The sequence below is a fragment of the Haemophilus sp. HMSC071C11 genome (assembly GCF_001837655.1).
GTDB classification, from domain to species: Bacteria; Pseudomonadota; Gammaproteobacteria; order Enterobacterales; family Pasteurellaceae; genus Haemophilus; species Haemophilus influenzae.
In genome coordinates, this window is the sequence record NZ_KV833418.1 from 1 (window position 1) to 91,611 (window position 91,611).

The following is a 91,611-nucleotide window of genomic DNA, read 5'->3' on the forward strand; positions in this document are numbered from 1 at the left end:
ACTGCAAAAAAGGTGTTGTAATTGTTGTTTGTCATATTTTATTGTGGGTTTGTACTAGTATTAAGAGAACGCTGTAGCGCGGATTTTAGTCCACAGCAAAAATCAGTATTATTGAATAGGACTAAAGTTCACTTTACTAGTGGTTGAATAATTTCGGCGTTGAGACCAAATTACTGTATTTATAGAAGATAGAGATGAGTTGTTAATGGGGCAATAAGTGGGCGATAAATAGGCAATGTTTGTGGTTACTTCGTTTTTACTAAGCAATAACACTGACGAATTAGTTATCATTGCCCCATATTTTTCACTGATTTTAGGAAACCTTGGGCGGTATCAAATACAGAGGATTTTCCCTGAGCTTGTAAAATCATATCGGACATTTCTCGGAAGGCACCTTTTCCGCCATGGGTGGAAAGTACATGATCAACAGCATTCTTCACATAAATAGGAGCATCAGCCACTGCAAAAGAAGTTCCACAAACAGCAAAGGCGGGGAGATCTACGCTATCATCGCCAATATAAGCGGTCTGCTCGGCAGTGACGCCAGCTTGTTTCATCAGATCAAAACAAGCGGTTTCTTTTTCAAGTTTGCCAAGAAAGAATAATTTAATACCAAGATCGGCAATGCGACGACGTAAAATAGGGGAGTCGCGACCAGAAAGCACTGCCACTTGAATACCCGCGTCCATCAGCATTTTTATGCCTAAACCATCGCGAACGTGAAAACTTTTGATGGCTTCGCCATTGGCATCATAATGGAGTTGCCCATCAGTGAGTACACCATCTACATCAGTAATAACAAATTTAATATTTTCTAGTTTTTGTTGCATTGGGATTCCTTAGCTTGAAAATTCCACTAAACCCACCACGTGATTTTCATCATTAACAACCACTAGCGAGTGAATTTTTTTCGCTTTCATAAAGTCTTCTGCTTTGGATAAAAATTCGTCTTGATGAATGGTTTTTGGTGAACTTGTCATAAAGTCTTTGGCTGTTTTATTCAACGTTTCTGCACCATTGGCGGTAAGCGCGCGGCGAATATCGCCATCCGTGATAATGCCTTTAAGTTGCTCATTTTCCATCACCAAGGCAACGCCCATTCGCCCTTCATTCATGACTGTGAGGCAGTCAGTAAAATTGGTGGTCGGTAAAATTGTTGGTAGGCGAGTTTGCATTTGATCTTTCACTTTACATAATAAACGACGACCAAGACTGCCACCTGGATGGAATTTGGCAAAATCCGCAGGTTGGAAATTGCGTGCCGTAATAAGCGATACGGCGAGTGCATCGCCAAGCGCAAGTGTAACAAGTGCGGAGGTTGTTGGCGCGAGATTATTTGGACAGACTTCACGCTCAACAGTAATATCTAAAACATAATCTGCGTGACGTGCGAGTGTGGAATTTTTGTTACTGGTTACGGCAATAATTTTATTACCGAAATTTTTTAAACTTGGAATCAGTTTATTGACATCATCAGTTTCTCCGCTATAGGAAATTAACATCACAATATCAATTGGTTTTAACATACCTAAATCGCCGTGAAAGGCTTCTGTTGGATGTAAAAAGAAACTTGGTGTGCCAGTAGAGGCAAAGGTAGCCACCATTTTTTTCCCAATTAAACCGGATTTCCCTATTCCGCCGATGACTAATCGACCTTTGCAAGCAAGGATTAAATCCACGACTTGATTAAAATCCTCGCCTAAACGTTGGCTGAGTTGCAAAAGCGCGTTGCTTTCCACAGAAAGGGAATTCTGTGCAATTTTTAGATAGTTCATTTTTCTTCCTAAAAGTGCGGTTGAAATTGGCGTTATTTTAGCGAAATCATAAAAAAATACGAATGAAAAATTAGGCATTATTGTTTATAAGATTGATGAGCAATATCTAAAAATTGGGGATTTTATTGACCGCACTAATGATTGCCCCTATACTACGCGCCGAGTTGGTTAGACAATCGCTGGTTTATTGAAGCCCTTAACCGTATTTATACGACCTAGTGGGACAAGTAAACGAGAGGAAAGTCCGAGCTACACAGGGCAGAGTGCCGGATAACGTCCGGGCGGCGTGAGCCGACGACCAGTGCAACAGAGAGCAGACCGCCGTGTAAACGGTAAGGGTGAAAGGGTGCGGTAAGAGCGCACCGTGCCTCCGGTAACGGTTGGCAGCAGGGTAAACTCCACTCGTAGCAAGACCAAATAGGAACTCAATGGGTGGCCCGTCCAGAGTTCGGGTAGGTTGCTTGAGCGGCAGAGTAATTTGTCGCCTAGAGGAATGATTGTCCACGACAGAACTCGGCTTATCGACCAACTCAAATTTTTATAGAAATGACCGCACTTTAGTTTGTTTTTCGGAATAGATTAAAGTGCGGTTATTTTTTGATGAATATTGAATTATTTTTCGTTTAATACACGTGGAAATAAAATATTATTTTCCAAATGAATATGGTGCATTAAATCATCAATAAATTCATTAATACCGCTATATAAGGCTTTCCAACTGAAACAAGCATCAGCTGGTGGCGTGCAGTTATTAGTAAGCGATTTGATCGCTTCTACATCTTGTCCCGCTTCATCGTGTTCCATTTCCATTACACGAATTGGCATTGAGGCCATAGCATAATTCCCCATTTTGATCATTGGGAACAAAATTTGTTCTTCTTTCATTAAATGCTGGCTAAGTTCAGCATATATTTTTTCTAATTGTGCGGCTACGCCGACAGGGCAATCATCACGATCACCATGTACATTTTCTACTTTCTCCGCCAATGTAATTAATTCAGGGAGTTGTTCACGGTGGCGATTATGAAAACGAGTAATAATGTGATCGATCATTTCTGCATAAGATGCCGAAGTCCAATCTTTATCATTATTTTCTGCTTTACTTTGTTGTAAATCAGTTAAACGTTTTTCAATTTCAGCAAGGTTAAGATTCTTTTGTTGTGCCGCGACTTCTAATAATACAGAACCTCCGCAGCAAAAATCTAAATCATATTCACGAAAAATTTTAGTTGCACCTGGAATTGAAACAGCGAGTTCGCTAAGTTTTTGTTGGGCAAAAGACATAAATCACTCCTATATTGATTAAGTAAAAATAAATCCGATTAAAATAGTAGGGTATTTTTCTGATTATGAAAAGTAGAGAGATTTATTTATTGATTAAATTATGATTTAAATCAATAAAAATACCTCATAATAATCAGCTAAAAATTTATGGTTATTTACATAAATAGGATTAATTATCACTAATGAGCCCGCTTTAAATTCATTGTGTATTTTTTTATATAATTGATTTTTATGAATTTGGGAAAATACTGATTTTCATCAATATTATTGATTGTGTTTATGAAGTGAAATCTTTTAGAATGGCGTTAAGTTAAATTTAACGCATAACTCCGAGCTTGTTTGGCCTAAGTTTCATCGAAATACGGCGACAAGCCAATAACGCAGTTCGTTATTCAGGGATACGCTGGAAACGGTTTATCCTCTCCGTATTTAGAAAGGTGTAAAATGCAATCCATTCCTATTAAAAACGTAGGAGAGTCTCGCTTAGTCGATCCTTTCCAACGTCAATATTACTATCTACGACTGTCGATTACTGATCAGTGTAATTTTCGTTGTACCTATTGTTTACCTGATGGTTATCAACCCGAAGCTAACAAACCAAGTTTCTTAACCTTAAAAGAAATTATCCATCTTGCTCAAGCGTTTGCTGAAATGGGCACAGAGAAAATCCGTTTAACGGGTGGCGAACCGACTTTACGCAAAGATTTTATTTCTATTGCCGAAAGCATTGCTAACATTGATGGCATTCGTCAATTAGCCGTCACGACAAACGGCTATCGCATGGCAAAAGATGTGGCTGATTGGAAGCAAGCAGGGATTACGTCTATTAACGTTAGTGTTGATAGCCTTGATCCGAAAATGTTCCATCAAATTACAGGTATCAATAAATTTGATGACGTGATGCGTGGTATCGATCGTGCATTTGAAGTGGGTTACAACAAAGTCAAAGTTAATTCAGTTTTGATGAAAAATCTGAATGATAAAGAATTTGAACAATTTCTCGCTTGGGTGAAAGATCGCCCAATTCAAATGCGCTTTATTGAGTTGATGCAAACGGGCGAAATGGATAGTTTCTTTGATAAATTCCATCTTTCAGGACAAGTCTTAGCGGATAAATTGCTGAAAAATGGTTGGACATTACAGCATAAATCTCACACTGATGGTCCTGCTAAAGTATTCACGCATCCTGATTATGCAGGCGAAATTGGCTTAATTATGCCTTATGAGAAGAATTTCTGTGCAAGTTGCAATCGTTTAAGAGTGTCAGCAAAAGGTAAACTTCATCTTTGTTTATTTGGCGAAGAAGGCATTGAATTACGTGATTTATTGCAGTCGCACGAACAGCAAGGTATTTTACAGGCTCGTATTTTTGCCGCACTTCAAGGCAAACGTGAACATCATTATTTGCATATCGGCGATACTGGTGTAAGAAATCATTTAGCTTCTATTGGTGGCTAAAAAGCAAAGTGAGATGAATGGTAATATTCATCTGCGTTCTTTTGTCGCTTATTTAAAACATTTAATATTTTAACCGCACTTTTATCATATTATGACTACATTTACACATATCAATTCTCAAGGCGAAGCCAATATGGTGGATGTTTCTGCAAAGGCAGAGACAGTTCGTGAAGCCCATGCTGAAGCCATCGTTACCATGTCTAAAGAAACCCTTGCTATGATCGTGGAAGGTAAACATCACAAAGGCGATGTTTTTGCTACGGCTCGTATTGCGGGTATTCAAGCTGCAAAACGTACTTGGGAGCTTATCCCGCTTTGCCATCCGTTGTTACTTTCCAAAGTGGAAGTAAATTTAGAACCGTTACTTGAAACCAATCAAGTTCGTATTCAATCTCTTTGCAAATTAACTGGAAAAACTGGCGTAGAAATGGAAGCACTAACTGCCGCAAGCGTAGCAGCCTTAACCATTTACGATATGTGTAAAGCTGTGCAGAAAGACATTGTGATTGAGAAAGTTCGCCTGTTAGAAAAGTGCGGTGGAAAATCAGGCCATTTTATTGCGGAGGAAAAATAAGATGTTAAATATTTTATTTTTTGCTCAAACTCGTGAATTAATTGGCATTGATGCCATTCAATTAGAAGATGATTTTGCCACTGCGGAAGCGGTGCGTGAACACCTTGCTCAAAAGAGCGATAAATGGGCATTGGCACTGGAAAAAGGTAAACTTTTAGTGGCAATTAATCAAACCTTAATGCCTTTAGAAAGTGCGGTAAAAAATGGCGATGAAATTGCCTTTTTCCCACCAGTAACAGGGGGCTAAATGACGGATATTCAAATTGCGGTACAAGAACAACCTTTTGATCAAAATGCCGTTTACCAATGGCTTTCTGAGCAACATTCAATTGGTGCAACGGTTATATTTGTTGGCAAAGTACGCGATCTTAATTTAGGCGATGCAGTATCTAGTTTGTATTTAGAACATTATCCCGCAATGACTGAAAAAGCGTTGAATGAAATTGTTGCACAAGCGAAAGCGCGTTGGGATATTCAACGTGTATCGGTAATTCATCGTGTTGGGCTTTTACAAACTGGCGATGAAATTGTTTTAGTGGGGGTAAGTTCCGCACATCGTGGAGATGCTTATCACGCCAATGAATTCATTATGGATTTTTTAAAATCTAAAGCACCATTTTGGAAAAAAGAACAAACCAATCAAGGCGAGCGTTGGATTGAAGCAAGAGAGAGTGATAAAGAAGCATTAGAAAAATGGTAATAGCTTATCTGCACCCTAATTCATTAAGGTGCAGATTAAATATTTTCATTTATATTATTTTGATAACGCGCCACTTCCCCAAGTTTGCACTTTTTCAGGGCGGTTTATTTGAAGCAAGAAACGTTTGTTGGGCTGCGCTTGCGGTTGAATTTCTTTTTCTGCTGGTGTGGAGAAAGAAATCCCACCTTTTAGCAACTGCTGAACGCTACCCGTATTAAATACCGCACCTTTCCAGCCTAAGCTAAAGTCGTAGCCTGATGCGATCCAAAATTCTGTGTTTTGTCGAACAAGATGGCTATATTTCGGCATAATTGTAATATGCACTAATACACGATCACCAAGACTATTAAGTTCAAATTTTTTCACTGTGCCAACTTCTACACCTCGATAAAGAATTGGCGAACCTTCACTTAAATTCATCGCATCACGCGTTTCTAAAATAAACGGTGTGCCATTGCTAAATTTATTACGCTGTGGTGCCGTTTGCGCTAAATTAAATTGTGTTTTTGTGTTGCCATTACCAATTTCAATATCAATATAAGATTGTAATAAACTATCAAGGTTATCTATTCCACCTGCTGAAATTTGTGGCGAGATTATCGTAAAGTGAGAACCTTCTTTTGCAATTATATTCATATAATTTGGATTTATTAGGGCTTTTGCAGTGATGCGTTTCGCTTTTGCATCAAGCTGAATGCTGTCAATTTGCCCCACATCTAAGCCTAAATAACGCAGATTCATTCCTTTGCTAAGATTAGTTGCATCATCTGTGATTAACGTGATGACAAACCCGATAGATTTTGCATAGCTTTCATTTGCATAAAGTGTTCGATTATTGCCTGAACCACCATTATCAAAGCTAATCGCCCCTTTTAAGGAACGTGCAAGTGGTGTTGCTTGAATACTAATGCCTTTCGGTGTGACATCAATCTTCGCCGCACTTTCTACCCAAAAACGGCTTTTATTTGTCAATAAATGTTGATAGGCAGGATAAATATAAATTTCTACATCAAAGCTATTCGTTTTAGGTTTAATACTTAAAATTTTTCCTACTTCAAATTGACGATATAGGACGAGAGAGCCTTTATCAATACTTGGTAATGTTTGGGTATGTAAGGTTATTGTTGGCGTAAGAATATCGCCTGTGATACCGTGTTCTGCATTGCTAATATTTTGATAAAGTGGATAACTGGTTTTAGCTTTTCCCTGAGCTTGTTTTGTTAGTACTCGAACACCACCTTGTAACCATTTTTCTGGTGTCGCGGATTCAAAACGCAATCCATCTAATCCAATGCTTATATCGAAATTGGTTGCAGCCACAAATTGAGTATCTTCGTGAATTAAATTACGGTATTCAGAGGCAATTGCTGCTTTAAATTGCACGCCATTTACATCAATTGTTTGTGAAACAATTTGCCCAATTATCATATTGTTATAAAACACATTTTGCCCTTCGCTGACGCCGTAATTCTCTGGCGCAGTGAGGGTTAAAACTAACGTGTTAGGTGCATTGAGTAATAATTCATTTTCTTTAATCACGTTAAATTGATGTTTAGTTTCGCCGTCTCCCGCAATCACATCAAAATATTCGTCACGAAAGAATTTTTTTGGTTCTGCTAAATTGCCTAGATCCATTTTTTTATTGCGTAGGACAATTTTACTATTTGCTTTAAACAAAGAGGCTTGGTTTGGATCGATCAATAAACTGCCTTCTAAAATTTCATCGTTATTTTCCACCGCACTTAGCTTGGCGAGAATCCCTATAGCATTATCTTGAGAATAAACTTCCGTTTGCCCTGCAATAAGAGCGGTAGAGGCAGGAATAGTTATCTTAATTTCAATCCCACGTTTAGCCGCTTTTAAATTGGTATAGAGCGTGAAATGACTATTTTCATCTGCTTTTGGGCTGTCAGCTGGAGAGTCAAAAGAAACCGCCCCCTGTACAACGGCATTTAAACTTTCTACATTTAGATTTAAGCCTGACGGGCTAATATTAGCGTTAATGCCACTAATATTCCAAAAGCGTGAATCTTTTTTCACAAACTTGGCATAGGCTTTATCAATGACCACATCTATTTCTACTTTATTGTTTTTATTAATACGGTAATCATAGATTTTTCCTACAGGTAATTTTTTAAAATACACGGACGCACCAATAGAAATCGAACCTAAATCATCAGAAATTAAGTGGATCAACAAGTCTCCTGCTGAAACTTGCGCAATAGGCCCTTGTTCTTCTGCTATAAATTCATCTTCACGATCGCCATCACCCGGTTGAAGAGTGATGTAATTACCTGACACGAGAGAATCTAATCCTGAAATGCCTGCAAGGGAAACATTTGGTTGTACAAGCCAAAATTTTGTGTCTTCACGTAAAATATTTGAAGCCTCAGGATTGATATTTGCAATAACTTCTACTTTTTGTAGGTTATCAGTGAAATGAACTTCTTTTACTATGCCAATTTGTAATCCTTGATAACGAATTTGAGTTTTATCTGCCACAATGCCAGAACCATTAGCAAAAGTAATTGTAATGCTAGTACCGCGTTCTTTCACAATTTGGAAGAATAAAATTGCCCCGATACATAATGCGATAAAAGGCAATAGCCAAAAAGGCGAAATGCGTTTTGTTTTACGTAAGTTGGCTGTTATTTCTTGATATTTTTCTTCTATTGAGGAGGAATTATTTTTCTCTGTCATAAATTTTCCAAATTAATTTGCTATCAAATTGTGAGGTGGAAAGCATAGTGCAAAATACGGCTGCGCCAAAATAAAATGCGCCTGGCCCTACGGTAAAATTAATGATTTCTCCGCGTGTGACAAGCGACATCATTAAGGCTAATACAAATAAATCGAGCATAGACCAGCGTCCAACAAAATGTACTAGATGTAATAAACGCATTTGCCATTTAATAGAATGTTGCCATTTAAAATGCACGCAAGCAAGTAAATAAAGCATAATAAAAATTTTGCTGATAGGCACGAAAATACTGGCAAAAAACACAACAAAAGCAACAAAATAACTACCTGATTTAACAAATGAAATAACCCCAGAAATTAACGTATCTTCAGATAATGCACCTGTTAAATAAATGCCAGATATAGGTAATAAATTTGCAGGAAAAAGCATAATAATCCCTGCAATTAAGGTTGCCCAAGTCGCTTGTAATTTTAGCTTATCCGATGTATTAAGAGGCGATTGGCAGCGGGGACAACAAATTTTTTGTTGATGATCGTAATAGATAGATTTTTGCGTAAATGTGTAATGGCAAGCAGGACATAATTCAACAGCTTGTTTTGTATAAACTGGAGTACATTCAGGATAAAATTCCTGCCATAAGGCGGAAAGATTAAGTTTGATAAAAAGCAGTGTGGTTAAAAGTGCGGTAAAAATAAAAGGAATTAAATAAATATTAATTTCTAATGTTGCATATTCGCGTACTTTAAATATGGTTACCCCAAGTGCCACTAAATAAACATCAAACATTACCCAAGCTTTAATGTAACCAAGAAATAGTAAAACACTACGTGGTTTTATCTGAAAAATCTTAGCCAGCCAAAGCATAATAACTAAAAGTGCAAAAGTAATCGGCATTACTACTGCACAAATAAAGATCATAAACGCGGTGTATTCATAACCACCCACTGCCATTTTCCAAATGCCATCCCAAATAGAGGCGTCAATTTTAATGCCTAATAAATGTAAACTTAATAAGGGGTAGTTCAAGGAAAAGGGCATTAATATCAAAATAGATAATGCAATCATTGCACAACGATGTAATGACCACCTCGTACCACTTTCTAATAGATGATGACAACGTGGGCATTCGGCTTGTTCATTTGATTGAAGAATAGAAGGCACGTTAATGCAAGCATCACATTCTGTGCATTTTAAAATTTTAAATGGAGGCGAAGTTAGCTTTGTTTTAGGCACGCTTGTGGTCTTTCTTTATAAATCAAAAACGTGCCATTCTATCGTTGTTTTAACGTATTTGTGAAGTCTTGGCGTTATTTTTGTGTGAAATTTATTCAGCATAACGGGATCCGTTGTTAATTTTGTAAAAAGTGCGATAAACTAGGCAAATCTTTATTTTATTAATAGCCTCAAGGATATAACTATGACTGACACACAATTATCATCTCAAGTTACAGATGTGCAAACGGAAGTGCAAAAATTAACCAACGCAAAAGCTATCATTACTTATTTAGCAGAAAAATTTCCTCTTTGCTTTGTTTTAGAGGGCGAAGCAAAACCATTAAAAATAGGTTTATTTCAAGATTTAGCTGAAGCATTACAAGATGATGAACGCGTAAGTAAAACCCAATTGCGTCAGGCTCTTCGCCAATACACATCAAATTGGCGTTATTTATATGGCTGTCGTGAAGGTGCAGTGCGTGTTGATTTACAGGGTAATCCTGCGGGTGTATTAGATGCAGAACACGTTGCTCACGCTGCACAGCAACTTGCTGAAGCGAAAGCGCGTTTTGCGGAAAAACGTAAAGCAGAAGCTGCAGCTAAAAAAGCACAACAAAAAAAGCATCCGCGTAAACCTGCGAATAAAAACCTTAAAAAAGAGAGTAAATTATCACTAAGTGCGGTTGATTTTTCACAAATTTCTGTTGGTTCTGTTGTGAAAGTTAAAGCTGGAGATAATGCTAAAAAAGCAACAGTGGTAGAAGTATTAAAAGATTCAGCACGTGTTGAACTTGAAAATGGTTTGATTATGAACGTTGCTGCAGATCGTTTATTTGCTTAATAAATAAAAATTGACTCGGAAATGGTTATGAAATTTAAAATGTCAAAAAATGTGATTTGTTATGCGTGGTTATCGGTGTGTTTGAGCAGTGCAATTCCTGCATTTGCTGTACAACCTACATTAAAACCAAGTGACATTAGTATTCCAGCGATAAGTGAAGAAAGCCAGTTGGCAACTAAGCGTGCAACGACAAGATTAACTCAATCCCATTATCGTAAGATTAAATTAGATGATGATTTTTCCGAGAAAATTTTTGATCGTTATATTAAAAATTTAGATTTTAGCCACAATACTTTTTTGCAGTCTGATATAGACGAACTTCGTCAAAAATATGGTACTAAGTTAGATGAACAGTTGAGTCAAGGCGATCTTTCTGCGGCGTTTGACATTTATGATGTAATGATGAAACGTCGCTATGAACGTTATACTTATGCGTTATCTTTATTAGATAAAGAGCCTGATTTAAATGGTCAAGATCAAATTGAAATTGATCGTGAAAAAGCGGCTGCGCCACAAACTGAAGCTGATGCGAATAAACTTTGGGATGCTCGTGTAAAAAATGACATTATTAATCTTAAATTAAAAGATAAAAAATGGTCAGAAATCAAAGCAAAGCTTACAAAACGCTATAATTTAGCCATTCGTCGTTTAACGCAAACAAAAGCAGACGATATTGTTCAAATTTATTTGAATGCTTTTGCGCGTGAAATTGATCCTCACACCAGTTATCTTTCCCCAAGAACAGCGAAAAGTTTTAATGAAAGTGTGAATCTTTCCTTGGAAGGCATTGGGGCTACTTTACAATCAGAAGATGATGAAACTAGCATAAAATCTCTTGTACCTGGTGCGCCAGCGGAACGTAGTAAAAAGCTGCATCCTGGGGATAAAATCATTGGCGTTGGGCAAGCAACAGGCGATATTGAAGATGTTGTTGGTTGGCGTTTAGAAGATTTGGTAGAAAAAATTAAAGGGAAAAAAGGCACTAAAGTTCGCTTGGAAATTGAGCCTGCTAAAGGGGGAAAATCACGTATTATTACTTTGGTGCGTGATAAAGTCCGTATTGAAGATCAAGCGGCTAAACTAACTTTTGAAAAAGTGTCAGGAAAAAACATTGCGGTAATAAAAATTCCAAGTTTTTATATTGGATTAACCGAAGATGTCAAAAAACTACTGGTTAAATTAGAAAATCAAAAAGCTGAGGCTCTAATTGTTGATTTACGTGAAAATGGCGGTGGTGCATTAACGGAAGCCGTGGCGTTAAGTGGTTTATTTATTGCTGATGGCCCTGTTGTGCAGGTTCGCGATGCTTATCAGCGTATTCGTGTTCACGAAGATGATGACGCTACGCAACAATATAAGGGGTTATTATTTGTGATGATTAATCGTTACAGTGCTTCTGCATCGGAAATTTTTGCTGCAGCAATGCAAGATTATCGTCGAGGTATTATCATCGGGCAAAATACTTTTGGTAAAGGTACGGTACAACAGAGTCGCTCGTTAAATTTTATCTATGATTTAGATCAGAGTCCGTTGGGTGTTTTACAATATACCATTCAAAAATTTTATCGCGTTAATGGTGGTTCAACCCAATTAAAAGGTGTTGCAGCCGATATTAATTTCCCCGAAATTATAGATGCGAAAGAATATGGGGAAGATAAAGAAGATAATGCGCTTGCTTGGGATAAAATCCCATCAGCGAGTTATATGGAAGTAGGAAATATCGATGATATTAATAATGCAGTAAATATTCTAAATGAAAAACATCTTGCTCGTATTGCTAAAGATCCTGAATTTGTTGCATTGAATGAAGAATTGAAAGTGAGAAATGAACGCCGAGAACGAAAATTTCTATCATTGAATTATAAAATGCGTAAAGCAGAGAATGATAAAGATGATGCAAGACGTTTAAAAGATTTGAACGAACGTTTTAAACGTGAGGGTAAGAAAGCGTTGAAAGATATTGATGATTTGCCGAAAGATTACGAAGCACCAGATTTCTTCTTAAAAGAAGCTGAAAAAATGGCAGCTGATTTCGTTATCTTTAATTCAGATCAGAAAATTAATCAAGCAAACAGCCTATCCGAAGAAAAAACGGAAAGTAAAAAATAAATACTAAATGGTTTTGACCGCACTTTGTTTGAGAAAAGCAACAAGTGCGGTTATTTTAATAAAGGTTTAGGAAATGGTAGTGTTTAAAAGCACCTTAAAGTTATCATTATTCGCCTTATCATTATCTATGATGATGTCGGGTTGTATTTTAGCCGATTTGAGCAAAAATGAACAATCTAAATCATTGTACGGCATTAATCTTTCCCATTTGTCACTAGCGGAAAGAAAAGAGCTTGAAGAAGCCATTTATGCGGATCAGCAACGTTTAACGGAAGAAAAACAAACATTGCTTAATATGACGCTAACACACGAAATAGGCGATCATAAGTTACAATTTAAGCCTTTACTCGCGCGTTTATATGCTTCTCGTAAATATGCCCCGTTATGGACTGACAATGCGGCAGCTCGTCAATTGTTACGTGATTATGCAGCAATGGTGGCAAGCGGTATTTCAAAATCGTCGGCAACTTCACTAGAAACATTGACATTGGTAGAACAACAAGGTGGATTGGCTTATGATGTGTTATTAAGTGATATTTTGTTAGATTATTTATATTACACAAAAAATGTTCGTTCTCAAGCATCGAATTGGTTGTATTCATCTGATCAATATCAAGCAAAACAGCCTGAAAATGATCATATTCAACGCTGGTTAAGTGCGGTGGAAAATAATCAACTTCTTGATTTCATACAAAGTTTAGCGGGAGAAAATCATTTATATCGCCAAACAGTTCAATCATTGCCGATGTTTATTCCGACTTCTAAAGAATCAAATATTGCTCAAAAACTGGCAATGAATGCACAGCGTTTACGCGTAATTCCTGATTTTCATAATGGGATTTTTGTGAATATTCCAAGCTATAAATTACAGTATTATCGTGATGGCGATTTAATTTTAGAATCTCGGGTAATTGTTGGCACAGATTCGCGCAGGACACCTGTAATGTATAGCAAATTAAGTAATGTGGTTGTAAATCCACCTTGGAATGCGCCAATTCGCTTAATTAATGAAGATTTATTGCCAAAAATGAAAGCCGATCCAAATTATATTACGGAGCATAATTATTCAATTTTAGATAATCAAGGCAATGTTGTTGATCCTGCTTCTATTGATTGGGAATCTATTGGTAATAAATTTCCTTATCGAGTTCGACAAGCGGCTGGCGATAGTGCGTTAGGTAATTATAAATTTAATATGCCAAGTTCTGATGCAATTTATTTACACGATACGCCAAATCGCGGATTGTTTAATCGTAAAAATCGAGCGTTAAGTTCTGGTTGTGTGCGTGTTGAAAAATCTGATCAATTGGCAAGTATTTTATTAAAAGAAGCAGGTTGGACAGAAACTCGAAAAAATACAGTATTAGCAAGTAAAAAAACCACTTCTGCGCCGATACGCTCGGATAATCCTGTTTTTTTATATTATGTTACAGCGTGGATTGAAAACGGAAATATTGTAAATTTACCTGATATTTATGGTTATGATCGTCAGATTAATCTTGCTGAGATTAATTGGGATCTCGTAAAAAAATATCTTCAATAAAATAAGGGAGCTATAATGAATTATGTGGATCAGAATAAACGAAAATGGTTATCGCTGGGCGGTATTGCGTTAGGAATATCTATTTTACCAAATTCTGTATTAGCAATGGTTTCAACACCTAAACCTCGTATTTTAACTTTCCGCAACATTAATACGGGCGAAAGATTAAGTGGCGAGTTTTCTTTAGCAAAAGGTTTTTCGCCTGCGATGTTAAAAAAATTGGATTATTTAATGCGTGATAAAAGGACAAATCAAGTGCATAAAATGGATCCAAATTTATTCCAGAAATTTTATAATATCCAAACTAATTTAGGCTTACGCAATGCTGAAATTGAAGTAATTTGTGGTTATCGTTCAGCCTCTACTAATGCAATGCGTCGTCGCCAAAGTCGTGGCGTAGCGAAAAATAGTTATCACATTAAAGGAAAAGCCATTGATTTTCGTATTGCAGGTGTGCCTTTGATTAAAGTGAAATCTTCTGCGGAAAGTCTGCGAAATGGTGGCGTGGGTTATTATCCAACCAGTAATTTCATTCACGTAGATACAGGCCCTGTGAGAACTTGGAAAGGCGTGTAAAACAAATGTAAAATTAACCGCACTTTTGTGCGGTTTTTCATTGGAAAAGAAATGTTATTTGACAGCCATCTTCATTTAGACCAACTCTCTGACGAGAATATTCAGCAAATACTTGCTCATTCAAAGATTATAGGTATGCTTGCGGTGAGTACTAATCTCAACAGTGCTAAAAAACTGCTGAATTTAAAACAGACTTACCCAAAGAAACTTTATTTTGCAGCTGGTTTTCATCCTGAACAGCAATTACCTAGTTTAGAAGAACAAAAAAAATTATTTCAATGGATTGACGAACATCATTCATCGATTTCTGGGATTGGCGAGGTGGGCTTGCCACATTATTCTAAACGAGAAAATCCGAATTTAGATTACGCGCCTTACATTGAATTACTGGAGCGATTTATTCTGATAGCGAAAAAATGGGATTTACCGTTAAATTTGCATATTGTACATAACGATGTAGAAATTGCCCTTGAATTATTGCAGAAACACAAAATTCAACGGGCTCATTTTCACTGGTTTAAGACAGATGAAAAATCTTTTCAGAAATTTTTCTCTACGCCCTATTTTGCAAGCCTAACCCCTGATATTTTATGGAACCCTAAAACCCAATATGTCGCTCAACATTTACCCTTAAATCGCTTGATGATTGAAACGGATAGCCCTTGGCAACACGAGGGATTTGAAAGTGCGGTAATTTCTGAGCAATTATTTGCAGTAGCGAAGAAAGTAGCTGAATTAAAGTCTTTGCCATTACATTCTGTTCAAAAGCAAATCCTTTTGAATACTGAACAGTTTTATCGATTATAAGGAGCAAAAATGAATATCGAAATTATCCCCGTTACCGCATTCCAACAAAATTGTTCTTTGATTTGGGATGATGAAAAAAATGCCGCAATTATTGACCCAGGTGGCGAAGCCGAACGCCTAATTCAACGTATTGAAGAACTGGATTTAAATCTCAAAGTGATTTTGATTACCCATGGCCATTTAGATCACGTTGGTGCTGCAATGCAATTAAAACAACATTTTGGCGTTGAAATTTGGGGTTCTAATGAAAAAGATAAATTTTTATTTGAGAGTTTACCCGAACAAGCCCAACGTTTTGGCTTGCCAAATATTGACGCTTTTTTGCCTGATCGTTGGTTTAATCAAGAGGGCGAAATTTTAAAATTAGATGGCTTTAATTTCGAGATTTTACATTTACCAGGGCATACACCAGGACATATCGGTTTTATTGAACACGAGAAAAAAGTGGCGTTTACGGGCGATGTATTATTTCAAGGCGGAATTGGTCGTACCGATTTCCCTCGCGGGGATTATGAAACATTGATTTCTTCAATTCGAACAAAATTACTCCCATTAAATGACGATATTATTATTATCGCTGGACACGGATCTTACACAACCATTGGGCAAGAAAAGCGGAGCAATCCATTTTTAAATCCTAAATCTTAAATCCTAAATTCTTGGAGGTTATTGATCAATCAAGTGCAAAATAAATGATCAATTAGCCTAAAAGTGCGGTAAATTTTTTCCACGTTTTTTATTTAATTTCCAAAATGTGAAGTAGCTCACATTTTTGAAATTATTTTCTGTTACAACCAACGCCCTTAATTATTTTCTTGACAAAGGAGCAAAACAATGAAAATCATTAAGCAAGCAAAATAGTCTAATCCGCCTTTCTTTAATCAGTCTACTTATTTCCACTTCTTTTTATTCTGTTCAATCTTTTGCTGCAACTCCTACGTGGAAGCCTGTCTATGGTAAAGTGAATGGTGATGCAGAGTGAAAAAGTTAGAAAAAGGCAAAACGCAGCTCTTTCATCAAGTGGCTATTCTGGCGGTGGAGCAAGCGTAGGATGTATGTGGTAATACGTTGAAGTTTTAAAAACACAAGTAAAAATAACCGCACTTTGTTTAAGAGATGAAGTGCGGTTTTTTATTGTTTGAAATCTAAAGAGTTTGAACTAGATCACAAATTTGTAACAATTTCTGATAAGAGGCTTATTTCCGTTGCAATCCTATGTATAATGCGTAAAAAATGGAGCGAAAATATTGCTTCAAATATCATAATAAAGAGGTAATTATGCAGCAAAACAAGGCGTTTGATGATTGGTTAGCCAGCACAGCATTAGGCGGTGCAAATCAATCTTATATAGAAGAACTTTATGAAAGCTATTTGAGTGATCCACAGTCGGTGGAGGAAAGCTGGCGAAAAACCTTTGATTCTTTGCCAAAAACCACCGCACTTGAACATCCCCATACTCCAGTGCGAGATTATTTTCGTCGTTTAGCGCGAGAAAATCATAATGAAGCGGTGACAGTGATAGATCCTGCTGCTGGTGCAAAATTAGTGAAAGTTCTACAATTTATCAATGCCTATCGTTTTCGTGGCCATTTAGAGGCTAATCTTGATCCTCTCAATTATTATCGTTGGAAAGTATCTTCTGTCCCTGAATTAGATTATCGCCATCACGGTTTTACTGAACAAGATCTCAACGAAACTTTCAATATAAATCATTACGTTTATAAACGCGATACCATTAAACTTGGCGAATTAGCTCAAATGTTGAAAGAAACATATTGTGGCTCAATTGGCTTGGAGTTTATGCACGTGCAGGATATGGAGCAGAAAATGTGGCTCCAGAGCAAGATGGAAAGCCTGTTAGATAAACCGCTTTTTACATCTGAAGAACGTGTCAATTTTCTTCGTGAACTGACAGCTGCAGACGGTTTAGAACGTTATCTTGGTGCGAAATTCCCTGGGGCGAAACGCTTTTCTTTAGAAGGAAGTGATGCGTTTATTCCATTGATGAAAGAAATTATTCGCCATTCTAGTCGTCAAGGGGTAAATGATGTGGTAATGGGAATGGCACACCGTGGGCGTTTGAATATGCTCGTGAATGTATTAGGTAAAAAGCCTGAAAATTTATTCGATGAATTTGCAGGTAAACATTCCAGCGAACGTACGGGGGATGTGAAATATCATCAAGGTTTTTCTTCTGATTTTGCCGTAGATGATAAGAGAGTCCACTTAACGTTGGCATTTAATCCATCTCATTTGGAAATCGTAAGCCCTGTTGTGATTGGTTCTGTTCGATCTCGACAAACTCGTATGAATGATACAGAACATAGCAAAGTGCTTGCTATTACTGTTCACGGAGATTCAGCTGTGGCAGGACAGGGGGTTGTTCAAGAAACATTGAATATGTCAAATGCCCGTGGTTATAGTGTGGGCGGTACTATTCGCATCGTGATTAATAACCAAATTGGTTTTACGACATCTAATCCGAATGACACGCGTTCCACAGAGTATTGCACCGATATTGCAAAAATGATTCAAGCGCCGATTATTCATGTTAATGGTGATGATCCTGAAGCGGTGGCATTTGCTGCGCGTATGGCGGTGGAATATCGTAATTTATTCAAACGAGATATTTTTATTGATTTGATTTCTTATCGTCGCCATGGTCATAACGAGGCAGATGAACCATTAGCCACTCAACCAATGATGTATAGCATCATCAAAAAACATCCTACACCTCGTAAAGTTTATGCGGATCGCTTAGTTTCAGAAGGCGTGATGACTGAAGAGCAAGTTACCGAGATGGCGAATGATTATCGCGATGCGCTAGATAATGGCGATCGCGTGGTATCTGAATGGCGAGAAATGGATACGGCAAAAATGGATTGGTTGCAATATCTCAACTATGATTGGACTGCGCCGTATGAAAGCAAATTTTCACAGGAACGTTTTTTAACCCTTGCTAAACGTGTATGTGAATATCCTGAAAGTTTACGTGCGCATCCTCGAGTGGAAAAAATCTATAATGATCGTAAAGCAATGTATCAAGGCGAAAAATTGCTCGACTGGGGCATGGCTGAAACCATGGCTTATGCAACCTTACTTGATGAAGGTGTTAATGTTCGTTTATCAGGCGAAGATGCGGGACGAGGTACTTTTTTCCATCGTCATGCTGTTGTGCATAATCAAAATGATGGTACGGGGTATGTACCATTAACACATTTACACGCCAATCAAGGTCGTTTTGAAGTATGGGATTCGGTACTTTCTGAAGAATCTGTTCTTGCTTTTGAATATGGCTACGCAACAACAGATCCAAAAACTTTAACCATTTGGGAAGCGCAATTTGGCGATTTTGCTAATGGTGCGCAAATTGTTATCGACCAATTTATTAGCTCTGGCGAACAAAAATGGGGCAGAATGTGTGGTTTAGTTATGTTATTGCCTCATGGCTATGAGGGACAAGGCCCTGAACATTCTTCCGCACGTCTTGAACGTTATTTGCAACTTTGCGCAGAACAAAATATGCAAGTTTGCGTGCCATCAACACCTGCACAGGTGTATCACATGTTGCGTCGTCAGTCTTTACGTAAAATGCGCCGTCCATTGATTGCCATTTCCCCAAAATCTTTACTACGTCATCCATTGGCAGTGTCCAGTTTAGACGAGTTGATTAATGGAACTTTCCAAACGGTAATCGGAGAAATTGATGAGCTTGATCCTAAAGATGTAAAACGTGTGGTAATGTGTTCAGGTAAAGTTTATTACGATTTACTTGAACAACGTCGTGCAAATAATCAGAAAGATGTAGCGATTATTCGTATTGAGCAGCTTTATCCATTCCCGCATGAGGATGTGAAGAAAGCGCTTGAGCCTTATGCGCATGTCACGGATTATGTATGGTGCCAAGAAGAACCACTTAACCAAGGGGCTTGGTATTGCAGCAAACATAATTTTGAATCAGCAATTCCAGAATCCGTTAAACTCAAATATGCAGGGCGTCCAGCTTCTGCTTCGCCTGCTGTGGGTTATATGTCGCTTCACACTAAACAGCAAAAACAGTTAGTGGAAGATGCGTTGAGTTTTTAAAGTGCGGTTAATTTAATAAAGGTTTTTATCTTTGCTTTCCTCTGTAAATAGGGGAGCCAAGATAATTAAGATATAGTAAAAAAGAAGAAAAGGAAAAATAAAATGACAATCGAAATTCTTGTTCCAGACCTACCTGAATCAGTTGCAGATGCAACTGTTGCCACTTGGCATAAAAAACTGGGCGATACTGTGAAACGTGATGAGGTTATTGTGGAAATTGAAACGGATAAAGTCGTGCTAGAAGTTCCCGCACTTTCTGATGGTGTACTGGCTGAAGTTGTTCAAGCTGAGGGCGAAACAGTGGTGAGTAAACAGTTGCTAGGCAAAATTTCTACGGCTCAAGAAGGAGATGTCAGTTCAGCGACGTTAAAAGCAACGAATGAACCCACACCATCTGATCGTCAAAATGCAGCGATTGAAAATAGTCATAATCATAATGCGGATCAGAGCCCTGCAATTCGTCGTTTATTAGCAGAACATGATTTACAAGCAGATCAAATTCAAGGTTCGGGTGTGGGTGGTCGTTTAACACGTGAAGATATTGAACGTGAAATTGCAAAACGACAAGCACAGCAAGTGAAACAAGAAGTTGCCACTGAGCAAAATACAATTAGTACGGTGGCTTATAGCGCACGTTCTGAAAAACGTGTGCCAATGACCCGTTTGCGTAAACGTATTGCTGAACGTTTACTTGAAGCCAAAAATAGTACGGCGATGCTTACCACTTTCAATGAAGTGGATATGCAGCCGATAATGACTCTGCGTAAAACCTACGGCGAAAAATTTGAAAAACAACATTCAGTACGTTTAGGATTTATGTCTTTTTATATTAAAGCGGTTGTGGAAGCATTAAAACGTTATCCTGAAGTGAATGCTTCTATTGATGGGGATGATGTTGTTTACCATAACTATTTTGATATTAGTATTGCAGTTTCAACACCACGTGGATTAGTCACACCAGTGCTTCGTGATTGCGATAAGCTCAGTATGGCAGAGATCGAAAAACAAATTAAAGCATTAGCTGAAAAAGGTCGTGATGGCAAATTAACAGTAGAAGATCTTACTGGCGGCAATTTTACTATTACAAATGGTGGCGTGTTCGGTTCTCTTATGTCCACTCCAATTATCAATCCACCACAAAGTGCGATTTTAGGAATGCACGCTATTAAAGAACGCCCGATTGCGCTTAATGGTCAAGTGGTGATTCGTCCGATGATGTACCTTGCTTTATCTTACGATCATCGTTTAATTGACGGCCGTGAATCTGTTGGTTTCTTGGTAGCGATTAAAGAATTATTGGAAGATCCAACAAGATTGTTATTAGAAATCTAAGAAATAAAAGGCTTTCTGTGTTAGAAAGCCTTTTAAAATGAACAAAAAATTAACCGCACTTTAAATATTTAAAAAGAATATTCCAAAGTGCGGTTGGTTTTTTTATGTGTTTTTAATTAGAGAGAAAAATCGTCAAAATCATTCGTATCAACTTTTGAGTCAATTTGACCGACAAGATAAGAGCTTACTTCTACTTCTTGTGGTGCAACCTGTACGTTATCTGACACTAACCAAGCGTTAATCCAAGGAATTGGATTTGAACGTGTTTGGAATGGTAGTGGCAATCCAACAGCTTGCATACGGATATTAGTAATATATTCTACGTATTGAACTAAAATATCTCTGTTGAGGCCGATCATAGAACCGTCTTTAAATAGATAATCAGCCCAAGCTTTTTCTTGTTCTGCCGCTGCAACAAATAAATCATAGGCTTCTTGTTTACATTCTTCCGCAATTTCTGCCATTTCAAGATCGTCTTGACCTGCAGCCATAATATTTAAAATATGCTGTGTACCTGTTAAGTGCAATGCTTCATCACGTGCGATAAATTTAATAATTTTTGCATTCCCTTCCATTAAACGACGTTCAGCAAAAGCAAATGAACAAGCGAAAGAAACGTAGAAACGAATTGCTTCAAGTGCATTCACGCTCATTAGGCAAAGGTAAAGTTGTTTTTTTAAACTACGTAAAGTCACGACGCATTCTTTGCCATCTACGGTATAAGTGCCTTCGCTGTATAAGCCATAAAGTTGGCTATCACGGATTAAATCATCGTAGTAAGATGAAATATCTTGTGCGCGTTTGATGATTTCTTCGTTAGTTACGATGTCATCAAATACGATAGAAGGATCGTTCACAATATTACGAATAATATGTGTGTAAGAGCGAGAGTGGATGGTTTCAGAGAATGTCCAAGTTTCAATCCAAGTTTCTAATTCAGGAATCGACACTAAAGGCAATAATGCCACGTTCGGGCTACGACCTTGAATAGAATCCAATAAGGTTTGATATTTTAAGTTGCTGATGAAGATGTGTTTTTCGTGTTCAGGCAATGCTGCGTAGTCGATACGGTCTTGCGATACATCTACTTCTTCTGGACGCCAGAAAAAAGAAAGTTGTTTTTCAATGAGCTTTTCAAAAGTTTCGTATTTTTGTTGATCGTAACGCGCAACATTAACGTTTTGACCAAAGAACATTGGTTCTTTTAATTGATCGTTTTTGTTTTGTGAGAAAGTGGTGTATGCCATTTTATTTATCCTTTTAAATAGAACTTATCATTTATTTAGCTTTCCCTGTTTATCAGGGGAAACTATCAAAGACTGAGGAAAGTATCCTAATTCGTTATGTCGTGCTATCTTCCCCATAAGTTGGGGAAGACAATAGGGGCGTTTAAATTTTGCAAGCACCACCAGCACAGCCGTCATCAAGATCTTCTTGAACATCTTCGGCACCGTCGCGGGTATTTTGATAGTAAAGGGTTTTTAAACCGTATTTGTAAGCGGTTAAAAGATCTTTTAACAACACTTTCATTGGTACTTTGCCGTCTTCAAAACGTTTTGGATCATAGTTTGTGTTTGCAGAGATCGCTTGATCCACGAATTTTTGCATAATACCGACTAAGTGTAAGTAGCCGTCATTACTTGGAATATCCCAAAGTAATTCATAGTTATCCATTAAATTTTCATATTCAGGTACAACTTGTTTTAAGATACCATCTTTTGATGCTTTAATACTTACGTGTCCACGCGGTGGCTCAATACCATTAGTCGCATTGGAAATCTGCGATGATGTTTCTGATGGCATTAAGGCAGTTAATGTTGAGTTACGTAAACCAAATTCTTGAATATCTTTACGTAAACTTTCCCAATCATAATGTAGAGGCTCTTGTGTTAAGGCATCTAAATCTTTCTTATAGGTATCAATCGGTAAAATGCCTTTTGCATAAGTGGTTTCATTGAAGTATTCACACGCACCTTGCTCTTTTGCTAAGTTCATAGAGGCTTTCAATAAATAATATTGAATGGCTTCAAAAGTGCGGTGTGTTAAATCGTTGGCTGAACCATCAGAATAGCGAACACCATTTTTCGCAAGGTAATACGCATAGTTAATGACCCCAATACCGAGTGAACGGCGTGCAAGTGAGCTACGTTTTGCTGCCACAACAGGGTAATCTTGATAGTCTAATAAGGCATCAAGAGAACGAACAGCAAGATCCGCAAGTTCTTCTAATTCATCTAAGTTTTCAATTTTACCTAAGTTAAAAGCGGAAAGTGTACAAAGTGCAATTTCCCCATTTTCATCGTTAATGTGCTGAAGCGGTTTAGTTGGTAATGCAATTTCTAAGCATAAGTTAGATTGACGAACTGGTGCAACTTGTGGATCAAACGGAGAGTGGGTATTACAGTGATCCACGTTTTGAATGTAAATTCGACCCGTTGATGCCCGTTCTTGCATTAATAAAGAAAAGATTTCAACTGCTTTAACAGTACGCTTACGGATAGTTGGATCTTGTTCGTATTTTACGTAAAGTTCTTCAAATTTATCTTGATCCGCAAAGAATGCTTCATAAAGTCCAGGTACATCTGATGGACTAAATAAAGTAATCTCGCCACCTTTAATTAAACGTTGATACATTAATTTGTTTAACTGGACGCCATAATCCATATGACGAACACGGTTGTCTTCTACACCACGGTTATTTTTTAATACGAGCAAGTTTTCTGCTTCTAAGTGCCAAATTGGGTAATAAAGTGTTGCAGCACCGCCACGAACGCCACCTTGTGAGCAAGATTTAACTGCAGTTTGGAAATATTTATAGAATGGAATACAACCTGTATGGAATGCTTCTCCACCACGAATTTCGCTACCTAATGCACGAATAGCCCCTGCATTAATACCAATCCCTGCACGTTGTGAAACATATTTTACAATAGCTGATGCTGTTGCATTGATTGAATCTAAACTGTCATCACATTCAATTAATACGCAAGAGCTGAACTGACGAGTTGGTGTACGCACACCCGCCATAATTGGTGTAGGTAAGGAAATTTTGAAAGTCGATGTGGCATCGTAGAAACGTTTTACATAATCCAAACGTGTTTCTTTTGGATATTTAGAGAATAGACTTGCGGAAACCAGCAAATATAAGAATTGTGCAGACTCGTAGATTTCTCCAGTCACACGGTTTTGTACTAAATATTTACCCTCCAATTGCTTCACTGCAGCATAAGAAAACGTCATATCACGCCAATGATCGATGAAGCCGTCCATTGCGTCCCATTCTTCACGAGTATAATCATCTAATAACGCTTGATCATATTTTTCCATACGTACTAGTTTTTTGACGTGATCGTATAAACGAGGGGGATCGAAATGACCATAGGCTTTTTTACGTAAATGGAAAATCGCTAAACGAGCAGCTAAATATTGATAATCTGGCGAATCTTTGCTGATTAAATCTGCGGCTGCTTTAATAATGGTTTCGTGGATGTCTGAAGTGCGAATGCCTTCATAAAATTGAATATGTGAACGAAGTTCTACTTGAGAAACAGAAACATTGTCTAGTCCTTCAGCAGCCCACGTAATCACACGATGGATTTTATCAAGATTGATTTGTTCTTGCGTACCGTCACGCTTTGTAACCATTAAACTTTTATTCATTGTATTAGCCTTCTTGTTGTTATTTAAAACAGGATTTAAAACACAAGATATAGTGTTTTTATGAAAACGATGCACAAGATAATGTGTTTGAGAAAAGATCGCAAGTAATAAATTTTTTGATTTGATTCTTGACAATAGATAACTTATTTAAAAATAAACGGTTTTTGTGAGAATAAAAATTAAAATTTTTTATTTAGAAAAATAAGAAAAAGTGCGGTAAAAATTTGTTGAATTTTTCACCGCACTTTGAAGGATTAGTCTAGGTATTTGAATACTTTAATTACTTTTTTCACGCCGCTGATTTTGCTGGCAATGTCGGCTGCCGCATTGGCTTGAGATTGTGTGACGTTACCCAGTAAAAATACTTCTCCATTTTCACTAATCACTTTGACATCTGTGGCTTTAACTCGACCATCAACGAACATCTTAGATTTGACTTGCGTTGTGAGCCAACTATCTTTACTGATTTGTGCAAAAGAGATTTTTGGGCTAACAGTTAGTTCATTATAAACTTCATTGACACCTTCAACACCCTTTGCAAGAGCTGTGGCAGTGTCTTTTACATCACTATTAGGAACTTGACCTATTAAAAGTACTCGGCCATTGTAAGACACTGCATTTACACGACCTTCAGCCTTAATTTGGGCATCTTTTTCTACAGCATTTTCTACTTTAAATTCGAGGGTTTCATCATCAATTTGTGTCCCTGTCGTTCGGGGATCGGTAGCTACTTTAGCTGCTACAGCACCACCTCCAATCACAGCTGCAACACAGCCTTGTAGAAAAATAGTCGCTCCAAGCAGGATAGCGAGTTTTTTTAACGGGGATAATGTCATAATTAACTCCTTTTTAGATTAAATTACTATTAGTTTGAAAGTGATTTATTTTCCTGTCAAGCACTTGGGAATAAAGTCTGATCAACCAATTCACAAAGTGCATTAATCACAAAAAGATGGTTCTCTAAGATACGACTTTCTTTGGTGGCTGGGATTGATATTTCTAGATCCTTATCTGCTAAAATTCCTTGAATGGCATCGTTGTTAGAGCCAGTTAGCACAATAACATTAACTTCTTTGCTGACAGCATGAGAAATAATATTTAGCACGATTTTTTCTGTCCCCAAAGGTGCAAAAGCAATAAGTAAGTCGCCCGATTTTGCAATGGCATTAAATTGATGACAATACAATTCTTCAGGCGGTTGTTCAAAAACAAGTGAAGAACCCACTGCACTTTCTAAGCTCAATAACACAGACGGGAAGCTTGGTCTAACTAAATCATATCGATTAAGTAAGTTTGAGACGAGAAACTGTGCATTGGCATAAGAACGCGACACGCCACAGGCGATAACCTTATTACCGCCTAATAAACATTGCATTACCATTTGTGTGGCATTGGTAATATTTTCAGAAAGCATGCTAGATGCTGCAATTTGAATTTGAATACTTTCGCTATAAATATCTTTTACTTTTTGTAACATTATAAAAAGCCATTAATCGAGAAAATTAGGAATCCATTGAATATCTTGAGGTGTTTTGCCAAAAGCGATTAAATCAAAGCGGCAATTAGCATCTTCTAAGCTCATATTTTGTTTTGCAAGCCATAAATTTGCGGCATCTAACCATTTTTGTTGTTTTCGCCAATCTACGCTTTCTATAGCAGAACCATAGGCGGAATGACTTCGTTGGCGAACTTCAACAAAGACGATAGTTTCTTTGTCATTCATTATTAGATCAAGTTCACCACATTTGAAATTTTGATTAGCCGCAATAAATGTTAAGCCTTTTGATTCTAAAAAAAGGCGAGCTTGATGCTCAAAGCTCGCCCCTTGCTGACGTTTTAAAGAAAACATTAGTTTGCAACTGGTACAATTGCACCATCTTGATATTGATACCAAGTCATATCGCGTTCAACATTACAGTTGGTATCAGCACTTAAAATCCCTGTTAAGCCACTCAAGCGATAGCCTGGCACTTGGCGTAATTCATTAAATTGATTAATGAGCAACCACGCATCTGCACCCATTGCATATAAACGCATCAATTGATATTCACCCCCCGTGGATTTTGCTAACTTCTGATATTGTGGAGAATTGGTATCTTTAAAAAATGGAATATCACTAAACTGTACACCGTTCATCTGTGCGATGAAGTCGGTATTAGTGTTTGTCGCACTTGCGCTTGCTCGAGAACTGGCATAAATCGCTAAATTAGGTACGATATTTGTTAAATAACCTTTCATTTCTGCCAGTTCAGTTGGACTTGCTACGGCATAAAGTGCGGTTGTATTTGAGTTATTTTCTTGAACGAAATAGGTCACATCCGCAGGCAAATTGTAGTAACGGATATTCGCATCAGTACCTGCTAATTGCTGCCAACGTACATTAAAGGCATTGCCTACGCGTTGTCCTAAATCATTTTGCGGCATTGCGACAAGTGGATTACGCACGCCATCGTTCCACATTTTATTGGCGGCAGATTCAGCTTCATCTTCTGGAGAAAGTCCGTAATAACAAAGTTGAGGAATCGCACGAGAATGTGGTGTGGCATTTAATGCAAGCACATCCATACCTTGAATTTGAGCAGGATCCGCTAAAATCACATCAAGATTTTGTTTTAGTAATGGGCCGACTAAGGTTTTAATCCCCGCTTGTTTTGCTTGCGCAATGATATCTTGGACAGAATTCATTGAGGTATCAAACACTTGCACTGGAATGGTTGAGTTACCTTTCGCGTCGTTAAAACCCGATTGAATGGTTGTACCAAGAATTTGTCCATCTCCACTTAATGGCAAGAGTAAACCAATTTGTGACACATTCGTTTGTTGGAAATTAAGCAATGTAAGCAATTCTTTTGGGAACAACGTTGCGGCTGCATGATTTGGATAAGCATTTTTCCAACTTTGTAAGGCTTGGCTTAATTGTACAGGCTGACGAATATAATCGTTGTAGGCTTTGATTAATGTTAGCCAACCGCCTAAAGCTGCATTACCTTCATCAGAGGCATTATTAATAACGCCAGTATTCGCTGAACGCAATAAAGCCCAAGTTTTATCAATATTATCTTGACGACGTTGTACATCTGTTAAATTCTTATCCATTTCTATCCGCGCTTTTACCGCTTCAATCATGTCTTTACGGTTTTCGGCAACAATAGCTAAGGTTTCGTAATAACGAGATTTTTGTGACGGGCTTAGTTTATTTAAATCCAATGCACGTAATTGATTTTGTGCGACTTCATTGGCATTTTTTGCGGCAGAAATTCTCGCTTCAATTAATGCACGATCTAATTTTTGCGCATCATTTAATTCGCCTAATTCCCTCAATAACGCTGCCGATTGTTCAACCTTATTTTCACGGATTAACACTCGAGCCGCGAGCAATTTATAGGTTTGTTGATCTTCAAGTTCTTGCGTTTGCCCTAATTTGTTTATATAAAATTCAGAACTTGCATTTGCATCTTTTTGTAAGGTTTGCGTGAAATTGCTACCAAGTAGATTTGAACAGCCAGCTAAAGCCATTGACAATAAAATTGGCATTAAACGTTTTTTAAAACGTTCGCCTTGTAATAGAATAGACATCTTTGCTCCATCATAAACAGACAATAGTTGTAGCAAATCTTACTTATCTCATAACTTAAAAGCAAACAAAAATGACTGATTTAACCGGAATTTTATACATTGTTGCCACGCCCATTGGCAATTTACAAGATATTACCCAACGTGCTTTAGAGACTTTTGCTCAAGTGGATTTAATTGCAGCAGAAGATACTCGCCATAGTGGACTTTTATTGATCCATTACGGCATTAAGAAGCCATTTTTTGCTTTGCACGATCATAACGAACAAGAAAAAGCGCATATTTTGGTGGAAAAGCTCAAGCAGGGGAGTAATATTGCCTTGATTTCTGATGCGGGGACGCCATTAATCAGTGACCCTGGTTTTCATTTAGTACGCCAATGCCGTGAAGCTGGCATTCGAGTTGTGCCTTTGCCAGGAGCTTGTGCGGCAATTACCGCTCTTTGTGCATCGGGGATTGCTTCTGATAGATTTTGTTTTGAAGGCTTTTTACCTGCGAAAAGTAAAGCACGCAAAGATAAATTAGAAAATATCGCAGAAGAAGACCGCACTTTGATTTTTTATGAATCCACTCACCGTATTTTAGATACACTAGAAGATATGCAAGCGGTGCTAGGGGAAGGACGCTATATTGTGTTAGCCCGTGAAATGACTAAAACTTGGGAAACGATTACAGGGAATACGATTAAAAATTTACGCGAATGGCTTTTAGAAGATCCCAATCGTACAAAAGGCGAGATGGTTTTGATTGTGGAAGGCAAACCAAAGTCTGACAATAACGATGAAATTTCGCCGCAAGCGGTAAAGGCACTTGAGTTAATTGCAGAAGAATTGCCACTTAAAAAAGCAGCAGCTATAGTTGCTGAGTTGTATGGTTATAAGAAGAATGCTTTGTATCAATTTGGATTAGCGCATTTGGAAAAATAACCTCAAAATCAACCGCACTTTATTAATCCGATTTTAATCTGTGCTGTTGTATTAAACGGATACAAGCACTCACAAGATATTTACTTTAGACTGGAAAAAATATGTTAAACCAAGTTTCAAATACATTACTGACACCAAGTAATCTTTCAACTCAAACATTACTCAATATTTTTGACATTATGTCGCATCGCAATATTGATTATGCCGATCTGTATTTTCAACTTAGCCAAGATGAAAGTTGGGTATTAGAAGACGGCATTATAAAAGAAGGCGGTTTTCATATTGATCGTGGCGTTGGTGTGCGGGCTGTTTCTGGTGAGAAAACGGGGTTTGCTTATGCGGATCAAATTAATCTTGCTTCTTTGCAGCAATGTGCGGAGGCGGTAAAGGGAATTGCACAAGTCAAACAGGGGAATTTGATTTCGCTATCCGCTTTTAATGTTGTAAATCCTATTGCTCGTTATGCGGCGATTAATCCCTTGGAAAGTTTGACTAAAGAGAAAAAAATTGAGCTATTACATTTGGTTGATCGTACAGCACGCGCAGAAGATCATCGTGTAACCAAGGTTTCAGCAAGCCTCAGTTCTGTTTATGAAGAAGTATTAATTATGGCGACAGATGGCACATTAGCCGCAGATATTCGTCCTTTAGTTCGCTTATCTATTTCTGTGTTAGTAGAGGAAAATGGAAAACGTGAACGAGGAAGTTGTGGTTCTGGTGGGCGTTTCGGTTTAGATTGGTTCTTTGAAGTTGTTGATGGCGATATTAGAGCAGTACTTTTTGCTAAAGAAGCGGTTCGTCAAGCCTTAGTAAACCTTAGTGCAGTTGCAGCACCCGCAGGATTGATGCCTGTTGTGTTAGGTGCGGGTTGGCCGGGCGTATTGCTACACGAAGCGGTAGGTCACGGTTTAGAAGGCGATTTTAACCGTAAAGAAAGTTCACTTTTTACAGGCAAGATTGGTGAGCAAGTGACTTCACCGTTATGTACGATTGTGGATGATGGCACGATTGAAAATCGTCGAGGTTCACTAACTATTGATGATGAAGGTGTGCCAAGCCAGTGCAATGTACTCATCAAAGACGGGATTTTGCAAGGTTACATGCAAGATAAAATGAATGCCCGTTTGATGGGCGTTGCTCCAACGGGAAATGGACGACGTGAGTCTTATGCCCATTTACCAATGCCTAGAATGACTAACACCTATATGCTTGCTGGACAAAGTCAGTTTGATGATTTGATTGCTTCTGTAAAACAGGGGATTTATGCACCGCACTTTGGTGGAGGGCAAGTGGATATTACCTCTGGTAAATTTGTATTTTCTACTTCAGAAGCCTATTTAATTGAAAAAGGAAAAATCACGAAACCAGTTAAGGGCGCAACTTTAATTGGCAGTGGCATTGAAGTGATGCAAAAGATTTCTATGGTTGCAGATAAATCAGAACTTGATTTAGGTATCGGGGTTTGTGGTAAAGAGGGGCAAAGTGTACCTGTTGGCGTAGGACAGCCAGCACTAAAAATTGATGAAATTACTGTTGGTGGAACAAATTAAGTCATTGTGTAAAAGATCACAAAAATTCCATTAGAATTGGATTTTTACTGGCAATTTTATTCAAATTTTGATAGCCGCTGCGAAATTTTATTTCTTTTAATTATTTGAAATTATGTTGAAAAGAATTTTAGTTATTATTGGTTTAGCTGTATTAGCAACCGCTTGTTCTAATGCACCACGAACGGTAAGTCATCAGGTTATTTCAGAAAATGATGATATTCAATTAACTGGTTTAATTAATAATTTAGAAAAAGATAATCGAACAGGCATTTTTCACAAAGTGAGAACAAACCGTTCCTCTGCTTTGATGGGCGATAAGGCTCTAGCCAGTGTTTATAATGAATGGGTTGGCACTCGCTATCGTATGGGCGGTACGACTAAACGTGGTATTGATTGTTCAGCATTTATGCAAACTACTTTTTCTGAAGTTTTTGGTATTGAATTGCCTCGTTCTACGGCTGAACAGCGTCATTTAGGTAGAAAAATTAATAAATCAGAACTTAAAAAAGGCGATTTAGTTTTCTTCCGTAAAAATAATCACGTTGGTGTTTATATTGGTAATAACCAATTTATGCACGCAAGTACAGGGCAAGGCGTGACAATAAGTTCCCTTGATGAAAAATATTGGGCTAGAACCTACACTCAATCGCGTCGTATTATGTAATGAAGAAGAAAACCGAACATTAAGTTCGGTTTTTTTGATCAGTTTATTGATAAATGATCTGACCCCAAAAAGTTAGACTTATTTAGCTCAAGGACTGAGTTCTGTCATTTACAGGACTCAGTCTTTAGCCTCTTCTGAATACGCTCATGGAGCTTTTTTTCCAGTTATTAAAACATCTAAAGAAGCTTTCCATTCTACTGTTATCTAAACAATTTCCCTTCACATACTTTGAATGCCATTCTCCCTGAGTATGTGTTGATAATCTATCATCTGATATTGCCAACCTTGGTCGGAATGTAAATTTTAAAAAATTTATCTTTATTCAAACAAACCATGCCTAATTATCTTACTCAATTATCAAAAGATAATATGAAAGAAACAGAAAATACTGTTCATAAAATTAAAAGAGTAGCAGCATAGGTAGGGTTAAATCATTTATGTAAATTAGCGGATACTTTAGAAAGTGCGGCTAAAAATTCTGATGTTTTTTTATTGTGCTTAAAATTCACTTCAAAAACTACCTCATCCCAATTCCTAATTGATGGTCGACTTTGCTTTTTCCTCGCCAGCTTTTTGATAACCAAGCCAATCCCGAATGTTGTTGTAAGTCGAGTGATAATTTTGAATATTACGTTCGTTTGGCATATCAATAGGTTGTATTTCAGTAAAAGTTTCGTTTGTTAAATAATATTTTTCTTTATCTTTAAAGGTTTCAACGGATTTTGCATTGCTGATATTGAGTGATTGAAATACCCATACAGCACTGAACCTATCATAAAGAGAGAATTTTCTTTATATGCAGAGCAATTCCAAAAAAACACCGATTAAAGCCTAAAATGTCCTTATCCAAATGGGAATTATTCTGTTATAGTACTACTAATTCTTATAACAAGAGGATAATAAAATGTCTGTTCAACAACTCATTTCACGACTGACCGATATTGTTGGATCTCGTTATATTATTACTGATCCAACTAAAACAGAAGCTTATCGAAGTGGTTATCGATTTGGAACAGGAAACGCCCTAGCTGTTGTTCGCCCTGCCACTCTACTTGAGTTTTGGAACATTGTAAAAGTTTGCGTTGAACATGATGTTATTGTTATAAACCAAGCGGCGAATACAGGTTTAACTGGTGGCTCTACACCAGATGGCAATGATTATGATCGCGATATTGTCGTCATCAATACAATGCGAATTGACGGAATCCAACTCATCAATAACGCTTCCCAAGTTATTTGCTTACCAGGCTCTACACTCAATGAATTAGAAAATCAACTTAAACCGTTTGGTCGTGAACCCCACTCTGTTATTGGCTCATCTTGCATTGGCGCATCAGTTATTGGTGGGATTTGTAACAACTCAGGTGGAGCATTAGTTCAACGTGGACCAGCCTATACAGAAATGGCACTTTACGCTCAACTTAATGAAAAAGGTGAATTAGAACTAAAAAATCATTTAGGCATTGATTTAGGAGAAACTCCTGAAGAAATTTTAACTAATCTACAAGAAAAACGTTATCAGGTTAAAGATATTCGACAAGATTGCGGACATGGTCACGACCATTACTACTGCAACTATGTTCGTCAAGTTGATGAAGGCTCCCCTGCTCGTTTTAATGCCGACCCAGCTCGCCACTATGAAGCCTCAGGCTGTGCAGGAAAACTTGCTGTCTTTGCGGTTCGTTTAGACACCTTTCCGCTTGAAAAAGAGACGGCTGTTTTCTATATCGGCACCAATCAAACTTCTGTGTTGAGCGATATTCGTCGCCACATGTTAGTAAACTTCGAAGTGCTACCCATTTCAGGTGAATATATCCATCGTGATGCATTTGACATCGCAGCAAAATATGGCAAAGATACCTTTTGGGTCATTAAAAAGTTTGGTACACATTGGCTACCAAAACTCTTTTCCTTAAAATCAAACGTGGATCGCATCGGCAAAAAATTCTTCTTTTTACCACAACATTTAAGCGATAAACTTATGCAAACTGTGTCTAAATTCATCCCAGAACATCTTCCACAAAGCTTATGGGATTATCGCAACAAATACGAGCATCACTTAATTATCAAAATGGGTGGAAAAGGCATTCAAGAAGCCCGTGAATATTTGGAATCCTACATTGCAGATGGCTCAAAAGGTGGCTATTTTGAATGTAATGCAATCGAAACCCAAGCAGCAATGCTTCATCGTTTCGCTGTTGCAAGTGCTGCAATTCGTTATCGTGCAATTCACGAAAAAGAAGTAGAAGAAATAGTTGCTTTAGATGTTGCATTACGTCGCAATGATCAAGATTGGTTTGAAGTGTTACCGCCAGAAATTGATAACAGAATTATCTCTAAACTTTACTACGGACATTTTATGTGCCATGTCTTTCACCAAGATTACATTGTAAAAAAAGGTTATGATTATGAAGAACTAGAATACGAAATGTTGAAATTACTTGACAAGCGTGGTGTGCAATACCCAGCCGAACACAATGTAGGGCATTTATACGAGGCTAAACCAACCTTGAGAAAATTCTATAAAGAGTTGGATCCAACCAATAGCTTTAATCCAGGTATTGGTAAAACGACGAGGAAAAAATACTGGGCGGAATAAACCTCTAAAATGCAAACAAGATGTCAAATGTGACCGCTTGTTTATTATTTCCTCTTCTTAGATAGAGCCAACTCATCAAAATAAGGTCAGCAAATTATCTGATGTTTACCGCAAAATTATTTGACTTATTCCAGTCTACACTTGTACAGTAATTGTTGGTTACTAAATGTGACATTGTAAAGTGATTGATTTGTCGTGGATTGGCAATGAGCACGAAAAAGGCTGCTTGATATAATATTTTGGCAATCGTAAGATCCAAGCCGTCGGTGCTTTCATAGATGATTCAGTCCGCATTGAAACCTTGTAAATACTCAATGGTGTGTAATGTCTTTAGGATTGTTGATTTTGGTTCGTTTTGGGGAAAGCCCAATTACGAAGTGGCGTTTGCTCTCGTCAATACAACAAGAAATTTTGTTTTTGTTCAACCTTATCCTACCTTGCATTCGGTTTTAAGTCTAGTAACTGTTCGGTTTTTTGATGAAAATTATCTGCTCTCATTGCTACAATATGGTTTGTTTCCTAGGGAGGGCAGATATGCAGATAATGGTTTATGCTACTTTACATATATCGATAAAGTACTTATGCAAACTCAAGTTATTTGTTAATTCAGGATGAAATGATGTTACCAGCATATTCTTTTCTTGGGCTGCAACGATTTTATTATTTACCGTTGCAAGAATATTGACTTTTTTACCAACACTACTGATGATAGGTCCTCTGATAAAAGTCATAGGAATTTTACCAACCCCTTTGCAATCTGCTTCTGTATAGAAACTTCCCAATTGGCGTCCATAGGCATTCCTCTCAACCACAATGTCCATTGTTCCAAAATGACTCTCTTTCTGAGAAGTAATCTCTTTAGCCAACAGAATCAAACCAGCACAAGTTCCAAAGACAGGAAAGCCAGAAGAGATAGCTTGTTTTATCGGTTCCAGCATATACAGCTCTCTTAAAAGTTTTCCTATGGCGGTGGACTCACCGCCAGGTAGAATCAAACCTGATAAATCACTGTAATGTTGTTGAAAATTTTTTAAATTTCTCAGTTCGACACTTTCAATTCCTAATTTTTCTAGCATTCGTGCATGTTCCGCAAAGGCACCTTGTAGAGCTAATATTCCGATTTTCATTTATTTTCCTCGCTCAGCCATGAGAATTTGGATTTCATTTTCATTGATACCAACCATGGCTTCACCTAAATCTTCGGAGATTTGTGCTAGGATTTGTGGATTTCGATAGTTAGTTACAGCTTTGACAATAGCGCTAGCACGTTTTATAGGATCTCCTGACTTAAAAATACCTGAACCAACAAAGACACCCTCTGCGCCAAGTTGCATCATCAAGGCCGCATCTGCTGGAGTTGCAATTCCTCCAGCTGCGAAGTTGACAACTGGCAATTTCCCATGCTTATGGACGTATTGAACCAATTCTACAGGAACTTGTAAATCTTTGGCCGCAACATAGAGCTCGTCCTCACGTAAATTTTGAATGCGACGAATTTCTTGACTCATCATGCGCATATGGCGAACAGCTTGGACGATATCTCCTGTTCCTGGTTCTCCTTTTGTACGAATCATTGAAGCCCCTTCAGCGATACGACGCAAGGCCTCGCCCAAATCCTTGGCACCACATACAAAAGGTACTTGGAATTCTTTCTTGTCCACATGGAAACGGTTGTCAGCTGGAGAAAGCACTTCACTCTCATCGATATAGTCAATTTCAATAGCTTCCAAAATCTGAGCCTCAACGAAATGTCCAATTCTAACTTTTGCCATAACTGGAATGCTAACTGCTCCTTGGATTTCCTTGATCATCTTAGGATCGCTCATTCGAGAGACACCTCCAACAGCACGAATATCTGCAGGAATTCGTTCCAAAGCCATCACTGCAGCTGCACCAGCAGCTTCTGCAATGCGAGCTTGTTCAGGGTTTTGAACATCCATGATAACACCACCTTTGAGCATCTGTGCTAAGTTTTTATTTAGTTCATAACGATTTTCAGCCATTTCTTTGTCCTCATTATTTGGTTATTTATATTGATAGCTACGTTTTTTATTGTAATGTAGAAAAGTCTTTAGAACAAGTTTGAAAAAATGCGTATATATTAAAAGGCATAATGTCTAGTGTGCTTAATTTCAGTTTTTTGTATAAACGAAGTGTAGAACGTCAGAAGGATTGTCCAATTTAATAATAGAAAAAAGAGCTACTTTAGCTGAAAGAATTTCGTCCTTAAGTGCCACAATAGTTATTAAAAAAACCTTGAAATGTTTTTAAAAACCTTTTTCTATGTGGTTAGATTTTCTGAAATTTAAGAAAAAGCTTGAAAGGGAGTTTACGCTTTCCTAGAGCTTGTGAAATTAACTTTATTAGATAAGCCATACAAAACATGGAAGCTAGTAATAATCTCTAGGATGGTAATGAGGGGAAATTGTCTCTATAATGCGCAAAATTTTGATAATGAAAGGATAATTTGTATGGGAATGATTATTACTGTTGATGGGCCTAGTGGTGCTGGGAAAGGGACGCTTTGTTACGCGTTGGCTGAAAAGTTGGGCTATGCACTGTTGGATAGTGGGGCGATTTATCGCGTTACTGCATTGGCAGCGTTGCAACGTAAAACTGATCTAACAAATGAAACAGATTTAGCAGAATTAGCACGTCATTTAGATATTCAATTTATTCCTCAAAATGGCGAGGTAAACATTTTGCTTGCAGGAATGGATGTGAGCCGTTTAATTCGCACGCAAGAAGTGGCAGATGCTGCGTCAAAAGTAGCAGTTTTTCAAAAAGTGCGGTCAGCTTTATTACAACTTCAGCAAGATTTTGCGAAAAATGATGGATTAATTGCGGATGGTAGAGATATGGGAACAGTTGTATTCCCAAATGCACAAGTAAAATTATTTTTAGATGCAAGTGCTGAAGAACGTGCAAAAAGACGCTATAAACAGTTGCAAAATAAAGGAATAAATGGTAACTTTGCACAGATTTTAGCCGAGATAAAAGAGCGTGATCTTCGTGATAGAAATCGTGAAGTTGCGCCGCTAAAACCAGCGGATGATGCTTTATTATTGGATAGCACAGCCTTGAGTATCAATGAAGTGATCGATCAGGCGTTGTCTTATATTCAAGAAAAGGTATCAGTTTAGATTTAACTGTTTGTTCAAGGAAGAATAAGCATTTATCCTCAACCCCGCATTTTATGGATTTTAATGTGGATGTTATTAACTTAAATTAAGAAGATTATTTATATGTCAGAATCTTTTGCTCAACTTTTTGAAGAATCATTAAAAGGCCTTGAAACTCGTCAAGGTTCAATCGTTAGCGGTACTGTAGTAGCTATCCAAAAAGGCTTTGTGCTTGTTGATGCAGGTTTAAAATCTGAGTCTGCAATTCCAGTTGCTGAATTTTTAAATGCACAAGGCGAACTTGAAATCCAAGTTGGCGATACTGTAAATGTTGCTTTAGATGCAGTTGAAGATGGTTTCGGCGAAACTAAACTTTCTCGTGAGAAAGCTGTTCGTCACGAATCTTGGATTGAATTAGAAAAAGCTTACGAAGAAAAAGCGACCGTTATCGGTTTAATCAACGGCAAAGTGAAAGGTGGCTTCACAGTTGAGTTAAACGGTGTTCGTGCATTCTTACCAGGTTCTTTAGTTGATACTCGTCCAGCGCGTGAAGCAGATCACTTACTTGGTAAAGAATTAGAATTCAAAGTAATCAAATTAGATCAAAAACGTAACAACGTTGTTGTTTCTCGTCGTGCAGTAATTGAATCTGAAAACAGCCAAGAACGTGAACAAGTATTAGAAAATCTTGTTGAAGGTTCAGAAGTTAAAGGTATCGTTAAAAACTTAACTGAGTACGGTGCATTCGTTGATCTTGGTGGTGTTGATGGTTTATTACACATCACAGATATGGCTTGGAAACGTGTTAAACACCCAAGTGAAATCGTAAATGTTGGCGATGAAGTAACTGTTAAAGTATTAAAATTCGATAAAGATCGTACTCGCGTATCTTTAGGCTTAAAACAATTAGGTCAAGATCCTTGGGCTGCAATTGCTGAAAATCATCCAGTAAACAGCAAATTAACAGGTAAAGTAACTAACTTAACTGACTATGGCTGTTTCGTTGAAATCTTAGATGGCGTTGAAGGTTTAGTTCACGTTTCTGAAATGGATTGGACTAATAAAAATATCCACCCATCTAAAGTGGTTAGCTTAGGCGATACTGTAGAAGTAATGGTATTAGAAATTGATGAAGAACGTCGTCGTATTTCTTTAGGCTTAAAACAATGTAAAGCTAACCCTTGGACTCAATTTGCTGATACTCACAACAAAGGCGATAAAGTAACGGGTAAAATCAAGTCTATCACTGATTTCGGTATCTTCATCGGTCTTGAAGGTGGTATCGATGGTTTAGTTCACTTATCTGATATTTCTTGGAGTATTTCAGGCGAAGAAGCTGTTCGTCAATACAAAAAAGGTGACGAAGTGTCAGCTGTTGTATTAGCTGTTGATGCAGTAAAAGAACGTATCTCTTTAGGTATTAAACAACTTGAAGAAGATCCATTCAATAACTTTGTTGCAATCAACAAAAAAGGTGCGGTAGTATCTGCAACTGTTGTTGAAGCAGATGCTAAAGGTGCTAAAGTTGAATTAGCAGGTGGTGTTGAAGGTTATATCCGTTCTGCTGATTTAACAAGTGAAGTAGCTATTGGCGATGTGGTTGAAGCGAAATACACTGGAGTAGATCGTAAATCTCGCATTGTTCACTTATCAGTGAAAGCAAAAGATCAAGCTGAAGAAGCTGCGGCAGTTGCAAGTGTAAATAACAAACAAGAAGATATTGTTATTCCAAATGCAATGGCTGAAGCATTTAAAGCAGCTAAAGGTGAATAATTAATTCACGTAATAAGGCTGGGCTGATGTCCAGCCTTATTTGTTAGGAGTTATTGCTAATATATTTGTGTAATTTATTATCAATAGATCTTAATTTAAATAATATTAAGGAAGTATAGAGGATGACTAAGTCAGAACTTATGGAAAAATTGTCAGCAAAACAGCCAACTTTATCTGCAAAAGAAATTGAAAATATGGTAAAAGATATTTTAGAGTTTATTTCTCAATCTCTTGAAAATGGTGATCGTGTTGAAGTTCGAGGTTTTGGTAGCTTTTCTTTACATCATCGGCAACCACGTTTGGGAAGAAATCCGAAAACAGGCGATTCAGTAAACTTATCAGCTAAGTCTGTTCCATATTTTAAAGCGGGTAAAGAATTAAAAGCTAGAGTGGATGTTCAGGCTTAATTGATTAAAATTTAATTAAAATATTTTTGATTAAAAAGTTTATTTTGGGTTACAAATATTTTAAAGGAAATGAAATGATTAAATATATTTTAGGCATTGTGATCTTTATTGCGATTGTGTTAGTTGCAATTACCATTGGTGCGAATAACGATCAGATTATTACATTTAATTATATTGTGGCAGAAAGTCAGTTTCAGCTTTCAAGCCTCGTTGCAATTTTATTTGGGTTAGGTTTAATTCTTGGTTGGTTAATTACTGCTTTTTTCTATATTAAGTTAAAATTAAAAAATATGGCACTAGCTCGTCAAGTGAAACGTCAGACTTTACAAATCAATGAATTGACGACTACGCGCGATAAGGTCGCTTAATGATAGAATTACTCTTTCTATTATTGCCTATTGCTGCTGCCTATGGCTGGTATATGGGGCGGCGTAGTGCGAAGAAAGATCAAGATGACATAAGTAATAAACTCTCCCGAGATTATGTTACGGGAGTGAATTTTTTACTTTCTAATCAAACTGATAAAGCTGTAGATTTGTTTTTAGATATGTTGCAAAAGCAAGAAATCGAAAATGAAATCGAAAGCCACTCCCAATTTGAAGCCGAGCTTACACTTGGTAATCTGTTTCGTTCTCGAGGCGAAGTTGATCGTGCATTGCGTATTCATCAAGCTTTAGATCTTAGTCCTAATTATACTTTTGAACAAAAATTACTTGCAAAACAACAGCTTGCTCGAGATTTTATGGTGGTTGGTTTTTTTGACCGAGCTGAGAATCTTTATATTTTACTAGTAGATGAACCTGAATTTGCAGAAAATGCTTTACAGCAACTTTTAGTGATTTATCAAAAAACAAAAGAATGGAAAAAAGCAGTCAATATTGCTGAAAAACTCGCTAAAATAAAGCCACAAGAGAATAATATTGAACTTGCGCAATGTTATTGTGAATATTCACAAAGTTTAGAACCTGAAAGTGCGGTTGAAAAACGCAGTGTTTTACAAAAGGCTTTGTCGGTTTCTCCGACTTGTGTTCGCGCTTCTTTATTGCTTGCAAATTTAGCAATGCTTGATGGTCAATATCAACAAGCAGTAGAAATTTTAGAAAATGTTTTGGAGCAAAATCCAGATTATACGGGTGAAATTTTGTCACCTTTAAAACATTGTTATGAAGAATTAAATCAGTTAGATAATTTTGAGTTATTTTTAATTCGTGCAGGTCAAATTATTAATAATGATGAAGTAGAACTAGCTCTAGTCAAATTAATTGAAGAAAAAGATGGTAAGTCTGCTGCGCAAGCTAAGCTTTATCAACAACTTACAAAAAATCCAAGTACTTTAATTTTCCATCGTTTTATGCAGTATCAAATTGATGATGCAGAAGACGGGCGGGGAAAAGAAAGCTTAATTTTATTACATAAAATGGTTGGCGAAAGGATTAAGCAAACATCGCCTTATCGTTGTACAAATTGTGGTTATCAAATTCATAAGCTATTGTGGAATTGCCCATCTTGCCGTCAATGGGAAAGTATTAAACCGGTTTCAAATCAAGAACATAATTAATTGATACTCAGTGAGGTAACATTATGACAAGCAAAATTATTGTGGCATTGGATTATGAGAAAGAAGCAGAGGCTCTTGCTTTAGTTGATCAAATTGATCCAAGTTTGTGTCGATTAAAAGTGGGTAAAGAAATGTTTACTACACTTGGTATTAATTTTGTAAAACAATTACATCAACGTAACTTTGATGTTTTTTTGGATCTTAAATATCACGATATTCCAAATACGGTAGCAAGAGCAGTTCGTTCTGCTGCTGATTTAGGCGTATGGATGGTGGATTTACACGCAAGTGGTGGTTTGCGTATGATGGAAGAGGCGAAGAAAATTCTTGAACCTTATGGGAAAGATGCACCATTGCTTATTGCCGTGACGGTATTAACCAGTATGGAAGATTTGGATTTATTACAAATTGGGATTAATGCATCGCCAATGGAACAAGTTTTACGCTTAGCTCATTTAACCCAACGGGCGGGTTTAGATGGTGTAGTCTGTTCCCCTCAAGAAGTTGAAATTTTACGTAATACTTGTGGTAAAGAGTTTAAATTAGTTACACCGGGGATTCGTCCAATAGGAACTGATTTTGGTGATCAACGACGTGTGATGACGCCTACTGCAGCAATTCGTGCAGGTTCAGATTATTTAGTTATTGGACGCCCTATAACTCAAGCGGATAATCCTGCGGAGGTTCTCCGTTCTATTAATGTATCTATTGGGTAATCATAAATGTCAGATTTTGTTTTAGTGTATTCTACAGATGTGGGGCGAATTAAAGAGGAAAAGGCTTCTGTAGTTCGCCCAAAAGGAGACGGTGTTGTACGTATCCAAAAACAAACAAGTGGTAGGAAAGGTGCTGGCGTATCGGTTATAACTGGTTTAGATTTATCTGACGAGGATTTGAAAAAATTAGCTGCAGAATTAAAGAAACGTTGTGGATGTGGCGGATCAGTTAAAAATGGTATTATTGAAATTCAAGGGGAAAAACGAGATTTGCTCAAGCAATTATTAGAGCAAAAAGGGTTTAAAGTTAAATTATCAGGTGGATGATTAAAAAGGCACATTAGTGCCTTTTTTGTTATAGATTTAAAATTTCTTTGACGAAAGGAATTGTGAGATTTCGTTGTGCTTGCAATGATGCTTTATCTAGTAGATCAAGTGCTTCAAATAAAGTATGCATATCTCGTGCTAGTCGTGTAATTAAAAAATTTGCAGTTTCGTCAGATAATTGGAATCCTCGTTGGTAAGCTGTATGCTGTAGTACTTCGACTTTTTGTTCATCTGTTAATGAATTTAATTGATAAATTTCGCCCCAAGTCAAGCGAGAGTTTAAATCAGGTAATTTTACAGAAAGTGCGGAAGGCGATTTATCTGCACTAATTAGTAACAGCGTTTTTCCGCTTGCTTTAATTCGATTGAATAGATCAAAAATAGCTAATTCCCATTCATCATTTCCTATGACGCTTTGTAAATCATCTAAGCATACCAATTCTTGCTGTTCTAAATTTTCAAGAACTGCGGTAGAAAAATATTGAGATTTGCTAAGGGGTACATAAATAGCAGTACGTTGATTGATTAAATATTCGTTACTGAATGCTCTAAGTAAATGGGTTTTACCAGAGCCTTTATCTCCCCAAATGTAGAAAAACGGTTGTTTTAAATCAGATGAATTTTTGCGTAAAGAATCAAGCAATAAAAGATTATTATCGCCGTAAAAGTTTTCTAATGTGGCATCATTAATTTGATGAATGGGTAAGGGAAGCTGTTTATTCAAATGTTTATGTAGTACAGATTAAGTAAGAAAGGGCTAAATGATAATTTAACCCTTTGAAATGAGGATTATTCTACTTCATTTTTTGCTTTCGGTAAAACAAGGTTTAAGATGATAGCAACAATCGCACATAAGCTGATACCTTTTAGTGATACGTTACCCACATCTACAAACATATTGCCGATACCAAATGTCATTACAACAGAAATAATACATAGATTACGCGCTTCGGTAACATCAACTTTGCCACGAATTAAGGTGCTAATGCCCACGACTGCGATTGAACCGAAAACAAGCATCATAATTCCACCCATTACAATCGTTGGAATGGTTGATAGGAATGCGCCTACTTTTCCACAGAATGAAATCGCAATAGCCCAAACAGCAGCCCAAGTCATAATATTTGGGTTAAAGTTGCGTGTTAGCATCACAGCACCAGTAACTTCCGCATAAGTCGTATTAGGCGGACCGCCCACTAAAGAAGCTGCAGCAGTAGCGACGCCATCGCCTAATAAAGTGCGGTGTAATCCTGGTTTTTTTAGAAAATCTTTACCTGTCACAGAGCTAATCGCCATAATACCACCAACGTGTTCTACGGCAGGGGCAATAGCAATTGGTAACATATAAAGAATAGCTTCTAGGTTAAATTCAGGTGTCGTTAATTTGGGCAAACTGAACCAAGGTGCATCAATAACTGGTTGGAAATTAATTAAACCCAGAAACAAACACAAAATATAGCCTACGGTAATACCGAACATTATTGGAATAAGTTTCATCAATCCTTTGGCAAATACAGCCACAGATAAAGTGGTAAGAAGCGTTACCATTGAAACTAATACTGCGTCGTTATAAGCATAGTTACTGTTTTTACCTAATGACATATCCACCGCAATAGGTGCAAGCCCCATGCCAATGATAATAATTACTGGCCCAACAACCACTGGTGGGAAAAAACGTTGTAGTGCTTCTGCTCCCCGTAATTTTACTAACGTACTCAAGGCGAAATAAACAAGCCCAGTAAACGCTAAACCGCCCATCGTAGTCGCAATACCCCAAGTTTGAACACCATATTGAATGGGCGCGATAAAGGCAAAAGATGATGCCAAGAAAATAGGCACTTGTTTGCCTGTACAAAATTGGAAAAGTAGAGTGCCAACGCCTGCTGTTAATAATGCCGTATTGGAATCAAGTCCTGTAATTAATGGTACAAGAACAAGCGCACCAAATGCGACGAAGAGCATTTGTAGGCCAACGAAAGATTGTTTTAATTTGCTTTGATTTTCCGAAGGAAAAGAAGAAGTTTGGTTTGTCATTTAGTTTCAACTCTCTGTTTGAATTAACTTAAAAGTGCGGTCAGTTTTTCTTGTGTTTCACGCACGGAAAAAAGACGGCTTAAATGCCGTCTTGTTTTGGGGATTATTTTGTCCCAAAAATTTTATCGCCCGCGTCACCAAGACCCGGAATAATGTAACCTTGTTCATTTAAATGGCTATCAATAGAAGCGCAGTAGAGTTCAATGTCAGGGTGCGCAGCCTCAAGAGCCTTAATTCCTTCTGGTGCAGCCACTAACACTAATACTTTGATATGTTTACAACCTTTTGCTTTTAAAAGATCGAGGGTGGCAATCATAGAACCGCCTGTTGCAAGCATTGGATCGACAACAATTGCAAGACGTTCTTCTAAATCGCTAGCTAATTTTTGAAAATAAGGGACTGGCTTAAGGGTTTCTTCATTACGGTAGATTCCCACTACACTGATACGCGCGCTTGGTACATGTTCAAGTACACCATCCATCATACCTAAACCAGCACGTAAAATTGGCACAACCGTTACTTTTTTACCTTTAATTCGATCAATTTCTACAGGGCCATTCCAACTGTTGATCGTTACTTTTTCAGTTTCTAAATCAGAGGTTGCTTCATAGGTTAATAGGCTACCAATTTCTGTTGCCAGTTCACGGAATTTTTTTGTATCAATCTCAGCTTCACGCATCACACCTAGTTTGTGTTTTACAAGTGGGTGTTTTACTTCAACTAGTTTCATTTTCACTCTCCTTTTGGCTCTTAAAAAACAAATTGACGAATTTTAGATTAAAAACATACAAAATGGTAGAGCTTAATAAAAATATTCTGATGGTTTTATAAATTTGGCAGGGAAATCTTGAGGGGAAAACACAATATTTTTAAACTGGTCGAATACTCTCTACATCTAATTTTGCATCGAATTCATTAAGCAACATTTGTAGTTTGCTATCTTTTTGCAATTCATTTTGAGCTTTTTCCCGCAATGCTTGATAAATATTACGGCGATATTCAATTGGCGTCGCGACATTGCTATCATCAAGATTGATTGTTAATCGAATATCTTTACCTTGCAATTTACTTAAAGCTTCAACCAAATTTTTTATACTTCTGTCTTGGCGTAAATGAGATTTTTCTGAATGTAGTCCAAGATTGATTTCATCATCGGTTTTGCTTTGTAAGAAACAATTTAACGCTAATTCTTTGCTAAATCCTGTTACGCCAGAACGTTCAACTATATCTGCCCACTCATCTTGTTGTTGAGTTTGGGTGATGATTTTTAAACGTAATTCAGGCGTAATATCTTTTAAAATCGCCTGTTTTATATCAGAAGGACGAACGCCTGTATCGGCTTTAGCAAGTTCTGGATTGCTCCATTCCCAACGATAGGTGTCAGCACTCAAGATTTCTTGTTCATCTTGAGCAACTTCTGCATTATCATCACTTGAATTTTCTTCTGTGCTATTTTCTTGTGGAGCTTGTGCGGCATTTGGTGGTGATGTTGGTTTTTCTATGTGCTTGGGCTTTGGTTCAGTCATTTCTCGCACGGGAAGTGCGGTCATTTTTTTATGAGATTTTTCTTCATCCAGTTCTTGGATGTGATGTAAAGTTTCACTTACTACAGCTAATGATTCAGCTTTGTGTTCTTGACGTTCTTGGTTTTCGAGTTGTGTTAAATGTTCCAGCGCATCTAAAGCGGAAAGGCTTGCCAAATTTGGAATGCTCGTTTTATTTGGTTTTGCTTGAGAATAAGCTGATTTTATACTTTGCGACAGTACTGGCACATCTACATAATTACCAGTATTTTCAACCGCACTTGGCGTTGATGGCGGTGGAGTAATTGTAGTGTTAGTCTTTGGTACTGCCGTAAGGAACTTTGGGTGGAATGCCAATGCCCTCAATAATGTCATTTCTGCTCCAATACGACGATTTGGCGCATTTGATAAATCTTTTCTACCAGAAACAATCACTTGATAAAAAAACTGAACATCTTCTGGAGAGATATGTTTGGCTAAAAATGAAAAATGTTCATTGTCATCTGAAGATTTTTGTGGAAGAAGTTGCATGAGTGCAATTTGATGTAATTTTTCTGCACATTCGCCAAGTAATTTGTCCCAATCGCCTGCCGCATCTGCAACTCTTTGCAGTGTTCGCATTAAGAGTTCGCCATTGCCTTGGTGTAAGGCGTATAAAATATCAACAGAATAGTTATCATCAAGCAACCCTAACATATTGCTTACAACATTATTCGTAACTTGTCGGTCGCCCATTGCAATGGCTTGATCCGTTAAACTTAAACTATCACGAATACTTCCTTGCGCCGCTTTTGCAAGTTTAACTAATGCAGGCTCTTCAAAAGGAATATTTTCTTGCGTCAAAATATGGGCAAGATGCTGGGAGATTTGAGTTTCATCTAATGCTTTAAGATGAAATTGTAAACAGCGAGAAAGAATAGTTACAGGTAGTTTTTGTGGATCTGTTGTTGCGAGTAAAAATTTTACATATTCGGGCGGTTCTTCTAAAGTTTTGAGCAACGCATTAAATGAATGACGAGATAGCATATGGACTTCATCGATTAAGTAAACCTTAAATCTGCCCACAACTGGTTTATATTGCACGTTATCCAATAATTCACGCGTGTCTTCAACTTTTGTGCGAGACGCCGCATCAATTTCAATTAAATCAATAAAATTGCCTTGCTCAATAGTTTTACAATTTTCACATTCGCCACAAGGCGTTGCCGTTACACCGTGAACACAATTTAATCCTTTCGCGAATAATCTAGCAATAGAGGTTTTTCCTACACCACGCGTGCCTGAAAAGAGGTAAGCGTGATGTAGTCGATTATCTTTTAATCCATTTGCTAATGCCGTGATAATATGTTCTTGCCCAACGACATCAGCAAATGTTTTTGGTCGCCACTTTCTGGCTAAGACTTGATAGCTCATCGAATCCTTAATTAATGACCTTCAAAATTGACGAGTGTATAGCAATCAACGCCCAAATTATTTAAGCGTTTTTCGCCACCTAATTCAGGTAAATTAATCACAAATGCAGCGTGTTTTACCGCTCCACCTAAACGTTGCACTAATTTTACTGTCGCTTCAACTGTGCCACCAGTTGCTAATAAATCATCAATAATTAAAACATTGTCACCTTCTGAAATTGCATCAACGTGCATTTCCAAAGTATCTTGACCATATTCTAATTGATAAGATTGAGAAATAGTCTCACGTGGTAATTTTTTAGGTTTACGTACTAATTCGAAAGGTAAACCTAGTGCTAAGGCAACGGGGGCACCAAAAATAAAACCACGAGATTCAGTTCCAAGCACTTTGGTAATTCCTTTATCGCGATATTGTTCCACAATAAGATCTATTGTTGCTTTAAAAGCTGCTGGAACTTCTAAAAGGGTCGTAATGTCGCGGAAGATAATGCCTTCTTTTGGATAATTAGGAATTGATTTGATAGAAGATTTGATTAAATCAAGTTGTGTAGTCATAAATAATGCTCAAAAGTGCGGTAAAAAAAAGAAACGTTTTTAGATTGGCATTCTATCATAAAAAAATAGAAAGAGAGGAAAATAAAAATCCCCAATTGGGGATTTTTATTTAGGCTGGAATTTTTAATCTAAGCAGAATTAAAAATTCTTCAATAAGAATTATTTTTTCTTCGCTTTTGCATTTGGAAGGTCAGTAATTGAGCCTTCAAATACTTCCGCAGCTAAGCCAACAGACTCATGTAACGTTGGGTGTGCGTGGATAGTTAATGCGATATCTTCTGCATCACAACCCATTTCAATTGCCAAACCAATTTCGCCTAATAATTCCCCACCATTAGAACCTACGATTGCACCGCCCAGTACACGATGCGTATCTTTATCAAAGATTAACTTCGTCATACCTTCTGAACATTCAGATGCAATCGCGCGGCCTGATGCAGCCCAAGGGAATTTAGCCACTTCGTAGTTTAAGCCTTCTTGTTTACATTCTTTCTCAGTTTTACCTACCCACGCCACTTCTGGTTCGGTATAAGCGATTGATGGAATTACTTTAGGATCGAAGTAGTGTTTTTGTCCTGCAATGACTTCTGCGGCAACGTGACCTTCGTGAACACCTTTATGTGCTAACATTGGCTGACCTACAATATCCCCAATTGCGTAGATATGTGGCACGTTGGTACGCATTTGTTTATCAACGTGAATAAAACCACGATCATCTACTTCAACGCCTGCTTTACCTGCATCAATCAATTTACCATTTGGCACACGACCGATAGCGACAAGTACTGCATCATAACGTTTGGTGTCATTACAGGCTTTGCCTTCCATTGAAACGTAGATACCATCATCTTTTGCTTCAACTGCAGTCACTTTGGTTTCAAGCATTAACTTGAATTTTTTCTCAACTTGTTTAGTGTAAATACCAACAACATCTTTATCTGCTGCGGGAATCACTTGGTCGAACATTTCAACAACTTCAACTTCAGAACCTAAAGCATTGTATACAGTACCCATTTCTAAACCGATGATACCACCGCCCATAATAAGTAGTTTTTTCGGTACTTCTTTTAATTTAAGTGCATCTGTTGAATCCCAAATACGAGGATCTTCGTGTGGGATAAAGGGTAATTGAACTGGACGAGAACCTGCCGCAATAATGGCATTGTCGAATTTAACAGTCGTTGGGTTTCCATCGCGATCACGCGCAACTAATGTGTGAGAATCGGTAAAAGTCGCTAAACCTTCAACAACAGTCACTTTACGTGCTTTTGCCATTCCTGCTAAACCGCCAGTTAATTTAGCAACAACAGCTTCTTTACCTGCACGTACTTCATCTAGCTCAATGCGTGGTTCACTAAAATAAATACCATTTTTATTAGCGTGCTTTGCTTCTTCAATTACTTTTGCAACGTGTAATAACGCTTTAGATGGAATACAACCTACGTTTAAACACACCCCACCTAAGGTTGAATAACGCTCAACAATAACAGTTTCTAATCCTAAATCCGCACAACGGAATGCGGCTGAATAACCGGCAGGACCTGCACCAAGTACAACGACTTGGGTTTTAATTTCTTTACTCATTTTTACCTCGTAAAAACGTTAAAAATATTGACCGCACTTTTACGGTCTTTATAGGATGGGTTTCTGCCCACCAAAGATTTCATTAATCGGTGGGCTTAAAGCCCACCTACAGATTACATTACTAAGCGACGTAAATCTGCTAAAACAGAGCCAAGATAGCTAATGAAACGAGCTCCATCTGCACCATCAATGACACGGTGGTCGAATGATAATGACATTGGAAGAATTAAGCGTGGCGCAAATTCTTTACCGTTCCATACTGGCTCCATTGATGATTTAGACACACCAAGGATAGCTACTTCTGGCGCATTTACGATTGGCGCAAAGTGCGTTGTACCAATACCACCAAGACTTGAAATGGTGAAACAGCCACCTTGCATATCAGATGCAGTCAATTTGCCTTCACGTGCTTTTTTCGATACTTCCATTAATTCACGTGAAAGTTCGATAATGCCTTTCTTGTTCACATTTTTGAATACAGGCACGACTAAGCCATTCGGCGTATCTACTGCGACACCGATGTTAATATATTTTTTCAGGATTAAGCGTTGAGCATCTTCGGTAATTGAGCTATTGAAACGTGGATACGCTTCTAATGCTTTTGCCACCGCTTTCATAATGAACACAACTGGCGTGATTTTTACGCCGAGTTTTTGTTTTTCTGCTAACGCATTTTGTTCTTTACGGAATGCTTCTAAATCCGTGATATCTGCTTTATCGAAGTGAGTAACGTGTGGAATTATTACCCAGTTACGATGTAAGTTAGCACCTGAAATTTTGTTGATACGACTTAATTCAACTTCTTCAATTTCGCCAAATTTACTGAAATCAACTTTTGGCCATGGCAATAAGCCTAATCCAGCACCATTTGCTACACCATTGCCAGTAGCTTGTGCTGTTGCACCGCTTTCATAAGCTTTAACTGCGGTCTTCACATAAGCTTCAATATCTTCTTTAACGATACGACCTTTACGACCAGTACCTTTTACTTTATCTAGATTTACACCAAATTCACGAGCTAAACGACGAATAACTGGTGTTGCGTGTGCATATCCTGTACTTGCTTCTACTTGTTCTTGGCTTAATCCAGATACGTTGTTATTTGATTGAGCTGCTTGTGCAGTAGTATCAGGAGCTGCTGCCTGTGGTGCTTGTGCAGTAGTAGCAGGAGCTGCTGTCTGTGGTGCTGATGTTGAAGCTGATGCTGATGCTGCTGGAGCTGCACCTAGTACTTCAAAACGCATAATTAATGAACCAGTTGAAACTTTATCGCCTGATTTCACTAAAATTTCTTTTACCACACCGCCGAATGGTGCAGGAACTTCCATTGAGGCTTTATCGCCTTCAACGGTAATTAAAGATTGTTCTTCAGTGATTGTATCGCCAACTGCAACCATAATTTCGGTTACATTGACTTCATCGCCACCAATATCTGGCACATTTACTTCTACAATAGCTGAAGCCGTTGGTGCGGTAGCAACCACTGGTGCAGTAGGCGCATCAGCTACTGGAGCAGTAGGCTCATCAGCTGCTGGAGCAGCACCTGCCGCTTCTAATACAAGCATTGGAGTACCAGTTGAAACTTTATCGCCCACTTTCACTAAAATTTCTTTTACAACACCCGCTTCTGGTGCAGGCACTTCCATTGAAGCTTTATCGCCTTCAACGTTAATGATAGATTGATCAACAGAAATGGTATCGCCTACGTTTACCATCACTTCTGTTACGGTAACTTCATCACTACCAATATCAGGAATTTGAATTTGTTTTGACATTTTTTGTTCCTTTTAAAGTGCGGTCATAAAACACAATGTTTTTTGACCGCAGTTTTCATCAATTACGCATAAAGCGGATTGATACGATCTACATTCAAACCGAATTTCGCAATCGCATCTGCAACCACTTGGTTAGATACTGTACCTTCTTTCGCTAATTGAGAAAGTGCAGCAACCACAACATAACGTGCATCAACTTCGAAGTGTTCACGTAAGTTTGCACGGCTATCTGAACGACCGAAACCGTCTGTACCTAATACATGATAGTGCTTACTTGGTACAAATGCACGGATTTGATCAGCATAACCTTTCACATAGTCAGTTGAAGCAACGGTTGGTAAATCAGCTAATACTTGAGCAACGTATGGTACGCGTTGTGTCTCTGTTGGGTGTAATAAGTTCCAACGTGCTGCATCATGACCTTCGCGTGCTAATTCATTGAATGAAGGCGCAGAAAATACATCTGAAGTCACACCGTAGTCATTTGCAAGAATTTGTGCCGCTTCACGAACGTGACGCATAATCGCACCAGAACCTAATAATTGAACGTGACCTTTGCCTTTTTTACCTTCCACTGTTTCAAATTTATATAAACCTTTACGGATACCTTCTTCCGCACCAGCAGGCATTGCAGGTTGATCCATCACTTCATTTAATGTAGTCATATAATAGAATACATCTTCTTGTTTTTCGCCGTACATACGGTTGATACCGTCTTGCATAATAACAGCAACTTCAAATGCAAATGATGGATCGTAAGTAACGCAATTAGGAATAACGCCCGCTTGAATATGGCTGTGACCGTCTTCGTGTTGTAAACCTTCGCCATTTAAGGTTGTACGACCAGAAGTACCCCCTACCATAAAGCCACGAGCTAATTGGTCGCCTGCAGCCCACATCATATCGCCCACACGTTGGAAACCGAACATTGAGTAATAGATAAAGAATGGAATCATCGGTTGGTTATTGACAGAGTACGAGTTCGCTGCTGCTAACCAAGATGCGGTTGCACCTAATTCATTGATACCTTCTTGTAATACTTGACCATCTTTTGCTTCACGATAGTAAGCCACTAAATCACGGTCTGAAGGTACATAGTTTTGACCATGTGGGTTATAAATACCAACTTGACGGAATAAACCTTCCATACCGAAAGTACGTGCTTCATCCGCAATCATTGGAACGATAGTTTTACCGATGTTTTTATCTTTTAATAAGATGTTTAATGCACGAGTAAACGCCATAGTGGTTGAAATACCACGAGGTTGTTCTTCTAATAATGCTTTAAACTCTTCTAATGCAGGAACTTTATATTCAACATCAAATTTAGTACGACGAGCGGGAACATAACCGTTTAATGCTTTACGGTGACCATGTAAGTATTCATACTCAGGTGTGCCTTCAGCAAATTTAATGTATTCTAATTTTTCTACTTGTTCATCGGTTAATGGTAATTCAAAGAAGTCACGGAAACCTTTAAGGCTTTCGTAAGACATTTTTTTAGATTGGTGAGCGGTATTTTTACTTTCCGCTTCAGGAATTTTATAACCTTTAACTTGATGCGCTAAAATCACAACTGGTTTCGTTGCATTTTGTGCTTTTGCATAGGCTGCATATAATTTTTCGCTATCATGTGCACCACGGCGTAATGCCCAGATTTCATCATCGGTCATATCAGCAACTAATGCAGCAGTTTCTGGATAACGACCGAAGAAGTGTTCGCGAATATATGCACCATCTTTAGATTTAAAGGTTAAATAGTCTCCATCAACGACTTCCATCATTAACTGAGTTAATTTACCTGAAGTATCTTTCGCGAATAATTTATCCCAATCGCTGCCCCATAAAACTTTAATCACTTCCCAGCCAGCACCAGTAAATAGCCCTTCTAATTCTTGAACGATTTTACCATTACCATTCACAGGGCCATCTAAACGTTGTAAGTTACAGCTGATAGTGAAGATTAAGTTATCTAACTTCTCACGAGCCGCAAAAGTTAATGCACCTTTAGACTCAATTTCATCCATCTCGCCATCGCCTAAGAATGCATAAACTTTTTGATCTTTGGTATCTTTTAAACCACGGTTATCGAGATATTTTAAGAAACGCGCTTGGTAGATGGCATTCACAGGGCCTAAACCCATAGAAACCGTAGAGAATTGCCAGAATTCAGGCATTAATTTAGGGTGTGGATATGAAGATAAACCGTCGGTAAAGGCTTCTTGACGGAAGTTATCCATTTGTTCTTCAGTTAAACGACCTTCTAAGAAAGCACGCGCATACATACCTGGTGCTGCATGGCCTTGGAAGAAAATTAAATCGCCGCCATTTTTCTCTGTTGCAGCTTTAAAAAAGTGGTTGTAGCAAACTTCATACATTGTTGCTGCAGATTGGAAAGTGGAAATATGCCCACCTAAATCAAGATCTTTCTTCTGACTGCGTAAAACCATCGCGATCGCATTCCAACGTACTGCTGAACGAATACGACGTTCGATGGCGTGATCACCTGGATAAGCAGGTTGCTCAGCCACAGGAATAGTATTCACGTAATCAGTGGTAACTCCTGTTGGCAATGAAACACCACTTGTACGTGCTTGACCAATAACTTGCTCAACAATATATTGAGCACGCTCAACGCCCTCTTCACGAATTAATGAATCTAATGATTGCAACCAATCTTGTGTTTCGATTGGATCAATGTCATTTTTTAAAATCTCAGACATAGGTTTTCCTTAATCTGTTTTGAGTGAATATTAGTTTAGACAAGGCTAAACACGAATACGGCAATATTTGCTTTTCACAAACATTTAACAAATCTTGTAAATTTTAGAAGATTTTTTGAGATAAAGATAGTGAATTTTCATCAAATCATCATATCAAATCAGCTTTGCCATAAATAATTATTTGAAAGTGCGGTAATTTTTTTGTGTTTTTTTGTTCGCTAAAATAACCAGTAAAATATTGCATTCCATCGGGCTTTGTTTTAAAGTTTTTTCAGATTTTTTTCAAAAAGGACTCAGCAATGCAGACAACAACTCGAACCCTCACTCAACACAAACGTATTGCACTTGTGGCTCACGATAGTTGTAAAAAAAATTTACTGAATTGGACGCAAAAACACAAAGAGGCACTTAAGCCTCATATACTTTATGCAACAGGTACAACAGGGCATATTTTAGAACGAGAAACAGGTTTAAGCATTCAATCTTTATTAAGTGGTCCGATGGGAGGTGACCAACAACTTGGTGGATTAATCGCAGAAAAGAAAATCGACATGATGATCTTCTTTTGGGATCCAATGAATGCTGCACCACATGATCCTGATGTGAAAGCCCTTATGCGTATTGCAACAGTGTGGAATATCCCTGTTGCGATTAATCAAAGCTCTGCAGATTTTCTTTTAACTTCAGTTTTATTTGAACAAGATGTGGAAATTGACGTACCAGATTATGAAGGGTATTTAAAAGAGCGGTTAGCTTAAACTGCAACGAAAATTTACCGCACTTTATAGTTGTAGGGTGGGCTTTAGCCCACCAATTAACCATAAAAAATAGAATAAAAACGGTGGGCTGAAGCCCACCCTACGATACTTTTAATTAAATACAAAACAGGGCGACAATTTATCGCCCTGTTTCAGTTATCTCCCAAATCCCCCCATTACAAGTATAAAGAGTACCACTTTCAACTGTTCTTCTGGGATTGGCTTGCCGTTTAGTTTCAAGTCGTTATTTTCTAGAGCAAGCGTTAATGTTACGGTTTTGTCCGTGTTTACGATAATGTCATTCACTTCACCTTCGGTAACTAATTCATTCAATCGGTGAACGAAATCTTGCTTTTGGTTTTCTGGTACAAATTTAGATAACAATGAAATCGCAGTTTCTTTGTTCACATCAAAATTGATTGAAAAATCTTTGAATTGTTTGTATAAGCCACTGCGCATTAAATCAAATTTAGGATTTGGCACTAAAGCAATATTTAGATCCAATGCCACTTTGCCTTTTTCATCAGAAATAGAAAGAGGGGTAAATTTAATTTGAGGCTGATTATTCGCAATGATCATGCCTGCTTGTTGTAATTTTTGCACCAATGTTTTAGATAAAGGCATATCTGAGTCGGCTTTGCCTATTGCAACTAAAATATTTAAAAGTTCTTGTAATGCGTTGCCATCAATATGGTTGAATTCTACATTGTTGGTCACTTTACCTAAGTTGTTACCGTTAATATGTAATTCATCCAGATTCGTTTTATTGATGATATTTACTGTATCACCCTCAACTTGTGTAGTTAAATTTGCTTGGCTATTTTTCTGAATAAGAGAGAATTTTTCGCCAGTCTCTGGAGATTCGGTATTTTGCTCAAAATAGCCTATTTTACTATTGATATTCCCACTATAAATAAATGGCCATTTTGTGCTTTGCAACGAGCCTTGTACGACAAGATCTTTTATTTTAATTGATGAAGCGGTTGAAACTGCATGATTAGGGGCATTTGAATTAAATGTATCGACAGATAGCACATAGTTATTTGGTGTATTTTGGTTTAAATCAATATTTAATACGACATTTGACCAATCAAAATCTGTCTTAGATTGCTCATTGTGATATTGCCCCGATGCAAGTTTTAATTCCGCATTACCGCTTAATGAATAATTCATTGCGAAATTCAGTTGTAACGGTTTCTCTGATTCTGTGATATCAAAGAATGCCTGAGTTGTTGCATTTTTTCCTAACAATGTTTGGCTTGAAAAAATGGCTGGAACGAAATTCAGTTTTGCCACACGATCAAGCGGCAAAGGCCCGTGATAAAGTGTTGATGATAAAGGAATAATGATCGTTTCATTTGCCTTGTGAATTTCTATTTGATCTTGAATGTGAGAGGCAAATAATCCTCTTTCAAATTTTATATTTTTATAAAAAATTTTACTTTCTTCTAATGCCTCAGTTTTGGTAAATAGTTGATTTAACTGTTTTAGTTGATGTAAATATTCTTCTTCAGCTTTTTTCCCTGTAAACCATGCACCTGCACACCAAACGGCAGCAAGAGAAATGACTACGCCTGCAGCAATTTTTGATTTTTTCATTTATTTCTTTCCTATTTTAAAGTAAAAATTTTCGCCAAATTTATCACAAATCCCTTTTTCTTGCCTGAAAATTTTTGTTTTCCCTTTGAACTTCATCATTTGAGACTTATTTTGAAAAACAAGAACGGAAATTACCGCACTTTAAGAAATAAAAAATTTTTAAAATTTTCTCTTGAAATGCGAAAGAATATCCACATCTTACAATTCGTAATAAATAGGTCTAAAAGCCCTACCCCGAATTTTAAAATTTTTACTAGGAGTACAAAATGGGAAAAATTATTGGTATTGACTTAGGTACAACAAACTCTTGTGTAGCTGTAATGGACGGCGATAAAGCGCGCGTAATTGAAAATGCAGAAGGGGCACGTACTACTCCGTCAATCATTGCATATACAGATAATGAAACCTTAGTTGGTCAGCCAGCAAAACGTCAAGCAATCACTAACCCAAAAAATACATTGTTTGCGATTAAACGTTTAATTGGTCGTCGTTTTGAAAGTGAAGAAGTTCAACGCGATATTAAAATTATGCCTTTCGAAATTACTCGTGCCGACAATGGCGATGCTTGGGTAAACGTGAAAGGTGATAAATTAGCCCCACCGCAAATTTCAGCAGAAGTGTTGAAAAAAATGAAAAAAACTGCAGAAGATTTCTTGGGTGAATCTGTAACTGAAGCAGTAATTACTGTGCCTGCATACTTCAACGACGCACAACGTCAAGCAACGATTGATGCAGGTAAAATCGCAGGTTTAGATGTTAAACGTATCATTAATGAACCAACAGCGGCTGCGTTAGCGTTTGGTTTAGGTTCAAGCAAAGAGAACCAAGTGATCGCTGTTTATGACTTAGGTGGTGGTACATTTGATATTTCAATCATCGAAATTGATAACTTTGATGGCGAACAAACTTTCGAAGTATTGGCAACCGGTGGTAACACTCACTTAGGTGGTGAAGACTTTGATAACCGTGTAATTGATTACATTATTGATGAGTTCAAAAAAGAACAAAATATCGATTTACGTAATGATGCAATGGCATTACAACGTGTGAAAGAAGCTGCAGAGAAAGCAAAAATTGAACTTTCATCAGCTCAATCTACTGAAGTGAACCTTCCGTACATCACTGCAGATGCGACAGGTCCTAAACACTTAGCATTAAATATCACTCGTGCAAAATTAGAAGCATTAGTAGAAGATTTAGTGGCAAGCTCAATTGAGTCTTTGAAAGCGGTATTAAAAGATGCAGATAAAGGTGTAAGCGAAATCCACGATATTATTCTTGTGGGTGGCCAAACTCGTATGCCACTTGTACAACAAAAAGTTGCTGAGTTCTTTGGTAAAGAAGCACGTAAAGATGTAAACCCTGATGAAGCGGTGGCAATCGGTGCGGCAGTTCAAGGTGGTGTATTAAAAGGTGATGTGAAAGATGTTCTTTTATTAGACGTAACTCCATTATCTTTAGGTATCGAAACCATGGGCGGTGTGATGACCACTTTAATTGAGAAAAATACCACTATTCCAACTAAAAAATCGCAAGTATTCTCAACAGCAGAAGATAACCAAAGTGCGGTAACTATTCACGTTCTTCAAGGTGAACGTAAACGTGCGGCAGACAATAAATCTTTAGGTCAATTCAATCTAGAAGGTATTAATCCTGCACCGCGTGGTATGCCACAAATTGAAGTAACATTTGATATCGATGCAAACGGCGTAATCAACGTATCAGCAAAAGATAAAAATACGGGTAAAGAGCAACAAATTCGTATTCAAGCATCATCTGGTTTATCTGATGAAGAAATTCAACAAATGGTGCGTGATGCAGAAGCAAATGCTGATGCAGACCGTAAATTTGAAGAAGTTGTTCAAGCTCGTAACCAAGCAGATGGTATTGCTCACGCAACACGTAAACAAATTGCAGAAGCTGGCGATGCATTGAGTGTCGCAGACAAAGAGAAAATTGAAGCTGCAGTCGCTGAGCTTGAAACAGCAGCAAAAGGCGAAGATAAAGCAGAAATTGAAGCAAAAATTGAAGCGGTAATTAAAGCCTCTGAACCATTAATGCAAGCAGTGCAAGCAAAAGCTCAACAAGCTGGTGGCGAGCAACCACAACAATCATCAGCAAAAGATGATGGCGTGGTAGATGCTGAATTTGAAGAAGTGAAAGATAATAAATAATTCACCGCTCTTCTTAGCATAAACAAAGGGCGTGGAAACACGCCCTTTTGGTGTATTTATTTTCAGCAACAAATTACAAAATTACTATGGCAAAAAAAGATTACTACGAAGTCCTTGGCCTACAAAAAGGGGCGAGTGAGGACGACATCAAACGTGCGTATAAACGTTTAGCGTCTAAACATCATCCCGATAAAAACCAAGGCAGTAAAGAAGCAGAAGAAAAATTCAAAGAAATTAATGAAGCTTATGAAGTATTAGGCGACGATCAAAAACGCGCAGCCTACGATCAATATGGCCACGCAGCCTTTGAACAAGGTGGTGGCACTGGTGGCTTCGGTGGCGGCTTTGGCGGTGCTGATTTTGGTGATATGTTCGGTGATATTTTTGGCGATATTTTCGGTGGTGGACGTGGTCGTCAGCGCGTTGTTCGTGGCGAAGACTTACGTTATGACTTAGAAATTAGCCTAGAAGAAGCCGTAAAAGGTACAACCAAAGATATTCAAATCAATACTCTTGCACATTGTGATAGCTGTGGTGGCTCTGGGGCTGAAAAAGGTTCTAAAGTGGAAACTTGTCCGCATTGCCACGGTTCTGGTCGAATTCGTCGTCAGCAAGGTTTCTTCGTATCTGAAAGTATTTGTCCAACTTGTCACGGTAGCGGTAAGAAAATTGAAAAACCTTGTCGCAGTTGTCATGGAGAAGGACGAGTTCATAAGAAAGAAAATCTTTCAGTAAAAATTCCTGCAGGCGTAGATACGGGCAACCAACTTCGCTTAGCTGGTAAAGGTGCAGCAGGCGAAAATGGCGCACCAGCTGGAGATTTATATGTTGTGATTCACGTGAGAGAACATAATATTTTTGAACGTGATGGCTCTAATCTTTACTGTGAAGTACCGATTAGCTTTGCTACTGCAGCCCTTGGCGGTGAAATTGAAGTGCCGACCTTAGATGGCAGAGTGAAACTTAAAATCCCTGCTGAAACGCAAACAGGAAAATTATTCCGCATGCGAGGAAAAGGTGTTGCTTCTACACGTAGTGGTTATGCGGGCGATTTAATTTGCCGTATCGTGGTAGAAACGCCCGTTAATTTAACCAGCGAACAAAAAGAATTACTCCACAAACTTGAGGAAAGTTTACAAGGTAAAGATTTAAGTAAACACGCACCAAAATCTTCAGGATTTTTAGACGGTGTGAAAAAATTCTTTGATAACTTGGGTAAATCTGACAAATAAAGATAATGAAAAAGTCCGCATTTCGCGGACTTTTTTATATGCAAATAATCTCTTCTAAAAATTACCGCACTTTGGGTTTTATTTGCGAACGGTGTATTCGCCTTCACAAACCCATTTATAACTTGTTAATGCTTCTAACCCCATAGGGCCACGAGCATGAAGTTTTTGGGTACTCACGGCAACTTCTGCGCCTAATCCAAATTGTCCGCCATCAGTAAAGCGTGTACTTGCATTCACATAAACGGCTGCCGCATCAACTTGATTGATAAATTGACGTGCTAGGTTTTGTGAGGAAGTTAAAATACTTTCAGAATGTTGCGTACCATATTGGCGAATATGCTCAATAGCGGCATGAATATCTTCCACAACAACCACATTCAAATCCAATGATCCCCATTCTTTTCGCAATTCTTTTTCTGTCACTTCGCAGACATTCGCACCTGCTTGTTTCAATATATTAAGTGCGGTGGATTTTGCGTGATATTTTACGTTTTTGGTAGCGAGGTGAGAGACGAGTTTTGGTAAAAATTCTTCAGCAATAGAATGTTGAACTAACAATGTTTCCAATGTGTTACAGGTGCTTGGACGTTGGGTTTTGGCGTTATCAATAACAAAAATCGCTTTATTTTGATCCGCACTTTTTTCAACGAAAGTATGACAAACACCCACACCACCCACAATAACAGGAATAGTCGAATGTTGTTTACACAATTCATGTAAACCCGAACCACCACGAGGAATAATCATATCCACATAGCGATCCAGTTTTAATAATTGCATAACGAGTTCACGGTTTGGATCGGTAATGGCTTGCACCGCAAATTTTGGTAAGCCTGCTTGCTCTAAAGCATTTTGTACAACTTCGATTAAAATCTTGTTAGAAAATTGTGTTTCTTTACCGCCGCGTAAAATCACCGCATTGCCAGTTTTAAGGCAAAGACTTGCCACATCAATGGTCACATTTGGGCGAGCTTCATAAATTGTACCAATGACGCCGAGCGGAGTGCGTACGCGTTCAATTTTAAGTCCGCTATCCAATGTACCGCCGTCTATGATTTTCCCCACGGGATCTGCTAGAGAAATAACGTGGCGTACATCATTAGCAATGCTTTGTAAACGTTCTTGTGTGAGCAGTAAGCGATCAATCAAGGCATCCGATAATCCATTTTGTTTAGCAAGTTCAATATCTTTTGCGTTTTCGGCTAAGATAAGCGGTGCTTGTTGTTGGAGTTGTTCTGCAATAATGGATAATGCACAATTTTTTTCAGCAGTGGTGAGTTGAGCCAAGATAAATGCAGCATCTTTGGCTTGTTTACCCATTTGTTCTAACATAGTTATTCCCTTTATTGTATTTATTTCTTTTTATTTGGCAGCTTATCTTGTTCTTCCGATGTGAGTTCTTGGTAATTAAACACCGGCAACCCCCATTCGAAATGAATAGCTAAAAGGCGTAAAGTAAAGCTGCTAATAAGTGTGAGTAACACGGCAAGTGTATGTTCTACTTGAAGTGTACTTAATGCGTAATAAGTCAGCGTGGCAAATAGCGCAATGCTGGCATAGAGTTCTTTTTGGAACACGAGAGGAATTCGATTGCATAGCATATCGCGTAGAACCCCGCCAAAGGTACCAGTAATACAGCCTGCAATACAAACAATGGTAAGGCTATGTCCCATATCCATTGCAATTTGTGCGCCAATAATGGAATACACCACTAAGCCCATCGCATCAAGCACCAAGAAAATAGTGCGAAAGTAGCGCATAAAATGATTGATAAATGGTGCAACATATACGGTAATTACCGCCGCACTTGCCACCATTAAAAAATATTCTGGGTGCTTAACCCAGCCGAGAGGGTAATGTCCGAGCAGTACATCACGCACAGAGCCGCCACCAATGGCAGTCACAGATGCGATAATGATCACGCCAAAAATATCCATTTTCTCACGACCTGCCGCAAGTGCGCCTGTCATTCCTTCAGCGGTGATACCGATGATATATAAAATACTAAGTAACATTCATGTACCTAAGTGCGGTTAAAATTGGTTTCATTTTACTTTAAAATTTAATGAATTTTTAGCATAATGACGCATTATTTTTTCAGACGTCAAAATTATGTCAGAACAATCTTCTAAATATATCGCAGCATTGCTTGCGGTATTATCGATCTCAATGGTGCTTGGCATCGATCTATTTATTTTTTCTTTGCAATCTGAAAAGCAAACAATGCCTCATTTAGGTGTAGGCGTGTTGGTTGCACAGTTAATTTCGTTGTTGGTGTTTTATCGCGGCGAAATTTGCCCAGGACAACGTGGTCGTTTAATCAAAGTGAATATGACTTTTGCTATTTATTGGGCAGTGTGGTTGCTGATAAGCCTATTACAAAATAATCACACGCTTACTAACGTAATGAGCGTATGTGGTCTTTCTGTCGTGTATTTTATTTGGAAACAACCCAAAACTGAAAAAATTCGTAACAGCTTTTTATTGATGGCTGCATTAATTGCGGGTTTAGGTTGCTTGAGTTATTTAATGATTTTTACCGTGCTTCCTGCGAGTGATTTTGCTGAATATAACCCTTTTGCACCAATTTTATCTGGCGTGATTTTAGCAAATCTTGCGCTTGTTATTGCACGAAATCGTTTACAAGGTTTTATAGCATTGTTGCCCTTAGCAATGATTATATTGCTTGCTCTAAATGCTTTGGCAATGTTTTTATTTTTACTTTTAAATGGTATGGAAAGTGCGGTTAATTCTGACAGTGTTTTTGCCTACATCATTTATTTTGTTTGCCATTTTGTGATTGCGGCTATTCTGATTCTGCATAGTTTCCAAAAGTGGATATTATCTACCAATAGTTTATTTATCCTATTATTTATTGCTGTTTGCTTGCCGTTATGGATGGTTTTTGTTTAATAAAGAAAACAATCATTGCGCCGTGGGGAATTTACCCACGGCTTTTAAGATTTCGGCTGGTTAGAAAGTAATACGCCAACACGGAAATCACGACACATGCCCCCATAGTAAAGAGCATTGGTGCGGCAGTATCCATTTTCATTGACGCGACTAAACTTCCCATAATTGCACCCACTGCAAAACGTACGCTACCAATCAAAGAATTTGTTGTTCCCGCCATTTGAGGACATTTTTCTAAAGCTGATGCCATTGCATTTGATGAAATCACTGGGTTTGGACCGACGAAAAAGGCGACGCCAATTGCCATTGGCCAAAAACCAAGATCTAAAAGTGCGGTCAAAATTAGCCACATTCCAGAAAGGAATTGAATTGCGAGGGCTATCCGTAACATTGTTTCTGCACCCACTTTAGTAACAAATCGGCTATTTAAAAACGAGGCAAAGATCATCGTAACGATATTCATCATAAAGAAATAACCGAACTGATCGACGGGAACGCCATAAATGCCGATATAGACAATTGATCCTGCCGTCACAAAAGCAAACAACCCGCCAAAGCTAAAAGAGGCGGCAAACATATAGCCAAGCACTTCTTTTTGCTTCCAAAGCAGAAGGAAATTGCGAGCGATAATATTTAAGCGCAGCGGAATGCGATTTTCTTTTTTATGGGTTTCTGGAATGATGAAAAAGACCAATGCAGCGGCTAATAATCCCACAAGCGAAATAACGTAAAAAATCGCATGCCAATGGAAAAATTTAACGATGTAACCCCCAATAATTGGCGCAACTAAAGGCGCAAGCATAAACACTAACGTAATGGTGGACATCACTTTGGATAGCTGATCTTTACTAAATAAATCACGCAATAATGCGCCAGAAAGTACTACAGGTGCGGCACCAAAGAAACCTTGCACAAAACGAAGTGCGGTAAAATTTCCAACTGAATTTATTTCGGTAAGCACTAAAGCTGTTAATGCACCCACAATAACACCGAGTAAAATGATCGGTTTTCGTCCGAAACTATCACCAAAAGGCCCCCAAAAAAGCTGACCAAACGCCATGCCATAAGCAAAAGAGGTGAGCGTGTGTTGTACTTGTTCTGGACTCACGCCGAGATCTTTCGCAATTTCTAAAAAAGACGGCAAATACATATCCACGCCAAAGGGCGGTAGCATAGAGAGAATACCGAGGGTAAGAATAAAGATGAAAGTCGATTTTTGTTGATTCATATTATTTTACTAACTTTTCAATTTCACTTTGAGTTAATGGGCGGTATTCGCCTTCTTCTAAGGATTCATCCAACACTACATCACCAATTTTCCAGCGATGTAATCCAACGACTTTATTCCCAAGTGCGGCAAACATACGTTTTACTTGATGATAACGACCTTCAGAAATGGTCAGATTCACATTGTAATCATCTAAAATTTCTAATTTTGCTGGTTTAGTGGGCTCTTTTTCTCCGCGTAATAAAATACCTTCCGAACAAGCCGCTGCATAATTTTCTTCTACGGGATCAGCTAATGTTACCAAATAGGTTTTTTCACAATGATGTTTTGGCGAAGTGATGCGATGTGACCATTGTCCATCATCGGTAAGCAATACGAAACCTGTCGTATCCACATCTAAGCGACCTGCGCTATGTAATTTTCCAGCTAAAGGGTAATCAAAAAATTGATAAATTGTTGGATAGTCGCCGTCATCATTAGAACAAACACAGCCTTGTGGCTTATGCAACATAAAATACTGGCCTTCTTCTACCCAAGTTAATAATTCATCTTCAAAATAGATTTTATCTTCTTGTGAAATTTGAACCGCACCACTTTTGACAATTTCACCATTAATTTTTACCGCACTTTGGCGGATCGCTTTTGTTGCTTGAGAACGCGTTAAGCCCGTATTTTCAGCAATAAATTTATCTAATCTCATTATGTTTTCTCTTGTTAAAATTCGCTAGGCATTTTACAGGTTTTTGCTTTTATAACGAAACAAAAAAGCTGCATTTAATCTGCAGCCTCTATCTGTTAAGATTGATTAAACCACTTCACGTAATCGAATTGATCGTAATATTTTTTCCCATTCCAGCCAGAAAATTCAAAAATATCGCCCACCTGATTTTGCTTCTCGAAGCCTTTTATATAATAAGCCGATTTAAAAGCTGGATAGGGCTTGTGAGTAAAAATCACTTTATTTTTGAAAGGGAGTTGATCAAAAAGTTGAATGTCTTTTTCGGTCACGCCGTCTCGATCTGTCATCATAATAAAAAGATTGTCTAACTTCATTCGTGGCGTGCGAAGTTGCCATTTTTCATTGGCTTCTTGCTCACTGTGATAATGCATAAAATGAATTTCAAGATCGGCAAGTTTTCCCACTGGATAACTTTTTTCTGTTTGTACGAATGTGAGAGGTTGAGTACGGTAGAAATCCATATTTTGTAAATAACGCAAAAAATCCTGTGGCGAGAGATAGAGATTCACAAAAGGGGAATTAAACGGCTGGTGCAAATCATGTAAGATAAAAGCACCCATACAATTGGCAGCAATGACAGTCATACCTTGATTTGTTAGTTTACGTTGCAGAGTGCGATTAATGAAAAATCTTTGGCATTTATTCACCGCACTTTTAATTTTTTGAAATGGATTCATTTTCTCATCCTTTATGCTTTTGTTGCGAAAATCCTACCTTTTTTGCTGAAAAATGAAAAGTCTAGCTAATGCCTCGCATCAAAAAAATTTTGTTATAAAGTTGTGAAAATTTGCAGTTCGTCACAATTTTTTGAATAAAAAACAGATATAATCGACGCAATATTTCAATCCTGTTTCAAGAAAATGGAGCATTTATTATGACCGAACAATTACGTCAAGCAGCCTTAGATTTCCACGAATTTCCAATTCCTGGAAAAATCGAAGTTACCCCAACAAAATCATTAGCAACCCAACGTGATCTTGCCTTAGCTTATTCACCGGGTGTGGCAGAGCCTTGTTTAGAAATTGAAAAAGATCCTGCCGCCTCTTACAAATATACAGCACGTGGCAATTTAGTGGCGGTGATTTCCAATGGCACAGCGGTACTTGGGCTTGGCAATATTGGCGCACTAGCGGGCAAACCCGTAATGGAAGGAAAGGGCGTGTTGTTCAAAAAATTTGCGGGCATCAACGTATTTGATATTGAAGTGAATGAGTATGATCCCGATAAACTTGTGGATATTATTGCCTCGTTAGAGCCAACTTTCGGTGGGGTAAATCTTGAAGATATTAAAGCACCTGAATGCTTCTATATCGAACAAAAATTGCGTGAGCGAATGAATATTCCTGTATTCCATGATGACCAACATGGCACGGCGATCATCAGTGCTGCTGCGATCATCAATTCTCTTCGTATTGTAGGTAAAAAAATTGAAGATGTACGCTTAGTGGCTTCTGGTGCGGGTGCTGCATCTATTGCGTGTTTGAACTTATTACTTTCTTTAGGCATGAAACGTGAAAATATCACAGTTTGCGACTCGAAAGGCGTGGTATATAAAGATCGTGATGACAAAATGGATCAAACCAAAAAAGATTATGCAATTGAAGATAATGGCTGGCGTAAACTTGGTGATGTGATTCCAAATGCAGATATTTTCTTAGGTTGTTCTGCGGCTGGTGCGCTTACGCAAGATATGGTTAAAAGTATGGCTGCGCATCCAATTATTCTTGCTTTAGCTAATCCAAATCCTGAAATTACCCCGCCAGAAGCAAAAGCTGTTCGTCCTGATGCGATTGTATGTACAGGCCGCTCCGATTACCCAAACCAAGTAAATAACGTGCTTTGTTTCCCATTTATTTTCCGTGGTGCATTAGATGTGGGCGCAACCACTATTAATGAAGAAATGAAACGTGCGGCAGTTTATGCCATTGCTGACCTTGCATTAGAAGAGCAAAACGAAGTGGTAACCTCTGCTTACGGTGGCGAAGGGGCGACATTTGGTGCGGATTATGTGATTCCTCGTCCATTTGATCCTCGCTTGATTGTGCGTATTGCACCAGCGGTAGCAAAAGCTGCAATGGAATCTGGTGTGGCAACTCGTCCAATTCAAAATTGGGATGCTTATGTTGAAAAACTCACTCAGTTCGTTTACAAAACGAGCTTGTTTATGCGTCCTATTTTCAGCCAAGCAAAATCGGCAAAACAACGCATTATTTTAGCGGAAGGGGAAGAAAATAAAGCATTACATGCCACCCAAGAAGTGATTTCAATGGGCTTGGCAAATCCAATTTTAATTGGTCGCCGCAGCGTGATTGAAGAAAAAATTAAAAAACTTGGTTTACGTTTAACTGCAGGTGTAGATTTTGAAATTGTGGATAATGAAGATAATCCACGCTATGAAGAATGTTGGAAACACTATTACGAACTTACTAAACGTAAAGGCATTACACCTGCAATCGCAAAACGTGTCGTGCGTTCTAACACTACCGTATTAGCTTCTACATTGCTTAGCTTAGGTTATGCAGACGCTTTAGTATGTGGTTTATTTGGTTCATACGGAAAACACCTTGCCTCTATTCGAGATATTATTGGCTTAAAAGACGGCGTGAAAACTGCCGCTGCTTTAAATAGTCTTGTATTACCGACTGGTAACGTATTCTTAACAGATACTCACGTAAACAGTAATCCTACAGCAGAAGAATTAGCTGAAATTACCTTAATGGCAGCAGAAGAAATTCATCGTTTTGGTATTGAACCTGCAGTTGCATTGCTTTCTCATTCTAATTTTGGTTCATCTGATTCATTAGGCGCACCAAAAATGCGCGAAGTATTACAGATCGTCAAAGAGCGCAATCCACATTTAATGATCGATGGTGAAATGCGTGGAGATTTAGCGATGAATGAAGCACACAGAAAAGAATTAATGTTTGATAGCCCATTGAAAGGAAGCGCAAATTTATTAGTGTTCCCTGATTTGAGTGCATCACGTATTAGTTATAGCTTATTACGCGGCACTACTACGGCAATTACCGTTGGCCCGATCTTAATGGGAATGAATAAATCTGCGCATATTCTTAATCCAGGTGCATCTGTTCGTCGTATTATCAATATGATTGCCTATGCAGCAGTGAAAGCACAACAAGAGTAATTAAAAAAAGTGCGGTGAATTTCTGTCGTTTATTTAATGAATCCTCGATTTTTCTCGAGGCTTTATTTTCTAGTGAATGTGTTTACATTTGAGATTAAGTAAAACTATGCGAAAATTTACCGCACTTTAAGGCTTTTATTTTGTCGAAAAGGAGCTGATAGACAGTTGCCTATCTTTCTTTAATTTAATACGGCTTGGATGCCGTTGTGTTAGTGGTTTTTACAATGAAAAAAGCGCATTCCCCTTTATTCCCCATCTTCACATTCGTGTTAATTAATCTCATTATCCTTTCCTTATCCCGTTTGGGACTTGCTGTATGGCAATCAGAGCGTGTATCCGCCGTAGATGGCTGGTTGCAATTATTTTTGCAAGGCGTACGAATGGATGTTGTGGCACTTTGTTATTTATTTGGCGTACCAGCATTGCTCACAACATTGTTCCATAGCAGTAAAGTTTGGGTAAAAATTTTACGCCTATGGCTAACCTTTGGTAGCGTGTTCATTATCTTTATGGAAATTGCCACACCTGCCTTTATTGAAACCTACGATTACCGCCCAAATCGTTTATTTATCGAATATCTGATTTATCCGAAAGAAGTTTTTTCAATGCTTGCGGAAGAACATTTAAGTGCGGTAATTTTTAGCCTTGTTTTCACTATTTTAGCTGCCGTGATTTATTGGAAAATTTCTGGTTGGGCAGTCAAAAATTTACGTTCAATCAGTTGGAAACTTCGCCCTGTGATTGCTTTGCTTGTGATTGTCGTGAGCTTCCTTGGGGCACGTTCAAGTTTTCAACACCGTGGTATTAACCCCGCCATGGTGGCATTTTCTTCTGATGCGTTAGTGAATTCTCTGGTGCTTAATTCGGGCTATTCCGTCATTTATGCGGCACAGCAATTTAAAGATGAAGAAAAATCTTCAGAAATGTACGGAAAAATGGATGCAGATGAAATGTTTCGTATTGTTAAAGCTAGCCGTGGCCGTCCAGAAAGTGATTACATTTCAGATAAATACCCAACTTTAACGAAAAATGTCGCGACTTATCAGGGTAAACCTAAAAATATCGTGATTTTGCTACAAGAAAGTCTCGGTGCTCAGTTTATTGGAACATTTGGTGGCAAACCACTTTCTCCAAATGTGGATCAGCTCGCAAAAGAAGGGTGGTTATTTGAAAATCTTTATGCAACAGGCACGCGTTCAGTACGTGGTATTGAAGCAACAACCGCAGGTTTTACGCCAACACCAGCTCGTGCAGTGGTGAAACTTAATAATGCCCAAAGTGGTTTCTTTACTATTGCGGATTTATTACATAAACAAGGCTATAACACTTCCTTTATTTATGGTGGCGAAAAGCACTTCGACAATATGGCGAGCTTTTTCTACGGTAATGGCTTTAAAGATATTTGGGATCAACAAGACTATCAGAATCCAAAATTTACTGGCACTTGGGGCGTGAGTGATGAGGATTTATTTGATAAAGCCAATGAAACTTTCACGAAATTACAAAATGAAGGTAAACCGTTTTTTAGTTTAGTGTTTAGTTCCAGCAATCACGATCCATTTGAATATCCAGATGGCAAGATTGAGCTTTATGAGCAACCAAAAGCCACTCGTAATAACGCAGCAAAATATGCGGATTATGCCTTAGGTCATTTCTTTAAAATGGCAAAACAGTCTAATTATTGGAAAGATACGATTTTCTTAATTGTTGCGGATCACGATTCTCGTGTAGGCGGAGCAAGTCTTGTGCCGATTAAGCATTTCCATATTCCAGCCTTGATTCTTGGTGATGGCATTACGCCACGTCGTGACAGCCGTCTTGTGAGCCAAATTGATATGCCAACTACATTGCTTTCTTTAGCTGGCGTAAGTGGCAATTATCCAATGATTGGTTTTGATTTAACGCAAGATGTAAACCCAGATCGTGCTTTTATGCAATACGATCAAACTCAAGCAATGATGAAAGGCAATAATGATGTGGTAATTCAAATGCCAAATAAAGCAGCACAAGGTTATCATTATGATAAATCAACAGAAACTTTAACGCCAAAAGAGGTGCCTGATGCAATGAAAAAAGAGGCATTGGCTCATGCTTTATTAGGTAGTTATTTGTATAAAAATCGCTTGTATTCTTCAGGTGAAAATAAATAGACAGAACGCCAGCTTAAGCTGGCGTTTCTTTTAGTTATCAAAAAACAAATTGTTCACGCAATTGATGTAATTGATCGCGAATTGCCGCGGCTTTTTCAAATTCCAAATCTTGCGCAAATTTATACATTTGTTGTTCCAGTTTTTTGATTTGTTGTTGATATTCTTTGGCATTTTTCGGTGCATTATAAAGTGCGGTTGGTTCTGCCGACATTTTTCCACGTTGTTTATTGGCTTTCGCTTTTTGGTTTGCACCTTGCCCAATATCTAACAATTCGCCGACTTTCTTATTTAATGCTTGTGGCACAATGCCGTGTTCTTCATTGTATTTTGTTTGTTTTTCACGACGACGATTGGTTTCGGTGATGGCTTTTTCCATGGATTTTGTGATGTTATCCGCATATAAAATCGCTTTACCATTTAAGTTTCGTGCAGCACGACCGATGGTTTGAATTAAAGAACGTTCGGAACGTAAAAATCCTTCTTTGTCTGCATCTAAAATCGCCACAAGAGACACTTCTGGAATATCTAAACCTTCACGCAATAAGTTAATTCCCACTAATACATCAAATTCGCCTAAACGCAAATCACGGATAATTTCGACGCGTTCCACGGTATCAATATCAGAATGTAGATAACGCACACGAATCCCGTGTTCATCTAAATAATCCGTTAAATCTTCCGCCATTTTTTTAGTGAGTGTTGTGACTAAAACTCGCTCATTTTTATCCGCTCTTTGGCGAGCTTCGGAAAGTAAATCATCCACTTGAATTGACACTGGACGAATTTCAATAAGCGGATCAAGCAAACCAGTGGGGCGAACCACTTGATCGATGATTTCACTGCCTGATTTTTCTAATTCATAAGGCCCTGGTGTTGCGGAAACATAAATGGTTTGCGGAGCTAAGCGTTCAAATTCCTCAAAGCGTAACGGACGATTATCCAATGCGGACGGCAAACGGAAACCATATTCGACTAAGGTTTCTTTACGTGAACGGTCACCACGATACATCCCACCAATTTGAGGCACAGTTACATGAGATTCATCAATAATTAAAATCGCATCAGAGGGCATATAATCAAATAATGTTGGTGGTGGTTCGCCCTCATTTCTGCCCGATAAATAGCGAGAGTAGTTTTCAATTCCCGAGCAATAGCCCAATTCATTCATCATTTCAATATCAAATTGGGTTCGTTGGCTGATACGCTGTTCTTCTAAAAGTTTATGTTCTTTAATGAAGTATTCACGGCGTGATACCAGTTCTTTTTTGATGTTTTCTATCGCATCTAAAATACGTTCTCTTGGCGTCACATAGTGAGTTTTAGGATAGATCGTAAAACGTGGTACAGCACCAAAACTACTACCAGTGAGCGGATCAAATAAACTTAAACGCTCGATTTCATCATCAAATAATTCAATACGCACCGCACGATCATCAGATTCCGCAGGGAAAATATCAATAATTTCTCCGCGAACACGGAAAGTTCCACGCTGAAATGCTTGATCATTTCGGGTATATTGCAATTCCGCTAACTTCGCTAAAATTTGGCGTTGATCGATAATGGCACCTTGTTGTAAATGCAACATCATTTGTAAATAGCTATCAGGATCGCCCAAACCATAAATTGCAGAAACAGAAGCCACCACGATGGTATCTCGACGTTCTAGAAAAGATTTCGTCGCAGAAAGTCGCATTTGTTCAATTTGATCATTAATAGACGCATCTTTTTCAATAAATGTATCACTGCTTGGCACATAGGCTTCTGGCTGATAATAATCATAGTAAGACACAAAATATTCCACCGCATTTTCTGGAAAAAAAGCTTTCATTTCTGCATAAAGCTGAGCAGCAAGGGTTTTATTCGGTGCAAGTAACATCGCGGGGCGATTTAATTGAGCGATTACATTGGCGATAGTAAACGTCTTCCCCGAGCCAGTTACCCCGAGTAAAGTTTGATGCGCCAAACCATCCGTTAAATTTTCAGCCAATTTTTCGATAGCTTGTGGCTGATCGCCAGAGGGACGAAAGTCGGAATGCAGAATGAATGGTTTTGTGTTGATTTTTTCAGACATAAAGTGCGGTCGGTTTTTTGATAGTTTTGAATAATGCCTATTTTAGCATATTTACTGTGTAAAATTGATCAGGCAAAAATCTAAGTTTTACACAGACTTAGCGATGTCAAGAGAAAGATGTCACAAATTCATTAAAAAAACTTTAAATTTTTACTAGACAAAACTTAACTTATTGATTTTAAATTAAAATTTAATTTTAGGCTAATCTATAATCAAGATTGAATAATCCTTGTAAGAACAAGGGATCCGCAAAATTTTAAAAAGTTAATCCACAAAGTTATCCACAGGCTCTGTGGATAGAAAAATAAATATTAGGTGGGTATATAAAAGATGAGGAAATTTTTTATTTTTTTATGAAATTTTTTTAAATTTTGCATTGACAAGCTAACTATCGATCATTAAAATTCGCGCCCTGTTCCTTGTGATACAAAGTTTATTCCTCCTTAGTTCAGTCGGTAGAACGGTGGACTGTTAATCCATATGTCGCTGGTTCAAGTCCAGCAGGAGGAGCCAATTTTTCTTTTGGTTTAGAGTTTGTTTGTCTCCTTTTACAAATTCTAAATTAGCAACCAAAAGATTTTGAGCCCATCATGTTGATGGGCTTTATTTTTAACTTCAAAATAGGATTTTGCTTCCGCCAGTTGAGATGGTTGTGCCGTATAACAAACTCAGGGCAAAAAATAGCATTATTCCACCTGCGATTAGTTTCACGATGCTTTCGCTTTTTCCTTTCGTATTTTTTGAACTATACCAATGCCCTAAGTGGATTGCGGTATTTCGTGCATAACGTACAATTCCTGCGAAGGCTGACAGCATAAGCCCCGTGCCGAAAGACATGGCTAATACAGCTAAAATTCCCCAGCTATAAAGATCAAGCATATAAGCTAAAAATAAAACGAAAATTGCACCGCTACATGGGCGCATGCCAATTGTTAGAATCACGAGAAATTGTGATTTTAAATTAGTTGCTTGTGCAGTTTGCGTCGGGCTTGGCAAATGTTGGTGTCCACAACTACAGGTGTTTGGCTGAAAAGTGCGGTTATTTTTCACCGCACTTTTTTCGTGTAGAGGGAGGGGATTGAGGGATTTAATGGCTAATTTAGCTTTTTTACGATAGGCACGTAGACCTTGCCAAATCCAATAACAGCCGAGAAATACCAATAATAGCAAGGCAGTTCGTTCTAACCAAAGCTGGCTTAATTTGAAATAACGTGATGAAAGATTTAGCACTACAACAAGCAATGTTGTTGCTGTAATGGCGACAATGCCTTGCATTAAGGAAGAAAGTAAACTCAAGATAGTGCTTTGTTTTAATTGGCTTTCATGCGTGGAAAGATAGCTGGCAATAATAAATTTGCCGTGTCCTGGCCCGAGGGCATGAAGTACGCCGTAAACAAAGCTGGCGAAAATAAGTGTGATGCCTGCCTTGATGCTATTATTTTGAATTTGATGTAAATTTTCCGAAATAAGCTGATTAAAATCTTTTTGCCATGCAGCAATATGTAAGAAAAACCAAGGGGAAAAAGAGCCAAGTAAGGCGAGTGCAATCACTAATAACACGAGCCCAGTTTTATATTTTTTCATTTCTACTCACATTGAATTATTATTTTTTGCGCGAACATTACGCCTAAGGAATCATCTTCGTTCTTTTGGGATTTATCAAGTGAAGATGCGTAGGCTTGGATTTTTTCATCCACATTAGGTTCAATTAATTTTCCTTGGCAATTTTTCGAAAGTGCGGAAAAATCTACCGCACTTTTTGAAGCGTAAGTCATCGCCACATAATAAGTGGGATCGTAAGTTTGTAAGCTAAATGTGTTTTTTTCTAACTTTTGCGGATGGGCGAGTGGCACATCAAAATAATATTGCAGTTGTAAGCCTTGAACATTAATGCCGTAATTTTTTGGGCGAGGGGAATATTTGATTTTATTATTCTGGGCATCATATAGATAGCTGAAATAATGCTCACTGACGATATTTCCCATTACATCATCAAGAAGTTTTTGTTTTTCCGCTTTAGTTCTAGCTTGTTTCATATCATAAATAACTGCAGACGAACTTGGTTCATCCAACGTCCATTTCATTGAAAAACCTGTGAGTTGATTATTTTCTATAATGGGCGTGGTTTGTATATCAATAAATGCGTGAGGATGGGCTAAAACACCAAAACTAATGAATAAACCGAGTAATAATGAATACGTTTTCACAAAAAATCCTATTATTTTGAACGCTAGAATTTGAAGTTGTTTATTCTACACGCAAAAACGAATTTTTCTGTCAAAAATGTTGATGTAAATCAAAAAAACTCTCAATAGCATTTCCCTTGCCTTTCAATATTCAGTAACATAGCTCCCGTCAAGTGATTGCTTGATATTCATAAAGTTCCTAAATAAAATAATGATAAATATAGCTAAACTACTTTCCTGCCACCCGTTTCGGGTGGTTTTTTTTATCTAAGTCGAAAGATGCACTCTTGCATTGTGCATTTATTCTTATTATGATCAGCTCGAGTATAACTAAGAGAATAATAGATGTTTAATTTAAAGCGTGAGCATTTTAGAGATGATTATCTTTATAGGTTTTATCAATATGGTGATACTCATAGTAAGATTCCTTCTAATTTGTATAAAGTATTGGCAAGAAAATTAGATATGATAAGTGCCTCAGAAAATATCAACGATTTACGTTCTCCACCAGCTAACCATTTGGAGTTGCTTGAGCCAAAAGAAAATAAAATTTATTCTATTCGAGTGAATAAACAATATCGTTTAATTTTTAAATATGAAAATAACGAAGTAAATAATTTATATTTAGATCCACATTCTTATAATTTGTAAGGAGGATAATATGATGACGAGAAAACCCACCTCTGTTGGTGAAATTCTACAAGAAGAGTTTTTAGAACCTTTAAGTCTTAAAATTAGTGATTTAGCTCAAATTTTAGATGTACATCGTAATACGGCAAGCAATATTGTTAATAATAGTTCACGAATTACGCTAGAAATGGCAGTTAAACTTGCTAAAGTATTTGATACTACGCCTGAGTTTTGGCTTAATCTGCAAACACGTATTGATTTATGGGACCTTGAACACAATAAACGTTTTCAACAAAGTCTTGCAAATGTTAAGCCCGCTCTACATCGGCATGATACTTCTACATTTGCAATGTAATTTGAGCCCTAAAGTGTCTATTTAATTTAGGGAATACTTCACTCTAAATATTGACAAGTGGTTAGGTTTCGCCAAACTTTTGCAAAATCTGTCCACTTGTTTCCTATATTTTCGCCCTATTTTCCAGTAGAATAGGGCGAATTTTTTTGTGAGGAATTATTAATGTCATCTCAATTTGTGTATACGATGCATCGTGTCGGCAAAGTAGTGCCGCCGAAGCGTCATATTTTGAAAGATATTTCTTTAAGCTTTTTCCCTGGTGCTAAGATCGGGGTTTTAGGTTTAAATGGTGCGGGTAAATCGACTCTTTTACGCATTATGGCAGGCGTAGATAAAGAGTTTGAAGGGGAAGCTCGTCCACAACCGGGTATTAAAATTGGGTATCTTCCGCAAGAGCCAAAACTCGAGCCACAACAAACCGTGCGTGAAGCAGTGGAAGAAGCGGTTTCTGAAGTGAAAAATGCACTGACTCGTTTAGATGAAGTGTATGCGCTTTATGCGGATCCTGATGCAGATTTTGATAAATTAGCGGCAGAACAAGCCAATCTTGAAGCTATCATTCAAGCGCATGATGGGCATAATTTAGATAACCAATTAGAGCGTGCGGCAGATGCGTTACGTTTACCTGATTGGGATGCCAAAATTGAACATTTATCTGGTGGTGAGCGTCGCCGAGTGGCACTTTGCCGCTTATTACTCGAAAAACCAGATATGTTGTTGTTAGATGAACCAACTAACCACTTAGATGCGGAATCTGTGGCGTGGTTAGAGCGATTCTTACACGACTACGAGGGTACAGTGGTAGCAATCACTCACGACCGTTATTTCTTAGATAATGTGGCTGGTTGGATCTTAGAGCTTGACCGTGGCGAGGGCATTCCTTGGGAAGGCAACTATTCTTCTTGGTTAGAGCAAAAAGAGAAACGTTTAGAACAAGAACAAGCAACTGAAAACGCACGTCAAAAATCCATTGCGAAAGAGTTAGAATGGGTTCGTCAAAATCCAAAAGGTCGCCAAGCGAAAAGCAAAGCACGTATGGTTCGTTTTGATGAATTGAACTCTGGCGAATATCAAAAACGAAACGAGACGAACGAACTCTTTATTCCACCTGGCCCACGCTTAGGCGATAAAGTGATTGAAGTGCAAAACTTAACCAAGTCTTATGGCGACCGCACTTTAATTGATGATTTATCATTCAGTATTCCAAAAGGGGCAATTGTTGGGATTATCGGAGCGAACGGTGCAGGTAAATCAACCTTATTCCGTATGTTGTCAGGTCAAGAACAACCAGATTCAGGTTCTGTGACAATGGGCGAAACCGTTGTGCTTGCTTCGGTAGATCAGTTCCGTGACTCAATGGATGACAAGAAAACTGTGTGGGAAGAAGTGTCTAATGGACAAGACATTCTTACTATCGGCAACTTTGAAATTCCAAGCCGTGCTTATGTGGGGCGTTTCAACTTCAAAGGTGTAGATCAACAAAAACGTGTGGGGGAATTATCGGGCGGTGAACGTGGTCGTTTACACTTAGCGAAACTTCTACAACGTGGTGGTAACGTGCTATTACTGGACGAACCAACCAATGACTTAGATGTTGAAACCTTGCGTGCCTTAGAAAATGCGATCTTAGAATTCCCAGGCTGTGCAATGGTTATTTCGCACGACCGTTGGTTCTTAGACCGTATCGCAACGCATATTTTAGACTACGGCGATGAAGGTAAAGTCACGTTCTATGAAGGTAACTTCTCAGACTACGAAGAGTGGAAAAAGAAAACCTTAGGCGATGCAGCCACTCAGCCACATCGTATTAAATATAAACGTATTGCGAAGTAATTTAGATTGAGAAAGTGCGGTGGATTTTGACCGCACTTTTCTTACTTTTTTGGGAGTGATTATGTTAGTTGATTTACATATTTTTTTCGCCTTTTTAAGTTTGGCATTGTTAGTAATTCGTGGTGCAATGCAGCTTAATGGTAAAAATTGGCGTTCGATAAAATTATTAAAAATTTTACCGCACTTATCAGATACCTTGCTGATTGTGTCTGGCGTCGTCATTTTATACCTCTTTGCTTTTGGTATTGAATGGTGGTTAGTGGCTAAATTCGCATTACTGATTTTGTATATTGTGTTTGCTGCAAAATTTTTCAGTAAAAAAGTTTCTCAACCCAAAAGCATTTTCTTTTGGCTTGCTTGCGTAAGTTTTATTGGTGCGATGTTAATTGCCTATTTAAAATAAAACGATGTCATCTCGCCAGCTTCAAATTTTAATCTGCAAAACTTTGCCGCTTGTGCCTGATAACGTATTAATTATCGGCGAAAGTGGCATTGCTTTTTCTAAAGCAACGAATTTGCTTGGACAAGAATTTGAACATATCTTATTTGATGCGCGAAATGGCATTCATCTTGAAGCGCTGGCTATTGCAGCTGGAACACTGAAAATGGGCGGCACACTTTGTTTAGTGTTATCTGATTGGGAAAATTTATCTCAGCAGCCTGATCAAGATAGTTTACGTTGGAATGGAAATCAGTCAGCAATCGCCACGCCTAATTTTATTGATCATTTCAAACAGTGCATTGAACGTTATCATTTCCCCATTTTAAGAGAGGAAAGTGCGGTTGAATTTCCTACGGTTTTTTATTCTAACGAACATCACAAAAATGCTACGTTAGCGCAACAACAAATTATCGAGACTATTTTACAAGCCGAGCAGGATATTTATTTTCTAACCTCCAAGCGGGGAAGAGGAAAATCCGCATTATTGGGTATGCTTGCTAACCAAATTCAAGCACCAGTTTATCTCACCGCACCGAATAAAAGTGCGGTGCATTCCGTTATTGAATTTTCAGAACGAGAGATAGAATTTATCGCGCCTGATGAACTGGCTATTCGGTTACAACATGAACCAGAATTCAGTCAATCAGCTTGGTTGCTGGTAGATGAAGCGGCGGTAATCCCATTGCCGTTATTGCAAGAATATTCTCAATATTTTCAACATATTGTCTTCAGCACAACAATTCATAGCTATGAAGGTACGGGGCGTGGTTTCGAATTAAAATTTAAACGGAAAATTCACCGCACTTTTCAGCATTTTGAGCTTAAACAGCCCCTACGTTGGCAAGAAAATGACCCGTTAGAACATTTTATTGATGATCTTTTGTTGCTAAATGCCGAAGATGATTTTCAGCACTTTGACTATAACAATATTACTTATAACATAGAGGAAAACGCTAAAAATCTTTCCTTCCCCTGCTTGCGGGGGAAGGTGCCCGAAGGGCGGAAGGGGGATTTAGATATAGCCAGCCTCCCTCAAGCTTTGGAAGCTCCCCTCACAAGTAAGGGTAGTAAAGGAAAATATAATCGTCAATTTTTATTTCGAGATTTTTATGGCTTAATGACATTGGCGCATTATCGAACATCGCCACTCGATCTTCGCCGTTTACTTGATGGAGAAAATCAACGTTTTTATTTTGCCGAATATCAACAGAATTTGCTCGGTGCAATTTGGGCATTAGAAGAAGGAAATATGGCTGATGATGAGTTGATTATTCAAATTCAACAAGGCAAACGCCGCCCGAAAGGGAATCTTGTTCCACAGGCGTTATGTTTCTATGAAAACTTGCCTCAAGCCTGTAAATTACGATCTTTACGTATTTCTCGTATAGCGGTTCAGCCAAATTGGCAGCAAAAGGGCATTGGGCAAAATTTGATGCAAGCCATGGAAAATGCCGATGTGGATTTTCTTTCAGTGAGTTTTGGCTACACCGACGAACTGGCAAAATTTTGGCAAAAGTGCGGTTTTGTTTTGGTGCATTTAGGCGAGCATCAAGAAGCGAGTAGTGGTTGTTATTCAGCGATTGCCCTTAAAGGACTTTCCAAAGAAGGCTTGGCTTTAGTTGATACTGCGTACAAACAATTTCAGCGTAATCTCCCTTTATCTTTTCATCCGTTTGCCATAAATTTTGAGCAAAATCAGCTTGATTGGCAGCTTGATGATTTTGATTGGATGAGCTTAAAAAACTTCGCTAATTTTCACCGCACTTTATTTTCGAGCGTTCCTGCGATGAGGCGTTTATTAAAATTAGCGGGCAAAGAAAATTTCCCATTAATTTCCGCTTATTTAACAAAAAAACAACTTCCTATTAACAAGAAAAAAGGCGTAGAATGTTTGCGTTTAGAAATTAAACAATATTTAGAGCGAGGAACTTTATGACAGAACAAACCGCAAAACCAAAAGGCTGGTTTAAACGCGCACTTGAAAAATATGACAACTTCATTAAAGAATGGGGTTTAGATCAACCGAATTGTAGCTGCGTGCCTATGTCAGCAACAGAAGATGAAAATGGTAATTTGAAGACAAAAGAATCTTCTTTAAAGAAATAAATATTAACTGTTTTTTTAAACAGTGAACTTATTGAAAGATAGAGCAAATTCCAGTACACTATGCCTCAATTTTACACAAGATTGACGCATTATTTATATTTATGAAAACGGCTTTTTTCCAACCTGATATTCCAACCCAACCCAATGATCACAAAATTTTAGGCAATGTATTACCAGGCGCTGATGCATTGGCGATTAGTGAAATTGCAGAGCAAAACCAAAATTTAACCGTAGTGGTGACTCCAGATACACGAAGTGCGGTGCGTTTATCACGTGTTTTATCGGAATTAAGCAGTCAAAATGTATGCCTTTTCCCTGATTGGGAAACCTTACCTTACGATACTTTTTCTCCCCATCAAGAAATTATTTCCTCTCGTTTAAGTGCGCTTTTCCATTTACAAAATGCGAAAAAAGGCATTTTCTTATTGCCGATTTCGACATTAATGCAACGCCTTTGCCCGCCACAATATTTACAACACAATGTGCTTCTGATTAAAAAAGGCGATCGTTTGGTCATCGATAAAATGTGCTTACAATTAGAAGCAGCGGGCTATCGAGCTGTGGAGCAAGTATTAGAACACGGCGAGTACGCAGTTCGTGGTTCCTTGTTGGATCTTTTCCCAATGGGAAGTGCGGTGCCTTTTCGCCTTGATTTTTTTGATGATGAAATTGATTCTATTCGCACTTTTGATGTGGATACGCAACGCACTCTTGATGAAATTAACTCAATTAATCTTTTGCCAGCTCACGAATTTCCAACGGACGACAAAGGGATTGAATTTTTCCGTGCGCAATTTCGTGAAACTTTTGGGGAGATTCGCCGAGATCCCGAACATATTTATCAGCAAATCAGTAAAGGTACCTTGATTTCTGGCATTGAATATTGGCAGCCACTTTTCTTTGCTGAAATGGCAACTTTATTTGATTATTTGCCGGAGCAAACGCTGTTTGTAGATATGGAAAATAATCAAACGCAAGGCGAGCGTTTTTATCAAGATGCCAAACAGCGTTATGAACAACGTAAAGTGGATCCGATGCGTCCGCTTTTATCGCCTGAAAAATTATGGCTTAATGTAGATGAAGTCAATCGCCGATTGAAATCTTATCCACGTATTACATTTAAAGCGGAAAAAGTGCGGTCATCGGTACGCCAGAAAAATTTACCTGTTGCCGCTCTACCAGAAGTGACTATTCAATCCCAGCAAAAAGAACCATTGGGACAATTACGTCAATTTATTGAGCATTTTAAAGGAAATGTACTGTTTTCTGTGGAGACGGAAGGTCGCCGAGAGACTTTGCTTGATTTGCTTTCACCGTTAAAACTCAAGCCAAAACAAATTCAATCTTTAGAACAGATTGAAAATGAAAAATTTAGCTTGTTAGTCAGCTCTCTTGAACAAGGTTTTATAATTGAACAATCGCTTCCTGTTGCGATTATTGGCGAAGCTAATTTACTTGGCGAGCGCATTCAACAACGTTCTAGAGACAAACGTAAAACAATTAATCCTGATACGCTTGTACGAAATCTTGCCGAACTGAAAATAGGGCAACCAGTTGTGCATCTTGATCACGGTGTGGGACGTTATGGCGGTTTGGTCACCTTAGATACAGGCGGCATTAAAGCCGAATATTTGCTACTAAATTATGCAAATGAATCGAAACTTTATGTGCCAGTGACTTCATTACATTTGATTAGCCGTTATGTTGGTGGCTCTGATGAAAGTGCGCCATTACATAAATTAGGGAACGAGGCTTGGGCGAAATCACGCCAAAAAGCTGCGGAGAAAATTCGTGATGTGGCGGCAGAGTTATTAGATGTTTACGCACAACGTGAAGCGAAGAAAGGCTTTGCCTTTAAATATGATCGTGAAGAATTTCAACAATTTTCCGCAACCTTTCCTTTTGAAGAAACCTACGATCAGGAAATGGCAATTAATGCGGTAATTTCGGATATGTGTCAGCCTAAGGCAATGGATCGCCTTGTTTGTGGTGATGTGGGTTTTGGTAAAACTGAAGTGGCAATGCGCGCTGCCTTTTTGGCTGTGATGAATCATAAGCAAGTAGCAGTGCTAGTGCCAACCACACTGTTAGCCCAACAGCATTATGAGAATTTTAAAGATCGTTTTGCGAATTTGCCTGTGAATGTCGAAGTGTTATCGCGTTTCAAAACTGCAAAAGAACAAAAACAAATTCTGGAAAACCTTGCAGAAGGAAAAGTCGATATATTAATTGGTACCCATAAATTAATTCAATCAGATGTAAAATTTAACGATCTTGGATTGTTGATTATTGATGAAGAACATCGTTTTGGTGTAGGGCAAAAAGAGAAAATCAAACAGCTTCGTGCGAATATCGATATTCTTACGCTAACGGCAACGCCAATTCCTCGAACGCTTAATATGGCGATGAATGGCATTCGTGATCTTTCCATTATTTCCACACCTCCTGCTCGCCGATTAAGTATTAAAACCTTCGTCCGTCAGAATGACGATCTTGTTGTACGAGAAGCGATTTTGCGTGAAATTCTCCGAGGTGGGCAGGTTTATTATCTCCACAATGATGTCGCAAGCATTGAAAATACAGCAGAAAAACTGACCACGCTTGTGCCAGAGGCGCGAGTAATTGTGGGGCACGGACAAATGAGAGAACGTGAGTTAGAACGTGTGATGAGTGATTTTTATCATCAGCGTTATAACGTCTTAGTTTGTTCAACCATTATCGAAACGGGTATTGATGTACCAACGGCAAATACCATTATTATTGAACGAGCGGATCATTTTGGTTTGGCTCAGTTGCATCAATTACGTGGACGAGTCGGGCGTTCACATCATCAGGCTTATGCTTATTTGCTTACGCCCCCACCTAAAATGATGACAAAAGATGCTGAACGCCGTCTAGATGCGTTGGAAAATCTTGATAATCTTGGGGCTGGTTTTATCTTGGCAACCCACGATTTAGAGATTCGTGGTGCTGGCGAATTACTTGGAAACGAACAAAGTGGACAAATTGAAAGCATCGGTTTTTCGCTTTATATGGAATTATTGGATGCAGCGGTTAAAGCGTTAAAAGAAGGGCGTGAACCATCATTAGAAGAATTGACGCAACAACAAGCGGATATTGAATTGCGTGTGCCTGCTTTACTGCCTGATGATTATCTAGGAGACGTGAATATGCGTTTATCCTTTTATAAACGCATTGCTGCAGCAGAGAGTAAAGCAGAATTAGATGAATTAAAAGTTGAGTTGATTGACAGATTTGGATTATTGCCTGATGCAACGAAAAATTTATTACAAATTACAGAGTTGCGTTTATTGGTTGAGCCGTTGAACGTTGTGCGAATTGATGCTGGAACACAAGGCGGTTTTATTGAGTTTTCAGCAAAAGCACAAGTGAATCCAGATAAATTTATTCAATTAATTCAAAAAGAACCTATTGTGTATCGATTTGATGGCCCATTAAAATTTAAGTTTATGAAAGATCTATCCGATAACAAAGTGCGGTTAGAATTTGTGGTGGATTTGTTAAGAACGATTGCTGCATAAAAAGAAGCCCGATCATTGTGATCGGACTTTTTTCTTAAATATATCAAGCAGATTATTGCACTAATAAATAGAAATTACTGTCACCTCGTAAAATATTAAGTGCAACTGCTGACGGTTCAGTTTCAAGCACTTTATTTAATTCACGAATGTTTTCGATCATTTGACGATTAATACCAATAATAATATCGCCCGATTTTAAACCACGTTGTGCAGCCAGCGAATTAGGTTGAATTTTTGTGATTTTAATTCCTTTAACGCCTTTAGCATCGTAGTCTTTCAATGTTGCACCATCTAATGCAGGCAACTCAGTTTTTGAGGAAAGTTGGCTACCATCATCCGCTTGTAATTTCATTTTAACGTCGTGGGATTTGCCATCACGTAAGTAAGTCAAGCTAATCTCTTTGCCTGCACCAGTGGTTGCGATTTTTGCACGAATTTCAGCGAAACTTGAGATTTTTTGACCGTTCATCGCCGTGATAATATCGCCCGCTTTAAGTCCTGCTTTTTCAGCAGCAGATTTCGGTAAAACTTCACTTACAAATGCGCCTTGTTGCGCGCTTACATTAAAGGCTTTGGCTAAATCAGCATTGAGTTCGCCCCCTTTAATACCAAGCAATCCGCGACGCACTTGACCAAATTCTAAAATTTGTTGCACTAAATTGCTTGCTTGATTACTTGGAATCGCAAAGGCAATTCCTGCATTGCCACCGCTTGGAGAAATAATTGCGGTATTAATTCCAATAAGTTCGCCATTTAGATTGACTAATGCACCACCCGAATTACCGCGGTTTACTGCTGCATCGGTTTGAATATAGTTTTCATAAGTGCCACTGTCAGAACCTGTTGAACGACCCAATGCAGAAACAATACCTGATGTCACAGTTTGACCTAAACCAAATGGATTACCGATTGCAACAGTGAAATCGCCTACGCGTAATTTGTCGGAATCAGCAAATTTGATTTCTGTTAAATTACTTGGTTTTTCAAGCTGTACTAATGCAATATCTGATTGTTCATCTTTACCCACTAATTTTGCTTTAAATTCACGCCCATCTTGTAATTGCACGGTAATTTTATCAGCTCCATCAATAACATGATTATTGGTTAAAACATAGCCTTTGCTTGCATTAATAATGACACCAGAACCTAAACCACGGAAGTTACGCTTTGACTCTCCACGTCCACCAAATTGTTCGGCAAAACGATCGCCAAAGAAGAATTTAAATTCTTCAGGAATATCGTCTAGGAAAGGAGAACGAGAATCTACTTTAGCTTTTCCTTCAACGGAAAGAGTGACAACGGCAGGTTGTACTTTTTCTAACATCGGTGCAAGACTGTTTTGTTCCGAAACAAAACTTGGCAAAGTGGCTTGAGCAACAAATGATGTGCTTAATACACTTAATCCAAGTGCAATACTATTTAATACAAAACGTGTTTTTTTCATAAATACTCCAAAATAAATTTCAGATAACGTGGTCTGTAAGACAAAAAAATAAAAAAAATGTTCAATAAGAGGAGAGCAAATTATCTTGTTTAAAAGGAAATCGGAGCAGTACAAAAACGGTCTTACAAGTAGCAAATTCTATAAATTTATGTTCTAATACGCGCAATTTTCTAGTCAATAAAAAGGTCAAAAAATGAGCTGGATTAACCGAATTTTTAGTAAAAGTCCTTCTTCTTCCACTCGAAAAGCCAATGTGCCAGAAGGCGTGTGGACAAAATGTACTGCTTGTGAACAAGTACTTTATAGTGAAGAACTCAAACGTAATCTGTATGTTTGCCCGAAATGTGGTCATCATATGCGTATTGATGCTCGTGAGCGTTTATTAAATTTATTGGACGAAGATTCAAGCCAAGAAATTGCGGCAGATTTAGAACCAAAAGATATTTTAAAATTCAAAGATTTAAAGAAATATAAAGATCGTATCAATGCGGCGCAAAAAGAAACGGGCGAGAAAGATGCGCTAATTACTATGACAGGTACACTTTATAATATGCCAATCGTTGTGGCTGCATCGAACTTTGCTTTTATGGGCGGTTCAATGGGTTCTGTAGTTGGTGCAAAATTTGTTAAAGCGGCTGAAAAAGCGATGGAAATGAATTGTCCGTTTGTATGTTTCTCTGCGAGTGGTGGTGCTCGTATGCAGGAAGCATTATTCTCTTTAATGCAAATGGCAAAAACCAGTGCCGTACTTGCTCAAATGCGTGAAAAGGGTGTGCCATTTATTTCAGTATTAACGGATCCGACTTTAGGCGGCGTATCAGCCAGTTTTGCGATGTTAGGGGATTTAAATATTGCCGAGCCAAAAGCCTTAATTGGTTTTGCAGGGCCACGCGTTATTGAACAAACTGTGCGTGAAAAATTGCCAGAAGGTTTCCAACGTAGTGAGTTTCTACTTGAGAAAGGGGCAATTGATATGATCGTGAAACGTTCAGAAATGCGTCAAACTTTAGCAAGTGTACTGAGTAAATTAACGAATCAACCTTCTCCTTTTGTAGAACCTGAACTCATTTCAGAAGATGAATAATATGCAACTTAAAGCCACTTCGCCACTCGCTGAGTGGCTTTCTTATTTAGAAAAAAGCCATTTTAAACCTATTGATCTCGGTTTAGATCGTATTCAATCCGTGGCAGAAAAATTGGATTTACTTCATCCCGCCCCTTATGTGATAACTGTGGGGGGGACGAATGGTAAAGGCACGACTTGTCGCTTGTTAGAAACGATTCTGCTTAATCACGGATTACGTGTAGGCGTGTATTCTTCGCCCCATTTATTGCGTTATAACGAGCGAGTACGCATTCAAAATCAAGATTTACCCGATGAAGCACATACCGCCTCTTTTGCTTTTATTGATGAAAACAAAACAGAATCGCTGACTTATTTTGAATTTAGCACCCTTTCTGCATTGCATTTATTTAAGCAAGCAAAATTAGATGTGGTGATTTTAGAAGTGGGTTTGGGCGGCCGTTTAGATGCGACCAATATTGTGGATAGCCATCTTGCTGTGATTACTAGCATCGATATTGATCACACCGATTTTCTTGGGGATACCAGAGAGGCCATTGCTTTTGAAAAAGCAGGAATTTTCCGCGAAAATTGCCCTGTCGTGATTGGTGAACCTAATGTGCCGCAAACAATGTTAGATCAGGCCGAAAAATTACATTGCCAAGTTGCTCGTCGTGATGTGGATTGGTTATTTGAGCAAAATGCTGAAAATTGGCAATGGCAAAATAAAAAAGTGCGGTTAGAAAATTTGCCGTTTTGTCAGATTCCATTGGCGAATGCCGCAACGGCTCTGGCTGCCGTTCAATATTTACCTTTTGATATTTCAGAACAGACTTTGCGAAAATCTTTGCAAGAGGTAGAACTGGTTGGTCGTTTTCAAGCTATAAAAACAGATAAACGTGAAAAATTAGCGGATTATCTTGGCGTACCAGTTGAAACCTTGCCAACAATTATCGTTGATGTAGGGCATAATCCTCACGCTGCAAAATATTTATCTGAAAAATTGACCGCACTTAAACGTAGCATCGAGGGTAAAATGATTGCCGTGTGTGGGATGCTCAAAGACAAAGATGCAAATGGGGTATTTGAGCATTTAACACCTATTATTGATGAATGGCATTGTGTAACTTTAGGCGGCTATCGCGGGCAGTCAGGCGATGAATTAGCAGAGAAATTGAAAAGTCATTTCCCAAATATTCAAGCTACATCAGATAATTCTGTTATGGATGGTGTGTGTACAGCACTCAAAAGTGCGGTAAAAAATGATGTGGTTTTAGTCTTTGGATCTTTCCACACCGTTGCTGAATTTTGGGCTGTGGTGGAATAAAATGTACCATCAAAGCAAAGGGCTGATATTTAAAATCAGCCCTTATTTTTTGGAATATTATTTCCAAGAATATTTCACACCCACGGTGCCTTGGTAACCTTTGTGACTATTTTTTTCTCTGTTTTATCTTTTATATCAATTGTGAGTTCAACGACAATTAAAGTAAACCCTTTAGCATAAAACAGTATTTTCCTTATCGGTTGGATTTTAACCAGTTTGTGTTTATTTAACAAGTTTAGATTAGTGTGATTTTAGAAAAATAGAAGAAATATGATTTAGAACAATATTTATAATGTGGTGCTGTTTGGCAATGGCTGAGGTTCCCCTAAAAAATAAGGCTCAACACCTAATATCAAGTCAAAAACCGCTTTTATGCGGGCAAAAACTTCTCTTATTTGTGTGGAAAAATGTAATTCTGGCTGTTTTGCCACAAAGCAAATGGCATCAATATTATGTGCTTGGGCAATTAATAGCGCGCGTTCGCAATGAAATTTTTGACTGACAATCGTAAATGTTTTCACTTGGAAAATTTTATCGGCGCGGATAACGGAATCTAGGGTGCGAAAACCTGCAAAATCACAGAACATTAAAGTTTCTGGCACGCCCATTTTGCGTAAATCGCGAAACATTGCTCTTGGTTCGTTATATTGCAAAGTTCGGTTGTCACCACTTAATAAAAGATAATTCACTTTTTGTTGTTCGATTAGGCTTTTAGCTGCCATTAAGCGACTATCGTAATAAACGTTCGGTTTTCCGCTGACGGTGTATTTTGATGTGCCAAGCACAAGGGCGCAGGGGCGAAAGGGGAGTTCATCAATATTTGTGAATATTTTATCGCGAACATAAAAACTGACGCCTCGATCCACTAGCAAGCAAAGTATAATCAATGCAAAGATTGCGTAGAGTAGTGCGCGAAAAAGTACGGTGAATTTTGGAGATAATTTTTTTACTAGCATAGCGGTAAACATAATGAAAAATCGACCGCACTTCAAGGAGAATTTGATGGATTTTGTGAATCGCATTGATGTGCGATAATTTAGCCGTTTAGACGGCTAAAATTTCTTGACAAGCTAATCGACTTACTGATAGTTTAAACGCCATTCTGATTATTACGATAGGTTTTCAATGTCTGTGCAAAATGTAGTGCTTTTTGACACACAGCCTTTAACTCTGATGCTTGGCGGCAAACTTTCCCATATTAATGTCGCGTATCAAACTTATGGCACACTCAATGCCGAAAAAAATAATGCGGTATTAATTTGCCATGCTTTGACTGGCGATGCTGAGCCTTATTTCGATGATGGTCGAGATGGCTGGTGGCAGAATTTTATGGGAGCAGGTTTAGCATTGGATACGGATCGTTATTTTTTTATTAGCTCGAACGTATTAGGTGGGTGTAAGGGAACAACTGGGCCTTCATCAATTAATCCGCAAACGGGTAAACCTTATGGCAGCCAATTTCCTAATATTGTTGTGCAAGATATTGTTAAAGTACAAAAAGCCTTGCTTGAACATCTTGGTATTAGCCATTTAAAAGCCATTATTGGTGGATCTTTTGGCGGTATGCAAGCGAATCAATGGGCGATTGATTATCCTGATTTTATGGATAATATCGTGAATCTTTGCTCATCCATTTATTTTAGTGCTGAAGCCATAGGCTTTAACCATGTTATGCGTCAAGCGGTAATTAATGATCCCAATTTTAACGGCGGCGATTATTATGAGGGGACACCGCCAGATCAAGGGTTATCTATTGCGCGTATGCTAGGTATGCTGACTTACCGCACCGATTTACAACTAGCCAAAGCCTTTGGGCGTGCTACAAAATCAGATGGCAGCTTTTGGGGCGATTACTTTCAAGTGGAATCCTATCTTTCTTACCAAGGCAAAAAATTCTTAGAACGTTTTGATGCCAATAGTTATTTGCATTTGTTACGTGCGTTGGATATGTATGATCCAAGTTTGGGGTATGAGAATGTCAAAGAGGCATTATCACGTATTAAAGCACGCTATACGTTGGTTTCTGTGACAACGGATCAACTTTTTAAACCCATTGATCTTTATAAAAGTAAACAGCTTTTAGAGCAAAGTGGAGTCGATCTACATTTTTATGAATTCCCATCAGATTACGGACACGATGCGTTTTTAGTGGATTATGATCAGTTTGAAAAACGAATTCGAGATGGTTTGGCAGGTAATTAATTAGTCATAAAAAAGTGCGGTGAAATTTCACCGCACTTCTTCTTTTATAACCAGTTATTCTTCAGAACTGCTTTCTTCCAAAGAATCTTCTTCATCTGCATCACAAACACGTTCTAAACTTACTACGTGTTCATCATCGGCAGTACGAATTAAGCGAACACCTTGCGTGTTACGCCCTACAATGCTCACTTCGCTTACGCGTGTGCGAACAAGCGTTCCTGCATCAGTGATCAACATAATTTGGTCTGTTTCTTCTACTTGAGTTGCAGCAACGACTTTACCATTGCGTTCACTCACTTTAATCGAAATCACACCTTTTGTATTACGTGATTTAGTTGGGTATTCACTTAATTGTGTGCGTTTTCCGTAGCCGTTTTGTGTTGCTGTTAAAATTTCCCCTTCACCTTTTGGCACAACGAGAGAAACCACTTTATCGATATTTAAGTCTAATGATGCTTCAGCGTTGTCATCAGAAATATCTTCAATTTCTACCGCACTTTCATCGTCAGAAATATCGTTTGTTAAAGCCAGTTTGATACCGCGAACACCTGTTGCTAAACGCCCCATTGCACGCACGGCATTTTCAGCAAAACGCACCACGCGACCTTGCGATGAGAACAACATAATTTCGTTGCTGCCATCAGTAATATCCACGCCGATTAATTCATCTTCGTCACGTAAATTCAATGCGATGATACCGTTTGAACGTGGACGGCTAAATTCGGTTAAGGCGATTTTCTTCACAATACCGCCAGCAGTTGCCATGACTACGAATTTATCTTCTTCGTAAGCAGAAACTGGCAAGATTGCAGTAATACGTTCGTTTTCTTGTAACGGAAGAATATTCACAATTGGACGACCGCGTGCACCACGGCTTGCTTGTGGAAGTTGATATACTTTCAACCAATATAAACGACCACGGCTAGAGAAGCAGAGGATGGTATCGTGAGTATTTGCCACCAGTAATTTTTCGATGAAATCTTCTTCTTTCATCTTCGTTGCAGATTTGCCTTTACCGCCACGGCGTTGTGCTTCATAGTCAGTCAGTGGTTGGTATTTCACATAACCTTCGTGAGAAAGCGTCACAACCACGTCTTCTTGTGCGATTAAATCTTCTAAATCAATATCGCCAGAAGCAGCGGTAATTTCAGTTAAACGATCATCGCCAAATTGTGCTTTCACTTCTTCTAATTCTTCACGAATCACTTCCATTAAACGTTCTGCGCTACTTAAAATATGAAGAAGATCCGCAATTTTAACTAATAATTCTTCATATTCTTTTATAACTTCTTCAAACGCAATGCCCGTTAAACGGTGTAAGCGAAGTTCTAGAATTGCGTTTACTTGCGCTGGTGATAAGTAATACTGTTCACCTTGAATACCAAGATTTTCTTCTAACTCATCAGGACGAGCGGAAACATCAAGAAGATTAATAATATCGCTATGTAATGTCCAAGAACGTGAACTGATTGCTGTTGCGGCCTCTTCACGGTTTTTAGAGTTGCGAATAATTGCAATCATTTCATCGATATTAGAACGAGCAACCGCTAAACCTTCCAAAATGTGCGTACGTTCACGTGCTTTGCGAAGCTCAAAGATAGAACGACGTGTCACCACTTCACGGCGGTGTAAAACGAAGGATTCAATGATTTCTTTAAGATTAAATAAACGTGGCTGACCGTGATCCAATGCCACCATATTGATACCAAAGGTCACTTGCATTTGAGTGAGTGAGTAAAGATGGTTTAATACCACTTCCCCCACTGCATCACGTTTAATATCAATTTCAATACGGATCCCTTCTTTGTTTGAAAGGTCAGTAATATTGCTGATGCCTTCGATTTTTTTCTCGCGAATTAATTCGGCAATTTTCTCGACTAATTTTGCTTTATTTACTTGGTATGGCAATTCAGACACGATAATTTGCTCGCGTCCTTTTTCGTTGGTTTCTACGGTTGCACGAGCACGAACATAAACTTTACCACGACCAGTGCGATAGGCTTCTTCAATCCCTTTACGACCATTAATTAATGCAGCGGTTGGAAAGTCTGGGCCCGGAATATGTTGCATTAATTCATCAATGGTAATTTCATTGTTGTCAATATAAGCCAAACAACCATTTAATACTTCGTTTAAGTTGTGAGGGGGAATGTTAGTTGCCATCCCCACCGCAATACCAGAAGAACCATTTGCTAAAAGTGCTGGAATACGAGTTGGCAATACATCTGGGATCATTAATTCGCCATCATAGTTTGGCGAGAAATTGACGGTTTCTTTATCCAAATCAGTGAGCAATGCTTGCGTAATTTTTTGCATACGCACTTCGGTATAACGCATTGCAGCTGGCGCATCACCATCAATTGAACCAAAGTTACCTTGCCCATCAACCAACATATAGCGAAGTGAGAATGGTTGTGCCATACGAACGATGGTATCGTACACGGCTGAGTCACCATGCGGGTGATATTTACCGATTACATCACCCACAACACGCGCTGATTTTACGTATTTTTTATTGGCGGTATTGCCTTCGCGATCCATTGAGAACAGTACGCGGCGGTGAACTGGTTTTAAACCATCTCGAACGTCAGGTAATGCACGCCCAACGATAACCGACATCGCGTAGTCAAGGTAGGAAGATTTAAGTTCTTCTTCGATATTGACAGGGGTGATAGATGATTGGATTGAATCCGTCATTGGTATTCCTTTTTTGATCAAAAATTGTGGCGGATTATAGCATAAAATTGTGGATATGTGGTTTTTGATATCAGGATTTCGCCTGATGGCGACTTACTTTTTCTTTGCTTTGCCAAAGAAAAAGTAGGCAAAAAGAAAGGCAACCCTGCTTTTCCTTATTTCCTTTGTTTCATACAATTTGCTTAACGGAAATTTTCTAAACTCGCCGCAAGCGGCTCAAACAGACGAAAATTTCCTACAAATTCAATTCCACAAAGGTGGAAAAGAAGGGAACCCAATTTGTTCTTTATCCG

Annotated in this window: 73 protein-coding genes, 1 tRNA gene, 1 other RNA gene, 2 pseudogenes and 1 riboswitch; of the genes and pseudogenes, 42 read left to right on the forward strand and 35 right to left on the reverse strand. The window is 38.2% G+C overall.

Features of this window, described 5'->3' with window-relative positions:
• Nucleotides 1–287: 287 nt before the first annotated feature.
• Nucleotides 288–830, reverse strand: a complete 543-nt coding sequence (locus HMPREF2644_RS05215; protein ID WP_014550672.1) for a KdsC family phosphatase — start codon at nt 828–830, stop codon at nt 288–290.
• A 9-nt stretch (nt 831–839) separates the two neighbouring features.
• Nucleotides 840–1,775 carry a KpsF/GutQ family sugar isomerase gene (locus HMPREF2644_RS05220; protein ID WP_041174618.1) on the reverse strand — a complete coding sequence of 312 codons (936 nt, stop codon included), beginning with the start codon at nt 1,773–1,775 and terminating at the stop codon, nt 840–842.
• Between the two features lie 160 nt (nt 1,776–1,935).
• On the opposite strand from HMPREF2644_RS05220, the gene rnpB reads away from it, so the two are divergent.
• Nucleotides 1,936–2,312, forward strand: an RNA gene (rnpB, locus tag HMPREF2644_RS05225) — RNase P RNA component class A.
• A gap of 75 nt (nt 2,313–2,387) precedes the next feature.
• Here rnpB and ytfE read toward each other — a convergent pair.
• A complete protein-coding gene (gene ytfE / locus HMPREF2644_RS05230) occupies nt 2,388–3,059 on the reverse strand; it encodes an iron-sulfur cluster repair protein YtfE (RefSeq protein ID WP_070828290.1) in 672 nt (223 codons plus the stop codon).
• Between the two features lie 315 nt (nt 3,060–3,374).
• Nucleotides 3,375–3,515: riboswitch (molybdenum cofactor riboswitch) on the forward strand.
• Here ytfE and moaA point away from each other — a divergent pair.
• The 4 genes from moaA (at nt 3,504) to moaE (ending at nt 5,791) form a co-directional block, all read left to right on the forward strand.
• Nucleotides 3,504–4,517, forward strand: a complete 1,014-nt coding sequence (gene moaA / locus HMPREF2644_RS05235; RefSeq protein ID WP_038441023.1) for a GTP 3',8-cyclase MoaA — start codon at nt 3,504–3,506, stop codon at nt 4,515–4,517. It overlaps the preceding riboswitch by 12 nt.
• A 91-nt stretch (nt 4,518–4,608) precedes the next feature.
• The gene (gene moaC, locus HMPREF2644_RS05240; protein ID WP_038441025.1) at nt 4,609–5,091 is read left to right on the forward strand and encodes a cyclic pyranopterin monophosphate synthase MoaC; all 483 of its coding nucleotides are present in this window, start codon (nt 4,609–4,611) and stop codon (nt 5,089–5,091) included.
• 1 nt (nt 5,092) lies between these two features.
• On the forward strand, nt 5,093–5,338 hold the full coding sequence (gene moaD / locus HMPREF2644_RS05245) for a molybdopterin synthase sulfur carrier subunit (RefSeq protein WP_038441027.1): 246 nt from the start codon (nt 5,093–5,095) through the stop codon (nt 5,336–5,338).
• On the forward strand, nt 5,339–5,791 hold the full coding sequence (gene moaE / locus HMPREF2644_RS05250; RefSeq protein ID WP_005650057.1) for a molybdopterin synthase catalytic subunit MoaE: 453 nt from the start codon (nt 5,339–5,341) through the stop codon (nt 5,789–5,791).
• A 54-nt stretch (nt 5,792–5,845) separates the two neighbouring features.
• On the opposite strand, the gene HMPREF2644_RS05255 is transcribed toward moaE, so the two are convergent.
• Nucleotides 5,846–8,491 carry a PqiB family protein gene (locus HMPREF2644_RS05255; RefSeq protein WP_038441029.1) on the reverse strand — a complete coding sequence of 882 codons (2,646 nt, stop codon included), beginning with the start codon at nt 8,489–8,491 and terminating at the stop codon, nt 5,846–5,848.
• Nucleotides 8,475–9,725: a paraquat-inducible protein A gene (locus HMPREF2644_RS05260; protein ID WP_038441030.1), complete on the reverse strand. Its 1,251-nt coding sequence runs from the start codon at nt 9,723–9,725 to the stop codon at nt 8,475–8,477. Before HMPREF2644_RS05260 ends, HMPREF2644_RS05255 begins: the two co-directional genes overlap by 17 nt.
• Before the next feature lie 184 nt (nt 9,726–9,909).
• Between HMPREF2644_RS05260 and proQ the strand changes: the two genes are divergently transcribed.
• The 8 genes from proQ (at nt 9,910) to odhB (ending at nt 21,001) form a co-directional block, all read left to right on the forward strand.
• The gene (proQ, locus tag HMPREF2644_RS05265; RefSeq protein WP_005650069.1) at nt 9,910–10,548 is read left to right on the forward strand and encodes an RNA chaperone ProQ; all 639 of its coding nucleotides are present in this window, start codon (nt 9,910–9,912) and stop codon (nt 10,546–10,548) included.
• A gap of 27 nt (nt 10,549–10,575) precedes the next feature.
• Nucleotides 10,576–12,657, forward strand: a complete 2,082-nt coding sequence (gene prc / locus HMPREF2644_RS05270) for a carboxy terminal-processing peptidase (RefSeq protein ID WP_070828291.1) — start codon at nt 10,576–10,578, stop codon at nt 12,655–12,657.
• A 73-nt stretch (nt 12,658–12,730) separates the two neighbouring features.
• Nucleotides 12,731–14,200, forward strand: a complete 1,470-nt coding sequence (locus HMPREF2644_RS05275; protein ID WP_070828292.1) for a L,D-transpeptidase family protein — start codon at nt 12,731–12,733, stop codon at nt 14,198–14,200.
• Nucleotides 14,201–14,215: 15 nt separating this feature from the next.
• Nucleotides 14,216–14,776 (forward strand): peptidoglycan L,D-endopeptidase MepK, encoded by a 561-nt coding sequence (locus tag HMPREF2644_RS05280; RefSeq protein WP_005650077.1) that lies wholly within the window; start codon nt 14,216–14,218, stop codon nt 14,774–14,776.
• 51 nt (nt 14,777–14,827) lie between these two features.
• Entirely contained in the window at nt 14,828–15,583 is a 756-nt protein-coding gene (locus HMPREF2644_RS05285; protein ID WP_014550682.1) for a TatD family hydrolase, read from the forward strand.
• A 9-nt stretch (nt 15,584–15,592) separates the two neighbouring features.
• Entirely contained in the window at nt 15,593–16,231 is a 639-nt protein-coding gene (locus HMPREF2644_RS05290; protein WP_014550683.1) for an MBL fold metallo-hydrolase, read from the forward strand.
• A 630-nt stretch (nt 16,232–16,861) separates the two neighbouring features.
• Entirely contained in the window at nt 16,862–19,669 is a 2,808-nt protein-coding gene (sucA, locus tag HMPREF2644_RS05295; protein ID WP_005689573.1) for a 2-oxoglutarate dehydrogenase E1 component, read from the forward strand.
• Nucleotides 19,670–19,771: 102 nt separating this feature from the next.
• Nucleotides 19,772–21,001 carry a 2-oxoglutarate dehydrogenase complex dihydrolipoyllysine-residue succinyltransferase gene (odhB, locus tag HMPREF2644_RS05300; protein ID WP_005687373.1) on the forward strand — a complete coding sequence of 410 codons (1,230 nt, stop codon included), beginning with the start codon at nt 19,772–19,774 and terminating at the stop codon, nt 20,999–21,001.
• A 116-nt stretch (nt 21,002–21,117) separates the two neighbouring features.
• Here odhB and nrdB read toward each other — a convergent pair whose 3' ends face one another.
• The 6 genes from nrdB to HMPREF2644_RS05330 form a co-directional block, all read right to left on the reverse strand.
• Nucleotides 21,118–22,248: a class Ia ribonucleoside-diphosphate reductase subunit beta gene (nrdB, locus tag HMPREF2644_RS05305; RefSeq protein WP_005659688.1), complete on the reverse strand. Its 1,131-nt coding sequence runs from the start codon at nt 22,246–22,248 to the stop codon at nt 21,118–21,120.
• A gap of 142 nt (nt 22,249–22,390) precedes the next feature.
• Nucleotides 22,391–24,661, reverse strand: coding sequence for a class 1a ribonucleoside-diphosphate reductase subunit alpha (nrdA, locus tag HMPREF2644_RS05310; RefSeq protein ID WP_005659686.1), 2,271 nt, complete (start codon nt 24,659–24,661; stop codon nt 22,391–22,393).
• Nucleotides 24,662–24,915: 254 nt separating this feature from the next.
• Entirely contained in the window at nt 24,916–25,497 is a 582-nt protein-coding gene (dolP, locus tag HMPREF2644_RS05315; protein WP_005657657.1) for a division/outer membrane stress-associated lipid-binding lipoprotein, read from the reverse strand.
• A gap of 56 nt (nt 25,498–25,553) precedes the next feature.
• Nucleotides 25,554–26,138 carry a D-sedoheptulose-7-phosphate isomerase gene (locus HMPREF2644_RS05320; protein WP_005657655.1) on the reverse strand — a complete coding sequence of 195 codons (585 nt, stop codon included), beginning with the start codon at nt 26,136–26,138 and terminating at the stop codon, nt 25,554–25,556.
• Between the two features lie 12 nt (nt 26,139–26,150).
• A complete protein-coding gene (locus HMPREF2644_RS05325) occupies nt 26,151–26,510 on the reverse strand; it encodes a YraN family protein (protein WP_005654204.1) in 360 nt (119 codons plus the stop codon).
• Nucleotides 26,510–28,237, reverse strand: coding sequence for a penicillin-binding protein activator (locus tag HMPREF2644_RS05330; protein WP_005657651.1), 1,728 nt, complete (start codon nt 28,235–28,237; stop codon nt 26,510–26,512). Before HMPREF2644_RS05330 ends, HMPREF2644_RS05325 begins: the two co-directional genes overlap by 1 nt.
• Nucleotides 28,238–28,308: 71 nt before the next feature.
• On the opposite strand from HMPREF2644_RS05330, the gene rsmI reads away from it, so the two are divergent.
• From rsmI to HMPREF2644_RS05345, 3 genes are all read left to right on the forward strand, one after another.
• Complete coding sequence (gene rsmI, locus HMPREF2644_RS05335; protein ID WP_005657649.1) at nt 28,309–29,160, forward strand: 16S rRNA (cytidine(1402)-2'-O)-methyltransferase; 852 nt, start codon at nt 28,309–28,311, stop codon at nt 29,158–29,160.
• Nucleotides 29,161–29,261: 101 nt separating this feature from the next.
• Nucleotides 29,262–30,710, forward strand: a complete 1,449-nt coding sequence (gene tldD, locus HMPREF2644_RS05340; protein WP_011272722.1) for a metalloprotease TldD — start codon at nt 29,262–29,264, stop codon at nt 30,708–30,710.
• Between the two features lie 112 nt (nt 30,711–30,822).
• Nucleotides 30,823–31,374 (forward strand): NlpC/P60 family protein, encoded by a 552-nt coding sequence (locus HMPREF2644_RS05345; RefSeq protein ID WP_005659678.1) that lies wholly within the window; start codon nt 30,823–30,825, stop codon nt 31,372–31,374.
• Between the two features lie 82 nt (nt 31,375–31,456).
• On the opposite strand, the pseudogene HMPREF2644_RS09340 reads toward HMPREF2644_RS05345, so the two are convergent.
• A pseudogene (locus tag HMPREF2644_RS09340) lies at nt 31,457–31,674 on the reverse strand (IS3 family transposase); the annotation flags it as partial.
• Here HMPREF2644_RS09340 and HMPREF2644_RS09380 point away from each other — a divergent pair.
• Nucleotides 31,675–31,863 (forward strand): annotated as a pseudogene (locus tag HMPREF2644_RS09380) (Hpt domain-containing protein); the annotation flags it as partial.
• Between the two features lie 45 nt (nt 31,864–31,908).
• Here HMPREF2644_RS09380 and HMPREF2644_RS09385 read toward each other — a convergent pair.
• Nucleotides 31,909–32,109, reverse strand: a complete 201-nt coding sequence (locus HMPREF2644_RS09385; protein ID WP_219335594.1) for a type I restriction endonuclease subunit R, EcoR124 family — start codon at nt 32,107–32,109, stop codon at nt 31,909–31,911.
• A gap of 169 nt (nt 32,110–32,278) precedes the next feature.
• On the opposite strand from HMPREF2644_RS09385, the gene dld reads away from it, so the two are divergent.
• Nucleotides 32,279–33,973 carry a D-lactate dehydrogenase gene (gene dld / locus HMPREF2644_RS05355; protein ID WP_038441045.1) on the forward strand — a complete coding sequence of 565 codons (1,695 nt, stop codon included), beginning with the start codon at nt 32,279–32,281 and terminating at the stop codon, nt 33,971–33,973.
• Nucleotides 33,974–34,521: 548 nt separating this feature from the next.
• Here the strand turns inward: dld and pdxT are convergent.
• Both pdxT and pdxS read right to left on the reverse strand, forming a co-directional pair.
• Entirely contained in the window at nt 34,522–35,100 is a 579-nt protein-coding gene (gene pdxT, locus HMPREF2644_RS05360; protein ID WP_005687358.1) for a pyridoxal 5'-phosphate synthase glutaminase subunit PdxT, read from the reverse strand.
• A complete protein-coding gene (pdxS, locus tag HMPREF2644_RS05365) occupies nt 35,101–35,976 on the reverse strand; it encodes a pyridoxal 5'-phosphate synthase lyase subunit PdxS (RefSeq protein ID WP_005654219.1) in 876 nt (291 codons plus the stop codon).
• 468 nt (nt 35,977–36,444) lie between these two features.
• Between pdxS and cmk the strand changes: the two genes are divergently transcribed.
• From cmk to yciH, 7 genes are all read left to right on the forward strand, one after another.
• A complete protein-coding gene (gene cmk / locus HMPREF2644_RS05370; RefSeq protein ID WP_038441048.1) occupies nt 36,445–37,116 on the forward strand; it encodes a (d)CMP kinase in 672 nt (223 codons plus the stop codon).
• A gap of 102 nt (nt 37,117–37,218) precedes the next feature.
• Nucleotides 37,219–38,868, forward strand: a complete 1,650-nt coding sequence (gene rpsA / locus HMPREF2644_RS05375; RefSeq protein WP_011272719.1) for a 30S ribosomal protein S1 — start codon at nt 37,219–37,221, stop codon at nt 38,866–38,868.
• A 122-nt stretch (nt 38,869–38,990) separates the two neighbouring features.
• Nucleotides 38,991–39,275, forward strand: a complete 285-nt coding sequence (locus tag HMPREF2644_RS05380; RefSeq protein ID WP_011272718.1) for an integration host factor subunit beta — start codon at nt 38,991–38,993, stop codon at nt 39,273–39,275.
• A gap of 74 nt (nt 39,276–39,349) precedes the next feature.
• The gene (locus HMPREF2644_RS05385; protein ID WP_005652934.1) at nt 39,350–39,643 is read left to right on the forward strand and encodes a LapA family protein; all 294 of its coding nucleotides are present in this window, start codon (nt 39,350–39,352) and stop codon (nt 39,641–39,643) included.
• On the forward strand, nt 39,643–40,833 hold the full coding sequence (gene lapB / locus HMPREF2644_RS05390; protein ID WP_005652936.1) for a lipopolysaccharide assembly protein LapB: 1,191 nt from the start codon (nt 39,643–39,645) through the stop codon (nt 40,831–40,833). Before HMPREF2644_RS05385 ends, lapB begins: the two co-directional genes overlap by 1 nt.
• Nucleotides 40,834–40,856: 23 nt before the next feature.
• Complete coding sequence (pyrF, locus tag HMPREF2644_RS05395; RefSeq protein WP_005657628.1) at nt 40,857–41,549, forward strand: orotidine-5'-phosphate decarboxylase; 693 nt, start codon at nt 40,857–40,859, stop codon at nt 41,547–41,549.
• A gap of 6 nt (nt 41,550–41,555) precedes the next feature.
• Nucleotides 41,556–41,876: a stress response translation initiation inhibitor YciH gene (gene yciH, locus HMPREF2644_RS05400; RefSeq protein ID WP_038441050.1), complete on the forward strand. Its 321-nt coding sequence runs from the start codon at nt 41,556–41,558 to the stop codon at nt 41,874–41,876.
• A 28-nt stretch (nt 41,877–41,904) separates the two neighbouring features.
• Here yciH and hda read toward each other — a convergent pair whose 3' ends face one another.
• From hda to aceE, 8 genes are all read right to left on the reverse strand, one after another.
• Entirely contained in the window at nt 41,905–42,600 is a 696-nt protein-coding gene (gene hda / locus HMPREF2644_RS05405; RefSeq protein WP_011272716.1) for a DnaA regulatory inactivator Hda, read from the reverse strand.
• Nucleotides 42,601–42,665: 65 nt separating this feature from the next.
• Nucleotides 42,666–43,910 (reverse strand): nucleobase:cation symporter-2 family protein, encoded by a 1,245-nt coding sequence (locus HMPREF2644_RS05410; RefSeq protein WP_005657620.1) that lies wholly within the window; start codon nt 43,908–43,910, stop codon nt 42,666–42,668.
• A gap of 103 nt (nt 43,911–44,013) precedes the next feature.
• Nucleotides 44,014–44,640 (reverse strand): uracil phosphoribosyltransferase, encoded by a 627-nt coding sequence (upp, locus tag HMPREF2644_RS05415; RefSeq protein ID WP_005657618.1) that lies wholly within the window; start codon nt 44,638–44,640, stop codon nt 44,014–44,016.
• A 139-nt stretch (nt 44,641–44,779) separates the two neighbouring features.
• The gene (dnaX, locus tag HMPREF2644_RS05420; RefSeq protein WP_011272715.1) at nt 44,780–46,846 is read right to left on the reverse strand and encodes a DNA polymerase III subunit gamma/tau; all 2,067 of its coding nucleotides are present in this window, start codon (nt 46,844–46,846) and stop codon (nt 44,780–44,782) included.
• A gap of 11 nt (nt 46,847–46,857) precedes the next feature.
• Nucleotides 46,858–47,400, reverse strand: coding sequence for an adenine phosphoribosyltransferase (gene apt, locus HMPREF2644_RS05425; protein ID WP_005650156.1), 543 nt, complete (start codon nt 47,398–47,400; stop codon nt 46,858–46,860).
• A 159-nt stretch (nt 47,401–47,559) separates the two neighbouring features.
• Nucleotides 47,560–48,984 (reverse strand): dihydrolipoyl dehydrogenase, encoded by a 1,425-nt coding sequence (gene lpdA, locus HMPREF2644_RS05430; RefSeq protein ID WP_005663527.1) that lies wholly within the window; start codon nt 48,982–48,984, stop codon nt 47,560–47,562.
• Between the two features lie 113 nt (nt 48,985–49,097).
• Nucleotides 49,098–50,759: a pyruvate dehydrogenase complex dihydrolipoyllysine-residue acetyltransferase gene (gene aceF, locus HMPREF2644_RS05435; protein WP_048951725.1), complete on the reverse strand. Its 1,662-nt coding sequence runs from the start codon at nt 50,757–50,759 to the stop codon at nt 49,098–49,100.
• 62 nt (nt 50,760–50,821) lie between these two features.
• Entirely contained in the window at nt 50,822–53,482 is a 2,661-nt protein-coding gene (gene aceE / locus HMPREF2644_RS05440; RefSeq protein ID WP_011272712.1) for a pyruvate dehydrogenase (acetyl-transferring), homodimeric type, read from the reverse strand.
• Between the two features lie 299 nt (nt 53,483–53,781).
• On the opposite strand from aceE, the gene mgsA reads away from it, so the two are divergent.
• Complete coding sequence (mgsA, locus tag HMPREF2644_RS05445; protein WP_005687337.1) at nt 53,782–54,240, forward strand: methylglyoxal synthase; 459 nt, start codon at nt 53,782–53,784, stop codon at nt 54,238–54,240.
• Nucleotides 54,241–54,396: 156 nt separating this feature from the next.
• Here mgsA and HMPREF2644_RS05450 read toward each other — a convergent pair whose 3' ends face one another.
• The gene (locus tag HMPREF2644_RS05450; protein WP_011272711.1) at nt 54,397–55,839 is read right to left on the reverse strand and encodes a YdgA family protein; all 1,443 of its coding nucleotides are present in this window, start codon (nt 55,837–55,839) and stop codon (nt 54,397–54,399) included.
• Between the two features lie 266 nt (nt 55,840–56,105).
• Between HMPREF2644_RS05450 and dnaK the strand changes: the two genes are divergently transcribed.
• Nucleotides 56,106–58,013, forward strand: a complete 1,908-nt coding sequence (gene dnaK / locus HMPREF2644_RS05455; protein ID WP_005694297.1) for a molecular chaperone DnaK — start codon at nt 56,106–56,108, stop codon at nt 58,011–58,013.
• Nucleotides 58,014–58,099: 86 nt separating this feature from the next.
• Entirely contained in the window at nt 58,100–59,245 is a 1,146-nt protein-coding gene (gene dnaJ, locus HMPREF2644_RS05460) for a molecular chaperone DnaJ (RefSeq protein ID WP_011272710.1), read from the forward strand.
• 78 nt (nt 59,246–59,323) lie between these two features.
• On the opposite strand, the gene proA is transcribed toward dnaJ, so the two are convergent.
• Both proA and HMPREF2644_RS05470 read right to left on the reverse strand, forming a co-directional pair.
• Nucleotides 59,324–60,577, reverse strand: coding sequence for a glutamate-5-semialdehyde dehydrogenase (proA, locus tag HMPREF2644_RS05465; protein WP_011272709.1), 1,254 nt, complete (start codon nt 60,575–60,577; stop codon nt 59,324–59,326).
• A 20-nt stretch (nt 60,578–60,597) separates the two neighbouring features.
• Complete coding sequence (locus tag HMPREF2644_RS05470) at nt 60,598–61,260, reverse strand: trimeric intracellular cation channel family protein (protein WP_070828293.1); 663 nt, start codon at nt 61,258–61,260, stop codon at nt 60,598–60,600.
• Between the two features lie 97 nt (nt 61,261–61,357).
• Here HMPREF2644_RS05470 and HMPREF2644_RS05475 point away from each other — a divergent pair, with 97 nt between their 5' ends.
• A complete protein-coding gene (locus HMPREF2644_RS05475; RefSeq protein WP_011272708.1) occupies nt 61,358–62,158 on the forward strand; it encodes a hypothetical protein in 801 nt (266 codons plus the stop codon).
• A gap of 31 nt (nt 62,159–62,189) precedes the next feature.
• Here the strand turns inward: HMPREF2644_RS05475 and HMPREF2644_RS05480 are convergent, their stop codons facing one another.
• The 3 genes from HMPREF2644_RS05480 to HMPREF2644_RS05490 all read right to left on the reverse strand — a co-directional run bounded on the left by HMPREF2644_RS05480 (nt 62,190) and on the right by HMPREF2644_RS05490 (nt 64,802).
• Nucleotides 62,190–63,386 (reverse strand): Bcr/CflA family multidrug efflux MFS transporter, encoded by a 1,197-nt coding sequence (locus HMPREF2644_RS05480; protein WP_005689530.1) that lies wholly within the window; start codon nt 63,384–63,386, stop codon nt 62,190–62,192.
• 1 nt (nt 63,387) lies between these two features.
• Nucleotides 63,388–64,086, reverse strand: a complete 699-nt coding sequence (rsuA, locus tag HMPREF2644_RS05485) for a 16S rRNA pseudouridine(516) synthase RsuA (RefSeq protein ID WP_038441057.1) — start codon at nt 64,084–64,086, stop codon at nt 63,388–63,390.
• Between the two features lie 95 nt (nt 64,087–64,181).
• The gene (locus HMPREF2644_RS05490) at nt 64,182–64,802 is read right to left on the reverse strand and encodes a DUF1919 domain-containing protein (RefSeq protein ID WP_038441059.1); all 621 of its coding nucleotides are present in this window, start codon (nt 64,800–64,802) and stop codon (nt 64,182–64,184) included.
• Nucleotides 64,803–64,999: 197 nt separating this feature from the next.
• Between HMPREF2644_RS05490 and HMPREF2644_RS05495 the strand changes: the two genes are divergently transcribed.
• On the forward strand, nt 65,000–67,270 hold the full coding sequence (locus tag HMPREF2644_RS05495) for an NADP-dependent malic enzyme (protein ID WP_070828294.1): 2,271 nt from the start codon (nt 65,000–65,002) through the stop codon (nt 67,268–67,270).
• 224 nt (nt 67,271–67,494) lie between these two features.
• Entirely contained in the window at nt 67,495–69,420 is a 1,926-nt protein-coding gene (locus HMPREF2644_RS05500) for an LTA synthase family protein (RefSeq protein ID WP_070828295.1), read from the forward strand.
• A gap of 37 nt (nt 69,421–69,457) precedes the next feature.
• Here HMPREF2644_RS05500 and uvrB read toward each other — a convergent pair whose 3' ends face one another.
• Complete coding sequence (gene uvrB / locus HMPREF2644_RS05505; protein WP_070828296.1) at nt 69,458–71,491, reverse strand: excinuclease ABC subunit UvrB; 2,034 nt, start codon at nt 71,489–71,491, stop codon at nt 69,458–69,460.
• 437 nt (nt 71,492–71,928) lie between these two features.
• Between uvrB and HMPREF2644_RS05510 the strand changes: the two genes are divergently transcribed.
• Nucleotides 71,929–72,004 (forward strand) — tRNA-Asn (locus tag HMPREF2644_RS05510).
• Nucleotides 72,005–72,106: 102 nt separating this feature from the next.
• Here the strand turns inward: HMPREF2644_RS05510 and zevB are convergent.
• On the reverse strand, nt 72,107–73,075 hold the full coding sequence (gene zevB, locus HMPREF2644_RS05515; RefSeq protein WP_038441067.1) for a zinc transporter permease subunit ZevB: 969 nt from the start codon (nt 73,073–73,075) through the stop codon (nt 72,107–72,109).
• 2 nt (nt 73,076–73,077) lie between these two features.
• A complete protein-coding gene (gene zevA, locus HMPREF2644_RS05520; RefSeq protein WP_005694310.1) occupies nt 73,078–73,698 on the reverse strand; it encodes a zinc transporter binding subunit ZevA in 621 nt (206 codons plus the stop codon).
• A gap of 324 nt (nt 73,699–74,022) precedes the next feature.
• Between zevA and HMPREF2644_RS05525 the strand changes: the two genes are divergently transcribed.
• The 7 genes from HMPREF2644_RS05525 (at nt 74,023) to mfd (ending at nt 82,585) form a co-directional block, all read left to right on the forward strand.
• Entirely contained in the window at nt 74,023–74,328 is a 306-nt protein-coding gene (locus HMPREF2644_RS05525) for a type II toxin-antitoxin system RelE/ParE family toxin (RefSeq protein WP_005650215.1), read from the forward strand.
• 10 nt (nt 74,329–74,338) lie between these two features.
• Complete coding sequence (locus HMPREF2644_RS05530; RefSeq protein ID WP_005650217.1) at nt 74,339–74,662, forward strand: HigA family addiction module antitoxin; 324 nt, start codon at nt 74,339–74,341, stop codon at nt 74,660–74,662.
• A gap of 162 nt (nt 74,663–74,824) precedes the next feature.
• Nucleotides 74,825–76,495, forward strand: coding sequence for an energy-dependent translational throttle protein EttA (gene ettA, locus HMPREF2644_RS05535; RefSeq protein WP_070828297.1), 1,671 nt, complete (start codon nt 74,825–74,827; stop codon nt 76,493–76,495).
• Nucleotides 76,496–76,556: 61 nt separating this feature from the next.
• The gene (locus HMPREF2644_RS05540) at nt 76,557–76,898 is read left to right on the forward strand and encodes a SirB2 family protein (protein WP_005652996.1); all 342 of its coding nucleotides are present in this window, start codon (nt 76,557–76,559) and stop codon (nt 76,896–76,898) included.
• A 4-nt stretch (nt 76,899–76,902) separates the two neighbouring features.
• Nucleotides 76,903–78,873, forward strand: coding sequence for a tRNA(Met) cytidine acetyltransferase TmcA (locus tag HMPREF2644_RS05545; protein WP_011961904.1), 1,971 nt, complete (start codon nt 76,903–76,905; stop codon nt 78,871–78,873).
• Nucleotides 78,870–79,043, forward strand: coding sequence for a DUF5363 domain-containing protein (locus HMPREF2644_RS09280; RefSeq protein ID WP_011272700.1), 174 nt, complete (start codon nt 78,870–78,872; stop codon nt 79,041–79,043). The genes HMPREF2644_RS05545 and HMPREF2644_RS09280 overlap by 4 nt, the downstream gene beginning before the upstream one ends.
• 101 nt (nt 79,044–79,144) lie before the next feature.
• Nucleotides 79,145–82,585, forward strand: coding sequence for a transcription-repair coupling factor (gene mfd / locus HMPREF2644_RS05550; protein ID WP_038441069.1), 3,441 nt, complete (start codon nt 79,145–79,147; stop codon nt 82,583–82,585).
• Nucleotides 82,586–82,637: 52 nt separating this feature from the next.
• On the opposite strand, the gene HMPREF2644_RS05555 is transcribed toward mfd, so the two are convergent.
• Nucleotides 82,638–84,029 (reverse strand): DegQ family serine endoprotease, encoded by a 1,392-nt coding sequence (locus HMPREF2644_RS05555; RefSeq protein WP_011272698.1) that lies wholly within the window; start codon nt 84,027–84,029, stop codon nt 82,638–82,640.
• Nucleotides 84,030–84,222: 193 nt separating this feature from the next.
• Between HMPREF2644_RS05555 and accD the strand changes: the two genes are divergently transcribed.
• Both accD and folC read left to right on the forward strand, forming a co-directional pair.
• Nucleotides 84,223–85,113 (forward strand): acetyl-CoA carboxylase, carboxyltransferase subunit beta, encoded by an 891-nt coding sequence (accD, locus tag HMPREF2644_RS05560; protein ID WP_005694317.1) that lies wholly within the window; start codon nt 84,223–84,225, stop codon nt 85,111–85,113.
• A 1-nt stretch (nt 85,114) separates the two neighbouring features.
• Entirely contained in the window at nt 85,115–86,419 is a 1,305-nt protein-coding gene (gene folC, locus HMPREF2644_RS05565) for a bifunctional tetrahydrofolate synthase/dihydrofolate synthase (protein ID WP_038441072.1), read from the forward strand.
• 287 nt (nt 86,420–86,706) lie between these two features.
• On the opposite strand, the gene HMPREF2644_RS05570 is transcribed toward folC, so the two are convergent.
• Nucleotides 86,707–87,387, reverse strand: a complete 681-nt coding sequence (locus HMPREF2644_RS05570) for a SanA/YdcF family protein (protein WP_070828298.1) — start codon at nt 87,385–87,387, stop codon at nt 86,707–86,709.
• Nucleotides 87,388–87,544: 157 nt separating this feature from the next.
• Between HMPREF2644_RS05570 and HMPREF2644_RS05575 the strand changes: the two genes are divergently transcribed.
• Nucleotides 87,545–88,621 (forward strand): homoserine O-acetyltransferase MetX, encoded by a 1,077-nt coding sequence (locus HMPREF2644_RS05575; RefSeq protein WP_005689855.1) that lies wholly within the window; start codon nt 87,545–87,547, stop codon nt 88,619–88,621.
• Between the two features lie 54 nt (nt 88,622–88,675).
• On the opposite strand, the gene gyrA is transcribed toward HMPREF2644_RS05575, so the two are convergent.
• Nucleotides 88,676–91,318, reverse strand: a complete 2,643-nt coding sequence (gyrA, locus tag HMPREF2644_RS05580) for a DNA topoisomerase (ATP-hydrolyzing) subunit A (protein ID WP_005689853.1) — start codon at nt 91,316–91,318, stop codon at nt 88,676–88,678.
• Nucleotides 91,319–91,611: the final 293 nt, after the last annotated feature.

Coding starts and splice junctions, on each gene's coding strand:
- dnaK (WP_005694297.1), top strand. CDS start 56,106: ATGGGAAAAATTATTGGTATTGACTTAGGTACAACAAACTCTTGTGTA.
- HMPREF2644_RS05380 (WP_011272718.1), top strand. CDS start 38,991: ATGACTAAGTCAGAACTTATGGAAAAATTGTCAGCAAAACAGCCAACT.
- uvrB (WP_070828296.1), bottom strand. CDS start 71,491: ATGTCTGAAAAAATCAACACAAAACCATTCATTCTGCATTCCGACTTT.
- HMPREF2644_RS05500 (WP_070828295.1), top strand. CDS start 67,495: ATGAAAAAAGCGCATTCCCCTTTATTCCCCATCTTCACATTCGTGTTA.
- moaA (WP_038441023.1), top strand. CDS start 3,504: ATGCAATCCATTCCTATTAAAAACGTAGGAGAGTCTCGCTTAGTCGAT.
- pdxS (WP_005654219.1), bottom strand. CDS start 35,976: ATGGCTGAAAATCGTTATGAACTAAATAAAAACTTAGCACAGATGCTC.
- moaD (WP_038441027.1), top strand. CDS start 5,093: ATGTTAAATATTTTATTTTTTGCTCAAACTCGTGAATTAATTGGCATT.
- aceE (WP_011272712.1), bottom strand. CDS start 53,482: ATGTCTGAGATTTTAAAAAATGACATTGATCCAATCGAAACACAAGAT.
- dolP (WP_005657657.1), bottom strand. CDS start 25,497: ATGACATTATCCCCGTTAAAAAAACTCGCTATCCTGCTTGGAGCGACT.
- HMPREF2644_RS05280 (WP_005650077.1), top strand. CDS start 14,216: ATGAATTATGTGGATCAGAATAAACGAAAATGGTTATCGCTGGGCGGT.
- HMPREF2644_RS05545 (WP_011961904.1), top strand. CDS start 76,903: ATGTCATCTCGCCAGCTTCAAATTTTAATCTGCAAAACTTTGCCGCTT.
- HMPREF2644_RS05275 (WP_070828292.1), top strand. CDS start 12,731: ATGGTAGTGTTTAAAAGCACCTTAAAGTTATCATTATTCGCCTTATCA.
- HMPREF2644_RS05530 (WP_005650217.1), top strand. CDS start 74,339: ATGATGACGAGAAAACCCACCTCTGTTGGTGAAATTCTACAAGAAGAG.
- HMPREF2644_RS05320 (WP_005657655.1), bottom strand. CDS start 26,138: ATGTTACAAAAAGTAAAAGATATTTATAGCGAAAGTATTCAAATTCAA.
- moaE (WP_005650057.1), top strand. CDS start 5,339: ATGACGGATATTCAAATTGCGGTACAAGAACAACCTTTTGATCAAAAT.
- HMPREF2644_RS05575 (WP_005689855.1), top strand. CDS start 87,545: ATGTCTGTGCAAAATGTAGTGCTTTTTGACACACAGCCTTTAACTCTG.
- nrdB (WP_005659688.1), bottom strand. CDS start 22,248: ATGGCATACACCACTTTCTCACAAAACAAAAACGATCAATTAAAAGAA.
- gyrA (WP_005689853.1), bottom strand. CDS start 91,318: ATGACGGATTCAATCCAATCATCTATCACCCCTGTCAATATCGAAGAA.
- mgsA (WP_005687337.1), top strand. CDS start 53,782: ATGCAGACAACAACTCGAACCCTCACTCAACACAAACGTATTGCACTT.
- accD (WP_005694317.1), top strand. CDS start 84,223: ATGAGCTGGATTAACCGAATTTTTAGTAAAAGTCCTTCTTCTTCCACT.
- HMPREF2644_RS05540 (WP_005652996.1), top strand. CDS start 76,557: ATGTTAGTTGATTTACATATTTTTTTCGCCTTTTTAAGTTTGGCATTG.
- HMPREF2644_RS05410 (WP_005657620.1), bottom strand. CDS start 43,910: ATGACAAACCAAACTTCTTCTTTTCCTTCGGAAAATCAAAGCAAATTA.
- HMPREF2644_RS05345 (WP_005659678.1), top strand. CDS start 30,823: ATGTTGAAAAGAATTTTAGTTATTATTGGTTTAGCTGTATTAGCAACC.
- folC (WP_038441072.1), top strand. CDS start 85,115: ATGCAACTTAAAGCCACTTCGCCACTCGCTGAGTGGCTTTCTTATTTA.
- pdxT (WP_005687358.1), bottom strand. CDS start 35,100: ATGAAAATCGGAATATTAGCTCTACAAGGTGCCTTTGCGGAACATGCA.
- rsmI (WP_005657649.1), top strand. CDS start 28,309: ATGACTGATTTAACCGGAATTTTATACATTGTTGCCACGCCCATTGGC.
- HMPREF2644_RS05490 (WP_038441059.1), bottom strand. CDS start 64,802: ATGAATCCATTTCAAAAAATTAAAAGTGCGGTGAATAAATGCCAAAGA.
- proQ (WP_005650069.1), top strand. CDS start 9,910: ATGACTGACACACAATTATCATCTCAAGTTACAGATGTGCAAACGGAA.
- HMPREF2644_RS05450 (WP_011272711.1), bottom strand. CDS start 55,839: ATGAAAAAATCAAAAATTGCTGCAGGCGTAGTCATTTCTCTTGCTGCC.
- proA (WP_011272709.1), bottom strand. CDS start 60,577: ATGTTAGAACAAATGGGTAAACAAGCCAAAGATGCTGCATTTATCTTG.
- HMPREF2644_RS05325 (WP_005654204.1), bottom strand. CDS start 26,510: ATGTTTTCTTTAAAACGTCAGCAAGGGGCGAGCTTTGAGCATCAAGCT.
- HMPREF2644_RS09280 (WP_011272700.1), top strand. CDS start 78,870: ATGACAGAACAAACCGCAAAACCAAAAGGCTGGTTTAAACGCGCACTT.
- HMPREF2644_RS05495 (WP_070828294.1), top strand. CDS start 65,000: ATGACCGAACAATTACGTCAAGCAGCCTTAGATTTCCACGAATTTCCA.
- nrdA (WP_005659686.1), bottom strand. CDS start 24,661: ATGAATAAAAGTTTAATGGTTACAAAGCGTGACGGTACGCAAGAACAA.
- HMPREF2644_RS05525 (WP_005650215.1), top strand. CDS start 74,023: ATGTTTAATTTAAAGCGTGAGCATTTTAGAGATGATTATCTTTATAGG.
- odhB (WP_005687373.1), top strand. CDS start 19,772: ATGACAATCGAAATTCTTGTTCCAGACCTACCTGAATCAGTTGCAGAT.
- HMPREF2644_RS05215 (WP_014550672.1), bottom strand. CDS start 830: ATGCAACAAAAACTAGAAAATATTAAATTTGTTATTACTGATGTAGAT.
- ytfE (WP_070828290.1), bottom strand. CDS start 3,059: ATGTCTTTTGCCCAACAAAAACTTAGCGAACTCGCTGTTTCAATTCCA.
- HMPREF2644_RS05385 (WP_005652934.1), top strand. CDS start 39,350: ATGATTAAATATATTTTAGGCATTGTGATCTTTATTGCGATTGTGTTA.
- aceF (WP_048951725.1), bottom strand. CDS start 50,759: ATGTCAAAACAAATTCAAATTCCTGATATTGGTAGTGATGAAGTTACC.
- HMPREF2644_RS05475 (WP_011272708.1), top strand. CDS start 61,358: ATGTCAGAACAATCTTCTAAATATATCGCAGCATTGCTTGCGGTATTA.
- HMPREF2644_RS05255 (WP_038441029.1), bottom strand. CDS start 8,491: ATGACAGAGAAAAATAATTCCTCCTCAATAGAAGAAAAATATCAAGAA.
- yciH (WP_038441050.1), top strand. CDS start 41,556: ATGTCAGATTTTGTTTTAGTGTATTCTACAGATGTGGGGCGAATTAAA.
- HMPREF2644_RS05290 (WP_014550683.1), top strand. CDS start 15,593: ATGAATATCGAAATTATCCCCGTTACCGCATTCCAACAAAATTGTTCT.
- upp (WP_005657618.1), bottom strand. CDS start 44,640: ATGAAACTAGTTGAAGTAAAACACCCACTTGTAAAACACAAACTAGGT.
- sucA (WP_005689573.1), top strand. CDS start 16,862: ATGCAGCAAAACAAGGCGTTTGATGATTGGTTAGCCAGCACAGCATTA.
- lapB (WP_005652936.1), top strand. CDS start 39,643: ATGATAGAATTACTCTTTCTATTATTGCCTATTGCTGCTGCCTATGGC.
- HMPREF2644_RS05220 (WP_041174618.1), bottom strand. CDS start 1,775: ATGAACTATCTAAAAATTGCACAGAATTCCCTTTCTGTGGAAAGCAAC.
- tldD (WP_011272722.1), top strand. CDS start 29,262: ATGTTAAACCAAGTTTCAAATACATTACTGACACCAAGTAATCTTTCA.
- apt (WP_005650156.1), bottom strand. CDS start 47,400: ATGACTACACAACTTGATTTAATCAAATCTTCTATCAAATCAATTCCT.
- dld (WP_038441045.1), top strand. CDS start 32,279: ATGTCTGTTCAACAACTCATTTCACGACTGACCGATATTGTTGGATCT.
- HMPREF2644_RS05570 (WP_070828298.1), bottom strand. CDS start 87,387: ATGTTTACCGCTATGCTAGTAAAAAAATTATCTCCAAAATTCACCGTA.
- ettA (WP_070828297.1), top strand. CDS start 74,825: ATGTCATCTCAATTTGTGTATACGATGCATCGTGTCGGCAAAGTAGTG.
- cmk (WP_038441048.1), top strand. CDS start 36,445: ATGGGAATGATTATTACTGTTGATGGGCCTAGTGGTGCTGGGAAAGGG.
- dnaJ (WP_011272710.1), top strand. CDS start 58,100: ATGGCAAAAAAAGATTACTACGAAGTCCTTGGCCTACAAAAAGGGGCG.
- pyrF (WP_005657628.1), top strand. CDS start 40,857: ATGACAAGCAAAATTATTGTGGCATTGGATTATGAGAAAGAAGCAGAG.
- rsuA (WP_038441057.1), bottom strand. CDS start 64,086: ATGAGATTAGATAAATTTATTGCTGAAAATACGGGCTTAACGCGTTCT.
- prc (WP_070828291.1), top strand. CDS start 10,576: ATGAAATTTAAAATGTCAAAAAATGTGATTTGTTATGCGTGGTTATCG.
- zevB (WP_038441067.1), bottom strand. CDS start 73,075: ATGAAAAAATATAAAACTGGGCTCGTGTTATTAGTGATTGCACTCGCC.
- moaC (WP_038441025.1), top strand. CDS start 4,609: ATGACTACATTTACACATATCAATTCTCAAGGCGAAGCCAATATGGTG.
- dnaX (WP_011272715.1), bottom strand. CDS start 46,846: ATGAGCTATCAAGTCTTAGCCAGAAAGTGGCGACCAAAAACATTTGCT.
- HMPREF2644_RS05480 (WP_005689530.1), bottom strand. CDS start 63,386: ATGAATCAACAAAAATCGACTTTCATCTTTATTCTTACCCTCGGTATT.
- lpdA (WP_005663527.1), bottom strand. CDS start 48,984: ATGAGTAAAGAAATTAAAACCCAAGTCGTTGTACTTGGTGCAGGTCCT.
- mfd (WP_038441069.1), top strand. CDS start 79,145: ATGAAAACGGCTTTTTTCCAACCTGATATTCCAACCCAACCCAATGAT.
- HMPREF2644_RS05330 (WP_005657651.1), bottom strand. CDS start 28,237: ATGTCTATTCTATTACAAGGCGAACGTTTTAAAAAACGTTTAATGCCA.
- HMPREF2644_RS05555 (WP_011272698.1), bottom strand. CDS start 84,029: ATGAAAAAAACACGTTTTGTATTAAATAGTATTGCACTTGGATTAAGT.
- HMPREF2644_RS05470 (WP_070828293.1), bottom strand. CDS start 61,260: ATGTTACTTAGTATTTTATATATCATCGGTATCACCGCTGAAGGAATG.
- rpsA (WP_011272719.1), top strand. CDS start 37,219: ATGTCAGAATCTTTTGCTCAACTTTTTGAAGAATCATTAAAAGGCCTT.
- HMPREF2644_RS05285 (WP_014550682.1), top strand. CDS start 14,828: ATGTTATTTGACAGCCATCTTCATTTAGACCAACTCTCTGACGAGAAT.